Here is a 115343-nt window from a genome sequence, read left to right on the forward strand (position 1 = left end):
GCTAACTCCTGTGGGTTCCCCCTTCATGGGCACATGGCTGTAAGGGTTAACGTTTTGCGGCCCGTAATTTGCAGGAGAGATATTCGGTTCGTACGAATAGGGCTGAATCTTAACGGGTTCATGCTTTTGCGGCTCGAAATGAATCGGTTGGAGCTTCGTGGATTCATATTGGATTTGTTCCACTTCCATTTTGATCTCCATCGGTACTACTTTAGGCGGCTGAACTTGCGCCGGCTGTTGCTTCGGCGGCGCCACATTGATGGGCTGTTGCTTCGGCGGCGCCACATTGATGGGTTGTTGCTTCGGTGGTGCCACGTTGATCGGCTGCTGCTTTGGCGGTTCTACGTTGATTGGCTCTTGTTTCGATGGCTCCGTTTTCTTCGGCGCTTCCTTCGGCTTTTCGGTTTTCACCGGCTCCACCTTCTCCGGCTTCGGCGCCGTCATTTCCGGCTTGGTGCCCGTTGGGGCTTTCTTTCCGGAACCAGCGATTGGCGCCGTGTTTTTCTTGCCGGTTTGCACCGGCGACATCCCCACGTTCGGCGCAGAAGGGTTGTCGACCTCACCCCACGGATTTCCCGCACCCGTAGGAATGTTGACGATGTCCCCAACCTTCAATTGATTCGGGTCGCTAAGCTGTGGGTTTGCATCGATCAGACTCTGCAAAGGTAATCCCCAAGCTTTGGACAGCTTCCATAACGTGTCCCCCTGCTTGACAATGTGCTTGTAGACATTGCCCGTTTCACCGCCAATCGGTACGGCCACGGCTGGAATCTTTACTTTGTCACCGATGTTCAATTGATTTGGATTGGCGATCTGCGGGTTAGCTTCGATCAGTTTTTCCAGAGGCACGTTATACTTTTTTGAGAGCTCAAACAAAGTATCGCCTTTTTTCACAATATGGATTTTCACGCGATAAAGACCTCCTAGGTTTCTTCTCCGGTACGTGATGATCGCCCGGGGCCCATTTATTACATCCTATGCAGGAGCCCGATTTTTGACATCCTAGAAAAGAAAAAATCCTATCTCCCTCTTAGGTCGAGGAAAATAGGATTCTTGTCGGCCTTACCGAACGTTACCAAACTTTCAATCCGTCCTTATCAACGATCGCGCGGAATTCCTCCAGCAACTTCAGCGTAATCGGGCCGGCATGCCCTTCGCCGATAATGCGGCCGTCGACTTCGCGCACAGCGATAACTTCGGCAGCTGTCCCCGTCAGGAACACTTCGTCAGCGACATAAACGTCATGCAACGTAAATGGCTGCTCTTGGATATTGTAGCCTTTTTTGCGGCAAATTTCGATGATCGCTTGGCGGGTAATGCCGTCCAAGGCGCCCAAGTAACATGGAGGAGTAGTAATAACCCCGTTTTTGACGATGAAAATATTATCGCCCGAACCCTCCGTAACGTACCCTTGCGCGTTCAGCATGATCGCTTCTCCTGCACCGGACAGGTTCGACTGGATTTTCACCAAAATGTTGTTCAAATAGTTCAGCGATTTGATCTTCGGATTCAGAGCGTCCGGAATGTTGCGGCGCGTCGATACGGAGACGGTTTTCAGCCCGGTTTTGTAGGCTTCCTCCGAATAGATCGCAAGCTGCTCTACGATAATGATCACCGAGGCTTTCGGGCAACGATTTGGATCCAATCCGAGGTTGCCGGCGCCGCGGGAAACTACAAGACGGATATAACCGTTGCGCAGATCATTGCGGCGAAGCGTCTCGACCAGCGCATCTTCCATTTCCTGATACGTCAGCGGAATGTCCAACATAATGGATTTAGCCGAATCGTATAGGCGGTCCAAATGCTCCTTGCATTTAAAGATGTTCCCGTTATAAATGCGGATGCCTTCAAAAATCCCGTCCCCGTACAAAAATCCATGGTCATATACGGAAACCTTTGCTTGATCTTTTGTTACGAATTGTCCATCTAAATAAATCCATTGTTCTGCCATTATTTTGGCACCTCCGCTTTTTGATCTCCAAACGATAAGCTGGGATAACTGCCCAGCACGCGTACTTGACAGCTTAACGCTTCGATTTCTCCAATCGCTGAACTCAGCAGCACAGAATCGATCGATTCAAGCACATCCATAATAAAATAGTAATTGCCAAGCCGTTTCTTCGTAGGGCGCGACTCAATGCGCGACAAATTCAGCTTACGCCATGCAAATGCAGACAATACCTGATGCAAGGCGCCCGGAAAATCCTCCGGCAACGTCACCAGCAGACTTGTTTTATTTTGAGCAGCTGGATATTTCAGTTCAAACGGCCGCGGGCCGATCAGAACAAACCGGGTATAGTTGTTGTCGTGGTCCGTCACTTGGCGAGCCAAGACATCCAATCCATGGCGCTTAGCCCCAAGTGCCGTACCGATCGCCGTCCAGCCTTGTCCCGGATTTTTCTTCACCAGTTCTACCGCTTCTGAAGTGCTGCCGGTATGTTCCAGCTCCGCCTTGGGCATCCGTGAACGGATAAATTGCAGGCATTGGGCCATCGCAACCGGATGGGACAGCACCTTCGTCACTTTGCTGTAATCAATGTCGCCCGATGGATCGGCCGCTTGGAACTCTTCCCGCTTGCCGATCAAATTCTGCACGGAAGGGTACACCCATTCAACCTGCATCGGAACATCCACTTCATGGACAAGCCAATCCATATGAAGACTGACGGAGCCTTCAATCGTATTCTCCATCGGGATGACGCTGTAATCGCTGTGTCCGCTGGCCGTGGCTAAGAATACGTCGGAAATCTGCTTGAAGTGCAGCAGCTCCACCGGCTCATCGCCAAACAGGTGCAGCGCCGCTTCATGGGATACCGAGCCTTCCGGCAGCAATGCTATTCGTTTCATCTCCTGACTTCCCCTCATCAAGGTGGTTCAACCATTTATCTTATTCGATCACGAAGCTCTTACGATCCGTAGGCTTGAATGTGATCCAGAAATGAACCTTCACTCTCCATAGTAAGCTCCACTGCCCCCGATGTGCAAGGCTTCAACCGCATGGTCTGCGCGGAGATGCCTTCCCCACTCAGCACCTCCAGCAAAAACGACTCCAGCTGTTTGTCCGCTCCCTGACGGCGGTCCGTCAGACAGAGCAGCGTCGGTCCGGCTCCGCTTAAGGCAGCGCCCAAAGCCCCATGGGCAGTTGCTTCCTCAAGGATCCGGGCCATTCCGGGCACGAGTGCAGCCCGGTACGGCTGATGCAGCCGATCGCGCATGGCAGCCGGGATCAAATCCAGCCGGCCGGCGGCTAACGCCGCTGTAAGCAGGGACGTGCGGCTGACGTTGTACACCGCATCCTGCAGGCTGATCTGCTTCGGCAGCGCCTCACGCGCCTTGGAGGTGGACAGCTGAAAGTCAGGAATAGCAACGAGCACCTCCAGATCGGCCGGCGGCTCGATGCGCAGCACATCCGCGTGCGCCCCGTCCCAAACCGCGGTAATAATCCCGCCGAACAGGGAGGCACCAACGTTGTCCGGATGCTTCTCCAAGGCCGTAGCCATATCGAAGAGCTTGGCCTTGCTTAAAGGCTCGCCAACCAGCAGGTTGGCCGCAAACAGCGCCCCGACGATCGCCGAAGCGCTGCTGCCAAGCCCGCGGGTTAACGGAATATCTGATTTCATCGAGATTTCCAGTTCCGGTAAGGTCACGCCGGCTTCCGCAAACACCGATTGCGCGACTTGGTATACCAGATTGCTTTTATCGGTCGGCAGTCCTTCCAGGTTCCCCCCATGCAGGGTGATCACCGTGGAGGTTGCCGGTTTCATTTCAATCCAGGCATAGAGGTTAAGCGCCATACCAAGCGTATCAAAGCCGGGCCCCAGATTCGCCGTGCTTGCCGGCACCTTGACCCGGACGCCTTCCCGGCGAATCATGCCCGTGCTCCTTGCAGCTTGGCGATCGCATTCAGCACCGCTTCCTCCGTATCCTGTACGACAAGCGGTTCGCCGCCAATGCTCTTGATCGCGATGTTCGGATCCTTCAGACCATGTCCGGTCAGCACGCAAACGACGGTCTCGCCGCCTTTGAAATAGCCTTCCCGATGCAGTTTATATACGCCGGCGATTGAAGCAGCCGATGCCGGCTCGGCAAAGATACCTTCCTTGGCAGCGATAGTGCGGTATGCATCAAGGATTTCGTCGTCCGTAACATAGTTGATTTGCCCGCCGGATTCCTCCGCGGCGGCGACAGCTGTCTTCCAGCTGGCCGGATTGCCAATCCGAATGGCGGTCGCAATCGTTTCCGGCTCCAGAATTGGCTCGCCTTTGACGATCGCCATCGCGCCTTCGGCCTCGAATCCAACCATCCGCGGCAGAGAAGTCGATTTACCGCGCTCATAATATTCCTTGAAGCCTTTCCAATAGGCCGAGATATTGCCCGCGTTGCCGACGGGAATCGCCAATACATCCGGCGCTTTCCCCAGTTGGTCGCACACCTCGAATGCCGCTGTTTTCTGGCCTTCAATGCGGTACGGGTTCACCGAGTTGACCAGCGTGATCGGATGCTTGGCGGTGATGTCGCGCACGATTTCGAGCGCCCGGTCGAAGTTACCTTCGATGGCAATCACTTTCGCCCCGTAAATCATCGCTTGCGCCAGCTTTCCGAGGGCAATGTTGTTGTTCGGAATCAGCACGATGCAGTCGATTCCCGCCCGAGCCGCATAAGCCGCTGCCGCTGCCGAGGTATTCCCCGTGGACGCGCACATAATCGTCCGGCTGCCTTCCTCCACCGCTTTCGCGACGGCCATCACCATTCCGCGGTCCTTAAAGGAACCGGTTGGATTCAGCCCTTCATATTTGAAATACAGATCCAGGCCCAGCTCCTTCGACAGGTTCTCCGCGCGAACCAGCGGGGTATTGCCTTCCTGCAGCGTCAGCTTCGGCGTCTTGTCGCTCACCGGCAAATATTCCTTGTACGTTTCCAGCAATCCGAGATATCTCATGCAAAAAGAACTCCTTTATTCTGAATTAATGTTATTATCCCTCTACGCGATACACGCTTTTGATCCGATGAATGACGTCCAGCGATTCGAAATGGGCCAATACCTTATCCATGCTTGCCTTGCTGGCATTGTGCGTCACGATCATAATTTCAGCACCTTCAACATTCGTATTTGGCGACTGTACGACCGACTCCAAGCTCACCTCGTATTCGGCGAAGACTTGGGTGATCTGCGCCAGAACGCCGGCTTTATCGTCGACGTGGAGCAACAGGAAGTTTTTGTAGGCGATTTGTTCGTCGGTTTTCAGCTTCTTGGGCTTATACGGGACGATGGCTTTCAAACCGTTCACGCCAAGCTTGAGGTTCTTAACGACAGCGACCAGGTCCGCAACCACGGACGTGGCCGTCGGCATTTCGCCGGCTCCCGCACCGTAGAACATCGTTTCCCCAACGGCTTCCCCATACACGTACACCGCATTGTAAACGCCATTTACGGCCGCGATCGGATGCGTATTCTTCACCATGGTCGGCTGAACCGTAATGCTGAATTCGTCATCCTGCCGTTCTGCGATGCCGAGCAGCTTCATCTCATACCCAAGACGCTTGGCATATAAAATATCTTCCTTGGATACCGAAGTTATGCCTCGAACATGCACATCGTCCAGTTCCACGTTGGTGCGGAAACCGAGGGTTGCGAGAATCGCCATTTTGCGAGCGGCATCCAATCCCTCCACGTCGGAGGTCGGATCGGACTCTGCGTATCCGAGCTGCTGCGCTTCCTTCAGCACATCCTCGTAAGAAGCGCCTTCCTGGCTCATTTTGCTCAAAATATAATTGGTCGTTCCATTGACAATCCCCATAATTTTCATAATCCGATCCGAGGAAAAGCCTTCAATCAACGTGCGAATGATCGGTATGCCGCCGGCCACGCTGGCTTCATAAAATACGTCGCATTGATGCTCCATCGCCTTGGCCAGAATCTCTGAGCCATACAGCGCCATCAAATCCTTGTTTGCGGTCACGATATGCTTGCCGCGTTCGAGCGCCTCCAAAATATAAGCTTTTGTCTGATCCACGCCGCCCATAACTTCCACAATCACGTCGATCTCCGGATCTCGGATGACCGACCAGGGGTCCTCCGTCAGCTTTCGTGGATCCACATGGACGCTGCGCGTTTTGTCTAAGGTCTTAACGGCAATTTTCTCAATGACGATCGGCGAACCCACCTGACTGCTGAGATCCTCCTGATGTCCTTCCAAGATCCGGACCACGCCGGTCCCTACCGTGCCAAGTCCGAGCAGTCCTACTTTCACAGGCTTCACAGCCGTCCCCTCCCGTTATCCAATTACGGTTTTTTTCGTCTAATTTCTCCTCTTTACCTTGTTAACCTTGACCAACGATCTGTGTTCTCCTTACGCCCGGAATGCTTTGCAGCGAATCCAGCATCTCATCCAGCTCTTCGGTTAAGCGCGAGGTTTCCACGGAGATCACGACATTGGCTTTGCCTTGTAGCGGGATGCTCTGATTAATCGTCAATACGTTGCCGCCGGAACCGGCGATCAGCGCAAGCACCTTCGATAAGATCCCGGACCGGTGCTCCAGATCAAAGGAGATGGTCACGATGCTTTCCCGTTCGAATTGATTGAGTTGATGAATGCCGTCTTTATATTTATAAAAAGCGCTGCGACTTAACCCCACTTGAGCAACAGCCTCATGAACTGTTTTGGCGTCGCCGGAGGCCAAGAGCTGCTTTACCTGTAAGGTCTTAACTACCGCTTCTGGCAAAATATCCTCACGAACCAAATAGTAGTGCTCCTTCACGAACGTCCTCTCCTTAGAGACTTTTGTTTTCATATAGTGGACATTATAACGGATATGACGCAGGGTGGCAATGATTTTTTGTCCTGACCCATAGCAAAAAAAAGCACCCAAAAGGTGCTCTTTTCCATCATCAGTAGTAGCTGCTGCCTTCAACGAACTCAAACTCGAAGTCCCCGATGCGGACCAGCGTACCGTCCTTGGCCCCCCGCTTGCGAAGCTCATCGTCTACCCCCATATGCCGCAGCGTGCGGGCCAGCTTCAGGATGGCGTCATGCGAATTCAGCTGCATCCGCTTCATCATCCGCTCGATCTTCGCGCTTTCCACCACGAAAGTCTCGTTTTCGCGGCGGATCGTAAAGCCTTCGTCTTCCTTTTTGTCCAATTTGTAAATTTTGCGTTCCGCCAGTTCGGTCACTTCTTCGATCGCAGGCGCCTCCGGAATTTGCTCCAGCAGCTCCGCCACGCGGTAGAGCAACTCTTGGACACCCTGACGAGTCAATGAAGAAATCGGCATAATCTCCAAATCCCCGCGCACCTTGGCGACTTCGGCACGGAATTTCTCCAAATTCGCTGCCGCTTCAGGCATATCCATCTTATTGGCGGCTACGATCTGCGGGCGTTTCTCCAAATCGGCATTGTACAGCCGCAGCTCGTCGTTAATTTTCTGCCAATCGTCAAAAGGATCCCGCCCTTCCGAGCCAGCCATGTCAACGACATGGACGATCAACCGCGTCCGCTCGACGTGCCGCAAGAACTCATGGCCCAGACCAACGCCTTCATGGGCCCCTTCGATCAATCCAGGCAAATCCGCCATCACGAAGCTCCGGCCGTCGCCCACATCAACAACCCCCAAATTCGGGGTGATCGTTGTGAAATGGTAGGCGCCGATCTTTGGTTTTGCTGCCGATACAACGGATAACAACGTCGATTTCCCAACGCTAGGGAACCCGACCAGTCCGACATCGGCCATCACCTTCAGCTCGAGCACGACCCAGCGTTCTTCGCCCTCTTCGCCATGCTCTGCCAGCTCAGGTGCCGGGTTGTTTGGCGTAGCGAACCGGATATTGCCGCGACCTCCACGACCTCCGCGGGCCACAACCACCTCCTGCCCATGGCGCGTCAAATCGGCAAGCACCTCTTGGGTATCGTCGTCAATGACAACCGTTCCGGGGGGGACCCGGACGATCATGTTCTCCGCATTTGCTCCGTGCTGGCTCTTATTCCGCCCCTTCTCTCCGCGCTGCGCCTTGAAATGCCGTTGATAGCGGAAATCCATCAGCGTTCTCAAGCCTTCATCAACGCGGAAAATCACGTCGCCGCCTTTGCCGCCGTCACCGCCGGCCGGACCGCCTTCGGGCACGTATTTCTCCCGGCGAAAAGCGACCAGCCCGTCGCCGCCGTCGCCCCCCTTGACATAAATTTTCGCTTTATCTACAAACATGCGTTCACCTCGTTTATTTTTCCACAAGCCACCCGTAGCCGCAACGAACCGTCTTCCGCATCGCCACGGTCAGCCTTAACCCGCAATCCCGCCATTCCTTCATCAAGAAGGCGGACAAGTACCTCCGGATTCCCCTTGGAACCGGCCTGTTCAAACCGAACGATGACTTCGCCGTCCTCACGGTACATCGACATCTTCAACTGCAGCGTCTCTCCCCAAGAAGAACGCCCGTTATACTGGAAGATCCGCACCGTTTCCACGATGGCCTCCGTCAGTTCTTCCGCTTGCTCCGCAGTAAGCAATTGATCCAGCTGCAGTTCGTCCTCAATGTCAACGTCGAGATGAATCGAACCGTTGACCTCGCGGAACGATTGTAAGTAGAAGACCAAGGCCGGAATGCCTAACCTGGAAATTTTACTTTCTACGGCCATTCGTTCTTTTATTCTTTCCACGCAATCGGCGAGTTTATCAATTTTCCGAAGTTGGATATACCCATATAGAATCTGCAGATCGTTCATCCAATCGTGGCGATGATGACCCAGCGTGGCGGAGGCCGTTCGTTGGACCGATTCCAGCAAATGCTTCCGCTCGATTTCGGCTCCTTTCCGAAGATGCCGTACATATAGCCCAAACAACACGAAAAGAGCCCCGCACAGGAGGACCTGTCCGATCGGCGACTTCAGAAAATAAGCTAGTGTCAGGCTAACGAGCGCGATCAACACGATCATTGCCCTCACCATGAACCGATGTTTCATATCTTCCCCGTTCCTCTAACAGATTGGGCGGAATGAAACTCCCCACCCTGACATCCCTACCCAGTATAACATACCTCAACCAAGTTCGCTCCCGTTATGTATGTAAAAAAGTAAAGCCCTGACACCAACGTGCCAGGGCTCTTGATTCATAGCTCTTAAGCTTCGACTGTAGCCGCTACAGGAGCGGTTTCCACAGGGTAGACGCTCACTTTTTTGCGATCGCGACCCCAACGTTCGAATTTCACAACGCCGTCGATTTTCGCAAACAGCGTATCGTCCGAACCGATGCCTACGTTTGTACCTGGGTGGATTTTCGTACCGCGTTGGCGAACGAGAATGCTTCCGCCCGTTACCAATTGGCCATCAGCACGTTTCACGCCAAGGCGTTTCGCGATGCTGTCGCGTCCGTTCTTCGTGGAACCTACGCCCTTCTTGGAAGCGAACAACTGGAGATCCAATTTCAACATTGTAGTCTACCTCCTTCTTCAAATAATGACGTCCTGTATCTGAATATACTTCCCGTATGATTCTTCGATACTCTTCAGCATAACGACAAGCGAGGCAAGCAGCAGTTGCGCTTGTGCTCCGGCTTCTTCCGTTTCGACCGTATCAGGAAGATTCGCGCTAAGAAAGCCGTTCTTCATCCTGGAGTCCATCACAATGCCCGTCAACGCTTCGATCGAGTTGACCGTTCCAACGGTCACGGCCGACACGCCCGCGCAGACGATGTCCTCACCGGCCTTCGCATAGCCGGCATGGCCTTCCACCTTAAAGCCTGCGATGTCGTTATTCTTCCGGCGTAATATGGAGACGATAATCAAGTTATCGCACCTTCTTACGCTTGGATTTTCTCGATCGTTACTTTCGTGTAAGGTTGACGATGACCTTGCTTCTTGTGGTAGTTCTTCTTCGGTTTGTATTTGTAAACGATCACTTTTTGGCCTTTGCCATGCTTCTCGACTTTCGCCGTTACGCTAGCGCCGGATACCAATGGAGTTCCCGTTACCAAACCTTCACCTTTCGATACTGCCAACACACGGTCGAACGTTACGCTTGCACCGTCTTCTGCGTTCAATTTCTCGATGTAAAGCACATCGCCTTCTTGAACACGGTATTGTTTACCGCCGGTTTCGATAATTGCGTACATTTGCTTGCACCTCCTCATGTCTCAGACTCGCCTGATTCAGGTGCCGTTAGACGCAAAGGTCCAGCGGACTTGTTAACCCGATCGGAGCGGTTGCAGCATGTGCACAAGCTAACTCATGACACATACCCTAATATACTACCATGCACCTTGCAAAAAATCAACTGATTACCGTAATCTCTTCCCGCATTCTTTTTCGCGTCATTTCCAGCAAGCCGAGCTTGGTCCATCCCAAAATATGATGCTGTGTACGGTCGCCAGCCAGCGCCTGCTCCAGCCGCTCCCAAACGGCCGATCGATGCTCGTCGCTGTTCATATCGATAAAATCTACGATGATAATGCCGCCGGTATCCCGCAGCCGAATCAGCCGGGCCATCTCCTGCGCGGCCTCCAGATTGGTGCGGAACACCGTATCCTCCAAGCTGTCTCCCCCGGTGAACTTGCCGGTATTCACGTCAATCACGGTCAACGCCTCAGTCGTGTCCCACACGAGGTAGCCGCCCCCCGGCAGCCAGATTTTCCGCTGAAAATCCTTCTCCATCTGCTGCCTCACTTCATAATAATCAAAGATCGGCACTTCGCTTTCATGCACAATGATGCGCGGCGTCTCCCCCGGCAGCATCGCCTGCAGAAAAGCAAGCGCCTCCTCCGCCTGCTCCGGACAATCCATGATCAGTTCGTCCGTTTCCGGGCTATATACGTCGCGCATCAAACGTTGGATCATGCTTAAATCCTGGTGCAGTACGACCGGAGCTGCCGCATGCTTCGCCTTCTCCTGGATGGCGGCCCATTGCTTGCGCAGCTGCGCGAGATCTTCCGCGATCGCCTTGCCGTCCTCTTCCTCGGCGACCGTGCGCAGAATCAATCCCTCCTCCTCGCTGCGCAGCTCCTCACCAAGCAGCTTGAGGCGTTGCTTCTCCTCTTCGCATGCGATCTTCTTGGAGACGGCAACATAACCAGCCGTCGGCATATAGACCAGCCAGCGTCCCGGCAAAGAATAATGAGTCGTCACCCGCGCACCTTTGTTGCCGATCGCTTCTTTTACAACCTGTACGACCAGCTCTTGGCCTGGCTTCAGAAGCTCCGCGATCGACGGCTTCTGCTTCGGCTGCTTCTCCAAATGAGGGTGCAGCACGTCGTCGATATAGAGAAACGCATTCTTTTTTTGACCGATATCCACAAAAGCGGCCTGCATACCCGGAATGACATTAACCACTTTGCCTTTCACAAAGCTGCCAACCAGTCCTCGATGTTGAGAACGCTCCGCCGCATATTCCACCAGCTTGCCGTTTTCTAGAAGCGCAATTTCGGTAGAGCCAGGTCCGCAGTGAACAATCATCCTCTTCATGATCTCACCCTTCATACTTTCGTCATCCATTGATCATGAACTCGCTTATTATCAAGTAACATGCCCGTTCCATTATATCACGTCTGTCGCGCTTCAAGCCCCAGAGCCTCCCTGTAAGAAAGAGGAAATCACTCGTTGTTCCGGAACGACCGCCACGATGTTCCCCTGTTGGTTCATCACGTAAATAAAATGATATTTTTCTCTCTTAAATAGACGCAAAATGTGATCCAAAGGTTTCGTTTTCTCCGCAACGATTGGTTGGGCCAACGTCCCGCTCAGCAGATGTCTGGAAAAGCTGCGATCCCGGTTCACCAGAAAACGGATAAAACGATAGGGAATGTTCCGATAATCGGTCAGATTGGAATAAAGCAGGAAGAGGCCAATGAGCAGAAGATTCAGCTGCATCCCACCTAACCCGAGCAATAGCGGCAAGAAGGAGTAGGCCACCAGCAAGGCGCTGGACAGCAAGCTGATACGGTAAGACCAGAGCAGCGTGGCATAATAAGGCATAACCAGGCTGCATAAAGCCTGCGAGATTTTGCCGCCGTCCAGCGGCAGGATGGGCAGCAGATTAAATAAAGCAATGAGCAGATTGCTTTGAATAAAATAGCTCAAAAACGGCCCGTCCCAGATCCCGACGGCATGAAGCAGTAAGGAGGCGCCGATCAGCAACAGGTTTTGCAGCGGGCCTGCCAAAGCGATAACCATCTCGCGCCCGGCTGTGAGGTCCCCCGCATCCTCCATGACCGCCACGCCTCCAAAGGGAAGCATTTGGACGGACAAGACTTTGATGTCGTACATGCGAGCGGCAAACACATGGCCCATCTCATGCACGAACACGATTGTGAACAAGGCAAGCAGTTCCAGAAAGTGGCCGGTCAGCACAGACATCAGCATAATAATGACGAAAAAAGGGTGGAACGAAATCGCGATGCCGCGCCATTTAATCAAATGGAATCACATCCGCCGGATCGATATACCGGTCATCTTTTTTGATCGCAAAATAAAGCGTCGGCAATGGCGACTGCGTTCGCGGCGGAAGGCTGCCCAGAACATCGCCCCCTTCCAGCCAGTCCCCTTTTTCAACGGAGATCTGCTCCAAATGTCCATATACCGAGACGTATCCCCCGGCATGCTGTACCGTCACGGTCTGTCCGGTCTCGGCTTCCCGGGCAACGCGAAGCACCCGTCCGGTCTCGATGGCTTTGACCTGCAAGCTGCCGGTGTCAGGAATAATTTCAACTCCTTTTAAGCTCAAGGCAAATGGACTGGCAAGACTGCCCTCAATCGGCAGTGAAAAACCAGCTGCGCCTCCTACTCTCAGCCCATGATCTTCATTGGTTTTAAAGATGGGAATAAAGGATGGTGCCCCTCCGAAATTACGTTCGTACCAGGCTTGGGCCGCTTGGAAATCCATCTCCACGGTAAGCGACTTGGCAATAAACGCGCGGATGGGCGTCGCCCAGGCCGGCTCATAGCGGTTCATGCCCCAGATCGCCGCAAACAGTAACGTGCTAATCACCAGGCGAACGAACATCGCGAACCAGAACGTCGAACGTTTTCCCGGCCCGGGACCCATCAGCTCATCGTCACCCTTTCCGCTTCCATAAGCGCCAGCATAAGGATCGTGCCAGCGGCCTTGCCCGCGCTTCCATAACAGCTCGGGATCGGGATCAGTGTCGTCCTGACCTGCACTAACAGGCCATGGCTTCGTTCTCGGAGGTGCAGCCGCCCGTCCGGGGGCAGCTCCCCAGCCCTGATCCGGCGGCAGCGGCCCTACGGCGTCTTCCATCGTCAATTGCCGAATCCGCTCCGCTCTCCGCTTTTTGACATTTGATTTCACGTCCATGCTCTTATCCCCCCGCTCCGCTCCACAATTCGTGGTTGTCCCATAAGTCATCCGTTCCTGCCGCTGCCTTCTTCTCTGGCAGGGCCTGTACTACATACTTATGAGCCACAGGAATGGAATATGAACAAGCTTGGAGATCCGCCTAATCGCTCCTGAGCTGGGAAGTGAATAGAGGTAATTTATGTTCTTATTCCACCACGTTTATCTTCAAGCGCACATCATAACGGTAATTTTTGGCCTTATTGATGCGACTTCACCAACAAACATGCTGGAGTTCTCACGAATAAGGGAAAAAAATGACCTTATTTCAGCCAATCTCTTTGACTTCGCAAAAATAAGGCCATCTTTTACCTCTATGAGGTGCAGCGGTGGTCAATAAACCAAAAAACCGGTGCTGCCGGCACCGGTTTATCCTAATCCACCTTATATTTCTCCTGATGCAGCTTAATGCTGAACACCAGTCCGATACATAACATATTGATGAGCAGCGAGGTTCCTCCATAGCTGATGAACGGCAACGTAATCCCGGTAATCGGCATCAGGCCGATCATCATCCCGACGTTCTCGAAGATTTGGAACAGGAACATCGCAACGATACCAACAATCATGTAGGCGCCTCGTTTATCAATGCAATGCAGGGCGATTAAGATCATCCTGTAAATGAACAAGAAGTAGAGCAACAGCAGCACCGATGCCCCGATGAACCCAAACTCCTCGCCAACGACAACAAAAATCGAGTCCGAATACGGATACGGAACGAATTTCTTGTTCTTTAAGTCGCCTTTCATGTAACCGTCGCCGAGCAGTCCCCCGGAGCCGATGGCGATCTTGGCATAGTTGGATTGGTGCCGATCGTCGCTCGACGCTTGATCCGGGTTGATAAACGTGTTGATCCGCTGATACCAGTGAAGCTTCTGATGCTTCGCTAAATAGTCTTGAATCTGCGTATTATAGGCGTTAAACAACGTGACGAACAGAATCAATCCCGCTACCGCCGCGGTTAAACCGATCAAGACGTGGCTGTATCTGGCATTGCCGATCCACAGCATCCCTACCAACACGACGAGATAAATGATGGCATTTCCCAAGTCCGGTTGAATCAATACCAAAAAAAACGGCAGCAGCGTCACCAGCGTGATCGGAATAATGTCGCGCCGGAAGTGAAGCGGTTGCCCCATTTTTTTGCCTAATAAATACCCCGTCGTCAAAATGAGAATAACCTTAACCAATTCGGCCGGCTGAAATTGCAGCCCGCCAATCTTGAACCAGCTGCGCGCCCCGTTGATTTCCGGCGCAAACAGGTAGACGAGCACCAGCAGCACGCAGCCTGCTCCGTACACATACCAGCTGTACCGAAGCAACGTACGGTAATCCACCAAAGCCATACCGAACACGACCACGAACCCTAGCAAGTAAAATATGATCGTCTTCAGATCATACCACTGGAATTCCGTCTCATATGGAGCAATGGCACTGCGCACCAGGAGGGTACTAAACACCATAAACAAAGCAAGTATCCCTACCATCAGCCAGTCCACATGTTTAAGTTTAAAAAACAACGGTTATCCACCCATTCCAAAAAACTTCTTAAAGCGCGTAAATACGCCCTTCTTCTGATCCAGCAGCATCAGCGGCACGGTGTCGCCCAAAATCCGCCGCGCGATGTTGCGGTAGGCAATCGCAGCCGAAGAGTCCGGATTCATTACCGTCGGTTCGCCGCTGTTGGCGGCTTTAATGACCTTCTCATCGTCTGGCACGATGCCGATCAGATCGATGTTTAACACCTGAAGGATTCCTTCAATATCCAGCATATCCCCGGATTTCATCATATTGATTTTAATCCGGTTCACAACCAGCTTCGGCGAAGCGATATGCGAGTTCTCCAAGAGCCCGATAATTCGGTCCGCATCGCGTACAGCGGCATGTTCCGGCGTTGTGACCACGATCGCCTGATCCGCCCCGGCAATCGCGTTCTTAAACCCTTGCTCAATCCCCGCCGGGCAGTCGATAATTACGAATTCAAATTCCTTCTTCAGTTCCAGAACGATGTCTTTGACCTGATCTGGCGAAATCGCGTTTTTATCCTTCGTTTGCGCCGCCGGCAGCATATACAGCTCATCGAACCGCTTATCCTTCACCAGCGCTTGATTCAGTCGGCAGCGACCTTCGGCCACGTCGATCAAATCATAAATGATCCGATTTTCGAGCCCCATGACTACGTCCAAATTTCGCAAACCGATGTCCGTATCCACTAAACACACTTTTTTCCCCAGAAGCGCAAGCGCCGTGCCGATATTGGCCGAGGTCGTGGTTTTGCCCACCCCGCCTTTACCGGACGTTATTACGATAGCTTGTCCCATGATTCACACCCCTTTAAACACGTTAAGGTCCGGTCTCACCCGGGTGATATTGATGATTTTGTCGATCTGCATCTTCCCTTCCCGTAGAAAAGCGAACTCCATGCTCGTCTCCCGGTTCTCCCATTCATCCGGGGGCCGGCTGATCGTTTCCGCGATTCGAAGCTGCGTTGGAGACAAGTACGAAGCTGCAATGATCGAATTCTCGTTGCCCTCAAAGCCTGCATGGGCCATCCCGCGCAGAGCGCCGAGAATCAGAATGTCGCCGGTACAGCGAATCGTCCCCCCGGGATTCACATCGCCGATAAACAGCAGGTTGCCCTCATGATGCAGCACCTGACCCGAGCGGACAATCCCCGCAATCGTCGTCAGCGCTCCCGGCGCATCCGCCCGAACAATTTCCGGCATCTCAAAGGAGCGGACAAGCAGATTGCCTTTTTGCTTTAATATATCAAGAATCATGTCCTTCTGATCCTCAGTGACGAGTCGCATCCCCAGCTTCACATCGACATGGATGATCGGCCCAGTCAAGATATGTTGATGGCTAAATTCCAATTTATACTTTAATTCCTCCAGAAGACTCGAAAAATCGCATTTGTCGTCCAGCAGGAAAACCAGGCCATCTTTTACGCCTTTAATCGTCACGTGGTTGGATTTTACTGTCATGAGCCTGTCCCTCCCCCCTAATCAATTCGCGCCGAAGCGGAAAAGTTCCTGCTTACAGCAAGCAAAATAAGCGGGAAGTCAAGCGTTCTCCTCGGGAGAGCGTCTGCGGGTAATGATTTCGAGCTGCCGACGCAGCGGTACGTATATCGCCAAAGCAAATACGAACTGCACCAAAACGTTTGGGATAATGTGATTTTTCAACGCCCATGTATACGGCTGGTGTATCAGTTCAAACAGCGTATACGTACCGAACAGAATCGAATCCAGCAGCAGGCCGCCCAGCAGCACGACGATCATCATCAGCGGCAGCGGTGCCCGCTGGTTGCGGGACAAGAGCCCCAGCAGATAGCCGGACAACCCCATAGCGAAGGAGTAGGCTCCGATCAACGCCCCGTAAAAAACGATATCGTGCAACATCCCAAAGACCAGACCAAGGATCAGCCCCGTATGCCGGTTCTCATAAACGGAGAAATATAGAATAACGACGTAAACCAGATGCGGGGCAATCCGCGTCTGCCATGCCGTAGGGATCAGCCAAGGAACCAAAGTTCCCTCAAGAATGAACAAGAGGAACAGCAGCAGAATTAAAATCAGTTTGCGCTTGTTCACTCGCCTTCACCTTCCGGTTCGAATACGATAAATAGTTCCTTCCAGTCGGTGAAGTTCGCAGCAGGTTCCACCGTAGCGGTATACGTCAGCCCGTATTCGCCAACCTGAATGTCCTTCACCGTGCCGATCACCATCCCGCGAGGAAATACGCCGCCGATCCCGGAGGAGACGATGGTATCCCCTTTCTTCAGCGGAGTGGCATCTTCAATGCGCGTCATGAGGAACATTCCCTGCTCGCGATCAAACGTTTCGATCATGCCAAAGACGTCGTTTTCCTTCCCTTGTGCCGTCACGGCGATGCCGTTAGAGTTCGGGTCCTTGGCATCCATTGAGGTCGCAAGGCGGACGGTGGACGTAAAGTTGCTGACATGACTGATCACGCCAACCAAGCCTTTATCGGAGGAGACAGCCATCCCCTCTTTCACGCCTTCCCGAGCCCCTAAATTAACCACGATCGTGCGATTGACAGGATCGTCATTAACGCTGATGACCTGGGCAATTTTCCAGGTGTAATCGTAGAGTCTCTTTTGCGCTTCAGTGAAATCGAGCTTATTCTTCAACCGTTCGTTTTCTTGAGCAATCCAGTTATACGTCGCTTTGTCACGTGTATAGTGCGCTAAAGCAATTTTGAGCTGCTCGTTCTCCTCCTGCAGCGCGCGCAGGTTCGAAATATCTTCAAAGAAGCCCGCTACATAGCTAGCGGGCTTGTAAAACACGTATTGCACGAAGCCAACCGTGTCCTTGACGAATTTCTCCGGCCAGGACAAGTTGGTTCTTGGCCCCAGCGTAAACCCCATCACCGCAATAAACAAAATAAGTCCCATCAACAAAATAAATAATCTTTTGTTGCCAAGCAGCTTAAACAGTTTTCGCACCCTCCAACCATACATAATTTCTTGGAAAAACGGCATTGGCCGTCCAATTCAGGACGGCGCCGCTTTGATATCAGGGGTGCCTTCTTCCGCGCGAAATTATCGCTTGGAACGAAGGGCTGAACTACTTTTCGATTTGAATAAGTGGATATTATCCAAAGCCCGGCCCGTACCGATCGCCACACAGTCAAGCGGATTCTCCGCCACAATCACCGGCATGCCGGTTTCGCCGGCCAGCAGTTTATCCAGGTTACGCAGCAACGCGCCGCCGCCGGTCAATACGATTCCCCGGTCCATAATGTCTGCTGCGAGTTCCGGCGGGCATTTCTCCAAAGTGACTTTCACCGCGTCCACGATTGCACCCACCGTATCGCTCAGCGCTTCGGAGATCTCGTCAGAAGTGATCGTGATCGTCTTCGGCAGTCCTGTCACGAGGTCGCGTCCGCGGATTTCCATCGTTTCAACCTTCTCCAGCGCAAGTGCGGAGCCGATATCCATCTTCAGCTGCTCGGCGGTTCTTTCCCCGATCATCAGGTTGTATTGGCGCTTGATATATTGGATGATCGCTTCATCCATTTCATCGCCTGCCACGCGGACGGATTTGCTGGTGACGATCCCGCCCAGCGAGATCACCGCAACTTCCGTCGTCCCGCCGCCGATGTCCACGACCATGCTGCCGGTAGGTTCCCAAACCGGCAAATCTGCGCCAATCGCCGCGGCGAACGGCTCCTCGATCGTGTAAGCTTCGCGTGCACCTGCTTGCTTCGTCGCGTCCTCAACAGCCCGCTGCTCAACGGCCGTGATCCCCGACGGTACGCAAACCATCACGTTCGGGTGGCGCTGGAACAACGAACGTTTCTTCTGCGCTTGACCAATAAAATATTTAATCATCGTTGCCGTTGTATCGAAATCAGCGATCACGCCATCCTTCATCGGACGGATCGCCCGAATGTTGCCGGGGGTTCTGCCGATCATCTTCTTGGCCGATTCTCCGACGGCCACGATGTTTTTCGTGTCGGTATGAATCGCTACCACCGAAGGCTCGCGGACGATAATGCCCTTGCCTCTCGTATATACCAACGTATTTGCCGTCCCTAAATCAATTCCCAAGTCTTTTGTAAAGCCACCCAACATGCTGCTTCTTCCTTTCCTTCTGTATCTAACCTATTATATTAGAGGTTGTTCAAAAAGTCATCTTCCGATCACGAAGTTCATCAATGATGCAAGTTCGACGGCGAATCTTGAATTCACTGAAGTTACATCAAGCCCCGTTCTTTCAAACTGACGAACTTGCCGTCCCCGATGACGATGTGATCGAGCACATCGATGCCGATAATTTCCCCCGCTTCGCAAAGCCTACGCGTCATCCGGATATCCTCCGGGCTTGGAGTGGGATCGCCGCTGGGATGATTGTGCGCACATACGACGGAAGCGCTGCTGCATTTGATCGCAGCCCGGAACACCTCGCGCGGATGCACAATCGATGCGTTCAGGCTTCCGATCGAAAGCGTCTCTTGAGCAATGATATGATTTTTTGTATTCAAAAAAAGACATACAAAATGCTCTTTCTGCAAATAGCGCATTTGCTCCATCAATAGCTCAGCCGCATCGTGCGGACTGCGGATTACTGCTTGATCCGGAAGACGTGACTTGGCCAGTCGCTGCCCCAACTCAATCCCTGCCTTCAGCTGGACCGCTTTCGCAGGTCCGATGCCTTTCAGGCTCGTCATCTCTTCCAGGCTGACATCAACCAGCCCGCGCAGCCCGCCTAATTCGGCGAGCAATCGCTGGGCCATATGAACTGCCGATTCCTGGCGTGTTCCTGTGCGGAGCAGGATCGCCAGCAATTCCGCATGGCTGAGCGCCCCCGCTCCGTATTTGATCATTCGTTCCCTTGGCCGCTCCTCAGAAGGAAGATCACGCAGCATATAGGGAGTTTGTGCTTGTTCCATCGCTATCCCCCGCTTCCGAATGGGTTCGGGTCGCTCCCGGTTATTCCGGTTACGCCCGTCCTAAGTTCGGAAGGATATGCTTTATCACTTCCCGATGACCTGCCATCACGGCAAGCTCAGCCTCCTGCTTACAGCACCTGAATGTCGAAATCCTTCAGCATGTCCACGAGCAGCGAGACCGGCAAGCCGACCACATTAAAATAACATCCTTCAATTCCAGTAACGATCGTAGCGCCAAGTCCTTGAATCGCATAGGCCCCAGCCTTGTCCAATCCTTCCCCGCTGCGGGCGTAGGCTTGAATTTCCGCTTCGGTCAATGCCTTCATCCTTACAGTCGTCGCCCGGTAATCAACGTGACGTCGCCCCGTTAAGGCGTCCATGCAGGCTACGCCAGTATACACCACATGCTCTCGTCCCTGCAGGCTTCGCAGCATATCCGCTGCCTCTTGGGTGTCCTTCGGTTTACCCAAAACTTCGCCGTCTCGGACCACGATCGTATCGCTCCCGACGATCACCGCATTGCGGTCTGCCGAAGGATCAAGCCCCCGGTAAACGGCTTCCGCTTTGCGCCCGGCAAGCTCCATCACGATTTGCTCCGGCGATAACGATGCTTCGAAAGATTCCTCTGTATGGCTTGGTACCACTTCGAAAGGAATCGCCAGAGATGCGACTAATTCACGCCTGCGAGGTGAAGTGGAAGCAAGAATAATCCGGCGCAAATTTGCGGTATCCATTATGGAACTCTCCTTTGTAGAAAACGAATTGATGTCCTGAATGGTTACATGCATAAGTTGGTAAAAAATAGATAAGAATCGACAACGGTTTGCTGTCATCCCCGCCATTTTTTGACACTAACCTATTATAAGATTATTATGGCCCCAGGCGCAAACACAAAAAGGACAGGGGAAACTATTTCCAGCCCCCTGTCTTTGGATTAAATGACCTGTTGCATATTTATACTCCGTCGTGAACGAGTGACTGCTCGGCCATAATGAAGCGCATCATCTCATTTTGTACTTCCCAGAGCAGTGTTTTTGCCCCGTTTTTCTGATATTCGCTCATGGCCTCGACCGCCCCGTTGATCGCTTTCTCCATTTCACCGGCCAGGGCTGCCCCCGCCGTAGACCATTTCCCGCGGATCGCCGAAGCGCTTTGTGTCCAGGCCTGGTGCTTGGCCCCCAATTGCTCTAGTTCCGGGTGCTGCTGCGGCTGCGGGTCCGCTTCGGTCAGCAGCGCTGCGGACGAGGTGCTAAGCAGGTCAACCAGCTCTGCGCTCTGCGCCATAAACCCTTCCAACGCTTCGCGTTCGCCGGCAAATGGGACGTTAGCCGCTGCCGGGAACGAGATCTCGTGCAAAATCAGGTTCACACCTGCCGCCTTCAGTTGACCGGTAAGCAGTTTCGATTGCTCTCTATCCGTGGAGACCCCGGCATAAACCCGTTTCTCGTCGACCGTATCCCGGGCAGCTGCAATACCGGACGCTTGCAGTTCCTCCTGCGCCAGCTGCACCCCCTGCGCCGTGCTAAACACGCCATATTGCAGGAAGTAGTAAGTCTGCTCCGGCAATGCGACGCTAATAAGCGGAACGTTATCCTCGGTTGCGGGGTCCTCCCCTTCAATCTCCCCCATGGCCGGCTGGCTTGCTGTGTCTCCCGATTCCACCTGCTGCGGCGTGTTCGTGTTAATCCCTGGAAGAGGGAGTTCGATCTCCTGATTAAATAAAGATAGCACGACATACCCAAACAGTGCGCCCGTAACAATCGCTCCGGTCAAAGAGCCGGCCACCTTCCACCAGGAGGTTCGGTGAGGACGGGTATAGATGGGAGGGGTCTCCTCCTGCCACTCTGTCTGCCAAGGGTCTTTGTCGTAAATTTCTTCCCAATCGTCCCGAGTTGTCCCCATCGGATCTTGGCGTTGTCTCTGGTCTTGTCCGCCCGGAAAGACAGTGAGCCCCATCCCTGTATGGTCCGTGAAGGGATCCCCCCATTCCTCTACCGTCTCTACCGCTCGATATTGGGGTGTCGTCCTCCGTATCGGCTCCTCAGCAATCTCCCGCTCCGGCCGGATTTCCCGGCCATCCCTGTCAAACCGGAATGTCATTTTGGCTTTGTTCACGGTCCGCACGCTCCTTGTCCATTCTTCTACCCTATCCATATGAACGCGAACTAACGGTTATGCCAAGCCTAAAGAGGTGAGGTTCGTAGATTGTAAGAAACGAAAAAAACGGCCTCCCCGGGAACCAAAGCCCGGTAAAGACCGTTTATACTGAAGGGTAAAGCTTGAGGCTTTAGTTAGACAGCCCTTTGGTCAGCTCGTACCCCACTTTGTAGATGTCGCCCGCGCCCATCGTCAGCACGAGATCGCCAGGCTTCAAACGATGCTGCAAATCGGCAATTACGTCCTGCTTCGTCGGCAAGTAACGAGCGCCGGGATTGCTGTTTTGTTTGATCAATTCGACCAGCTTCGAGGAGCTCACGCCTTCGATCGCTTTCTCTCCGGCCGGCGAATAAATATCGGTGATGATCACCTCATCCGCTTCTCCAAACGCCCGGCTGAACGCATCCAACAAGAAGAAGGTGCGTGTATAACGCTGCGGCTGGAAGACGGCGATAATCCGCTTGCCGGTCGCCTTGGCCGCTGCGATCGTCGCTTGGATTTCCGTCGGATGGTGAGCGTAATCGTCGATGATCAGAATGCCGTTCTTCTCCCCAAGCACCTGGAAGCGGCGCTTCGCGCCATGGAAGTGGCGCAACGCTTTTACAATTTCATTGAACGGAATGCCTGCCTCCATGCAGACGATGACGGTCGCCATGGCGTTGTAAACATTATGCCGACCAGGCACAGACAATTCCACCGTACCAAGCTCCCGGTCGCCTTGATGCATCTTAAAGGTTACACAGCGATCCCCAAGCTCGATCTCCCGGGCCGTATAATCGCAGTTGGTTTCGATGCCGTACGTAATCATCTGGCTTTGAACCCGAGGAAGCAATTCCCGTATGTTCGGGTCGTCTCCGCATACGACAGCCTTGCCGTCCGGTTTAATCTGATTCAGAAATTGCACGTAGGCTTCCTTCAGGCGATTGAAGTCACCGCCGTAGTTTTCCAAATGGTCGGCCTCGATGTTGGTCACTACGCCAAGCGATGGATAGTACTGCAAGAAGGAGCCGTCGCTTTCGTCAGCTTCCGCAACCACGCATTTTCCTTGTCCGGCTTTGGCATTCGTGCCCATGTCCATAATTTCCCCGCCGATAATGTAGGTTGGGTCGGTGCCGCAAAGCTCCATCGCCAGCGCGATCATCGACGAGGTTGTCGTTTTGCCATGAGCTCCGGCTACAGCTACACCGTTTCGCTCATTTAACAGCCGGGCCAGCATCTGAGAGCGATGCAGCACCGGTATGCCTTGCTCTTGGGCTTCCAAACGCTCCACATTATCCTGCGGCAGCGCCGTAGAGTAAACGACCAAATCCGCCCCATGCACGTGTTCGGCGGTGTGGCCGATGTAGATTTTTGCTCCCTTCGCGGCGAGCTTCTCCGTCAACTCTTGGGAGGCAACGTCCGATCCCGTGACGGTATACCCCATTTCCAGCATCACGCGGGCAATGGCGCTCATGCCATATCCGCCGATACCGATAAAATGTACGTGTTGTTCGGTCGTATTTAACAAAATGGTCACCAGCCTTTTTCAGAATCGGTTTGATGCAAAAGGGCCGCCCGCACGTCCGAGATCAGATACAACGTGCCGGTGACTACCCCAAGATCCTCCCGTTCCGTCCGTGACTCCAAAAGCGAAAGGGCTTTTCTCCAGTCACGTTCCACGATGATTTCCAAATCCGCTTTCGCTTCTATCCCCTGTAGTTCGGCCACGAGTTCATACAACGCATCGGCGTCCATTTTCCGGCGAAAATCGGGCTCGGTCAGAATTAGCGTATCCACTATTGGTAATATATGCTTCAAGTAGCCCTGATGATGCTTATTGGCCAGCATCCCCATCATCAAATGCAGCTTGCGGTATTGGAACGCTTCAGGCAGGCTTTTCGCCAGCGAAGCGGCACCTTCCGGATTATGTGCTCCGTCCAATACAAGGCGAGGTTCCTCCCGCACCACTTCCAGCCGTCCGGCCCAGAAGGAAGTACGGAAACCGTCCTGCACCTGTTCATCCTCGAGGATAAAAGCCATATACTGCCGCAGCACTTCCAGCACCATCATGACGCCGGCGGCGTTCTTGCATTGATGCTCCCCAAGCATGCGAATCGTAAAATCCATCTCCCGGAATGGACCTTGAAAATGCAACTGCTGCTCCTTGACATCCACCGCCACCCGCTCGTACCGGAACTGCTCCCCCATCAGATAGAGGGTAGCATGCTTGGCTGCCGCCGTTTCCTTCAGTACGGCAACAGCCTCCGGCTGCTCGGCGCAGCTGACCACGGGTACCCCCGCCTTGATAATGCCAGCTTTCTCGCGGGCGATTTGCTCGATTGTGTCGCCAAGGACGTCCATGTGATCCAAGCCGATGTTCGTAATCAAAGAGACGATCGGCGTCACAATATTGGTCACATCCATCCTTCCCCCAAGCCCGGTCTCCCATACTACCACATCGGGGTAACACACTTCCGCAAAATACAAAATCGCGATCGCTGTGCTCACCTCGAACATGGTTGGGGATCCCAGTTCGGTGCCGGCGATTTCAGCCACCAATGGAGCAACCCGGTTCGCCAGCTCGAGCAGCACCGTCTCGGGGATATCTTCCTCATCATATTGGAAGCGATTCGTGAATTTTGTGATGTAAGGGGACGTATACGTCCCCACATGATAACCGCATTCCCGCAGTGTTCGGGTCAGGAAAGCGCAGGAGGAGCCTTTACCGTTCGTCCCTGCCACATGAATAAATTTCAGCCTCCGTTCGGGATGGCCTAACTTTTCCATCATGAGCTCGATCCGTTCCAAGCCGGGACGGATGCCAAACGGCAGCAGCCCGTTGATCCAATCGACCGCTTCAGCATAGCTGTTCAGCGGCCGTGTTTCTTCCTCTGTACGATCCCCCATGTCAGTCACCTTCATTTAATATTAGTGTAGTTCAAGAAGTCATCTTCGAAAGCCTTTTCTTCGGTGCTCCAAACCTGACTTCTTGAACTTTTATTTTCAATTAACCTTTCAGCTCCGCAATCCGTGCCAGCACCTTATCGCGTTTCTCGGAATAATCGGCCATCTTCGCCCGTTCTTCCTCGATGACTTTAGCCGGCGCTTTGGACACAAAGCCCTCGTTGGCCAGCTTCTTCTCAACGCGTTCCACTTCTTTGTTCAGATGGTCGAGTTCCTTCGTCAGCCGCTCGATTTCCTGTCCGATATCAATCAGACCCGACAGCGGCAGGAACAGCTCGGCTCCCGTTACAACAGCGGTCATCGCCTTATCCGGCACGCCGGCGTTCAGCGAAGCCTCGTACTCCGACGTATTGCAGAAACGGCGGATGTAATGCTCGTTGCGGGACAACACTTCCAGCACTTCCGCGCTGCCCGGCTTGATGACGAGCTCGATCTTTTTGCTCATCGGCACATTCACTTCGGCGCGGATATTCCGCACAGCGCGAATGACATCGATCAGCAGATTCATTTCCTGAACAGCGTCCGGTGCTTCCAGCGCAGGGTCGTATTCCGGCCAAGCCGCCAGCGTAATCGTTTCGCCAGAATGCGGCAAATGCTGCCATATTTCCTCGGAAATAAACGGCATAAACGGATGGATCATGCGCAGCGTGCGATCGAGCACATAGGCCAGCACAGATTGGGTTTTCTTCTTAGCCGCAGCATCTTCCCCGTACAGGGACAGCTTGGCGAATTCGATATACCAGTCGCACAGATCGTCCCAGATGAAGTTGTACAGCAATCGACCGGTTTCTCCGAATTCGTAAGCGTCGATCAGGCGGGTAATTTCCTTGGCCGTCTCGTTCATCCGGTGTAAAATCCAGCGATCCGCCGTCGACAGCTCGCCGCTGATATCGATATCCTCGTACTTCACGCCCTCCAGGTTCATCAACGCAAAACGCGAAGCGTTCCAAATCTTGTTGGCGAAGTTGCGGGCTTGCTCAACGCGTTCCCAACGGAAACGCAGGTCTTGCCCCGGCGTGTTGCTGGTGGACAGCATGTAACGCATTGCATCGGCACCGTACTTCTCAATAACTTCAATTGGATCGACGCCGTTGCCCAGCGATTTGGACATTTTGCGCCCTTCACTGTCGCGGACGAGGCCGTGGATCAGTACATCCTTGAACGGAACTTGACCGGTGAATTCCAGCGAAGTGAAGATCATCCGGGCAACCCAGAAGTAAATGATATCGTAACCGGTGGAAAGAACGGACGTTGGGAAATAGCGCTTGAGATCCGCACTATCCTCATCCGGCCAGCCCAGTGTGGAGAACGGCCAAAGTGCAGAGCTAAACCACGTATCCAGCACGTCCTCGTCTTGTCGGATATCGTCGCGTCCCAGCTTGGCCCGTGCTTCTTCCTCACTGCGGGCTACAACCATTTCGCCGGTCTCGTCGCAATACCAGGCCGGAATGCGGTGACCCCACCACAATTGGCGGGAAACACACCAATCGCGTACGTTCTCGATCCAGTTCAAATAAATTTTCTCGAACCGATCCGGTACGAAGTTAACGCCGTTCCCCGATTTTTGCGCTTCAATCGCTTTTTCCGCGAGCGGCTTCATCTTCACGAACCATTGCGTCGACAGATACGGCTCAACCACAACGCCGGTCCGTTCACTATGACCAACCTGATGCACGTGATCCTCGATTTTGATCAGCACGCCCATCTCCTGCAAATCCTTCACGATCTGCTTGCGGCATTCGAAGCGGTCGAGGCCTTGATACTTGCCGGCTTCAGCATTCATCTTGCCGGTCTCGTCCATCACGTTAATTTGCGGCAGGTTATGGCGCAAACCAACTTCGAAGTCATTCGGGTCATGCGCCGGGGTGATTTTTACCGCGCCGCTGCCAAACTCTTTCTCCACGTATTCATCGGCGATAATCGGGATTTCACGGTCAACGATCGGCAGACGAAGCGTTTTGCCGACCAGATGGCGATAACGTTCATCCTCAGGATGAACAGCAACGGCGGTATCGCCGAGCATCGTCTCTGGACGAGTCGTCGCCACGGTGATATAGCCGCTTCCATCGCTCAGCGGATACTGAAGATGGTACAGATGCCCGTTAACTTCTTTATATTCTACCTCGATATCGGAAAGCGCCGTACGCGCCGCCGGATCCCAGTTGATAATGTATTTGCCGCGGTAAATCAAGCCTTTCTCATAAAGCTTCACGAACACTTCGCGAACCGCTTGGGACAAGCCCTCGTCCAATGTAAACCGCTCGCGCGAATAATCGAGCGAAGCGCCCATTTTGGCCCACTGTTCATGAATCGTTTCCGCATACTGGTCCTTCCAGGCCCATACTTGTTCGAGGAACTTCTCGCGGCCCAGGTCGTATCGGGATACGCCTTGCTCTCTAAGCCGCTGCTCCACTCTCGTTTGAGTTGCAATCCCCGCATGGTCCATCCCGGGCAGCCACAACGCGTCATATCCCTGCATTCGCTTGGTCCGGGTCAAAATATCCTGCAGCGTCAAATCCAGCGCATGCCCGATATGCAGCATCCCGGTTACGTTAGGCGGCGGAATCACGATCGTGTAGGGCTTGGCATCCGGCCGTTGTCCGGCTTTAAAGAAGCCGTTCTCCAACCAATAACGGTGCCATTTCTGCTCCGCTGCTTTCGGATCGTACGTCGTCGGCATTTCTACCGACGAAGTTTGTTGATCTTGATTTTCTGTCATCCTATTCAACCTCCGTTACAAATAAGCATAGCCTTGGCGATCCCAAGATAGTCGACTGGCGTCATCAGCTCCACACCGTGTGCATAAGACTTCGGGACGGGCTTTCGCGCCTACTTCATGCTGCCTAAGAAAAAACAAAAAGCCCTTCGTCTCAAAGGACGAAAGGCTTTACTTTCGCGGTACCACCTTTGTTTCGCATCAATGGCATCCGGTTCATTCACCATCCGGTGCAAGAAATGCGACTCTCATGCAGATAACGGCTGCTGCCGGTCCGTTCTAACCCCATATGATATGCTGCTCAAACGGACAACTCCCGGGCGACTTCGGTGAGCTACATGTCCTGCAGAATCTCTCAGCCGTGGATTCCGCTCTCTGAAGGGTACGCTGCCTACTCTTCCCGTTCCAAGTCTTTGCCATAGATCTTATTACTTTAATCTATATTATCATAACTTGGAAAGGAACGGGAGTCAACAATCCGCCTGATTTCACGGGGAGATCCTCACGGAATGTACAAAATTTGCCCTTCATTCACCTGATGCTCGGACAGCCGGTTGTACAGCTGCAGCTCCCGTGGACTCAGGTGGTAGCGTTGGGCGATATCATCCAACGTCTCTTCGCGCTGCACGATCACGAGACGCACTTTGCGGAAGGGGTTTTGATCCTCGTTGCTGATGAACAGGTTCTTCCACCGCAGCTCCTCACCCTCACTTGGGTCTCTGCTGTCGTCCAGACTCGGCTGATCCGATGCTTCCTCCTGCGGTTCTTGAGCGGGCCGGGAAGAAGAGGCAATCAGCTTCGTTAAGCCAAAGCTATCTCGGCCCCCCTCGTCATCCCCTTTTTTGGCACCCAATGCGATCTTCATTTCCTTCTTCTCTTCTGGCTGGGCAGGTGCACCCTGATCGGCTTCAGCCGCCGCATCCGCCTCCAAAACGTCTTCGTTCACCGTATCGTTTGACACTACAGCAACTTCTTCGCCTAGCCCATACGAAACCCGTTCCGGCTCGGCAGCTTCCGCTTCCACGGCTTCACTCGCACGTTCAATCGGCGCGGATTCTGCGAATGGGCGAATTTCCTCCTGAAACGCTGCGTCTACATCCAACTCCTCTGTTTGATCTGCAAAAACCTCTGCGGCAGCGCCAAAGTCCGATTCGGATTCCTTGTCCGCCCAAGGACTAGCTTCCTGGAATGCGGGGACATCCTCTCTCCAGGAGATGGTTTCCTGCGGCTCGTCCGCATTTCGTTTTTGCGCGGCAAGGACATCGTCCGGAAACGCCTGCCACGAAGCGAATTGCGGGATTTGTTGAGGCTCTTCGTCCTGCGGCTCTTGCTTCAGCTCCAGTTCAGGCTCCGGCTCTTCGTTTGCCGTTTCGCGGATTAACGAATTCCAAGAGAACGTCGGCTCCGGCTCTTGGCGAACTTCTTCCGTCAGCAAAGGCGCTGCCGGGATCGGTTCAGGCTCGGTCAGCGCCGAAGCGTAATCCGCTGAATCCTCCGTGTTGAAATTCGATTCCGCTTCCGATTCGTCGCCGGGCAGATTCGGTACGACATGGGCCGTCGTAAACTCGCGATCCTTCCATGCATCTTGTTCGGACACTAAGGCGATGGTCTCCACCCCCTGAAGCGACAAGACACCTGTAATATTCAAGCTGCGCGAACTAAGCAGGTCAACATCGAAATTTTCAATTTCGACCGTGATATCCTCCAACCGGTTTACCCGGCTTAGCGGTATCGTAATTTCTACTGGAATATAATGTTCCAGCTTCTGCGTTTCTCCTTCTCCCCGATACACCCCCGACAACAGCAAATGGCCGCGCAGCGCGGCATACTCCTCCCCGGGAATCACCTGGACTTTCGGATAGAGCTCGATCTCCTCCAGCTCTTCAATGCCGATCACATCTTCAGAAAGATGTATGCGCTCATAAATATCAAACCTGAGACCATAGGATTGATCAGCCAACTCGTTACCTCCTTTCAGCATATCCAAACCTGATTTAGAAATCGATGAATCTTGATCCAAATCATCCTCGTTTAATCTATATGCTGCAAAAAGGAGTGCATGCCAGCTTTTTGCCGATTGCAGGGTACAGACCAACTCTAAGTAAAAAATAAGCCAGGCTGCCATACGACAGCCCGGCTTGTCAACGAAAGCGATCGCGCAGCTGGATCATGGCCGGCGGCCACGGATCGCCCAGCTCCACCGCTTCTCCGGTGAGCGGGTGCGGGAACACCAGCCGCTCACCATGCAGCGCTTGATAAGGCAGCCACTTCGTGCTGCCGCCATACAACGCATCCCCTACGAGCGGATGGCCCGCTGCGCTCAGATGGACGCGAATTTGATGCGTGCGGCCGGTCTCCAAGGTCAGCCGAACGAGGCTCACCTCGTGCTTCGGGTATACCTCCATCAGCTCCACATGCGTGATCGCCGGCTTGCCAGTAGGGGACACCCGGCGCCGCTGATTGTGATGGCGGTCCCGGCCGATCGGCTGGTCAATGACCTTAAGCGCGGAACTAACAACGCCCTGTACAAACGCGATGTAAGTCCGTCCGATCTCCTTGCGGCTCATCGCTTCATCCAGCTTTAAATGGGCGTATTCGTTCTTTGCGAACAATACCGGTCCTGACGTATATTCGTCCAGCCGGTGAATATGCGCCGCAGCGATTGGCTGACCCAGGCTGGCGTACCATCCCGCGACGCGGTTGGCAAGCGTGTCCGGCGGAGCCGAGTCCCTACGGGAAGCGCCCCCCTCGTTGCCGTCCGGATGGACTTTTAGCCCTGCCGGCTTGTGCACGACAAGGCAAAAATCATCCTCATATAAAAGCGAAAGCTCTGCCTCAACCGGAGCATATTGCGATGCCCTGGCCGGAAAGGCCAGCAGCCTTAAACGGTCCCCGGCGAGCTTGATGCCGCCTTCGGCCCGCAGCCGGCGCAGCAGCTTAGGAGGAGCCTGCAGCCCCTCCTCCAGCCAAGCCATCGCCGCATCCAGACGGTCCTGCCCATCGCGCGCAGGCAGCTTGCCGGGCATCAGCTCGAGCCATTCCCCGCGCCGCGTCCAGGTTAGCTTGCCGCTCACAGCTTTTGCAGCGCCAAGCGATGCGCTTCGATCGTCAGCTCAATGTCTTCGTCGGTATGCACGCCCGAGACGAACATACCTTCGAACTGCGAAGGCGCCACGTTGATGCCTTGCTCAAGCAACGCCGCGAAGTAACGGCGGAACAAGTCGAGGTCGCTTGTTTTTGCCGTCTCGTAATTGATAACCTTCTCTTCGGTAAAAAACGGACAGATCATCGAGCCCACGCGGTTGATCGTACACGGAATACCTTTTTCCTTGGCGTTGCGCGTAAAGCCTTCCTCCAGCTTCGCCGACAAGCGCTCCATCCGGTCGTACACCTCTGGAGTAAGCAGCGACAGCGTCGTGTAACCCGCAACCATTGCCAACGGGTTGCCGCTCAGCGTCCCGGCCTGATAAATCGGCCCGCTTGGCGCGATTTGCTCCATGATCTCGCGTTTTCCGCCGTACGCTCCAACAGGCAGCCCGCCGCCGATCACCTTGCCGAGGCAAGTCAAATCCGGCGTAACGCCAAAGCGCCCCTGCGCACAATTCAGCCCTACGCGGAAGCCTGTCATGACCTCGTCAAAAATGAGCAAGCTGCCGTATCGCTCGGTAATCCGGCGCAGACCTTCCAGGAATCCCGGCAGCGGCGGCACAACGCCCATGTTCCCGGCTACAGGCTCCACGATAACGCCGGCGATCTCTTCCCCAAACCGCTCAAACGCAAGCTCAACCGAAGCCAAGTCGTTATAAGGTACCGCAATTGTATTAGAGGCAACCCCCTCAGGCACGCCCGGGCTGTCCGGCAATCCCAGCGTCGCTACGCCGGAGCCTGCTTTAATCAGCAAGCTGTCGGCATGGCCGTGATAGGAGCCTTCGAATTTCATAATTTTGCTGCGGCCCGTGTATCCCCGTGCCAGACGGATCGCACTCATCGTTGCTTCCGTTCCCGAGTTCACCATCCGCACCACATCGATCGACGGCACCCGTTCAGCAACCAGCATGGCCATTTGCGTCTCTAGCAGCGTTGGCGCTCCAAAGCTCGTCCCTTTCGCAGCCGTCTCCTGCAGCGCACGCACCACCTCTGGATGAGCATGGCCCATAATCAGCGGCCCCCAGGAGCCTACATAATCGATAAAACTGTTGCCGTCGATATCATAAATCCGGGAGCCCTCCCCGCGTTCGATATACATCGGCGTCAAGCCAACGGATTTAAATGCCCGCACCGGGCTGTTAACGCCGCCGGGCAAGACCTGCTTCGCTTCTTCGAAAGCCAGGCGCGATCGCTCTTCGCCCCGCCGGCCAATCGTGTCCTTGCTCATCGATCCCCCTCCTTAACTGTTCAAACCCCGTTCTTGGCTCTATGCTTACTGATTCTCGCGCAGCCAGCGTGCCATATCCTTGGCGAAATACGTGATGATGATATCCGCACCCGCCCGCTTCATGCCTAGCAGCATCTCAGTGACGATGGCCCGCTCGTTGATCCAGCCTTGCTGGGCGGCTGCCTTCACCATCGAATACTCTCCGCTTACGTTGTAAGCGACCAGCGGAAGATCAAATTGATCCCGCAGCATCCGCAAAATATCCATAAAGGCCAAGGCCGGCTTCACCATCAGCATATCCGCGCCTTCCAGCACGTCGGATTCCGCTTCCCTTAGCGCTTCGCGGGCGTTGGCCGGGTCCATCTGATACGTCTTCCGGTCGCCGAACTGCGGCGCCGAGTCCGCCGCTTCACGGAACGGCCCATAAAACGAAGACGCGTATTTGACGGAATATGACATAATCGGCACATGGCTGAAGCCCGCTTCATCCAGTCCCGCACGGATCGCTTGCACAAATCCGTCCATCATGTTGGACGGCGCGATGATGTCAGCGCCTGCTCGCGCTTGGGAGACAGCGGTTTTCACCAGCAGCTCCAGCGACTCGTCGTTCATGACGTCGCCGCAGACATGCCCGTCGCGTTCAAACGTATGTACCATCCCGCAATGGCCATGATCCGTAAATTCGCATAAGCAGGTGTCGGCTACGACCAGCAAATCCGGATACCGCGATTTAATGATCCGCGTCGCTTCCTGTACGATCCCGTCCTCCGCAAAGGCCGAGGTGCCGACGCTGTCCTTCGTTTCCGGAATGCCGAACAGCAGAACCGCCGGAATGCCTAGATCCATAATTTCTTTGACTTCCTCTTCCAGCGTGTCCAGCGAAAAATGAAACACGCCGGGCATCGATGAAATCTCATTCTTGACGCCCTTTCCATAAGTTACAAAGATCGGTTGAATCAAGTCGTCCACCGTCAGGACGGTTTCACGCACCATCCCGCGAATCGCAGCCGACTGACGCAGCCGGCGATGTCTTACGATCGGAAAATTCATCTTTGATTCCCTCCTAAGTATGCAGCACGGGGTTAAGCCTCCGTGTTAATCAAAAAAAAATCACTTCGCCGACGCCGTCCGCGCTTTCCAGTCACATAGCGCCTGAATCAAGCTGTCGATCGTTGCTTCTTCCGCAAGAATCGAAACCCGCAGGCCTGCATCCTCTGCCGTTTTCGCCGTGACCGGACCGATGCAGGCGATGTCCACGCCTTGCAGGGCAGCGACCGGATCGGCGACCCCCATGCCGGTGAGCGCGGCCAACAGATTCGTCACCGTTGACGAGCTGGTAAAGGTGACGGCGTGAATACGGCCTTTCTCGAGCAGCTTCAACAGCTCTTCGTCCGTTTCCCCGGCCGGCATTGTCCGGTACATGACTGCCTCGGTGACGGTCAAGCCCTGCTCACGCAAGGCAGCAGGCAACCAAGCTCGGGCAAGGTCGCCGCGCGGCAACAGCACGTGCTGTCCGGGCTTCAACTCGCTGCCGTACGTTTCCATCAGGCCCTCGGCCTGAAACTTGCCCGGCAAGCCCTCCGCCGCAATCCCGCGTTGGCGCAGCGCCGCCTGCGTTGCCGGCCCTACGGCGGCAATTCTCGCTTTATGCAGCCCGCGCACATCTTTCCCCAGTCTCTCCAGGTGCGAGAAGAAATACTCCACGCCATTGACGCTCGTGAAGAATACCCAATCGTACTGCTCTAGCTGATTGAGCGCTTCGTCCGTGCTGGCCAGCTCCCGGCCCTCCGGCATCGCGATGTCGATGACAGGGAACTCGTACGGCTCGCCGCCAAGCTCCTCGATGCCGCGCACCAGCTCGCTCGCTTGCGAGCGCGAACGGGTGACGAGAATCCGCTTGCCGAATAGCGGCAGCGATTCCGCCCACATGAGCTGCTCCCGTTGAGCCACAACTTCGCCGACAACCGTGACGGCCGGCGGCTTAAAGTCAGCTTCGCGTACCTTTTGCTCAATATCGGCCAGCGTCCCGACCAGCGTCTCCTGTTCGGCTCTCGTCCCCCAGCGGATCAGGGCAACCGGCGTTTCGGGCGGCCGACCGTAATGAATCAGCTGTCTGCTGATATGACCAATATTGGCCACGCCCATCATAAACACAAGGGTGCCGGTCGCGTTGGTGATCTTTTCCCAGTCGATAGACTGATCCAGCTTGTCCGGGCTTTCACGCCCCGTAACGATCGACACCGAGGAAGCCATATCCCGGTGAGTGACAGGAATGCCTGCATACGCCGGCACCGAGATGGCAGCCGTAATCCCCGGCACGATTTCGTAAGGAATTCCGTGCTGCCGCAGCAGCTCCGCCTCCTCTCCAACGCGGCCGAAGATCGTCGGGTCGCCGCCTTTTAAGCGAACGACGGTTTTGCCCGCCAGCGCCAAATCAACCAACAGCTGATTGATATGCTCTTGCTTCATCGTGTGACGGTCGGTTCGCTTCCCGACATATATTTTCTCTGCCCCGGGCTTCGTTCTTCGCAGCAGGCTGGGATTGGCCAGACGATCGTAGACGATCACGTCGCCTTTCTCCAGACAATCAAGCCCTTTCAGCGTAATCAATCGCGCATCTCCAGGGCCTGCGCCAACCAGATACACCTTACCAGCCATATTCGTTCACTCCCCGGTTTCTTGTAATAATGCAGCTGCTCCCATCGAGATCAGCCGGCCGGCAAGCTGCTCTCCCAGCTCGGTCGGATCTGTTCCTTCGGCGCTTTCCTTCAGAATCGTCGTTCCGTCCGCCGAACCAACCATCCCCGTCAATCGCAAACGCGGACGGCCGGTTTCGCCGCTTGCGCCTTCTTCCGGCAGCAACGTCGCGTAGGCTCCAATCGGCACCTGGCAGCCGCCATTCAGCACGCCGAGGAAACGGCGCTCCGCAGCCACCGTCACCGCGGTGTCCGGATCATTGTATAAGGACAAGAGCCGGCGCACCTCGTTGTCATCCTCGCGGCATTCGATGCCAAGCGCCCCTTGACCAACGGCGGGCAGACAGACCTCTGCGGGAAGAAATGCCGTAATCCGGTGTTCCCAACCCATGCGGAATAACCCCGCCGCGGCCAAAATGATCGCGTCAAAACCTTCCTCCTCCAGCTTGCGCAATCGGGAATCGATATTGCCGCGAATCGGCTCCAGCACGAAGTCCGGTCGATAAGCGCGCAATTGACTGGCGCGACGTAAGCTGCTGGTCCCTACCTTGGCCCCCTGCGGCAATTCGTCAAGGCTCCGTCCGTTTCTTGAAATAAGCGCATCCCGTGGATCAACCCGCCGCGGCACCGCACCGTTCATCAGTCCGTCCGGCAGCACAGACGGCATGTCCTTCATGCTATGGACCGCCAAATCGATCTCCCCGTTCAGCATCGCCTGCTCGATTTCCTTCACGAACAGCCCTTTGCCGCCAACCTTGGACAACGTCACGTCCAAAATCCGGTCTCCCTTGGTTACGATCTTGCGGATTTCAAAATCAAACGGCAGGTGATGCTCCCGGCAGATCGCTTTTAAATCGTCGATGACCTGTCCCGTCTGTGTCAGCGCCAGCTGGCTTTGTCTCGTACCCACCACTATCGTTCGCTTCGTCATGCTTATTCCTCCGTCTGTTCCTCAATCCAGGCGATCATGGCTGCTTCGCTCCACGGCTCAAAGCTTCCTTCCCGGATCGAGGTCAATATATCGGTCTCGGCCAACCTCCGAAACAGACGCTTCCGTCTTCCGGGATCGTCGATTCGCTCTTTAATGAAAGCCCGTGCCGAGCTTAAAAAGTCAATGTAACGCTCGTAATCCTCGCCAAAGTGTTCATCAATCTCGCGGATCAGCTCCCGCGCGGCCGTTGGTCCCGCCCCCGAGGTGGAGACGGCAACGACCAGCCCCCCGCGGCGCAGAACGCCGGGCGTAATCATGCTGCCTCGCGTCCCTTCGCCCGCGTCATTCATCGGGATGCCCTCCGCCTCCGCTTCGGCGGCCACAGCGGCGTTGACCTCCGGCCGATCGGTCGCGGCAAAAGCGAGGAACGCCCCGGCCAAATCCCCTTGTTGATACTCCCGTTGGATCCATACGACTTGCTCCCGCTCCTGATGGAGCCGCTGCAGACCTTCCGTTACGTTGGGACTAATCACCACCGTTACCGCTCCAGCCTCTGCCAGCATCGTCGCCTTCCGTTCGGCAACCGGTCCGCCGCCAATAACGACGCAGCGACGGCCTGCCAAATTCAATAGGACGGGCACATAATAAGGTATGGCGCATCCCTCCTACTTCAACTGATTAATAGCATACCCTACCCTGCCGCAATTTTCCATGTTCATCCCTTCAAAAAAAGCCCTTCCCCCTCCGCTTCAGCGTCGAATCAGCCATCGATTCGGGTGCATCCGGCAGAGGGCTCAGGGCGTTCTCGCGGTGTAGAATATCCAGTTATCCAGATTATACAGACACCTTCGCCAGCGGCAACGAAGGCTCAGGCTCGAAGGAGACCTGGTTTGGGAGCCCATCTTCGAGCTCCGGCAACCCTTCGGACGCCCGGGACGCTAACATTTCTTGCGCTTCCCGTGAGGCGGAGATCTCCTTGCCGGATGCGGAAGGTGCATCGCTTTGTGCTTCCAGACGATCCTCCAGCGCAAAAATCTGCGTAAACATCTCCAGCGCTTTCGTGCCTTGACTTTCGCCAGCCATCTCCTTGATCCGGTTAATCGGATCATGCAGCACTTGATTTAAAATGCTCTTGGTGAGGCGACGAATCACTTTGCGTTGCCGTTCATCCAGCTCCGGCAGCTTATTAAAGAGACTGTCCAACGTATTCTCGTGAATATCGGAAGCCTTCTCCTGCAGCGCGCGAATGACCGGCTTCACGCCCAGCGTCTGCAGCCATGTTCCGAAGGCGGCGATTTCGTCCTCTATCATGGCTTCGATCTTAACCGCTTCTGCGCGGCGCATCTCCATGTTGCTCTCTACGATGCCTTCGAGATCATCGATGTCATACAGGAATACCTGATCCAGCTCGCCGATGGACGGCTCGATGTCCCGCGGCACCGCGATATCGATCATAAACAACGGGCGATCCATCCGCCCCTTCATGCTGCGGGCGACCTGTGCCGAAGTGATTACATACCCTTCCGCACCGGTCGAGCTGATCAGAATATCCACCTCTTCCAGCCGTTCCATCGCTTCCTGCATGGTGCATGGCACACCGTGAAATTTCGCGGCAAGCTCCTGGGCCCGGGCAAATGTCCGGTTGGCTACCAGCACTTCTTCCGCACCGGCACCGCTCAAGTGCTTGGCCGTCAACTCGCTCATCTTGCCGGCACCAAGGATCAGCACGCGTTTGCCTTCAAAGCTGCCAAAAATCCGCTTGCCCAGCTCCACGGCAGCATAGCTGATCGAAACGGCGCTCTCCCCGATGGCGGTTTCGGAATGGGCTCGTTTGCCCAGCGTGACCGCTTGTTTAAACAACATATTAAACCATGTTCCGGTGCATTTCTCGCTTTGCGAGAGCAAGAACGCATTTTTGACCTGGCCGAGAATTTGGGTTTCCCCCAGCACCATCGAATCCAGACCGCACGCAACGCGGAACAGATGGCGAATCGCTTGTTCGTCTTCATATATATATAAATGGCGGGTAAATTCTTCGCGAGGAACCCCAAACCAGCGTTCCATAAAGCTGCGAACGAAGGACCCGCACATGTGCAGTTGATCAACTACGGCATAGATTTCTGTACGATTGCAGGTGGCAATAATTACGCCTTCCAATACACTCTTGGTACGTAAGAGCTCCTGCAGCGCTTGCGGCATGTCCGTATCTGTTAAAGAAAAGCGTTCCCTGACTTCCACAGGCGCCGTGCGATAGTTTAACCCAACTACGACGATGTGCATTGCAAGTTCACCTGCCTTGAAGAAGTGTCAATAGCATGTATCGCAAACAAACTATGTTAATTATATCACAGTAGCCTTCGGCTCCCCTGGGATTTCTATGAGTTTTTTATGAATTATTTATGAATTTCATTCATTCAAAACAAATAACCATGGATGACCCATGGTTAAGCTTTTTACCAATTTTTTAGAAAATCTATCCTCGCTTAAACAAATTCAGCGCGATTCGAATCCGCTTCGGCTACTTCCAGCTCGCCTAAGCCCCGAATCAGCTTCTTCGCATACGTTTTCTCCGGATTCAAGACGGACACCAGGTAATCGATCGCCAGCTGCGGATCTACAAATTCCCCGCAGGTGTAGCAATCAATAGCAGCAAACCCTCTCTCAGGATACGTGTGAATCGAGAGGTGGCTTTCCGACAACATCACAAGCACGGTGGCTCCTTGCGGTTCAAACTGTCTGGATTGAATCGACAAAATGGTCGCTCCGCAAGCTTCCGCCGCTTCCACCAAGTGGGCTTCCAACAACCCGGCGTTGTTCAGCACCTCATAGTCGATTCCCCAAGCATCAACCGCAACGTGTCTTCCGAAAGTTGAATATTCCATCTTCCGGCTCCCCCTTCCTAGGAATAAAATGTTTGAAAAAATTTCATCCGCTAGGACCTACGTCATTCACTTCTCGAGGGAAACATCTCTCGCAACATCTCCATGTCCTGAGTGAATCCTGGTTCCTATATTCTTTTCAACGAGATTAAAAATAACATCTCTTGCGGACAAATGCAACCTATTTTTTCGGCAAAATCCCTGCATCCGTTCGCGGTTCATGAATAAAAAAACTACCCTGTAATAGGGTAGTTATCATTAGTACATTATGTTGTCGCCCTCTCTCTGGTGACACCCGTTTAGGGGACTGAACTATTTTAGTTTATGCCTCTAGGACAAACAGTCTTCGCGAGCATTGACGCAGCTCATTGTCGATGCGTTCCACATCCGCTTCATCCGCGACAAACCGCTGGTCAAGCAGCGAATTAATGTTTTTGCGGATCCGGGCGATTTCCAGCTCAATATCGTTATTCCGGTAAATTTGCTGCAGCTCCGCCGCCGCATCCTTGTATTCGAACACAAGCTTGTAGGATTCCCGAGAATACTCGACGATTTTGCGAACCCGGCCTTCCTGATAATAATACATCATCATGAATCCGTTATAAATTCGGGTGACCATGCCGGAGCCTTTAAAGGCGGCGAACAACAGTCTCATCACGTTCGTTAAATGGGGTTTTTCCAAGCGGAAAGACATTTCGCAGACATAATAACCGTCAACACGTTCAAATGGAAGATGCACTTCCTCACCGCCGTCATCCTCCAGTACGACCTCTTGCCCGCCGTTGTCCAACACTTTGACCCGCTGGCGCACATGGGGATCGTAGACTTTGTGAATAAACTGCGACATCTGAACTTCCGTTAAACGCATACTGGCATTGACATACTCTGTGGCTAACCGCTGAGCCATACAAATCTCCTCAATTCTTAATCGCTTTATTATAATTATACACTACGATTCCAACCGTACGCTCAGCGGCCAAAACGTGAATTCTTGCCATTTTCCAGAAAAAACGGCATTAAGCCGTTTTTAACCTGAACAATTTCGCTGCATGCTCACTTTCCTGCGGAAACTGCTCCAAATCCCTTTCGTATTTACCGAATTCTTAGCTCTTCCCATTTTCTGTATCGGAGGCTTCCGGGCTTTTAGCCTCGGTTTCTTCCGCCAGCCCCGCATACCGCTTGATTTGCGCCCACAGCTCATCTTTGCCAATCCCCTCTTCCGCCGAGAACAGGATCAACGGATCCCCGGCCCGCAGTACCAGCGCTTCCTTGATAATTTTCAGGTGCTTCTGCCAGCGCGATTTCGGCACCTTGTCGGCTTTGGTGGCAACGACGCACACCGGAAGCTCGTACGCCTTCAGCCAGTCGTACATCAGCTCGTCGTCCTTGGTCGGCGGATGGCGCAGATCGATGATCTGCAGCACCAGCTTCAGCGTCTCCCGCTCCTGCAGGTACTTCTCGATCATTTTGCCCCAGACCTCGCGCTGCGACTTGGATACTTTGGCATACCCATAGCCTGGCACGTCCACAAAGTAGAGCCGGTCATTCACCCGGTAATAGTTCAGATGCTGCGTTTTTCCGGGGGTTGAGCTGGTGCGCGCTAAGTTTTTGCGGTTAATCATCCGATTGATCAGCGACGATTTGCCCACATTGGAACGCCCTGCCAGAGCGATCTCCGGCAAGGCGTCCTCAGGATATTGATTGGGGCCAACAGCGCTGATGATAAATTCAGCCTTGGTTACCTTCATCGTTCATTTCCTCTCTTGAGCGATGACGCACCTTTGCGCCACGCTTACATGCTAGTGCATCCCTGGACGCTCTACGAGCGCATGCTCGAGCACCTGGTCCATATGTGACACCGGTACGAACTCCAGGTCCTCCTTAACGCTGTCCGGAATGTCGCGCAGATCGCGCTCATTGTCCTTCGGCATCAGGACTTTACGGTAGCCCGCCCGATGCGCGGCAAGCGATTTCTCCTTCAAGCCGCCGATCGGCAGCACGCGTCCGCGCAGCGTAATTTCGCCAGTCATGGCGACGTCCTTGGAGACGTGTCGGTTCGTCAACGCCGAGATCAGCGCAGTAGCGATCGTAATGCCCGCCGACGGACCGTCCTTCGGAATCGCCCCTTCGGGAATATGGATATGAATATCGTTCTTCTCGTGAAAATCGAGCGGAATCCCCAGCTCCGCCGCCTTGGAGCGGGTGTAGCTGAAGGCAGCTTGCGCCGATTCCTTCATCACGTCGCCCAGCTTACCGGTTAGCGTCAGCTTCCCGGATCCCGGTACGACGGTCACCTCGATGACCAACGTCTCCCCGCCGACCTCCGTCCAGGCTAGTCCCGTTACCGTGCCGATTTGATCTTCCAGCTCGGCCACCCCATAGCGGAATTTCGCTGGGCCAAGGAAATCCTTGACATTGTCCGTTGTGATGATAATTTTCTCCTTATTCTCGGACACGATCTGCTTCGCCGCTTTACGGCATAATGCAGCCACTTGCTGCTCCAGATTCCGCACGCCGGATTCGCGGGTATATTCGCGGATCACTTGCAGCAGCACATCTTCGCCAACCTCTAGCTGCTCCGGCTCCAGTCCATGCTCGCGTTTTTGCTTAGGCAGCAAGTAACGGTTGGCAATCTGCAGCTTCTCCAGCTCCGTGTAGCCCGGAATAAACAACGTCTCCATCCGGTCAAGCAACGGCCGCGGAATGTTATGTACCGCATTGGCAGTCGTAATGAACATCACGTTGGATAGATCAAACGGAACCTCGATAAAATGATCGGAAAAAGTGTTGTTTTGCTCCGGATCCAACACCTCAAGCAGCGCCGCGGAAGGATCGCCGCGGAAGTCCGAAGCCATCTTGTCGATCTCGTCCAGCAAGAATACCGGATTCAGCGTTCCTGCCGTTTTCATGCCTTGGATAATTCGTCCCGGCATTGCGCCGACATAGGTGCGGCGGTGTCCCCGAATCTCTGCTTCGTCCCGCACGCCGCCCAGCGAAATGCGGACGAACTGACGCCCTAGCGAACGGGCGATGGAGCGGGCCAGCGACGTTTTCCCGACCCCTGGCGGGCCGACCAGGCACAGGATCGGGCCTTTCAGCTTCTTGACCAGCTTCTGCACAGCCAAGTATTCCAGAACCCGTTCCTTCGGCTTATCGAGGCCGTAATGGTCTTCGTTCAGCACTTGCTCCGCTTTGGCCAAGTCGAGGTCGTCTTCGGTCTTGTTGTTCCACGGCAGGCTAAGCAGCCAATCCACGTAGTTGCGGATGACGCCGCCTTCCGCCGAGCTGGCCGGCATTTTCTCCAGGCGGTCGATTTCCTTCTCGACCTTCTCCCGGACGTTCTCCGGCAGCCCTTTCTCTTCGAGCTGGGCCCGCAGCTCTTCGGCTTCGCCGGCCCGCCCTTCCTTCTCGCCGAGCTCCTTCTGGATCGCCTTCATCTGCTCGCGCAAATAGTATTCCTTCTGCGTTTTCTCCATCTGCTTCTTGACGCGTTGGTTGATTTTGCGCTCCAGCTCCAGCACTTCGCGCTCGTTATTTAAGATGTCGAGCAGCTTCTCCAGCCGCTTGCGGACATCGATTGTTTCGAGGATTTCTTGTTTATCCTTGATTTTCAAGGACAAATGGCTGGTGATTACGTCCGCCAAACGACCAGCTTCTTCAATGTCTGATACGGCTGCCAGCGTCTCCGGCGTGACCTTCTTAGATAAGTTGATATAATGTTCGAATTGGGTTAACACCGTACGCATTAGTGCGTCCACTTCCGGATCCACCGTTTCTTCCTCCGGACGCTCTTCGGCGATAACCTCATAATATTCGTCATTATCCAAATATTCGATAATTTCAGCGCGTTCCATGCCTTCCACCAGCACACGAATGGTGCCGTTGGGAAGCTTCAACATCTGGCGCACCTTTGCGACGGTGCCGATGCGAAAGATATCTTCTTGGGTTGGTTCTTCTATGTTCACTTCCGATTGAGAACAGAGGAGAATCAGATTATCTTCGACCATAGCTTTTTCCAGCGCTTTCACCGACTTCTCTCGTCCCACGTCCAAGTGCAGTACCATGCTTGGATAGACGAGCAGACCGCGCAGCGGCAGCAGCGGAAATCGCCGGCCTTTGGATTTATGGGGTCCCATCGCTTATGCACCTCCAAACGTTCTCTGTAGATTTCATTGCTATTTTAGCAAATGTTACATAAAAACACCAACGAGGAGCGACCGCCTCAAGCAGCCGCTCCCCGGAATGTGTATGAGCATGACGCATAGGTAACCTCTGCTGGCCCGGCTTACATCGCTCCGCCTTGCGAAGGTGACTCTGCGTGCAGAAAAGGCGCGGGAGCTGTTGCCGGAGCAAACAGGTCGCCGCCGATCGGCAACTCCAGATTCTTCTCGGCCTCGGGACCAAAGACGTGGCGGAACACTTCACCTAACGTCTCGACAGGGATTACCCGCAGGCCTTCCAAGCCTTCAAACAACGATTGCCAGTTGTCCTTCGGAATCAGCACCGTCGTGGCGCCAGCCTGGAATGCCGCCTCCACCTTCGCCACGACGCCGCCAACCGGCTTCACCTTGCCGTGAATCCCCAGTTCGCCGGTCATGGCGATCTGATTGTTCACTGGCACCTGCTTGATCGCCGAGGCGATCGCAGTCGCGATGGCTAACCCGGCAGAAGGACCGTCGATCGGGGTTCCCCCCGGGAAGTTGATATGAAGGTGATAGCTCGGCGGATTCAGCCCGATCCGCTGCAGGACAGTCAGGACATTTTCCACCGAGCCTCTGGCCATGCTCTTGCGGCGCAGCGTGCGGCTGCCTCCGCCGATTTCCTCTTCGTCTACGACACCGGTGATGTTGTAGGTGCCTTTACCCTTTTCAGCAGGAACCGCCGTAGCTTCAATTTCCAGCAATGTGCCCATGTTTGCCCCGTACACGGCCAGGCCATTGACGACACCAACTGCAGGCTGATCCGGTACTTTGCGATCCGGTCGCGGCGCCAGTTGACTGCTCGTGGCCACCCATTCCAAGTCCGATGCCAGCAGTTGGTCGCGCTTCTCGGTGAGGGCCAGACCGGCAGCGAGTTGCACCATATTAACGGCTTCGCGGCCGTTCGTCGCATATTTCTTAATCACTTCAATCGCTTCCGGATAAGGCTGGAAGCCAATTCGCTTCACCGCATCCTCTGCAATTTGGGCGATTTCCTCCGGCAGCAGCGGCCGGAAATAAATCTCCATGCACCGCGAGCGTAAAGCGGCCGGGATCTCCTGCGGCGAGCGGGTTGTCGCGCCAACCAAGCGGAAATCCGCAGGCAAGCCATTTTGGAAAATATCGTGGATATACGCCGGCGTATTGGAGTCTTCGGAGTTATAATACGCACTCTCCAGAAACACCTTGCGATCCTCTAAAACCTTCAAAAGTTTATTCATTTGGATCGAATGCAATTCGCCGATCTCATCGATAAACAAAATCCCGCCATGCGCCTTCGTCACGGCACCGGGCTTCGGCTGCGGAATGCCGGCAACCCCCATCGCCCCCGCCCCTTGGTAGATCGGATCATGCACCGAACCGATCAGCGGGTCAGCGATGCCGCGCTCGTCGAAGCGGGCGATCGTTGCATCAATTTCAACAAATTTGGCATCGGATTTAAAGGGAGATACCGGATTTTTCTTCGCTTCCTCCATCACAACGCGTGCTGCCGCCGTTTTTCCTACGCCCGGCGGACCGTAAATGATCACATGCTGCGGGTTGGCGCTGCAAAGCGCCGCTTTCAGCGCACGCAAACCGTCCTTTTGCCCAACGATGTCGTTCATCGAGGCCGGACGGGTACGCTCCGCAAGCGGCTTGGTGAGCGAGACGGCCCTTAGCTTGCGCAATTTCTCCATTTCCTTGCGCGATTCCCGGTCTACCGCCAGCCGGTTGCCTTTTTGACTGCGCAGCTGATTCCAGAAATAAAGCCCAATCACGACGGCAAAAAACATTTGGACCGCCATCAGGATAACATTTAGATCCATACGCGTTACGCCTCCCACTCTTATACTGATACTTGGTAGTATAGCCTTTTCGCTCCAAGGTAAAACAAGGATTTTTCAAGTTGGGATATTCTAAGGGATAGTTCGTGTTGAAGCGGGCAACAAAAAAACGCAGCCTGCATTCAAGCAGACTGCGGTACGGATTTATATTCAATCAAGACTTCACGCGGGCCCGGTGCTCCTTGCGTCCCGGAATTTCTCCGGTCGCTTCGTACACCTCCACGATATGGTCAATTTCTTTCTTTAATTCGCTTAGCAGCTCGGCTTCCGGAACCTTCCGGATCATTTCCCCGTAACGGAACAGCAACCCTTCCCCGCGAGCTCCGGCGATCCCGATGTCGGCTTCGCGCGCTTCGCCCGGGCCGTTGACGGCACAACCGAGCACGGATACCTTAATCGGCACCTTCAGGTTGGCGATATACGCCTCCACCTCGTTGGCGATGGAGAACAGGTCAATATCCAGCCGGCCGCAGGTCGGGCAGGAGACAAGCGTCGCTGCATTGGTAATCAACCCAAACGTCTTCAACAGCTCGCGCGCCACCTTCACTTCCTCTACCGGATCCGCACTCAGCGAAATCCGGACCGTCGAGCCGATCCCCATCGACAAGAGGGCGCCGATACCAGCTGCACTCTTCACCGTGCCGGAGAACAAGGTTCCAGCTTCCGTAATGCCCAAATGCAGCGGGTATGGAATGACCTCTGCCGCTTTGGTATAGGCCGCAATGGCCATCGGCACGTCCGAGGCCTTCAGCGACACGATAATGTCATGGAAGTCCAGATCCTCCAAAATCCCGATATGGTACAAGGCGCTTTCGACCATCGCTTCGGGCGTTGGGTAGCCGTATTTCTCCAATAAGTGGTTCTCCAGCGAACCGGCGTTCACGCCGATCCGAATCGGAATGCCGCGTTCCTTGCACGCTTTGACCACCGCTTCAACCTTTTCGCGGCGGCCGATATTCCCCGGATTAATCCGGACCTTATCGATGCCGTTTTCGATCGCCAGCAGCGCCAGCTTGTAGTTAAAGTGAATGTCAGCGACCAGCGGGATATGAATCCGTTTCTTGATCTCCTTGATCGCCGCAGCCGCTTCCTCGTTATTCACCGTCACGCGTACCAGTTGGCAACCTGCTTCCTCCAACCGGAGAATCTCGGCTACCGTTGCCTCGACATCTGCCGTTTTCGTCGTACACATGCTTTGGATGATGACTTCGTTGCTGCCGCCGATCGTCAGATTTCCGACTTTAACCGGCCGCGTATCTTGTCTCAAGAATGTCATGTCTGGTCTCTCCCATAACGATCAAAGCTCCACCCCCGCGGGCGCGCCCAGATATAGGGCACGACAACCGCAAAGGTGGAGAACCTTGACCTTTATTTTAGCGCACCCGGCGGTTCCCCGCTTACGCGCTTTCTTCTTGTTTCTTGTTTGGCTTGGAAGCCAATTCCGGCACCGTTTTCTCCAGAACGACCTTCTCGGTGATCACGCAATCCGTAATATCGTCGCGGGAAGGCACTTCGTACATCACGTCAAGCATAATGCCCTCAATGATGGCGCGAAGTCCGCGGGCTCCGGTATTCCGCTTGATCGCTTCCCGAGCGATCGCTTCTAGCGCCTTCGGTTCGAACTGCAGGTTCACGTTGTCCAGCTCAAGCAGCTTCTGATATTGCTTCACCAAAGCGTTCTTCGGCTCGGACAAAATGCGCACCAGCGTCTTCTCATCCAGCGGTTCGAGGGTCGAGATGACCGGCAGACGGCCAACGAATTCCGGAATCAATCCGAATTTCAGCAAGTCCTCCGGCAATACCATCGACAGGTATTCGCCCGGTTTGAGTTCTTTTTGCCCGTCATTCGCCGCGTTAAAGCCAATAACCTTCTTACCGATCCGACGCTTGATCATTTGCTCCAGGCCGTCAAACGCCCCGCCACAGATGAACAAAATGTTCGTCGTATCGATTTGGATAAATTCTTGATGCGGATGTTTGCGTCCGCCTTGCGGAGGAACGGAAGCCACCGTACCTTCCAAAATTTTCAACAGCGCTTGCTGCACACCTTCGCCGGAAACGTCGCGGGTAATCGAAGGATTCTCCGATTTACGCGCCACTTTATCGATCTCGTCGATGTAAATGATGCCGCGTTCCGCTTTTTCCACGTCATAATCGGCAGCCTGAATCAGTTTCAGCAGAATGTTTTCCACGTCTTCACCGACATAGCCGGCTTCCGTCAAGGAAGTGGCATCGGCGATCGCGAATGGAACGTTCAGGATTTTGGCCATCGTTTGGGCAAGGAGTGTTTTCCCCGAACCTGTAGGGCCTAGCAGCAGGATGTTACTCTTCTGCAGCTCAACATCCTCGATCTTGTTCTGCGTATTAATCCGCTTGTAGTGGTTGTAAACCGCAACGGACAGCGATTTCTTCGCTTGCTCCTGACCAATGACGTACTGGTCCAAAATATCGCGGATTTCCTTTGGCTTCGGAATTTCCTTCAGATCCAGCTCTTCCTCGTGGCCAAGTTCCTCCTCCACGATTTCCGTGCACAGCTCAATGCATTCGTCGCATATATAAACGCCGGGTCCGGCAACAAGCTTGCGTACTTGCTCTTGCGATTTGCCGCAGAACGAGCATTTTAGTTGGCCTTTTTCATCGTTAAACTTAAACATGTAAACACCCCTTTATAGATTAGTGGGCTTGGAGATCACCTGATCGATAATCCCGTAGGCCTTAGCCTCTTCCGCGCTCATGAAGAAGTCGCGGTCTGTATCGCGCTCGATTTTTTCAAGGGGTTGACCCGTCCGCTCTACATAGATCTGATTCAGCTTTTGTCTTGTCTTGATGATCCAATCGGCATGAATTTTAATATCCGTTGCCTGACCGCGAACGCCGCCAAGCGGTTGGTGAATCATCACTTCGCTGTTCGGAAGCGCATAACGTTTGCCAGGGGCCCCTGCTGTCAGCAGCAATGATCCCATGCTGGCCGCCATCCCGACACAGATGGTGGACACATCGGGCTTGATATATTGCATCGTATCATATATACCCATCCCCGCGGTAACGGAACCCCCCGGAGAATTGATGTACAGGTGAATATCTTTCTCAGGATCTTCAGCTGCCAAGAACAACAGTTGGGCAATCACGAGATTGGCAACTTCATCATCAATTGCGTTGCTGAGAAAAATAATGCGATCTTTAAGGAGTCTCGAATAGATGTCGTACGACCGTTCTCCTCGATTCGTTTGTTCTACGACCATAGGTACCAGACTCATGCGACCAACCTCTTTTCCTTTTCAATTTCCCTTGCGCTTACGTAAAACATTCTATCATGTTCGAAGCCCCGTGTCATTTTTCGCCCAGTACAGTTTATGTTCGTTTTTACACATTATATAACCTTAGGCTTGTCCCGTGCGCGATGGAAATAAATGTATCATCTGGAGATGAAAAATTAAGGCACGCATTTTATCATACGTGCCCTAACTTTTATCGTGATGTATACAAAGAAGCGGGATCTGGCTGGAGTGAATTATTCCTCGCCTTGGGCTTCTTCGGCTTCAGTTTTGTCAGCGTCTGCTTTCGCTTCGGCTTTGGTCGACTTCTTCGTCGATTTCTTAGCAGCCGGTTTAGCTTCTTTGGACTTTGCTTCCGCTTGCTCAGCCGGAACTTCCTTGCTGTTCTCCAGCAAGAACTGGATCGTCTTGCGGATCAGGATTTCCTCATTCAAGCTGCCCAAAGAACCGTTAGCTGCCAAAATGTTGCGGATTTCTTCCGGCGTACGTTTGTAAGCTTCCGCCATATCGTTCAGCTCTTTGTTGATTTCGTCTTGAGTGACTTCGATCTTCTCGGCTTTAGCGATGGCTTCAAGCACCAGGTTGTTGCGAACGCGTTTCTCAGCGTCCCCTTGCATTTGTCCTCTGAGGTCGTCCACTGTTTGACCGGAGAAGCCCAGGAACATATCCAGGTTCATGCCTTGTGCGCGAAGACGGTTGTCGAAGTCGCGAATCATGTTCTCAACTTCGCCTTTGATCATCGCTTCCGGAATTTCGACTTCAGCGTTCTCGCCGACTTTATCAACAATTGCCCCTTCGCGGGCTGCTTTTGCTTCTTGCTCTTTGCGAGCCGCAAGCTGTTTCTTCAAATCTTCTTTGAACTCGTCCAACGTGTCAAATTCGCTAACGTCTTTCGCGAACTCGTCGTCCAGTTCAGGCAGTTGTTTGCGTTTGATTTCGTGAACTTTGACTTTGAACACAGCTTCTTTGCCAGCCAGCTCTTCTGCATGGTACGTTTCCGGGAAAGTTACCGTAACGTCCTTGAAGTCGCCGGTAGCCAAGCCTACAACTTGATCCTCGAAGCCAGGGATAAACGTGTTGCTTCCAAGCTCCAGGGAATAACGTTCAGCTTTGCCGCCTTCGAAAGGCACGCCGTCTACGGAACCGTCAAAGTCGATAACAACGGTGTCGCCGTTCTTAGCCGGCTCATCGTCGATGACAATAAGTTCAGCATGGCGTTGTTGCAGACGCTCCAATTCGTTGTTCAGCTCTTCGTCGCTGACTTCAACGTTAATGGCAGGAACTTCTACGCCTTTGTAGTCGCCAAGCTTCACTTCTGGTTTAACCGTGATTCTTGCTTTGAACTTGAAAGGTTGTCCTTTAGCAAATTGCTCGATGTCCACTTCAGGACGATCTACCGGGAAAATGTCCGTTTGATCAACCGCTTCAGTGTACACTTCAGGCAACAGGATGTCGATTGCATCTTGATACAAGCTTTCCACGCCAAAACGTGCTTCGAAAATCGGCCGAGGCACTTTACCTTTGCGGAAACCAGGTACGTTTACTTTCTTAACAACCTTTTGGAAAGCTTTATCCAGTGCGGCGGCTACGCGTTCCGCCTCCACCTCAACCTCGAGTACACCGAGGTTCTTCTCTATTTTTTCCCAAGTTGCTTTCATTTTATGCTTTCCCCTCCAAATTTCACATATACTTTAAATACTGAAACCGAATCGCGACTAAAACAGCTATTTTCAAGGTGTCTTGCTCTTGGGTTCCAGTATAGCTGTCTCTATGAACACGATCAGAATAACCATTATATTATAAACAACAATACATCTTTTTACAAGAGCCGAACCACAGTCAGGTATTGGGCAAATCCTATTTGCAAGGTTGATAGAGTGATCTTCTGCTGCACTCTCACCCAATGGTTACATGCCGTGGATTCGTCCCGACGCAACGAATTTGCCAATCGTTCGGCAGACTTGCTCATATCGCAGCCGCAGTCCATCGGTAATTCCGTACATGGCGCGAATCTCCTCATCCGTTTGGCTTCCGGACAAGCTATCTGCCACCATCTGATGCAGCGCCGCCGCCCAAATATCGATGATCGCATCTTCTTCGACCAGGAGCGAGCGGTAATCCGCCGTACCATATAGTACCATGACAAACTGTGACCATAATTCCTGAGCGAAATAGTAAAGGGTCGGATCATGCACCTGCGTCTGGTCGCCTACGCGATCAAGCACCATTTGCACGGCTGGCGGGAAATCCTCAGGCTTGAGCGGGACTGCCTCAATCTCCACTTCCACCCGCTCCCCTCCGCGCATGATCACCAGCGTCCCCGTCGTTCCGCGGCGGCGCAGCGTTTGCAGTACCCGATATTGAAGAAGCGGATGCATCTCCTCCCGGCTGATCCAGCCGATCAGCGCGTCATCGATCTCGGGACGATCCAGGTATGCAAGCTGTTCCAGGGCAAGGAACGTCTGCTCCGAGAGCGGCTTGTCCCTCACGGCAGCTAACAGCTTGTCCGTATAACCCGCATCTTCGGCTAGCTTGGCCTCCGCGAGCCGACGAGCGAGCATTTCCTCTGTTTCCTCATCTCCCTCGAAGCCCTGTGGTTCCGAATCCGATATGCCGTCTTTCAGCGCGGGAAATGCGCTGGTCAGCCACTCCAGTAAAGCCTGCCATTCCTCGTAATGCCTTGGATCCTCTCCCTGGCATTGAAGCAGAAATTGCAGGAGCTCTACGGCCTCCCCATATCTTTCGGTCTCCAGCATACGGGTCAGTTCGATCTGGTAATAGTCCAACGTTTTGGGAAACAAGACAATGTTGTCTTTCTCATCGGGTCGTGAACTGCTGATAAGGGTACCTCCTTTCTCCTCCGAATCGCAATTAATTGAGATTATAGCATAGTCCCTTGCGAAGGCAAAAACCTCTTGGGCCAAATCGTCGGATTAGAACGCGGATCAGATCGCGGCGATCGCCCTTTTCATCTGCGGCATGTCAATTTTTCTTTATAAGTTATTGCCCAACAACCTTACATGTGATATAATGTATTTTGCTTGTGTTTTTCATATTTGAGATGTCCCAGTAGCTCAGCTGGATAGAGCAACGGCCTTCTAAGCCGTCGGTCGGGGGTTCGAATCCCTCCTGGGACGTGACGAAACACTCTCCAAACGGAGAGTGTTTTTGCGTTCCCAGGAGGGTGAGAACCCCGGTGGGGGTCGTCGGAGCGAGGCCGCCCATGCGAGTAGGGCCGATGTGACTGGGATATAGCAGCAACCGAATTCTATTCGAAATTTCATATATAATTCAGACCGAAACAGCCAATATCGCCAAATCTATTCGATTTTTCATATAGATTTCGGCCTTTCGACCTCTGATGGTCCAAATAAGCATGAAATTTCATATATAATCGCCCAAAAGTACCGTTACCCGTTGAATTCTATTCGATTTTTCGCATATATTTCGGACGACGGCGGACAAGGCGGACCACACGGCGGGCAAGGCAGACGACGGCGGACAAGGTGAACCATGGCCGACCATTGCGGACGACGACGCCCCCCTAGTTGCTACCCTACGCGCCGCTATAACCGTCCCACAACAGTTCCTCATACCAGTTCCTATACCGATTTCCCGCACCGAATCCCCTTACCGTTTCCGACACAAAGAAAGAGCCGCTTACCAGCTAGCTCCTTCCCCCATCATTCGGATACAACTTCTGAAGGTGCTCGACCGAATGCCGGATCAACTTACGCAGCACGTCCACATCGATGTCGGCGACTTTATTAATGTAAACACACCCTTTCCCTTGGGTATGCTTCCCGAAGGATTCCAGCAAAGCGCCTCGTCCCGGATCATCCGCGGCAAGATATAGGCTGATCTTCGCCTTCCGAGGCGAGAAGCCAACCAGCGGCGCATCCCCTTCGTGGCCGGAGGCGTATTTGTAGTGGTAGGAGCCAAAGCCGATGATGCTGGGGCCCCACATTTTGGCCGGATACCCCGTTGTCTCTGTAAAAATATCCAGTAACCGATAGGCATCCTCTCGCTTCTTGGCATCGGCCACCCCTTCAATGAACTCGATGACACTGTTGTCGTTTTCTTTGGTCTTCAACTCGTACATTCAGAAACCTCCCTCAAGAATCTCCGTATCCCGCCAATTCAAGTCCCACCGCAAGCCTGTCTCATTTTATTATTCCTTATCCTTAGCTTCCTCCACTCGATCCAGCCACTCGTTCACCAACGCGTTAAACGTGTCCTCTTGCTCAATCTGCAGGTTATGCCCGGCCCGGTCCATGACCGCAAGCGTACCGCACGGATACAGCTCTAAAAAGCGGAGCGCATCCGCATATCCCACCGACGTGTCCTGCCTGCCGAGCAGGAATAACGAAGGCGCGTCAAACTTCTCCCGATCGATCAGAAAAGAAAACCCATACCGTGCCCGAATCTTGTCCAAAAAAGCGGAATCTGCCATGCGACAGCCGGGAACGATCTCGTTTGCATACCTTCTCCAGGTGTGCCGATCCAAAACTGCGCTCATCGAGCAAAAATCATCATACTCCTCGGGAGACAGTTCATGAATCAACGCCGGATCCTCATAAATAACCGTATGGTCCGGCAGTTCCCGTTGATCTGGATCCGCCATGATCAAGGGGCAAATAAACACCACCCCCTCAACTCGTTCGGGACGACAGGCAATGATCCCTCTCGTCAAGTACCCGCCGTAGGACTCACCAACTACCGCAAACCGCGATTCCGGCACCAACCCATCGATCAACTCCAGCACCGCATCCAGCATCCCGTCCGTATTCTCAACACCCGCATAATTCTTCGACTTTCCCGTCCCCGGCAAATGGCAAATCAAGGTAAATCCTTCTCCACCCCGTGCGATTCTGAAATATCGGTTCCATGCAGCCGCTCATCAGGCGATGGTCAAGCGTAAACCCGTGAATCAGCACGATCGGCCGCATGATGCCCTCATCATAAAGAGAATATATGTTCTTGTCTAGACCTAAATTTACCACACCTTATTCTGGTCGCGCCTGGTCTTGCATCCATCTCATATACAACCTGGCATTAAACCCCGCCTGCTTCCGAAACCAGCGCTGCGGCTTCCGCCGAAACTCGGCATACCCCAATCGTTCATATAAACGAATCGCTGCGGTATTGGTATCAACAACCTCCAAAATATAATCGTCATAACCTAAACGAGATATCAGTTCGTTGTTCAGTTGGCTGGCAACCCCACGACCCCGTGCTTGCTTTGCCGTAGCAACCGCCTCGAAATAACATTGGCCCTCCGCCAAATGCAGCGGTTTTTCCAGCTCCCGACGGACAAGGAAATAAAACAAACTTCCCCGCAACCAGCCAAGTTCCCGCTGAAGCTCAGCCCGTTGAAACCGGAAAGCCCGCTTCTGCCCCGCGGAATACGCGAATATCCCCAGAACCTGCTCCCTTTCCAAGGCAACAAAAAACTGCTCTCTGACCAAAGCATGCACAATGGCTTTCGCCAGTTTGTCCCGGTCCGAAGTAAAGTATCGCAGCGAGTCGTAAAAGCCTTCCACAAAAATCTCCGCCGCCTGTATAAAAAGGTGAAACATGCACAGAACGGTCCTCAGGCGGATTCCCCCTTCCCGCGACTTAAGCACAGAATCAGACCTCTCCAGGAAAAATAAAAAAACATCCGTTCCCCATCGAACGGATGCTCTGATAAACCGCCAACCGACAGCTGCTAAACATGATTAGAGTTGAAGACTTGCAATCGCCGCCTTCAAAATATCGCAGGATTGCGTAAATTTGCGCTGTTCCTCCCAGGTCAAGTTCAGTTCCAGCACTTCCTCGATCCCGCCGTCACCGATAATGGCAGGCACACCGGCACAAACTCCGGTCTGTCCATATTCCCCCTCCAGCACAACCGAAACGGCGATGATTTTGTGCTCGTCGTTTAAGATGGATCTCACGATATAAGCGAGCGCGTTCCCAATCCCAAACTGGGTGTTGCCCTTACGGGTAAAAATCTCCCATCCCGCATCTTTGGTTTTTTGCGCGATTTCGTCCAGCTTGACGTGGCGGAACCGCTCCTTATGCTGCTCCAAAATGTGCAGTAGCGGTTTCCCGCCGATCGTGACATGCGACCAGGCCACAAACTGCGAATCCCCGTGCTCTCCCATCGCATACCCGTTTACACTGCGCGGATCAACAGCAAATACCTCCGACAGCAGCGTTTTGAGCCGCGCCGAATCGATGGAGGTCCCAGTGCCGATCACCCGGTTCCGCGGGAATCCCGACACCTCGCGTACAATATAGGTCACGATGTCCACCGGATTGGCAGCGACGACAAACACGCCGTCAAATCCTCCATCCACGATGCGGCTGACGATATCCCGCGTAATCTTCTCCGCCTCGCCCAGCACATCCAGCCGCGTTTGCCCCGGCTTGGGATTCGCCCCTGCCGTCAGCACAACCACATCCATGTCGCGGCAGTCCTCCAGCCGGCCAGCATATACCTTCGTACGGGTTGGCGTAAAATCCATGCAATGCGACAAATCCAGCGCATGTGCCACCGCACGATCATACGTCCGGTCAATCATCATAATTTCTTCGCAGATCGATTGATTGATCATGGAATAAGCGCAAGCCGTACCGACCAGGCCGGAACCAACGATCGTTACCTTCCTCGCTTTTTTAGCCATTCTGCCGCCTCCTTCTCCTATCCATTCTCTATATCCGATGCCTAAATTATAACCGCAGACCGTATATTTGGTGCAACACACAAAAAAACTGCCGGGAATCCTCCCGACAGTTCATAACGATGGATTTAACTTTTCATCCGCGGGTCAAGCGCGTCACGCAAACCGTCGCCCATCAGGTTGAAGGCAAGTACGGTCAGCATGATCGAAATCCCCGGGAAAACTACAGTCCACGGAGCGGTGGCGATGAATTGACGCGAGTCAGACAGCATCTTGCCCCATTCCGGTGTAGGCGGCTGAGCACCTAAACCAAGGAAGCCCAGCGCAGCCGCTTCGATAATCGCCGTAGCGATTCCCAGCGTGCCTTGCACGATGATTGGCGTCAAGCTGTTTGGCAGGATGTGCCGCAGCAAAATCGCGCTGTTTTTCATCCCGATTGCCCGTGCTGCAGTGATATACTCTTCGTTCTTCAGGCTAAGCACCTTCGCCCGCACCAGCCGCCCATACGTTGGGATGTTGACGATGGCGATGGCAAGCAACGCGTTTTGCAGCGACGGACCAAGGATGGCCACGATCGCGATCGCCAGCAAAATGCTCGGGAACGCCAGCAAAATATCGAACAGGCGCGAAATCACCATATCGATCCATTTGCCGTAGAACCCTGCCAGAATGCCGAAGAGCGTCCCCAAAATGATTGATCCCACAACGGAGAACGTCCCCACCCATAAGGAGATTCGCGCCCCGTATAATACGCGGGTGAACAGGTCGCGTCCCAGATCGTCCGTCCCAAACCAATGCGATGAGGACGGCGGTTTTAAGCGGTCGCGCAAAACCTGCTTGTCAAATTCATAAGGAGCAATCACCGGGGCCAGCAAGGCGATCAGAATGAAAAACACGATCATGATCAGGCCGGCCATGGCGATTTTATTTTTGCGGAACGCTTTCCACGCATCGCGCCAAGGTCCGGAAACCTTCCCGGCCGGGACGGCGGTGCTGCGGTTTGTGCTTGCTGTAGTTGCCTCTGCCATGGTTTCCCTCCTTTACCGGTAACGGATGCGTGGATCGACCGCTGCGTACAGCAAATCCACGATCAGATTGATAATGACGAAAATAAAGGCGATAACCAGAATGCCGGATTGAATTACCGGATAATCACGCGAGCTGATCGCTTCGTAAATATACCGTCCCACACCAGGCCATGCGAAGATCGTTTCGGTCAAAACCGCACCGCCAAGCAATGCGCCAGTTTGCAGTCCGATGACCGTCAGCACGGGAATAAATGCATTTTTCAAGGCGTGTTTATAGATGACAATAAATTGCGACAACCCTTTGGCCTTGGCCGTGCGAACGAAATCGGAATTCATGACTTCCAGCATACTCGACCGCGTCATCCGGGCGATAATCGCCATCGGAATCGTACCCAGCGCGACACTTGGTAAAATCAAATGCCTGCACACCGTCCATAACTGATCCCAGCGGCCTGCGATCATGCTGTCGATCAGATACAGATTGGTGACCGCTTCAACCGGATCACGTTGGTTCATCCGCCCGATGGAAGGCAGCCAATGCAATTTAAGCGAGAAGATCCACTGCTCCATCAGCCCGAGCCAGAAGATTGGCATCGATACCCCAATCAACGCGATCAGCATGCAAATGTAATCGAACCACGAGTTTTGCTTCCAGGCGCTGATGATGCCGGCATTCACGCCAAAGAAGATCGCAAACGCCATGGCTGCCACGGTTAGTTCCGCCGTAGCCGCCAGATAGGGGGCAATCTCCTGGGCAATCGGTACTCTCGTGCGGATCGATTGCCCCAGGTCACCTTTCAACAAATCTCCCATGTACGTGAAATACTGCTGATACCACGGATTGTTCAGGCCCAGTTGCTCGCGGAGCGCTTCCTTGGACTGCTCCGTTGCCTTCTGCCCCAGAATCGTTTCCGCAGGATCACCGGGAATCGCATGGATAATGGAAAACACGATAATCGTCATGCCGACTAGGACAGGAACCATGATGAGTATTCTTTTCAAAATATAAGCTTTCAAGATGAGGTTCACCTGCCAGAGGCGTTAAGCTCCCGCCTGTTATTCGAAATAGATGTTGCTGTAATATTCCGTACCTGTCGGCGCCGGAACGTATCCTTTCAGATTCGCTCTTGCAGCCAGGAGCGGTGTCGTATGCACGAGCGGAATCCACGGAGCGTCGGCTTTGATGATTTCTTGCGCTTGTTTGTACAGTTCCTCACGTTTCGATTGGTCGGTTTCTTTTTGCGCAGCGACTAACAACTCATGCAGCTCGTCACTCGAATAGTACGTGTAGTTGTTGGACGGAATCGCGTCTTTGTCCAGCAGCGTGTACAGGAAGTTGTCTGGGTCGCCGTTGTCGCCGGTCCAACCGAGCATGAACAGATCGTCTTTTTCACCGGCTTGCGCATCGTCGAGATAAACGGCCCATTCCGGAGATTCGATTTTCACTTTTACGCCAACTTCTTCAAAGTTTTGCTGAATAACTTCGGCTACCTTCTTGCCATCTGGCATGTAAGGACGGGATACCGGCATGGCATAGAAGACATATTCGCCTGGCAGACCGTTCGGATAACCTGCTTCGGCCAGCAACGCTTTCGCTTTCTCTGGATCATACTCATAATCGGTAATGCTATCGTTGTAGCCCCACAGGGACGGCGGCATTGGGTTCTTAGCCGGTTCAGCTTGGCCTGCGAAGAAGGCATCGATGATCGCTTGCTTATCAACGGCATAGTTCAGCGCTTGTCTTACTTTCACGTTGTTAAACGGTTCTTTTTTCAGGTTGAAGCCGACATAACCTACGTTGTTGGAAGGACGCTCGATCTTTTGCAGATCCGGGTTCGCTTCCAAGGTCGCCAGATCGTCCGGGCTCAGGTCCTCCATCAAATCGATTTCACCGCTTTGCAGCGCGTTGAAACGAGCAGAGTTATCCGGGATAGAGCGAACGATCACTTTGTTCAGCTTCGGAAGCCCTTCTTTCCAGTAGTTCGGGTTCTTCTCTAACGTAATCGAGTCGTTGCGTTTCCACTCTTTGAATACGAATGGACCTGTACCTACCGGCTCGTTCTTGAAGTTTTCTTTCTTCTCCTTGATGGCCGTTGGGCTGGCGATCCCAAAGGAGGTCATGGCCAGGTTTTGCAAGAACGGCGCTTGCGGTTGGTTCAGTGTAAACTTAACCGTGTTCTCGTCGACCGCTTCTACTTCCTTGATAACGCGTTTGCCGTCTGGACCAAACATGGAATCATAGTAGTCAAAGGAGTCGCCTTCAAATTTGTATTCGCTGTTTGGATCAGACCAACGGGTGAAGTTGAATACAACCGCATCCGCATTAAAATCCGTACCATCATGGAACTTCACGCCTTGACGCAGCTTGAAGGTATAGGTCAAACCGTCGTCAGATACCGTCCAGCTCTCGGCCAACGAGCCTTGAACCTCGGTTGTTCCTTCTTTGTACTCCAGCAAGGAATCAAAGACTTGGTGGGCGATTTTCAAAGATTCACCGTCGGTTACGATGGCTGGGTCCAGAGAAGCGGAATCCCCGCCGCGGCCTACAACCAATGTATCTTGGGCCGAACCGGTCGGAGTGGTTGCCTCCGTATTCGCGCCCGTATTCGTTCCGCCGGAATTACTGCCACCGGCATTGTTGCTGCCTCCGCACCCCGCCAAGGCGATGGCGGCGCTCAGCATCGTAACAAGAACAACACTACTCCATCTCTTTGCTTTCATTTTGTGGCTCCCTTCTGAATCCCAATATATAATTTCTTGTTTATAAAAAAGCTGGGCATAGTACCCAGACTATAAACCTTTAGAGGTAGTTCAAAACATCATCTTTATGCCAAGCTCGCGCTTCCTGTGTTCTTCACTTCGGTGTACAGATGGCAAGCCGTCAAATGGCCCGCATCCGTCTCAGCCAGCTCAGGGCGGTGCGTCCGGCAAACGTCCATTGCCATCGGACACCGCGTATGAAACGCGCAGCCGACCGGCGCATTAGCCGGGCTGGGCACTTCGCCTTGCAGAATAATCCGCTCGGTCTTCTTGTCCGGATCCGGCTGCGGAACTGCGGAGAGCAACGCCTGGGTATACGGATGCTGAGGTGACGAGTACAGCTTGTGTTTGTCGGCAATCTCAACGATCCGGCCGAGGTACATAACCGCTACCCGGTCGCAGATATGCTTCACGACACTTAAATCGTGGGCGATAAAGATGTACGTCAACCCGAACTCCTCTTGCAGATCCTGAAGCAGGTTCACCACCTGCGACTGGATCGACACATCCAGCGCGGAAACCGGCTCGTCGGCGACAATCAGCTTTGGCTGGAGCGCCAATGCACGGGCGATCCCGATCCGCTGCCGCTGACCGCCGGAGAATTGGTGCGGATAACGCTGCAGATGGCTTTGCGTCAGACCAACGACATCGATCAACCGGTCGATCATCTGTTTACGTTCCTTGGCATTGCCCACGCCGTGAACGATCAGCGGTTCCTCCAGAATCCGCTGCACCGTATGGCGAGGATCCAACGAGGAGAAGGGATCCTGGAACACAATCTGCATATCCTTGCGTTTCCGGCGCAGCGCCTCTGGCGACAAAGCCGTGATGTCCTCCCCTTCAAAAATCACCTTGCCGCCGGTCGGCTCAATCAGCCGAAGCAGGGAACGACCGGTCGTGGATTTCCCGCAGCCGCTTTCCCCCACCAGTCCAAACGTTTCGCCCCGTCGCACGGTAAACGAGATGTCATCGACCGCTTTAACGAATTGTTGTGACTTGCCAAACCATCCGCCCCCGGTAGGGTAGTATTTTTTCAGATGTTCAACTTGCAGTAAGGGTTCACTCATACAACTTCCTCCTGTGGCGTTTCATGGAGCCAGCACCGGCAGCTATGCGCCGTTTCGTATTCCTTCAGCTCAGGCAGCTGCTCCGAACAAATCGGCATCGCATGCGAACAGCGTTCGGCAAAGCGACAGCCTTTCATCCGGGTGTTCAGGATCGGCACGTTGCCTGGAATGGAGAACAGGCGCTTGCGGTCCTCGTCCATGCGCGGCACCGACTTGATCAGCCCTTGGGTGTAGGGATGCAGCGGATTTTTAAAAATATCCCGCACAGGGCCCTCCTCCACCACTTTGCCGGCATACATCACAGCTACCCGGTGGCACATCTCGGCAACGACCCCAAGGTCATGCGTGATCATCATTACGGCCGTACCGTTCTCCTCATTCAAGCGCCGGATCAAATCGAGGATCTGTGCCTGGATGGTCACGTCGAGTGCTGTAGTTGGTTCGTCAGCGATCAGCAACTCCGGATTACAGGAGATCGCCATCGCGATCATCACCCGTTGTCTCATCCCGCCGGAGAGTTGATGCGGATATTCATCGATGATGGCCTCCGGCCGAGGAATGCCAACCTTTTTCAGCATGTCGATGGTATGTTCCCGCGCTTGCTTCTTGCTGAGCCCCCGGTGCAGCCGAACCGTCTCCCCAATTTGTTGGCCGACGGTAAACAGCGGATTCAGCGACGTCATCGGCTCCTGAAAAATCATGGAAATCGAGTTCCCGCGAATCGCTCGCATTTCCCGCTCCTTCATCGGAACAATGTCCTTCCCCTTAAACTCGATCGCCCCTCCCGTAATTTTGCCAGGCGGCTGAGGGATCAGCTTCAAGATCGACAAGGAGGTAACGCTTTTGCCGCAGCCGGATTCGCCAACGACGCCAAGCACCTCGCCGGGATTCACATACAGGTTCACGCCGTCCACCGCAGGGATTTCGCCTCGGTCGGTAAAAAAGTGGGTGTGCAAATCCTTAATCTGCAAAATGGGTTGAATCATGTTTACAGCCTCTTTTCCCGTAAAAATGGAATCTCGCAATTCGACAATGTCCGTCAGTAATAGACAAATGTACAATCGATCTGTCGTGCTGTAATTTCCTAAAGCGTAAAGATGCAGCAGTGCCCTCTATCTCTATGTTAGTTGCGGCACTCGACCTTCGAATTGTCTCTACAACGCGGACGAATGTACATTCTCGCTTCCGCACAGCAATCAGGTAAAGCAGAAGCCTAAGCAGAAGGGGTCAATGAAGCGATATACGGTAAATCACAATTACTCTGCCGTAATTTCGCTAAAAGTGACGATTTATCGAACTATGGTCAATTGGAGTGTTAAGTTAACTGACATAAATTAATGGCTTATTTGATAAGCTACTTTACAGCATTTTCACAGAATAGACAATAGAAAATTTCAGAATGTCATGTCTATGACAGCTATTTAGCAGGTAATTCATAAAATTTGAGATTATCGGAACATTTAAGGTAGAATGGAAGTAAACGTTATCAAAATATGTGAGAGGTGATGGTGATGAGTTTCACGTTAACTTTGGGAAGTCCGGCACCAAACTTTAACCTGCCGGCTACGGATGGCCAGACCTACTCTTTGGAATCTTTTGCTTTGGCCAAGGTGCTCGTCGTGTTTTTTACTTGCAATCACTGTCCTTATGTGCTTGGCTCCGATGAAGTCACGCGGCAAACGGCGGAGAAGTTCAAGGATCGGGGAGTCGTATTTGTAGGGATTAACTCGAACAGCGAAAACACCCATCCGGAAGATTCTTTCGAGCACATGGTCAAACGGATGGAGCAGCATCGATTCCCTTGGGTGTATTTGCGGGATAAGGAACAAACGGCAGCGAAAGACTATGGTGCGCTGCGCACGCCGCATTTCTTCGTCTTTGATGCCGACCGCAAGCTCGTCTATACGGGACGCGGCGTTGATAACCCGCGCGACACGAGCAAAATGACGGTTAACGATCTGGATCGGGTGTTGGAGGAGCTCACCACCGGGCGCGAAATTTCGATTCCGCTAACGAATCCGATCGGCTGCAATGTGAAATGGGAAGGGCAGGACGCTCACTGGATGCCAGCGGACGCCTGCGATTTGGTGTAAGCCGATGAGCCGCCTTTACGATTTTGAAGTCCGTACGATTACGGGTGAAACCACGACGCTCGCGCCATATCGGGGACAAGTGCTGCTCATCGTCAATACCGCCAGTGCATGCGGGTTGACACCGCATTATGCGGGGCTGCAGCAACTGTACAGCAAGTACAAGGACCAAGGCTTCTCCGTTCTTGGGTTCCCCTGCAATCAATTCGCCGAGCAAGAGCCTGGGACGGAAGCAGAGATTAAGGCTTTCTGTGAAACGAATTATCAAGTCACTTTTCCGCTCTTCGCCAAAATCGACGTAAACGGGGAGCACGCCCACCCGTTATACCGTTATCTGCGGGAGCATACGCCAGAACCTTACGATACGGGGGATATCGAATGGAACTTCGTGAAGTTCCTTGTTGGGCGAGACGGCGAGATCGTCAAGCGGTATGCGGCTCGCACCGAACCCGCTGAGATTGAGCCGGACCTTCAAGCGCTGCTGTCTAGTTCGGCGGCAGGCCGTTAATCTCAAGCCCTAACGCCCATACCGCCAAAGCCGCCGGAAACTTAATACTCCGGCGGTTTTTTACGCAGTCTCTCCGCATAAAAAAACTTCGTTCTAATCGACAATTTTCGCTATAATCTTATTTATGCTAACCACTAGAAGAACTGAGCCTTTTCGTTATTCTCTGAATCCACCGATCGCCGCCATCGCTCGAAATCCTGTCGATCGACGGGCAGGCGCTGCCCTTGAAACCTGCGCAGATCGTGAGAGGGATGGCTGCATCCGAAGCATCATCGTAAAGTAAATCGAAACGCCCCGACCGGTGATTAATGGCGGGACTTGATTCTTGTCTGCGTTGGCGTTATAATATTTCTTGCTTAGCTCTTGCGGGTGTAGTTCAATGGTAGAACGCCAGCTTCCCAAGCTTGAGGCGAGGGTTCGATTCCCTTCACCCGCTCCATAACCTTTTTTTAACCTCTAGCCCTTTGATTAACAAAGGGTTTTTTTGATTTTATCTGGAAGATGCGGATCTTACCACATTTGGGGGCGAGTTCTTTATTTGACTTCCCCTGAGCCAGGGTCGAGATGAATTAACTGGAAAACTTACCGTTAATATTTGATTTTTTCTCACGTGCAAGCTACTAACTGGAAATTCTACTGTTATTTTTGCTGATTTCCCGCTCAGGGGCATTTTTGAACAAAATTAACAGTAGGATTTACCTCTAATTCTTCGGTTTTGTCCAAAAACGGCCAAAATAGCGGTAGAAAATCCAGTTAGTTGATTGTGGGGGTTCTCGCCCAACCTGGGACTATAGCAAAAAGAGCACCCCAAAGGGTGCTCTTTCGTCACGTCCCAGGAGGGGTACTCTCGCTTCGCTCGAGACTCCGCTCCTCCGCCCGCTTGCGCGGGCGGTCTCGCTCCGACGAACCCCACCGGGGGTTCTCGCCCAACCTGGGACTATAGCAAAAAGAGCGCCCCAAAGGTGCTCTTTCGTCACGTCCCAGGAGGGATTCGAACCCCCGACCGACGGCTTAGAAGGCCGTTGCTCTATCCAGCTGAGCTACTGGGACACGTCGTTATAAAAAAAAGGATGCGTTAATTATTATAGCGCATCCTTTTTGTTTTTCAAAGCGTTTTTGGCATAAATTTGGTGATTCCTCCCTCAATGGGGCAACTGCTCCAATCGGGCGACGATCTGCTCATTCGCGAGCAGATTCTGCAGGAACTCCTTCCGCTGAGCTTCCGGCTCCGGCCAGCCCCGATCCCCAAACCGCTCCTCCGCCACCTCAGAGAACGCCTGATGCAGATTATTATCGTACCAGTCGATCTCCAAGTTCGCCTCGCTGCGGATCATCCGGATGATTTCATACCCTTTCCCGTCCGCAGCACGCGCCACATATACAAAAAGCTCGGGGTCTCCCACCGCGCCCGGATACACCTGGATCACGGCACAGGGTCGCCCTTGGTGCTCATCCATCCGCCGATATTCCGCGTCCTTGATATAATACGTCACAGGCGTCGCTCCTTTCCGATGGACATCCAAACAGCTACAGCTGTGCTGCAAAACCGGAGCGCTCCATTTGCGCCCGCGTTTCCGCCGTGCCCAGCCGGTAAATTTCACGATACAACGCGTTCAGATAACTTTCGTAGCTGCGGTTGACCTCGTCTTCCGGCGTATCCGGCCAAGGATAGGTAAAAGCCATAAACCCGTTCTCCTCCTTCTCCCCTAAATGCTCGAGCATATGACTCAGGTGATCCGCCTCCTCCCGGGTGGCTTGAATCTCCCACTCGTACGCTGCAGCGCCGGGATCCTCAAGGAGCGATCGCCCTTGAACCGAAACGTAATAAGTCCTTTTTTCCATGGTTAACCCTCCTTCTTATGCCTTGCTTCACCTCGCGCTATACTGCCTCCACGCCATAGTTTTCCATAATGGACAGACATTTTATGCCCTCGTTCGGCATAATTTGTTAATACTTTTCACCCGGTCGGCAAGCGGGGACTGTAAAGCAATGCGGAGAGGAGATAGCAAAAATGTGCGGAATAACCGGCTTTATCGAATGGAACCGGGACTTGACGAAAGAATCGGATCTGGTGTTATCCATGACATCCTGTCTGGAAAACCGGGGACCGGATGCCCAGGGAACTTGGATTTCCGGCCCGTGTGCTTTCGGACATCGTCGCCTCAGCGTCATGGACCCCGAGAACGGGGCACAGCCGATGATTATCCATGAGGAAGACGCGGTATTTACGATTGTATATAATGGGGAAATTTATAACGCGCTGGAGCTGAAAGCGGAGCTGCAGCGGAGAGGCCGACCGTTCCGTACCAACTGTGATACGGAGGTGTTGCTGCAATCGTATATCGAGTGGGGACCGGATTGCGTCTACCGGCTGAACGGAATTTTTGCGTTCGCCATTTGGGACAGCGTTCGGGAGCATGTCTTTTTTGCCCGAGATCGTCTCGGGGTAAAACCGTTATTCTACAGCGAAATTGACGGCACCCTGATCTTTGGTTCCGAGCCGAAGGCGATTTTGCGGCATCCGAAGGTTGAGCCCGTCGTCGGGCCTGAAGGCCTTGCCGAAATTTTCGTCATCGGTCCGGCGCGGACGCCCGGCCATAGCGTGTACAAGGATCTGAAGGAGCTGCGTCCGGGCCACGTCTTGATCTTCAACCGCAATGGACTGCGAAAATACGCCTACTGGAAGCTGGAAGCCGAGCCCCATACGGACAATGTAGAGAAAACCGCCGCAACGATTCGCCAGCTGCTGCAGGACACGATGGAACGCCAGCTCATTTCCGACGTGCCGGTGTGCACCTTGCTGTCCGGAGGTCTGGACTCCAGCGCACTGACCGCGCTGGCCGTCGATTATTACAAGCGGACCGGCCAAGGTCAAGTCAATACGTATTCGATCGATTACGTCGACAACGACAAGCATTTCCAGGCCCACAGCTATCAGCCTGGCGCGGACGGCCCGTGGATCCAGCGGATGGTCGAGGAGCTGCAGACCGCCCATCACGCGATCAAGTTTGATACGCCTGAGCTGGTTGCGGCGCTGCCCGACTCGACGATTGCCCGCGATTTGCCGGGCATGGCGGATGTGGACGCCTCGCTGTTGCTTTTTTGTAGGGAGATTAAAAAAGGGGCCACCGTCGCCATCTCCGGCGAAGCTGCGGACGAAGTCTTTGGCGGCTACCCGTGGTTCCACCGCGAGGAGCTGCTGAATTCGGGAACGTTCCCTTGGTCTGTGGCGACCGGGCTGCGCGCAGATCTGTTGTCGCCGGAAATCCGCGAATGGATCAAGCCGGAGCAGTATATCGCCGATCGATACAGCGAAGCGGTCGCGGAGACACCGAAGCTGGAAGGGGAGAAGGGCGAGCGGGCTCGGATGCGGGTCATGTCGTACCTGAACATCACGCGGTTCATGCCAACGCTGCTGGACCGCAAAGACCGCATGAGTATGGCTGCAGGATTGGAAGTCCGCGTGCCTTATTGCGATCACCGACTGGTGCAGTATGTCTGGAATATTCCGTGGGAGATCAAAACGACCGGGAACCGGGAAAAAGGGATTTTGCGCAAAGCGCTGGAAGGCATCCTGCCTGAAGACGTACTTTACCGCAAAAAAAGCCCCTACCCCAAAACGCATAACCCGAACTACCTGACTGCCGTGCGGGATCAAATGCTGAAGATTCTCGACGACCCGACCTCGCCGATCTTGCCGCTGATTAATGCGGACAAAATTCGCGCCATCGCCGCGTCCAAGGAATCGTCCTCCAACCTGCCATGGTTCGGCCAGCTGATGAGCGGTCCGCAGCTGTTTGCGTATTTGTCGCAGGTGAACTTCTGGCTGAGCACCTACAACGTGAAAATTCGTTAATTGAAGCGCAAAAAGCAAGCCGGGAACCTTACCCAGGTCCCTGACTTGCTTTTTTTGATGTCGCTTATAGTGGGTTGCGAAAAAATAACTGGAAAACCTGCCGTTAATTTTACCGGTTCGGGTGCTTTAACAGGCATTAACGGTATTTCCTGACGTTAATTTCGGGCATTTGGGCCGTTTCCGGCCTTTAGGGCAAAATTAACTGTAGGTTTTACCGTTAATTGGTGCAACGAGCCAAAAAGTCGAAAATTAACAGGAGGATTTACCGTTAATTTCCCGCAAGCAAGCGGCTATGAGCCAAGCCGCACGGGCTGCACGGGCTGCACGGCCTCCTCGGGCCTCACGTGCTGCACGGTCACACGGCCCTCGCCTACTTCCCCGCAGCCGCCCCGCTCAGCTTGTCCGCCAACGCCCGCAGCGCCGCGCCGCGATGGCTGACGGCCTGCTTCTCCTCCAGCGTCAGCTCGGCCATGGTCTTCTCGTACGCCGGCAGATAAAACAGCGGGTCATACCCAAACCCGCCGCCGCCCGCCGGCTCGGAGGTGATCCAGCCTTCGACTTCGCCGGAGGCTTCGATAAACTGCCCATTGGCCGGGTCGTACAAGGCCAGGTGGCAGACAAACCGCGCCGTGCTCAGCAGCGGCTGCTCCGTATCCTCGCCCAGCCGCCGCTTCTCAAGCTCGGCGAGCAGCTTCTCGTTGTTGTCCTCGTCGCTGGCACCTTCCCCGGCATATCGGGCCGAATAAACGCCCGGCGCACCGTCCAATTGGTCGACGCAAAGGCCCGAATCGTCGGCCAGCACAGGGCGGCCTAGCGCGTCGCCGACCGTTTTGGCCTTCTTACGGGCGTTCTCGGCGAACGTCGTCCCGTCTTCCACCACCTCCGGGGCATCCGGGTAATCGGCCAAGCTCCGAACCTCTTTGCCCAGCGGCGCCAAGGCATGCGCGAATTCCCGCACCTTCCCGGCATTACGGGTCGCCACGATAATCTCCGTTCCTTCGATCATGCTTACACCACCGATCGGGACTGCCCGCTTCCGATCAGCAGCGCAATCGGCCCGAGCGCCTCACGCTGCTGCTCGATCATCTCCCGAATCCCTTTCTCGGCGAGCTCCAGCATATGATCCAACTCCGCCCGGGAGAACGGGTTCTCTTCCCCGGTACCTTGAACCTCAACAAACTGGCCGTTGCCGGTCATCACCACGTTCATGTCGACCTTCGCTTTGGAATCCTCCTCATAGTTGAGATCCAACAACGTGTCCTCCCCAACGATCCCTACGCTGACGGATGCGAGAAAGTCCGTGATCGGAAACTTCGGCAGCGCGTGCTTCTGAGCGATCTTGTGCATCGCCAGCGCCAACGCCACGAACGCCCCGGTAATCGACGTGGTCCGCGTTCCGCCATCTGCCTGCAGTACGTCGCAATCGATCGTGATAGAGCGCTCACCCAGCGCCTGCAGATCCACGACCGAACGCAGCGCGCGGGCGATGAGCCGCTGGATTTCCATCGTACGGCCGCTCAGCTTCCCACGGGCCGATTCCCGCTGATTCCGCGTTTGAGTTGCGCGAGGGAGCATCGAATACTCCGCCGTCACCCAGCCTTTGCCCTGACCTTTCATAAACATCGGGACCTTCTCTTCAACCGTGGCGGTACACAGCACCTTCGTATCGCCCACCTCGATGTAGACAGACCCTTCTGCGTATTTATTAACATTGACGGTTAAATTCATCGGCCGGCGCTCGTCCGCCTGGCGTCCGTTGCTTCTCATCTTTACTGCCTCCTACGTGTTCTTGCTGTCAATATGCTTTCCCTATTCTACCAAAGTGTGGTCATAAAAGCACCTTTCCATTCGGCCAAAAAAAGAACCCTGCACCTCGCAGGGCCCGGTATGCCTTCGTATGGCGTGCCGTGGTTAAACATGGTTTACAGTGGGATTTCGTTAATCGTTTCCGGCCGCATCACCGGTTCGCTATAGGTCTGGTTATCCAGGCCAACGACTTCCTTTTGCCCGTTTAGCCAAATGCGTACTTTGCTGTCGTCCCGGTTCTCCGTCACCGTCAGCACCAGTGATTGCAACATTTGTGCTGGCAGCTTCTCGCCGGCTTCAAACATATCGTCCGTCAGCGCAACCGTCACGATGCCGTCCTTCGAGACCTCGACGCTTTCCAGCTTCGTGTTGTCGGTCACGACCCGCTCCAAGCCGTCTCCTTGTTGCGGCCCTTTGAGCAGTTCGCCGAGCGCGGATTTCACCCGATCGCCGTCAGCCGGTACAAATCGGGTCACCGGGACGAAATATTGGACGCCCTCCGGCGTTGCTGCGGAGAAATACACAATGACCGGGCTCAGTTGGGATAAGCCGGATTCAGCTTTAATTTCGAGGTTAATCCCAAAATTACGGCTGAGCGGCCGATCCAGCGGCGTACCGTTCACCGGCATCTCGTTTAATTTCTGCCCGTCCACCCACAGCTGAACCTTCTCCACATCCGGCGTTCCGGTTAACGTCCAGGTCAACGCCTCAAGGATTTTGCGCTCATCGGCCGCTTCATAGCCGGTAAACGCTTGATTAAACTCGACGACGGCCAGCTTCTCGTCTTTTTTCACGGTGACGGCCTTCACCTCACTGCCCGCCGGAAGAATGCCGCTAAAGCCGGCCGGGAGCAGGCTGGCATATTTGCCGTCCTTCACCAGCATCTCCAGCATCCGGTTCAGCTTGAGCGAAGCCTCGCCATCAGGCAAGTGCAGGGCGACCGGGGCCAGCAAGCCATGCTCGTTCACCAAGTAAACTGTAGAGAGCGCTTCCTCCTGGGCAAAGCTTGTCTGCTCTACGGCATCCAGACCTTCCAACATTTGGGTTTCGATATCTGTAGGCGGAGGATCGATTTGGGCGGAGCTTCCCCCAAACATGCCGCAGCCCGACAGCAGCAGCGGAAGCGATATTGCCCCGGCGGCAGCCGTATTTCGTAATCGGCGGTTCCATTTCATTTTTGCTCGTGCCTCCCTAAGTTTTTCAATTGGCTAAGATTTGTATTACTATATATACGAGCCTTGTCCCGAAACATAACTATATTTTTCCGGGATCTGGACAAACTTCTTCATATCTTGTCAATCCAACTAAAAATGACGAGGAGTAGAGTGTATGGGGATGGAACAACCGAAGGCCAAAGTGCCTTACAGCTTGAACAGCAAGAAAGTCGCTGATGCCACCAAGGAGTGGCTGCACAAGCGCGGCGTGACGACGGAGCAAATCGCAGAACTCGTAATGTTTTTGCAGCAAAAATACTACCCGAACCTGACGATGGAAGAGTGCATACATAACGTGGAGCAGGTGCTGACCAAACGCGAGGTGCAAAATGCGGTGCTGACCGGCATCCAGCTCGATATTTTGGCAGAGCAGGGGATGCTGATCCCTGAACTGCAGGACATGATTGCCAATGACGAGGGGTTGTACGGTGTGGATGAAATCCTGGCCTTCTCGATCGTAAACGTGTATGGAAGCATCGGCTTCACCAACTACGGTTATGTCGATAAGCTGAAACCGGGCATTTTGGAACGGCTGAATGACAAGACGCTGGGTCCGTGCAATACGTTCTTGGATGACATTGTCGGCGCCATTGCAGCCTCGGCCAGCAGCCGGATCGCCCATCGCAAACAAGCGGAACGGGAAAAAGAACGCGGTGAGGAATCCCTCGACTCCGAGCGGTAATCTCCATCAGTGCAACGCAAAGAAGGACGGCAAATCAAATGCCGCCCTTCTTTTTGCATTATTGAACTATTCCACCGGAGCATACCGGATAACCTCGTCTGTACCTTCTCCGTTCGTCTGCTCTTCAGCCCGCCCTTGCCGGACCAACTCAACTAGATGGGCCAGCGTTTCTGACATGGCAAAGCGCATTTGGTGGATGCTAAGCTCCGTGCCAAATAAGGCGGTGCAAACGTCGAAAGCCGTTTGCGGCCGCTCCTGCAGCAACCGTTCGATGCGCAGGAGCCGCTCGCCGTGATGCTCAAGCAACAGCCGCACACGCTCCGCAAAATAATCAAACGGATTGCGGTGTCCCGGATATGCGGTTGCCACCTCGTAAGCGCTCAGCTTCTCCAGCGAATCCAGGAACGATTGCAGCGGCTGCGGATCACTGCCAGGCAAGAAGCTGACGTTGGGGGAGATTTGCGGCAGCACCGCATCCCCGCAGAACATCAGTTGGTGTTCGGCATTATAAAAGGACAGGTGCCCCGGGGCATGTCCGGCCGTTTCAATCGGCAGCCAGGCTCGTCCACCCATCCGGATCGGCTCTCCCTCCCGGAGAAAGGTCACTTCGGGAGCCGGCGTGACCTGAGCGAAAAAGCCCTGCAAATGCCCGGGCAGCTGGCTGTACCACGATTCCGGCATCCCGTGCCGCCGGTACAAATCGGGCAGCGCTTCGTGCATCCGGCTGTCCGGCCCCCACATCAGCCGCGTCTCTTTATAAGCCCGCGGCGACATCAATACGGCCGCTCCGGTGACCTCCTGCATATATCCCGCCAGGCCATAATGATCGGGGTGGTGGTGGGTCAAGACGATTTGCGTAATGTCGCGCGGCGATATCCTGAGATCCTGCCAAGCTGCCCGCCACTCTTCGATCGTCTCCTCCGTTCGCGGCCCTGGATCGATGATGGTAATCCCCTCTTCTCCCTTCAGCACATAGCTGTTCACCCTGCGCAGGGGAGGGGCCATCGAGATCGGAACACGGGCCACGAGCTCCCGGTCCCAGAGCTGAATTTCCGGCAATAATGTCATGGCCGCACCCCCACCAAAATCATGCGCCGAGACGTCTTCGGATCGTAAAGCTCTTCATCATAATCCCCATGAACGTTCTGCAAGGTTAAACCGGCCTCCTTCAGCATCCGCCGAAAATCATCCAATTCGTACAGCTTAATCCGCTCCATATAATGCCTTGGTTCTCCGCCAGGGGCGGTAATTTCGATGTCCTTGATGACATACCCATCTTCAATCCGCCGCCGTTCTACGATCTGCTGCCCCGCGTCCTCCCGTACCGAATACGGAACAAGATGGGCGGCAACATAAGCGGGATTAAGAAAATCGAGAAGGAAACGGCCCCCTGACTTCAGTACGCGGGCCGCTTCCCGCAGCACCTTGATCTGCTCCTCGTCCTTTTTAAAATAACCAAATGAAGTAAATAAGTTCACCACAGCCTCAAACTCCCCGCTTTGAAGCGGCAACTCGCGCATATCAGCCCGGTGCCAGGTGATCCGACCCTCGGGGTCGAGGCGTCTCGCCTCGCGCAGCAACACCTCTGACAAATCCACGCCGGTCACCTTGTAACCCGCTTCGGCCAGCGCCAGCGAATGGCGGCCCATGCCGCAGCATAAATCCAACACCTTCGCACCTGGAGGAAGATGAAGCCAGCGGATCATCCGCTGAACTTCGTGTTTCGCACCTTGCGCATCGCGGTGCTTATATACCAGCAAATAATCTTCCCCGAAACTAAGCTCATACCACTCCGCCATCTTCCCCTGCCTCCATACGATCCGTCCCAATTGGATATGTACTCAAATGCATCCGTGTATCCTCATTGTACCGTCAGACTTCCGGAAACACAAAGCGATCTTGAAGTGTTCAAACCGAAATACCAAAAACCGCCGAAGCAGGGCTTCGGCGGTTCAGAATGGCTGCTGCTTCAGCCGAATTACTCGGCAGCGGCTGCATCCGTAAATGTATTGGTGATTTTCGCTTTGCTGCGAACGTCCTCCAGCCACGCTCCCGACATGCTGGAAACCTGTTGGGAGATAAGGCTCTTGCGGATCTCATCCTTCTTCTCCTCCAGCGTTGCCGTGTGGGCTTCCTTCTTGTCGGTGACTTTAATGACCTGATAACCTTCGCTCGTCTTAACAGGCTCGCTAATCTCGCCTTTCGCCAGCTTGAAGGCGGCTTCTTCCACCGCTTCTTCCATTTCGCCGCGGGCGAAGAAATCGGTGTCTCCTCCTTGATCCTTCGTAGCTGTATCCAGCGATTTGCTCTTGGCCAGCTCTGCAAAATCGGCGCCTTCCTTCAACTGCTTCACGATATCCTTCGCTTCCTCTTCAGTTGCGACCAAAATGACGGAAGTCCGAACTTGCTCCGGTGTATTAAAGGAATCCTTGTAGGTTTCAAACGTTTCCTTAACCTGCTCGTCGGTAACATTGATCTGCGGTTCCAGCAGCTTCGTCAGCTTCAGCTCCATTTCGACCTGCTTGAGCAAATCATCCATGGTCATCCCGTACTGCTCCAAAGCTTGATTCAGCGCTTCTTCCGAACCAAACTGGGTTTTGTAGGTTTCGATTTCGGCGTCGACATCGGCATCCGTGATCGTGATATTGTTCTTAGCAGCCTCTTGGTTCACAAGCTCCTGGTTGATGAGGTTTGTCAGCGCTTGTTCTCCGCCATTGGCAGCCAGTTCTTCATAGAGCCGGTCCTTCGTAATTTCCACACCGTTAACCGTAGCGACGGCCTCTGCCTTATTCGTGGCAAACGGCGGTTTGATCAGTACAACGACCAGCAAAACAGCCAGTACCAACGATACGATCTGCCATACTTTATTACTGGATGTAGGGGCTTGTACCGGTGCAGTCTCCGTCTCCCCGTTCAGGGGAACCATCACCGGCGTCAAGTCCTCATCGGTTGTGCTGCCCGTAGCCGCGACGGTTACTTCCGCTTCGTTCGCTGGAGAAGATTCCGTTTCCGTCGACGGGTCGCCCACAGCATCCGCCGGATCATTTGCCGCTTTCGCTAGCTGGTCCGTCCCGGCATCCGCCGGACCGGCCTGTCCATCCTGGGCCCGCGTCTCCTCAGCGGCTCCGGTTTCGCCTCCGGTTGCCTCCAACTCTTTTTTTTCCTTTTCGTCCATATGACTTTGCGACTCCCTTCTTCATGAAGCATTCAATTTGGATTCAAAACGTGCTTTCTTGACTTTACCAGATATCCATCGAATTTACCTTAAATATTCCTAAAAAAAGCGCGTCCCTTTTAAGGTGAATTTAAGGAATCGGGAGGCTCTTGCTTTTAATTGCGTCACCCCGTCATTCGTGTTCTCGGCAAAAAAGGTGTAGAATATAATGGTAAAACTAGTTCTAGTTCGGGAGGAACATTCGACGATGGATTATCAAGCTTATTTTAATACGAACCGCGAACAACACTTAAATGAACTTGGCGAATTGCTTCGGATTCCCAGCATCTCCGCCTTGTCCGAACACAAAGGCGATGTGCAGAAGGCGGCCGAATGGATCGCCGAAGCTCTGCGCCGCGCCGGTATGGAATCGGTGGAGATTCATCCTACTGCAGGGCATCCCATCGTTTATGCCGAGCATCTGCACGCACCAGGGAAACCAACCGTTCTGGTTTACGGCCATTATGACGTACAACCGGTAGACCCGCTGAATCTGTGGGAGACGCCGCCATTTGAGCCGTCCATTCGGAACGGCAAGCTGTACGCCCGCGGAGCGACGGACGATAAAGGCCAAGTGTTTATGCATATCAAGGCCGTGGAGGCGATTTTGAAGCAGGAGAAGGAGCTTCCGGTCAACATCAAATTCTGCATCGAAGGGGAAGAGGAAGTCACCAGCCCGAACCTGCCCGCCTTCTTGGAAGCCAACCAGGACAAGCTGGCCGCTGACGTGATCCTGATCTCCGATACCGCGCTGATGGCACCGGGCAAACCGGCGATTTGCATCGGTCTGCGCGGCTTGTGTGCGATGGAAGTCTCGGTGTATACCGCCAACACCGATTTGCACTCCGGTACATATGGCGGCGGTGTCCCTAACGCGCTGCACGCCCTGGTATCGTTGCTGGCTTCCCTGCATGATGAGCAAGGCCGAGTCACGGTCGAAGGCTTCTACGAAGGCGTTCACGAGCTGTCTGCGCTCGAACGCGAAGAGTTCGCCAAGCAACAATTTGACGAAGAGAAGCTCAAGCGGGATCTTGGCTTGAAGGAGCTGTTTGGCGAAGCAGGGTACTCCTTCGTCGAGCGGACCGGCGCCCGTCCAACGCTGGAACTCAACGGGGTTTACGGCGGATTCCAAGGGGAAGGGACCAAAACGGTACTGCCGAAGGAAGCCCATGCCAAAATCACCTGCCGCCTCGTTGGCGACCAGGACCCGCAAGCCACGATCGACCGCATCGAACGGCATCTGCACAAACACCTGCAGCCGGGGGCAACCTTGAAGGTCAAAGCGACCGAGAAAGCGCGGGCCTTCACATGCAATCCGGAAGATCCGATGCTGCAAAAAGCGGCCGATGCCTACGAAGCCATTTACGGCACTCGGGCGCTGTTCACGAAGGACGGCGGTTCGATCCCGATCGTCGAGACCTTGTCCCGCGTCCTGTCGGCTCCAGCCGTCATGATGGGCTTCGGGCTGCCGGACGAAAACCTGCATGCGCCAAACGAGCATTTTAACCTGGAGAACTTTGACAAAGGGCTGCTCACGATCGTTCATTATTTGAAGTCGCTGTAACGTTAGTTTAGCCAATAACCTCCGGCATCTGATGTGAATAGGATGCTTGGAGGTTTTTTTATTTGCGGATACGCACACAAAAAAACCTTCTCTTACCCCTTCCGGGGTGAAAAAGAAGGCTTGCGGCTTTCTACGAACACGTAGTTCACCGTCAGATTTTCAGCTCCCCAAGCTTGATCAGCTCGACAACCGCCTGCGCGCGACCTTTGACATTCAACTTTTGCATGACGTTAGAAATGTGATTACGGACGGTTTTCTCACTAATAAACAGTTGCCCGGCAATGTCGCGCGTCGTTTTATCCTGCACGAGAAGCTCGAAGACCTCCCGTTCACGATGAGTCAACAGAAATTTGCTGTTACGATCGCTGCTCTTCAAAATGCGTCACCCCTCCTTGCTCGGGTTTTGTGGTTTAACAAGGTTCAGGGATACAGTCAACACATCTTATGAAGAAACAGGGTTAATGGTGCGGTGCCGTATAGAAATGGGCGGCCCGTTATTTGAAGGCCATCGCGGCCTGAACCGCTTTCAGCCAGCCTTGGTAGAGCGCTTCCCGCTTAGACTGCGGCATCGTTGGGATAAACCGGCGTTCCAGGCGTTTGCACTGCGCGACTTCGTCCAAATCGCTCCAGTAGCCGACCGCGAGACCCGCCAAAAAGGCCGCGCCCAACGCCGTCGTTTCGCCGATCGCCGGACGTTCTACGGGAACCCCAAGAATGTCGCTTTGGAACTGCATGAGAAAGCCGTTCGCAACAGCGCCGCCATCCACCTGCATGGACCGTACGGCGTATCCGGCATCCTGCTCCATCGCGCCGAGAACGTCTTTGGTCTGGTAAGCCAGCGCCTCCAGCGTCGCCCGGATAAAATGCTCCTTCGTCGTCCCCCGCGTCAGGCCAAATACCGCGCCGCGAACTTCGCTGTCCCAATACGGGCTGCCGAGACCAACGAAGGCTGGAACAACGTAGACGCCTTTCGTTGAGTCCACGCGCGAGGCGTACACCTCGCTGTCCTTGGCGTTCCGGAACATGCGCAACCCGTCGCGCAGCCACTGGATCGCCGAGCCGGACACGAAGATACTGCCCTCAAGAGCGTACTCCACCTTCCCGTTTAAGCCCCAGGCCAATGAGGTGATCAGCCCGTGCTCCGATACAACGGGGGTACTGCCGGTATTCATCAGCATAAAGCAGCCGGTTCCGTACGTCGTTTTGACCATCCCCGGCTGGAAGCAAGCTTGCCCGAACAGAGCTGCCTGCTGGTCTCCGGCCGCCCCCGCGATCGGCACCTCCTCCCCGAAGAAGTGGTACGGAACCGTCGTGCCGTATACCTCGGAGGAGGATTTCACTTCAGGCAGCATCGCCTTCGGGATGTCCAGAATCGCAAGTAGCTCGTCATCCCAGGTCAGCTCGTGGATGTTGTACATCAGCGTCCGCGAAGCGTTGGAATAGTCCGTTACATGCAAGCGGCCGCCGGACAGCTTCCAGATGAGCCAGGTATCGATGGTCCCGAACAGCAATTCGCCCTTCGCCGCCCGCTCCCGCGAGCCTTCGACATGGTCGAGGATCCACTTGACCTTGGTTCCAGAAAAATAAGGGTCGAGCAGCAGACCGGTTTTGGCCCGGAACAAAGCGTCATGACCGGCATTCCGCAGCTCCTCGCAGATCGCGGCCGTTTGCCGGGATTGCCAGACGATCGCCGGGTAAATCGGGTTGCCGCTGTCTTTTTCCCAAACGACCGTCGTTTCCCGCTGGTTCGTAATCCCGATCCCAACAATCTGCCGCGGCTTGATACCGGATTCCGATAAGCAGGAAGCAATCACCGACATGATCGAGCCCCAAATCTCATTGGGATTCTGCTCGACCCAGCCGGGTTCGGGGAAATACTGCGGGAATTCCCGCTGTGCCGAATGAACAATCTCCCCTTGCCGGTTAAACAAAATCGCCCGCGAGCTCGTTGTGCCTTGATCCAAAGCCAAGATATATTTTTCCATGGAACTCCTCCGTTTCGGTTTGATGAAATAACGCTTACATTCTTATGTCTATCATAACCCGGCATCCTTCGTGCACGCTATCAGGTTCACGGAGAATCAGCGATAAGAAAAACGTCTATCGACGTACATTCAAAGTAGACAGACCGCGTTTAGCGGAAGTTTTTCTTGCGATATCAGGATGCTAATGCCCCGAAGTTTATACTTTCTGATATCTTAAAAAAAGAACCATAGAAAATTCCATGGTTCCTTTCCGCCAATATGTTCACCGCTTCCCTCATGCTTTGGAATTCTTGGATAGCTTCTCCAAAATCGTGATCATCATCTCCAGCTCCTCTTCGCTGAGGACGGATAAATGCGTTTTCAACACTTCCCGTGACTTCTTCCGGGCTTCCGCCAGCACCTCGGCCCCCCGCTCGGTAACCGACAACAGCACCGCCCGCCGATCCTGCTCGTCATGCCGCCGCTCCACGAAACCGCTTTGGACCAGCCGATCGATCATGACCGTAATCGCGCTGGGCTTCACCTCCAGCTTCTCGGCTAAATAGCTGACATTGCAGTTGGACTTCCGGGCAATCAGCATCAGCGTATGAAATTGCGGGCCCGTCAGGCCCAGCTCCTGATGGTGCATTAATTCACTTTTCACTTTCCGAAACGAACGGGTCCATACCGATTCGATCCGATCTATGTAATGGTCGAGATCAACGGACAACCAAACCATTCCTCTCTCCGATAATAACCCTACTGTTTAGAGTGTATTATGCAGACTCCGAAAATTCAAGGAATCTGTCGCCATTTGACGGGTAACCCTACTTGAAAAGGCCGGGAAAATCGCTTATGATGAAACCGAGAAGTCAAAATAATTTTCACATTTCACAAGAATTTAATAAAAATTATTTTCGTAGCAAGTAAACAATCACATCCAACGGCTGAACTTCCTGAGGGAGGAACTTATCTATGACACCCATATTGCATGCGGTATCCAGCCACCTGGAGACGCTGTCGCCGCAGGAACGCAAGCTGGGCGAATACATTTTGGAGTCGCCGGCCACCGTCATTCATCAGGGGATCACAGAGCTGGCCAATGCGTGCGGGATTAGTCCCTCAACGGTGACAAGGTTCTGCAAGACTTTTCACTTTAAAGGCTTCCCTGATTTCAAAATGAAGCTGGCTTCCGAGCTGGCCCACAAGCCTGCGGAGAACCACTACCAGGACATCATCGCCGGCAACGACCTGCAAAAAATCGTCGAAGCGATGGAAGCCAACCATCTCGCCTCGATTACCGACACCACCCGGCTGCTGGACATGAACCAGCTGTCCCGGGCCGTTGAGGCGTTATGCCGCGCCAAGCGCATCGATCTGTACGGTGTGGCGACTTCCTCGATTGTCGCCCAAGACTTTTACCAGAAGCTGGTGCGTATTGGCAAGAACTGCACCGCCTTCGCTGACTCGCATATGCAGATCACTTCCGCTTCCTCGCTCGGCGAAGGCGACGTGGCGCTGGCGATCTCCTATTCAGGCGAAACGCCGGAAACGATCGACGCCCTGCGCTGCGCCAAAGACAGCGGCGCAACCACGTTGTCGCTCACGCAGTACAGCAGCAACTCCCTGGCTTCGCTCGCGGATATCGCTTTATTCTCATCCTCGTTAGAGGAAGGCATGCGCCGGGGCGATATGGCCTCGCGTATTGCGCAGCTGCACGTCATCGATATTTTGTTTACGGGGATGGTCAGCTTGGAATTCCAGGATTTCATTCCGAAGCTCGAAAGCTCGTATCAGAATGTTCAAATTTATCGTAAAACCCAAGGAGGGCAACACGAATGCTGAATATTATCAAAACCAACAGCGAGCAGCAATTTAATGAAACCGGAGCAGGCATCATCGCCAGCCTCCTGCAATCTAACCCGCGGGCGATTTTGGGCCTGGCTACCGGCAGCACACCGGTCGGGGTGTATGAGAAGCTGATCGAGCTGTACAAGAAAGGCAGCGTCAGCTTTAAGCAAGCGAGCAGCTACAATCTGGATGAATACATCGGATTGCCGGCGGACCATCCAGAGAGCTATCGCCGATTCATGGACGAGAAGCTGTTTAATCATATCGATATTTTGCCAGAAAATACGCATGTACCTGAGGGAAATGCTCCGGATCCTGAGCAAGCGGCCAAGGACTACGCAAAACTGCTGGATCAAGCGGGTCAAATCGACTTGCAGCTGCTGGGCCTTGGACATAACGGCCATATCGGGTTTAACGAGCCTGCCGATGAGCTGACGGGGCCGCCGCATGTCGTGAAGCTGCAAGAGCGGACACGGCTGGCCAATGCGCGCTTCTTCAATTCCATTGACGAGGTGCCAACTCACGCGCTCACGATGGGGATCGGTTCGATCCTGCAGGCTAAGCAAATCCTGCTGATGGCCAAAGGCGAAGACAAAGCCGAAATCATCGCCAAAGCGTTAAAGGGGCCAATTACGACCCAATGTCCGGCTTCGCTGCTGCAAACCCACCCGAATGTGGTTGTCGTCGTTGACCAGGCTGCGGGGAGATTCCTGTGATGAGCGGCGCCGGACGTACCTTCAACCTCATTCATGCCGAAGTTGTCACCCCGCGCGGAACGTTCCGCGACGGCGCGGTTGCGGTGAAAGACGGCGTCATCACTTACGTCGGCACGACCGCCGGATTACCTGAAGCTCACGCTGCAGGCGTCGAGACGATTGATGCGAAAGGCAGCTATGTGCTGCCCGGCTTTATCGACGTGCACGTGCACGGCGGCATGCTGAAGGATTTCTCGCAGCCAAGCAAGCAAGGTCTGGACGCCATTACGAAGCTTCATTGCAGTCAGGGAACGACTTCGATGCTGGCGACAACGATGACCCTTCCGAAGGCGATGATCGACAACGTGCTGGCCGAAGTCCATCAATATATGGCTGGCGAGATGCCTTATGCCCAATTGGTTGGCGTTCATCTGGAAGGGCCGTTTATCAGCCCGAAATGGCCGGGCGCCCAAAATCCTGAGCACATCGTCCCGCCGAACCGCGAATGGATCGAAGGTTGGGAACAACAGTATCCGGGGTTAATTAAGCAGGTTACGTTTGCGCCTGAACGGGACGGGGCGCATGAGCTGATCCGCTATTTACGGAAGCAGGGAATCGTAGCGGCTGCCGGTCATACCGATGCCACTTACGAAGAAATCATGGCCGCTTACGAGGTTGGCTTAAACCACTCCGTGCATATGTTTAACGCCATGACGCCGCTGCATCACCGCAAACCGGGCACCGCCGGGGCAATCCTGAGCACGCCGGGCATTAGCGCAGAAATCATCGCCGACGGCATTCACGTCCATCCTGCAGCAATCCGGCTGTTGGCCAGCGTGAAGACCGGCAGCAACCTGCTCCTGATCACCGATGCTATGTCGGCTGCAGGGCTCGGTGACGGGGACTACATGCTTGGCGACCTGCCGGTTGTCGTGAAGAATAACGTCTGCACGCTGCGCGACAGCGAAGGAACGTTAGCCGGAAGCACGTTGACGATGATCCGCGGTTTCCGCTATCTCGTACGCGAGGTGGGATTGTCGATCGAACGCGCGTCGGAAGCCGCCAGCGCCAATCCGGCGAAGCTGATCCGCATCGACCATTTAACCGGCTCGATCGAAACCGGCAAACAAGCAGATCTGCTGCTGGTCGACCGCGATTTGGAATTGCAGCGGGTGTGGGTCAAAGGACGTGCATTCCAAGATAACGAATAATCAAAACCATCCAATCACAAGATAAAGCGCGAGACGCAGGAAGGATTTCTTCCCGCTTCTCGCGCTTTTTGGTTCTCGCTATAAACCGCCGCTAGCGGGTTGTCCCTCCGGTGAAACCGGCATTCATGTCACGTGCACCTGTTCCTGTCCCATTGCCCATGCCGGCATTAGGTCTTGTCGGCGCATAACCATTTGGCCCGGTCATCGTCCCTGCACGGCCGGGGAATACACGGTTAATCAGCGTTTCGAAATCGCTGATGAAGTTGTTCAGTGTTCCGCCGCCCCGAGACTCTGTAGCATATTGGCCAATGGTGGATACAAAATCGGAATCGTTAGATACGTAGACGTTGCGGATATGCGGTGCCGCTTGCTTAACCGCTGCTTCGATCCGGTTTTTGAGATCCTGGGACACGTTGCTCGTTCCAGCTCCCAAGGCTCCGTTCCCGGTAGTGAAGCCCGAAGGGGTGTTCGTCGTCCCACGAGTACCGATTCGATCCGTTGTTGTTCCGGTACCGCGGTTCACGCTGGACATGCCCATGCTGCCTCCAGGATACATCGACCCGAAACGGTTGCCGGTTGTGCCGGTGCCCAACATCGAGCCGTTGTTACTGCGATTGACGTTGTTCCCCGTTCCGAACAAACCGCGTCCGAGGTCAAAGAGCCCGCCCAGTCCGGCACGGTCGTTGCCGCGAGCCAAACCGTTGTCTGCGGCGCCGCGGGTTCCATAGTCCGCACCGTAAGGGCCGCCGACATTGGTCGTACCAAGGCCAACTCCATTTGGACGTTGCACCCCGTAAGCGCTAGTGCGGCCTGTCGTATTCGTGCCGTGGAGTGTGACACCTACATATGCATCACGGTCGGTAACAACGACATGTGCGGTTTGAACGTCGCCAAGCTGTGCCACCTTGTTGCTAAGCGCAGGGCTGTAACGCAGGGAACGGATACGCATATCCTGTCCGCTGCCGGCGCTGCGGGAGAACAGACGGTTGCTGGGGTTTAAAGAATTGACATCATAATTTCGGTTATTGCCCCGTAAGCTTTGCGTGCGCACATTATTGTCGCCCTTCCCGTCACCACAACCTGCCATTAAAGCCATCCCGGCAAGCAACGCTGCGGATAACGATAAGTTAACGACTTTCGCTCCTCGCATGTAGTCAACCTCCATCCGTAAGAAGTAATGTATGAAACAGGACTTATCATGCGCCAAATCCCGTTGTCGTCATACAGGTAAACATAACCGAGCGACCCACCAGCCTCCTATGCTTCAGCGGGCTTGTATCGTGGGAAATCCACCCACACGTCCAATTCAGATTACGCGTACACTAAATCTGAGACGCTGAATAACCTCAAGGGGTGCTGGCCCATGAAAGTGCTGTTTACGTTTTATGTTCCGAGCGGCGGGGTCGAAACCTTAAACCGCCTGCGCTGCGATGCGCTAAAAAGACGGAACATTGAAGGCCATATTATGTATTTGCGTCCCGGTTCCGGGCTCATCAACACGCAGCAGGCGAACATTCCCGTGATGGTGGATCCAAGCGATGCCGAACTCGCTCAACGTTTGCCGCAATATGATGCCGTTATCGCAACCTCGGATTACTGGATGCCCGGACGGCTGCGCCGGCTTGGGTTTCACAAACCGATTATTTTTGAAATTCAAGGCTTGGGAACGCGGGAACAAGCAGAGCAGACGCTTCGGGAAGGCAAGGAGGAAATCCTGCGAAACTGCCAGGCTTCGCTGATGCCTCCAACCCCCCATTTGATTGAGCTGGCCTCCACCTACTACCCCACATTGCCCAAGTTCGTATTGATGAATCCGTTGGATACCCGGCATTTCCGTCACATTGCGCAACCGAAGTATCCGGTGCCCATCATCGCTTGGGTCGGACGGCTGGAGCCCAACAAAAATTGGGAGTTGTTCCTGAAAATTGCTTCCGCCCTACACCGCCAACGTCCACAGATGGAAATTTGGATGTTCCTTGATTATCAGCTCCCGTCCGAGGAGACGAAAAACCGGTTTTGGCAGTATGTTAAACGCTTGGGGCTAGAGCCTAAACTCAAATTGTATCCAAATACCCCTAACCGGGAGATGCCCTATTATCTATCCCGCGTCGGCGATTCAGGCGGACTGATGATCTCCACATCTACCCTGGAGGGCTTCGGCTATGCCGTTGCCGAGGCCTTAGCTTGCCGTTGTCCCGTGCTTACCACCGATTCCGATGGCGTACGTCTTTTTATCAAGCATAATGAAACGGGAAAGTTCTTCGCGTACCCGCAAGTGGGCCAAGCGGTTGCCAGAGCGTTGGAGCTGATGGACCATCACGGGCAGCGGGAGAAGATCCGCAGCATGGGGGAACAGCATATCCACCAGTGGCTGTCGCCGCAGCAGTATGCTGATTCGTTCCGCCAAATGCTGCAAAGCTTAGGAGTAAAATAAAGAAGCGAATGAAAGAACCTCCAGTGATCTGGAGGTTCTTTTGTCGGCAATTTTTCTGCAAAATGCATATACTATTGGGGAACCGCCTATGAGGTAGACGCCGTTTCCAAAGCCAACTTCAGCTTCTTCTCATTTTCAAGGAGGCCCGGATCCTCGGGCAAATAGCGAAGCGCCTCCCGGTTATGCTCATAAGCCTGACGTAAATGGCCGAGCTGCGCATAACACAAACATAACCGGCTATGCGGCAACCATGTCCGGGACGCTGAATGAACGATCGCTGTCCAACTGCCAACATTGGCATTCTGTATCGCCTGACCGTACCAATAGATTGCCATCGCCCATTCTTGCCGATCCTCCATGCAGTTGCCGATAGCACAGCAAATTTCCGAACTTGGAATATGAAATTGGAGGGATCGCAGCAGCGTCTCCAGTTTTTGTCGCTCGCGTCCCAAAAAACCATAGCAATCCGCTAAACGGGCGCAAGCTAGAATCAGATCATCCCGGTTTGCCTTCGGATCGAGGAGGAACTCCGCAAAATGCGGTACGGCTTCCTCATATCGACCGGCATCTGCCAGCTCGCATGCAAAGTGGAAACGCAGGCGTCCTTGCAGTACGCCGCCGGAAGCCAAATGATGCTCGATGATCTTTAGATTCCGTCCGGAATGGCTCCCGGTTCCGCGATGGGTCACAGCAATATCCGTCAGCAGCTGTTTCCCGTCCGCGACATCCAGGTATTCGTGTACGATGCCAATCCAGCGGTAATTCCGGCTCCGTTTGACCAATCGGTTCCGCCGAGTGAAGGCCAGCGGTGCTCCGGTCTGCTCCTCCTCGTGGAGCACATAATTCATCAGGACCGCGTCGATGTCAGAACTCAATTCTTGCTTTAACCGAAGGAGCTTGGCGCGGTTGGGTTCGGTGAATACATCGTCAGCATCCATCCAGAGAATGTATTCACAGGTTGCCAAAGAAAAACTGAAATTCCGCGCGGCCGCAAAATCCTCCCGCCAGGCGAACTCGTACACCTTGGCCCCGAATTCCGCGGCCACCTCCTTCGTGCGGTCGGTTGATCCCGTATCCACGATCACGATTTCGTCCGCCAAATCCGCGACGGACTTTAGACATACAGGCAAACGGGCTTCTTCATTTTTGACAATCATACATAAACTTATCGTGATCAGTTCAGGAACCCTCCCTCCCGCAGCAGCTCAGCCACTTCGGCTTTATCAAGCAAAGACGCATTGGAATTGTATTCAGAGAACAGTTCGCGAGGCAAGCTGGAATAATGGGCAATGAGCTCCTTGGAGCTGGGAGGAAGAATGACGTAATATTGATCGCTATATTTGAGCGTATAGGGAGCTTCGTACCGAGAGACCAGCACCTCATGCAGCTTCTCTCCAGGCCGAATGCCGATTTCCTGCACCGGGACGTGATGTCCGACATAATGCTCCGCAAGCACCTCAGCAATATCGATGATGCGGCAGGCCTTCATTTTCATCACGAACGTTTCGCCCCCGATGGCTGTCGTGGCTGCTTTAAGCAGAAGATCGATCGCCTGGGATAAGGTCAGGAAGAAGCGCGTCATCTCCCGGGCGGTAATCGTTAAGTCTTTCCCGTCCCGCAGCTGGTTGATGAACAGTGGAACCACGCTGCCGTTCGTCCCAAGCACGTTCCCCCCGCGGATACAAGTGAACCGGGTATGCTCGCTTAAATCGTTCGCACGAATCATCAGCTTCTCCCCGATCGCTTTGGTCATCCCGTACGTATTTGTCGGATCCACCGCTTTGTCGGTGGACACGTCGATCACCTTGATGACCTTATTCGCGATGCTCGCCTGAATGATGTTTTCCGTTCCGAGCACATTGGTCTTGAGCGCTTCTTCCGGCTGGAATTCGCAAACCGGCACATGTTTTAAAGCTGCCAGATGGAAGACATAATCCACTCCCTTACTCGCCGCTTCCACCGCCGCGTAATCACGGACATCACCGATCAGATACCGCATTGAGGCGTGCCCGCTAAATTCCCGCTGCATTAAGACCTGAGCGTATTCGTTTCTCGAGAAAATGCGGATTTCCCGCGGTCCCTCTTGCAACAGTCTCCTTGTCAGCCTTTTCCCCCAGGATCCGGTCCCCCCGGTAATTAACACGGTCTTGTCTCTGAACATCTATATACCTTCCTTTCGTAACTAGATTCATCGGGAAATTCCGTTTTGAGCGGATCCTGATTTTCCGCCCCCCAGCGTAACGATCCGCGCTTTGCCTTGTATACCGGCGGCCGCATTTCGCGTATCGAATACAAATGGCGCGTGCTTCACGACATCCTCCAGCGGCAATCCGCGGTGACGGACGGCGATCACCACGCCGTCCGAGGAGGCTAAGCGCTCCGCTGTCAACTCCACCGAATACAGCTTGATTCCGCTGATCTCCACTTCTGGAATCAACGGATCGTGATAATCGACTATTGCACCAGCGGCCATGAGCAGCCGAATCAGCTCAAGCACGCTCGATTCGCGGATATCGGCGACATCCTCTTTAAACGTAATTCCGAGCACCAAAATCCGCTTACCGGCAAGAGAGCTACCGTTCAATTCTTCCTGCAGCCTGGACACGATGTACCCTGGCATGTCGCGGTTAATCCGCGAGCTGATCTCGATAAATGAGCTTTCCATCCCTAACTGCTGTGCTTTCCATTGCAGATAGATCGGATCCACCGGGATGCAATGTCCGCCTACGCCGGGGCCGGGATAAAACGCCTTAAAGCCAAACGGCTTGGAAGAGGCCGCCTCCACCACTTCCCAAACGTTGATTCCCATTTGATCGCAGAGCAAAGCAAACTCATTGATGAAAGAAATGTTCACGAAACGAAAGGTGTTTTCCAGCAGTTTCGCCATCTCAGCCGTTTCCGTCGAGGATACCCGCACCACGGTGCGAAAGCCCGCACGATAAAGCTCCTCCATCCGATCCGCGCAAGCAGCGGTAATCCCGCTGACGATCTTAGGAATATCTCTCAGGGAGTAACGGCGGCTTCCGGGATTCACCCGTTCCGGTGAAAAGCCGACAAAAAACTCCGTCCCCAGGTGTAGACCGCTTTTTTGCAACAGCGGCAAAATCACTTCCCGGGTGGTTCCGGGGTAAGTAGAGCTTTCCAATGCGACCAACTGCCCGGGCTTAAGATGCTTCCCGATGTTTTCTGCGGCATCGACCAGATAGGTCAAGTCCGGCACATGCTGTTCCGTCAACGGAGTCGGCACGCAAATAATGATTGCTTCTGCGCTTGCGATCTCGGCGAAGTCCGGAGATACCGTCAATTGCTGCGTATAGGTATATCGTTTGATTTTCTCATCGGGAACGTCAGCGATGTAACTTCGTCCCTGTTGCAAAAGCTGTAATTTCTTTTCGTCCTTGTCGATGCCGATGACGCGAAAACCCTGGTCTAGATACGTTTCGGCCAAAGGAAGACCAACATATCCCATACCGACGATGGCAATGATTCGTGACAACATCCATCTCCCCTTTCGCTTGAAGTTTGACCGTAAGGACGTGCCTCGCGCTCACTTTCGTGTATTTTTAACCGACGATGGAACGGATCATTTGAAGGAGCTGCAGAGTACGAACGGAGGTCGTATGTTTCTCCCGGACGAACTCATACCCTTGACCGCTGATCTTCGCCCGCAGCGATTCGTTGCTTGGATGCAAATAGAAATGAATTTTGGCGAGAAAATCCCGCTCCGACACGGCCACATAATGTACGCCGGACCTGAACCCAAGCGCGCGTAGATCAGCGTTCTCGGGAGCGAGCAGCAGCGTGTTGCAAGCGAGTACCTCAAAATATTTGCGAAGCGGATAATGGAATTTGGAATCGCAAGTCAGGAAGATCTTGGATCGGTTCACTTCAAGCGCAAAGCCTCGCGCTACAAGCGCCTGGGCATCGGATTCGAAGTCCGTATAGCCGGGATGGCTGTGACATACAAAGCCGGGATATCCGGTCAAAGCCGTTTTCATCTTATGGCGCAACGGGTATACCTTCGGGTTAGTTGCCCCCATAAGCAGAACGTTGATGTTTTTCCGGCGTCGATAATCCCTGAACACGGTAGGTTCTACAAAATGGGGCAGCCAATAAAGACGGCCCTTGAACTCGGGATACCGCTCCCGGAACGCTTGCCGATACATCACAAAGATGGTGGCAGAGGGGTAACGCCGCAGGAACTCTCGTCGCTGCTCGACTTTGGCATGCAGATCATGCATGATCATGCCCCAAGGTAACTTCAAATGTTCCAGCCCCTCAACTGGAGGGCAATAAGAGGCATGAAACCGATCGTTAAACAGAACAAAATCGGGCTGAAAGGGAGCTCGCCGGAGAATAGCCCGTACCTCTCCGCCCTGATGATCCAAGGCCAAATCGGCATATTTTCGCAGTTCCAACTGCATGTAGTGAAAATTCCGTTCCAAATATCGACTGAAATCCTTCGTTACGAACAAAATCTTTAGCCGCTTCATTCCTTCAAATCCTTTTCTATCGGAGCTTATATCCTTCGTTTAGCAGAAAACCTGCCCGGGTCACCCCGAGGCAGGCTTTCTGGGTACAACCTAACCCTGTTGGGCAATGCCTACAAATGATTCTGGACCGTTTCGGACTGCCGTTGTTGCTCCAGAGATAAAGGACGTATAAACGGTTTCCGGAGCAGCCGGAGCCTGAAGGTCGGCGGCTACGAAAGACGTGACTTCTGTGGAAGCGGCGCTGCTAACGCCGCCGTCGAGGGTAAAGATGACATTGGCTGGAACGTACGTTGCACCGCGAACGATCTCAATCGTAAACGTATCGCCGACGTCTCCCAGAATTCCGATAGTACCCGACAGCAAAACAATCGGATTCGGAACGTTCTGCGTTTGCAGGCCGATAATCCCGAACAATGCAGGAGTATCTGTGAGCGGAGTTCCGGGGAATCCGGGCTGGTTGGAGTTCACGGAGCTTCTGGCATCAAGAAAGACACCCATCTTTTAAATCACCACCTTCTTGTAATCTAGTACAGGTTATGAACCGATGAAGGTTTTGGTATAGACATCTTTATCAAGATAACCGCTTATTTTGTCTCTTTAGGATTCGTCGATATCTTGGCCCGGTCCGCTTGAATCGTTAAGAAGTCGCGATAAGATGGGTCAGCGCATCCCGGTAACGATTCTGGATGAACCGGATCTCCGCCGAGATCGCCGCTTGATGGCGCAGCGTCCCCATCCCCGAATGGCGCCGGTAGGAAATGAGCGGGACGTTCAAATAAGGAAAAGCCGTACGAGAGAGCATTACTCGATGCCACAGATCGTAGTCGTGAGTGTACGGCAGGCCTTCATCAAACAGTCCCACGCGCTCAATCAAGCTGCGTCTCATCATGACAGTACATCCGTTAATCGGGTTGCCGCTGTACAACGTGTTCGCCAGCTCTCGCATCCCCAGGGGTTGCATGCCGGCATTGTATTGAGTGATTCGGCCATGCTCATCGATGTAGTGGAAATTGGTATGGGAAATTTCAGCGCCTTGCCCCAGCATGAAACTTAATTGCATTTCGACTTTCTGAGGCGCAAACAGATCGTCCGAGCTAAGCCACGCGATATACTCCCCGGAAGCGTGTCGGATACCGTGGTTCAGCGCAGAGGCCGTTCCCCCATTCGCCTTGCCCAAATAATAGATATGACCGCGGTAAGGCGCGAGCCGCTCGGCGTGGACAGTCGAACCGTCATCCACAACGATAATCTCCGTATGCGGATACGTTTGACTCAGTGCACTTTGCACCGCCTGTTCAATATAGGGACAGTTATAGAAAGGAATAATGATACTAACGCGCGGATTCATGACGATTCGGCCCCCTCTTTGCGAAAATAGTCCAGAATGTCCAGCAGCGATTGTTCCCAGGCCACGCTAGCCCGCCACCCCAAGTCCCAGAGCGCCTGGGGAAGGGGCGGCTCGGCATGGGATACCGCTCCGTTTGCGGATGGAGGACCCGCTTGGATCCTCATATCCGTTACAGTTGTTAGCTGCGCGAAGTCCTCCACCAGCTCGGCCAAGCTCCGCTCCCGCCCGGAGCAGACCGGATACACCTCGCCGATCTCCCCTTGGCGCAGCAGCATTTCATAAGCGTCTACCGCGTCGCTCACGTCGAGGAAGTCGCGCCTAGCATCCGCCGCAGACAACTGGAAGGAGGGAGGGGACTCCCCGCGCTCCAGCCGGACGATATGCCGGGCGAGCAGAGAGCAAATCCCCGTTGACGGGCCGGCTCCAATCAAATTGCCCGGTTCTGCGATCAACACGCCAAGATGGAACAGCTTACCCCAGGCCAACGCGGACGCCTCTTGCAAAGTTTTGCTTAACCCATAAGGGTGAGTGGGTCGAAGCGGTCGATCCAGTCCGAATTTGAGCCGTGAGCCGGCAACGAGAATACGGGTATCCCCCAAACCGCAGGAATACAACGCGTCCAGCAGGTATAGGGTCGTCATGACATTACTTTCCATATAAAGGATGGGCTCAGCCCAGGAATCCGGGACGGAGTTTTTACCGCCCAGGTGCAGCACGTACTGCGGCCGGGTCCGCTCGATGGCCTGTTTGACCCCTGCCCTGTCAGTCAAATCACATGGGATGTACGCTACCTTCTCGTTTGCAGGCAATCCGGCTTCCTTCCTGACCAAAGCGAAAACCCGGTATCCCTTGGCGGCAAAACGTTGGCAAGCATGGCGTCCGGTAAAACCGCCGGCTCCTGTAATCAGAACCGTCCCCCGGTCACCCATGCTGTTTCATCCATTCCGCCATTTCCTCCAGCATCTGACGGAACGAGGGAAGGGGGACCGCCGCGTCCGGACGGGTGTTTACCAGCGTACGGTCGAGGTTAGGGCCGTCATCCGGTTCGATCTCAACGTCGGTTTTCCCCAAAATTTCTTGAAACATCTGTAGCATCTCATACTTGTTGACGACCTCTGGATGCGCTAAATGGATCAACCCGGACACGGGACGGTCCAGCAGCAATTCGATCGTCTTGGCAAGCTGGATCGTTGTCACGCCGTTCCATTTGACCTGGCGGTACCCGGACACCTTGCCTTTCTGACTCATAAACCAATGAAAGAGTCCGATCCCGTGACGGCGAATTTCCGGTCCGATAATGGAGGTGCGGATCGTCAGATGTCCTGCGTCCCGTATTTCCCCGAGCGCCTTCGTTAAGGCGTACGTCGTAACACCATCGGGCTGATCATCCTCCCGGTAGCTGCCGCGGTCGCCGCGGAAGACACAGTCAGTACTGATATGAATCAGACGCGCATTGATTTTGTCAGCCAAATGGCGCAGCCGGTGGGGCAGAAATCCGTTGATATGATAAGCCATAATTTTGTCCCGGTCGGCAAATTGATTAAGCACCCCAACCGCGTTAATAATGACATCTGGACGAACTAACTGCACCGCCTGATCGACGGCGACGATATCTCCGGCATCCAATATCAGCGAGTCCCGGTCACCAGGGTCACGTGAGGTATAGAACACCTGGTAGCCTCCCTTCTCGCGAAAATGCCGTACCAATACATGACCGGCCATCCCATGGCCCCCTAGGATTAGCAATTTCATGAGAGAAATCCTCCTTTATCCAGCATGATGCGGATCTCCTCCTTGCTCATCAGCTCATGCTCCGAACTCAACTCGCCGTAGGGAACAAGCGGCAAATGGCCGTAACGATCTCTCAGACCCACGATCTCGAGCGCAGGCATGATGACCAGATACTCCTTGTCGTATACCACGGTCGACCGGCTTTCATATTCACTGAGCAGCAGCTCGTGAATCCGTTCCCCAGGGCGTATACCCGTCACCTCGATCGACACATCGGGTATGCCCGAAGCTTCAATCAGCACTTCCGCCAGGTCGATAATCCGGCAGGTTGGCATCAGCATGACGAAAATCTCCCCGCCGATGCTCTCCCGAGAAGCCTTAAACAGAAGCTGGATCGCTTCCGGCATCGTCAGGAAAAATCGGGTCATTTCCAAATCGGTGATCTTTACCCGCTTCTGCTCACGGATCTGCTGCTTGAACAAATGGATCACGCTGCCGTTGGTGCCCAGCACGTTGCCGCCCCGGATGCATACAAATCGGGTTTCATCCTGGATCAGGTTGGCGTAAACGACCAGCTTTTCACCGATGGCCTTGGTCATGCCGTAAAAGTTAGACGGGTTCGACGCTTTGTCCGTAGAGATATAAAGGACTTTTTTCACTTTGTTTTTAATGGCGGCTTCAATAACGTTTTGGGTGCCAACCACATTGGTTTTCAGCGCTTCGGCAGGTTGCTCCTCGCAGATGGGCACGTGCTTCAAAGCAGCCAGATGGAAGACGATGTCCACGTTCTGGCAGGCCGCGACCAAAGCTTCCTTGTCGCGGATATCGCCGATTCGGAACGTCAGGCGCTCGTCGTTAAAGGTGCGGCTCATCGCAACTTGCGCCGCTTCTCCACGGGAGTAAATGATGATCTCCTTCGGGTCTTGAGGGAGGAGCTGGCGGATCAGCTCGTAACCCCAGGAACCGGTCCCCCCGGTGACGAGAATGACTTGATCTTTAAACATTCAACTTCCCCCCAAGCACGAATTTGACCACTTTTTGCGATACCTTCTCCTCCAGATAACCTTCAGGACAAGGCCACAAACGCTCCATGCCGGCCATCAGCTTCGCCGCTTCGGCGATTCTGCCGGCGTCTACGCCGGATACGACGTTGCTGCCGCAATCCACGGTCTCCGGCCGCTCCGTTGTACGGCGAATCGTTACCGTAGGCACCTGCATGATGCAGCATTCTTCCTGCACGGTACCGCTGTCCGTCAACACGCATATCGCATGCTTCTCCAGCTTCACGAAGTCGAAGAAACCAAACGGCTCGTGAAATTCCACCAGTGGATGCATTTCCAGCTTCAAATCACGTTCAATCCGCGATCTCGTCCGGGGGTGAATGCTGCAAATCAACCGTTTAGACGACGCTTCCGCGACCCGGTTCAGCCCCTCCATAATGGCGTGCAGGGAGGCCGGGCGGTCGACGTTCTCCGCCCGATGGGCGGTCACGAGATAATAATCCCCTTCTTTCAGCCCCAGCCGTTGCAGGATGTCGCTCGCCTCAATCTGCGGCTCGTAGAACTTCATCACTTCGTAAATCGGATTGCCGGTCAGCACGATGCGGTTGCTTGGCACCCCCTCCGCCAGCAAATGGGCTTTGCTCTGCGGAGTATACGGCATATTGATGGTCGACACCGCATCGATGACTTTCCGATTCTTCTCCTCGGGCACCTCGAGGTCAAAGCAGCGGTTGCCCGCCTCCATGTGGATCGCAGGATAGCCGAGTCGCTCGGCTAGTACGGCGCACAGCGCACTGTTGGTGTCCCCCAGCAGAAGCACGCGGTCCGGCCGCTCCACCTCCAAGATCCGCTCCATCTGGCCAAACATCGCCGCCAACTGGCTGCCCAGCGTCGTTTGATGATCTTGAAAGATATAGTCTGGCTGTCTCAACCCTAGCTCCTGGAAAAAAACATCGCTGAGACTAGCCGCAAAATTCTGCCCCGTATGCACCAGTACATGTTTTTCGGCCCACTGATCCAGCAACGGGATGATCCGGCTGAGCCGAATGATTTCCGGTCGGGTCCCCAATATGGTCATGATTTTCACGGTCTCATCTCCTTGCTGACTCATCTCCTTGTAGACTTCTGGCGTTTCCGCACGCGTTGCTTGCGGGTAGTTCCTGTTCTCCGGCCGGCTGGGCGGCGATTCCGGTTCATCTTCCGTGCGCGCCCCGTCCCGCGGCTTCGATGGTTCTTACGAGCACGCGCCACCCTGCGCCGGGTATTCTTGCTTGCGCGTCGCTTCCCGCCGCGTCGGGCGGTCAAGCTCCTTCCCGTACCGGATCTTCTCTTGCGAAGTTTGGCTCGCTTCAATTTGACCCGTCTGCGGCGGCCGGATGGGCTCGCTGCACCTGCCGGCGCCTTCCCAATTGGCACTGCCCCCACTCCAGAGCCTCGAAACTCCGCCGCATCTGGGGAAGGAGCAGTCGGGGCCGGCTCAGGCAGCGGCACGGCAACCCCCGACAGCCCCTGCATGCGCTGAACGAGTCCTTGAAGCCGCAGCTCGTAAGCGGCCGGGCCAAACACAACCTCCACTTGAGCTCGATTCCTTTCCCCTACGCTGCGGGACATTTCCATGGAAGACAGGAGCTCTGCACACTTCTCCGCAAGTCCGACGCTGTCTCCCGTCGGTACCAAATAAGCACCGCTGCCTGTCGACTCCAAAATTTCCCGCAATCCGCCCGAAGCATAGGCAACAACCGGTTTACCGAAGATCATCGCTTCGAGCGCCGTTAATCCAAACCCTTCGGGCAGAATGCCTGGAACAACGACGATATCCATCGCACTAAAGGCGGATTCCACATGGTTTTCCATACTGACAAAAATAAATCGCTGCGAATGCGGCGATCCCTGAACCGCCCGCTTTAAGCTCCGGTAATACTCAGGTTGAACCTCTGCACCGATGATGACGAATTTGGCCGCCGGGAACCGGTGCACCAGATTCAGCGCTGCCCCGATGAAATGATCGGCTCCTTTCTCCGGAATCAGGTAAGAGGAAATATAGCCGACCAAGACCTCGGACGGCTTGATCTTCCATTGCGCTCTTCGATGCCAGCGTTGTGTCGGCCAAAGCTCGGGATGGATATCCTCCGGGTTCCACGAAGGGTAGAGCAACACGGTTTTGTGCATGGCCTGCGTTCCAAAGAAAGGGAGCAGCGCGGATTCGGAAATGCCAACGATCAAATCGCTGTATCTGTCGATCAGATTCACCGCTTCCGCCGTAAACTCATTGGACGCAATGACCTCCGTAATCTGCCAAATCACAGGAATTCCCAACTGTTTGGCAGCAATCGCCGGCGACACGTTTACGCTGGTATTCACCAGTACAGCATCCGGCTGCTCCTCTTGGAGCAAGCCGATCGTGCGCTGCACCGAGTCGCTCCAGGCGATCGCATGGAATTCGCCAGACAGACCGGAGTGCGGGGAACACATCCCGTAGAGCAACGAGTTATCGCACAGCAGAGTGCGAATCCCATAACGATTGGCCAGAACCGACAAACTGCCCTGCCTTGGAACCACGATCGTACAGTCGTAATAAGCCGACAGCTTTCTCGCGCTGAATAACAACAGCTTTTCCGCGCCGGTTACGTTCCTGGAATTGCACACATGCGAGAACAGCAGCAACTTCTTTTTATCCGACACAATTGCCCCTCCTTTGCCTGTGCGTTTGTCCGGGACTCCGGAACCGGCTTCCACTTCACAGGATTCACCCGAAAATCACGGTTAGCAGCTGATCTAACCGATTGGAATAGGTATGATCCCGCAAGGTCCGATTCAGCGCACGCAGCGCAATTTCCCGTCTTTGTTCCTCATGGGTCAGATAAAAACGCACCTTCTCGACCAACTCCTCCGGCGAGGAGAAGGTTTCGATTTCTTCGCCGGGAACGTAGAACGATGCCAAATCGTCCCGCGAATCAACCAATTGAAGCGTTGCACAGGCCGAAATTTCGAACGTCCGCGGATTTGGCGACGCCGCCGTTATACCGGCTTTGTTGTTGTTGACATCCTCCTCAAACGGGGAGCGATGTAAATTCAGAACGATCTTCGAACCGCTGTACACTTCGGCGGTTTCCACCGGGCCCATCCATTTTCCCAGCTCGATCCGGTCCACATAAGCCGGGTACTCCGGCAGCCGATCCCACCAGATTCCGTTGATCATTAAGCCTTGTTCGATCAGCGCCGGTAAAATAGGCTGAAGAAAGTTCACCCGGTTCCAATACGCTGAACCGATAAAGCTTAAATTGCGGCGGTGCGGGGATGGCATCAAGGTCGGACGATAATGCTCCGGAAAGGTTGCAAACGGCAAATAATGGACTTGGCTGCAGCCGGCTGCGCGATAAAGATCAACGCAATTTCGTTCAAGGGTAAACACGTAGTCATATTGAGTGCTCAGCGGAACCGTCATATCCGTATAATAGGGATCATCTGTAAACCAAATGGCCGTCGGGATGCCCATAGCCCGCACGGCGTTGATATACTCCACAGGAAGCTCCAAACCGTCGAGGGCGAGCAGCAAGTTCGGCTTATGCAGCGATGCCAAATCCGGTATAGAATCGCCCGGCACCGCGGTGATGACTTCCGCGGTTAACGTACGGAGCGTGGAAGTTACGGCCTCGTCTATCGGAGAATAAGGAAATCCTTTCCCCGAACTGACATATAATATTTTTAAGTTGCGGACCTGAAATTTCGGCCGCGGTTGACTGACAATATAGCTGGCCCTTCCCCTCAGGTACCCCTCGGCGTAGCCGTCACGGAACCCGTTGGTTCTACCGCGCTCCTCCGGGCTCATCACGGGTTGAGTTGGATTGCCAGTCGCTTCTTCCATGAACATAAGGTCACTCCTTTATAGGTTGATACTTGTCGGTTGCTTCTTGTAGGGTGATGCTTGCCGGTTGATTCCTGCTCTTAGCTTTCGGTGACTGCTGCCAGCAGGCGGCTAACCCGGTCCATATACGTATGGACGGCCGTCGTCGTCCACAGCGAGCGCCAAGCGATCAAGCGCCGTTCCTCGTCGTGCTCGAGATAGTAACGGATTTTCGCCTCCAGCTCCGCCTCATCCCGAAACGTCTCGATGTCGTAGCCCGGCCGGTAGAAAGAGGTTAAATCGTCGCGGATGTCCGTAATTTGAAAAGCGCCGCAGCTGGCGATTTCATAGGTTCGCGGATTGATCGATCTCCCTGAGGTATCGTTCCCGTTCCGGTTATCCTGGCCGGCTTGCGTTGGTCGATGGATGTTGAGCACGATTTTGGAGGCGTTGTAATAACGAACCGTCTCCTCAACGGGAACCCATCCGGGTCGGATGAACCGTGCCAACTGCTCGTATCGGGGCAGGCGGTCCCAATGATACCCGGCGATCAGCACGCGTTTGTCCTGCAGGAACGAGCTTAAGCGATCAAACAAGGCGACTCGATTCCAAAAAGCATTGCCGATAAAACAAACATCATAGCGATATTCCGGCTTAGCCGGAATGGGCCGAAATTGACGCGGATTCGCAGCGAGCGGAAGGTGGTGTACGCTTTGCACCCCAAGGGAGCGATAGAGCGGCACACATTCGATTTCGTGCGTAAACACCACATCGTAGCTTAAAGCCAGCGCGAGCGTATCATCGGTAAAATAAGGGTCATCCACGAACCAAACAGCGGTCCGAATCCCCATCCTCCGGATCTGCTCCAACTGCGCAGTATGATCAGGCGGAAAGATGTGCAGCGAATTCATGACCAGCACCAGATCGGGATGATGGTGCTCGGTTTCCTGCAACATCATTTCCGGTGAGGCAACGATGCACTCCCGCGTCAGCTCCGCAAGCGCCGTTTGAACCCCTTCGTCAATCGCATCGAACCCTTGAGGCACGTACAGCACCCGCAGGTCCACTTTCGGCCGAGAAACCGGCGGAATTCGTTCCAGCACAGCCTGGCATCCGCCAAACCGGATCCCCTCCTGGTATCCGGCCTGATAAGCCTCGCCGTATCGATTCTCGTTGACGTTCTCCAAGGTCCTTCATCCTATCTTCGTGGATTTCGATCTTGCGTTTCCTGGGTCTTAATAAATATATGCTGAGGGGACACGTGCATCATGGACGACTACCCGCCCGCCGGATAAATTGGCGAATGCCGCCTTTAGGGACGGACTCTTAATGCCCCCCTCGCGCCCCTTAGTCCTCTTTTTCGCGCCCTTTTGCACGATTATCCCTTTCGTGGATCGGCTACACTTAGTTGGACAATAAAAATAAGGGCTTGTAGAATAGACCTATCATGTTAAGGAGCGGATCTCAACAATGCCTAAACAACCACGACGCACGTTTACAACCGAGTTCAAAAAGCAAATGGTGCAGCTCTATGAAAACGGGAAATCCCGCGCAGCGATTGTGGAGGAATATGACCTCACTGCGTCTGCTTTAGACCGCTGGATCAAGCAAGCCCAGACCACAGGCTCCTTCAAGGAGAAGGACAATCGCTCTTTCGAAGAAAATGAACTCATCACTTTACGTAAAGAGATTCAACGACTTAAGATGGAGAACGATATTTTAAAGCAAGCCGCGCTGATCATGGGACGAAAGTAGCTATCATCCAGAACAACCGTGATAAATACTCGGTATCAGCAATGTGCGACGTCCTACAAATTGCAAAGAGTACGTTCTACTATGAAGCAAAGGAACGAGCGAAGGAAGATGAACTAACAGAAACGATTGTGGAGATCTTCCACAAGAACCGCAAAGCCTACGGCACGCGCAAGATTAAAGCCAAGCTAAAGGAACAAGGAATAGTTGTATCTAGACGTCGCATTGGCCGCATTATGAAGGAGCAGGGGTTGGTCTCCACCTACACGATCGCTCAGTATAAGCCCCACAAAGCGGCCTCCAATGAAGCAAAGACGGCAAATGTGCTGGCTCGTGAGTTTGAGCAGACAGAAGCAAAGCGCTTCGTCGTTAGCGATCTAACGTATGTAAAGGTTCAAAACAAGTGGCATTACATTTGTGTGCTGATCGACTTGTTCAATCGAGAAATCATCGGGCATAGTGCGGGCCCAAACAAGGATGCGGCTCTGATTTCCCGTGCCTTCTCTACCGTACAAGGTGATCTGCGTCAAATCCAGTGGTTTCATACGGACCGCGGTAGTGAGTTTAAAAACGAAAAGATGGACGAGCTATTGGAGACCTTTAAAATCGGTCGATCTCTCAGCATGAAAGGCTGTCCCTATGACAATGCCGTGGCTGAAGCTACCTATAAAATTATGAAAACGGAGTTCATTAACCAGATGAGCTTCCACAGCCTTCTTCATCTAGAGGTGGAACTGTACGATTACATCAACTGGTTCAACAAGCATCGGATTCACGGAACACTGGGATACCTGACACCTGTTCAGTATCGTCAAGAAGCCCTTAATAAAGTTGTCTGATTTACTGTTGACAATCCTTTCGTTCAGAATGCGGAGATCGAGATAGGGATCCTCTCGCTGCGCCTCTTTGTATCATTATCCCTTTTGTTCAGAATTGAGAGATCTAGGAAGAGGGTCTTCTAGCTACCTTTTTGCACGATTATCCCTTTTGTTCAGAATTGGGGAATCAATCGACGGGATTAAACTAAGGTTGCACAGTGATCTGAACATCCAGATTTATTTGATAGAGATTTGGGATTTTTTAGTTGTGTATAGAACATATGTTTGGTATAATGAAAAAAAGAGGAACGTATGTGCCCATTTCTTGTTTTGGAGGGATCGGACATGGAATTAGTTACGAGTATGGAGCTTCAATCTATCAGCAGCCGTTTTCAAAGTGAGGCCGACTGCATCGAGGCGATCATCGCTATGAAGTGGCCAAACGGATTTGTTTGCCCGCGCTGCGCTTATACCGAATGCACCCGTCTGTCCTCCCGACGACTTCCTTTGTTTGAGTGCAGAAGATGCGGCTATCAAGCCTCGCCTTTGGTCGGCACCATTTTTGAAAGAACCCATCTGCCTTTGGTGAAGTGGTTCCAAGCTATGGAGCTGTTCCTACTTCCCGACGGTATCTCAGCGCTGCGGTTGAGTCAGGTGATCCAAGTTACCTACAAGACCGCTTGGCTCATGCTGCACAAAATCCGCTATACCCTCGGTGAATGTGATGCCCGGGAGCTGCTCTCTGGAGAGGTGAAGGTGAACCGCGATCAGTATGGGACGGATACCAACCGCTTTCATCCAGCTTCTCAACCTTATGCCACCGCAGTCGTCGCCGGCTGCACGGTCACGGAGTCTGGTGAGCCCGAGCGAGTGAAGATCCAACTGGTATCACATAAAAGAGGAAGCGAGCAATGGGCTACCCGGTGCGATCTCGTCGCGTTCATCAACAAACATGTAGACGTCCATACCTCAACCAAGCGGTGGTTCCCTTTCGTTTATCGGATGTATCTGCCCTTACGGAGAGTCGTGAGACAAGCAAGGGAGTCGATCAGACGCACGTATGTCGCCTTGGGGTTAACACATTTGCAGGCGTATTTGAATGAGTACACCGTCCGCCGTCACCTGCGCATGTCCTGTTCCGAGGAAGAAATGCGCCAGAAACTGCTACAGATGTGCTTGTCCATTCCAGCGATCCCTTACCGCCAGTTAATCGCACGTGGTCAGAAGCCGTTCCTCGCAGCAGCGGCGTAAACCTGCTAATCGAGGTACGCGTCGAGATTTTTAAACTGCGCACTTCTCCCCTTTCTCTTCACTCCCTGATGCAAAGGGATAATGGTTAAAAAGGGGCGGAGAGAGACTATGTCCCCCTCCCCCGTAATGAAAAAACCGCTGCCGGATAAACCGACAACGGTGATGGTAGACTTGATCCTTATTAGACTTGATCCTTATAGGCCATCTTATGCCCATCCTCGTAGCCTTGGGCGAAGCCGCTGTTAAACCCTTCTTGATAAGCCTCGTTATAGGCCTGATCGTAAATCGTCTTGTCTTCGGGCGTTGCCTGTTCCGCTACAGGCTCCGCAACCCCTGCTGCTGGGACCGTCAGAGCGGTGCGCCGGCGTCTTAATCTCCGTCTTCTTCTGCGATGTGTACGCGGCTTGTGCACCGCCTTGCGACGCTTGCGGCGGGCAAGGATCGTCTTACTTCTCCGCCTTAGGGTCAGCTTCCGTTTTCTGCGGATCCGGACTTTTCTCGCCGTACGCGGCTTTACACGGCGGGTACGCCGGAGTTTGTTTTTTGCCATCCTTCTTCTTCCTCCTGTTCTCCTCGGGTAACGTCGTATGCTGCATAACAAGCGTCCATCATCCATGGCGGCGAAGGAGTTCCATATTTGACGCGATGAAAAGTTAACCCGCAAACCGTGCGAGCCATCGCTTCTTGATATTTGGTCAATTTATCGATATTTCCGGCAATATGCCTTGCGGCGTCCGGGGAGAGTTCGGTCACATCGGCGAGGCTGCCGAGAATCCGCGCCATCGCCTTCTGGCTTTGGCTTATGGCATCAACTAACCGGAGTTTCGCCTCCTCCCCGGCCTGAAGGGGGAACCTCGTCATTTGCCTGCCTCCAGATCAAAATCACCACCGTCGAACAATCCGCCGAATCCTCCGTCCAGGCCATCGCCGCTGCCTTCTGTCACATCGGGAGGAAGCACCGTTTTCAGGTTGCTGCACAGCCCATTTTGCAGCTTGGTCAGGCCCTCAATCACCTCCACGAGTTGATCGTGAACCTCCAGCGGGTCGGACAGCTGCTTTTCGTGATCCTCGAAACTGCTCTCCAGCACATGATTCAATATCCAGTTGCGCACCTTCTCGGACTCGACCGCCTTGGCCTCCAGTATCATCGCGACATTCCACTGGATTTTCGCGGCCGCATCCAGCATGTTCAGATAAGCCTGTTCCCTGCTCATGGCATCATACCCCGCTTCATTAACCTCACTCTTCTTCTTGGACCTTTAATTGCTTCATCACATGGCTCAAATTCTCGGCCATCGCTTCCTGTAAATCGGCAATGGCATTTAAGTAGGAGATCACGCTTTTGTTGATCCGACCCGAATTCTCCAATATGCCGGGCGTCCCATCGAACGCTGGCTCGGCGTCGGGAATCGCATGCACGATCTGCGCCATGCGTACAGCAACTTGTCGTTCCGCATCGATCACCCGCGCCATCTGCTGGTGAGAGTGGGCCATGTGCACGATGATCTCAGAAATTTTTTGCTCCACTCTGACTCCTCCTCAACTTAGGCCGGCCTTTACGCCGCGCTCTGATTAGCGGACTTCGGACACCAGCCCCAGGATGCCCTCCAATAACATATGCCGGTACGAATAAGCGCGTTCCTGTAGAGCCGGCTCGTTTCAGCCTATAAATCCTCACTCACGATGCGTTGCGGAGGCAGAATCGGCAGCCCCTCGGGATAGGCGGCCACTACGTTTTCCGGTACGGTTACCGAAGGCGTAAGCCCCCATGCGCTGAGCGTGTATTCCGAGATGATCTCCCGCCGTTGCCCCCGATCAATTTGATACCACCGTCCACTGCTGGCGACTACGATGCCGTCCGTTAAGCCCGCTTCGGTCGGCATTCCGCTGCTTAAACCAGCCAGCTGCCCCGCTGAACGGGCCGGGCCGACGGGCAGTTGGACCAGATCCAGCACAGACAGCCGCAGCGGCACCGGCATCGTGTCAGCCGCCGCCGGATGCACAGGATGGCGAACACCATGCTCCAGCCAGTGTACGCCTCCCTTTACATCCCGAACCCGCACGTGAGTCGGGAAGAAATCGGCCGCCCTTAGCGTCCGTTCCTCGCGCCAATCGGTCATCCTCGCATAGAGGGCGTGCAAATCTCCCCATTTTTCACGAAAGAAATGGTGGTTGCGGGTATTCACTTCCTGAAACTGCTGATTGCCTAATCCTTTCATCGTCATGCTTCCGTAATGATGGACGAAGGTGTCCTCAGCGATCACCAGCTTCTTTCCTTGCAGGCGCAATCGGGCGACCCAATCCTCGTCCTCGAAATTGCCGATCTCATATCCTTCGTCGAAATAACCAACTTGCTCCAGCGTCGCTCGCGGAAAGGCTACGCAGAACCCTACCAGCCGATCGGTCATGCGCCACTTCATCGGATCCGAACGGTTGTACAAAGCAGCAAAAGCCGGCATATCCGCCACGTCCTCATAGGGAACGTCAATTTGCTGCTCGCCGCTGATGTAATTCGTTACCGGCCCAACTGCGGCTGCTTGAGGAAACTGACGAAGGCATGCCAGCAGTTGATCCAGCCAGCGCTCCGTCACCAGTACATCGTTGTTCAGAAGCACAATTGTATTCCCCTTGGCCATCATCAGCCCGGTATTTACGGCGCGGGCGAACCCCAGGTTCTGCGGATACACCGCCAGCCGCACCCGACCCGGCCGCCGCCGAACCGCTGTCGCCGTTCCATCGGTCGATCCGTTGTCAACGATAATGACCTCATACGGTGTAGACGTATATCGATCGATATGATCCAAGCACTGCAGCAGCAGGTCTCTGCGATCATAGGTCGGTATGATGATACTCGTGATTTCCTGGCGGTCAGCAAATGCTCGGTAGCCTTCTTGAACTCCGTAAGCATAGCCGGCAACGTATCCTTGATCGTAGGTTTTTGAACCGAGTCTAGCTTGCATCTTGGTTTTTCCGTCAAACTCCATTTGCACCGATGTGCACCTCCCCGAGCTGCGGCCATGCCGCCTCGCCTTTTATCAGTTTGTCGGCTAAATGTCCCATATCCAGCGCCACTTTGCCCAGCTCTCCGGAGAGCCGTGTGCAGATCATCACGGCAGCCACTCCGGCCGCAACCAAAGCCAAATCAAAGTCCGGAAATTCCCGGAGGCGCATCGCGACTCTCGGCACATCGGCTACACCCTGCACCGGAGCAAGCCAACCAACAACCTGCACGCTGCGCTGCCCAAGAAATCCCGCCAACACTTCCGCCTGATTCCCGATCAGCAAGACGCGCCGGCCATGCAGCAGTCTCGTTAAATAACCTCCGGCATTTAATTCATAATTCACGGTTGAAGTGGTCAAGCGTAAACCGCGGTAATCGATTCCATAGTGGCGCAGCACCGGGAACAACAGCCCTTGATAGGAAGGATGCCGGGATTCCGGAACCCCGATAATATCCGCAGCCCTTATCGCGGCTGCCAACGCTTCGCGCGCTGCTGGATCGGGCAAATGCACGCCTGCATAGGGCAAAAAAGCCCCCCGGCGGAGCGCTTCCTCGGTGGAAATTACCGTATCGTGCGCCAAGGTGAGCAGTTCTCCGTCGCCGAGACGGACAATCGACAGCGGCCGGCCTTCCCGCAGCGCCCCCTCCGCAGCGGCGAACACCTCTGCTGGCGTAAGCAGCGGATAAAGCTGCCCGGCGACGGTCGGGAAACCCGCGGCAATGACGTCGTCCACCCAGATTTCGGGCAGCAGCATATAGCGGGGAATTAAGCGGCCCAGCTTGGCTTCCCCGCCTTCAAACAAACCTTCGCGGTAGCCGGCCTCGAAGGCGGCGGCGCGAACCCGCTCCGCTTCCGCCGCAGACCAGGCGGCTCCGGAAGCGCCCAGCGAGGCCGGCCCGGGTGCGGGCAATAGCGGCGGCGGAATTGCGGCCGGGCCAGGCGAAAGGGCCTTAGCGGCCCGGTCTTGGCGACCCCCCGGGCCGCTAATGCGGCTTGCAGCGCCGGCACTGCCCGCGCCGTCGGTACCGGCCATGGCGCCGGTACCGATCACACCGCCGGCATAGCCCGCCGCCTGCCGGTACCGCCGCCAAGCCGCCGCGCGAGCTCCGCGACGCCCGAGGCGCCCGCTGCGGCGCCGGCGGCTGCCGTGACGCCGGCGCAACGCGGCCTTGCCGGCGACGGTCCGGTTAGCGCGGCCGTTCTTCCACCGGCCGGCAGACCGGCGGACCGTTGCGGCCGCAGCTGCGCTGCCGGTGCCCCGCCGGCCGAGAGTTTTGCGGCTAGTGCCCGCCGCATTGTCGCGTGTAGCCATCCCGTGCCTCCTTTCCGGCTTCCCTATCGCTTAGGGAAGTACGCCTTTCATATGAATTGCGGCTTCCTGCAGCGATTCAAACGTGCCGGCGTCTCCCCACCACAATTGGAGCACGTCGAACTCGAGCTTTCCGTCCCGCGCGTAGCGGTTGTTCACGTCCGTAATCTCCAGCTCGCCGCGGGCAGAACGTTCGATGCTGCGGATAATGCCAAATACGCTGTCATCGTACATGTAAATACCGGTAACCGAATATTTCGACTTCGGCTTCTTAGGCTTTTCTTCGATATAGGCAATATGTTCCGGGGCGTCTTCAGCAAACACCGGCACGCCGTAACGCCGAGGATCATCCACCGGCTTCAGCATCACCCGTGCGCTGCCCAGCGGCTGCTGCTTAAATCGCTCCACGTATGGCGTTAAATCGTCCAAGAACAGGTTGTCACCCAACAGCACAACGAATTTGCTGCCGCGCGGGATAAACCCTTCAGCCAGCTCCAGAGCTTCAGCAATTCCGCCGGCCGATTCCTGGATGCGATACGTCAGGTTGACTCCAAAGTTCTCCCCGCTGCCAAGGAAGTCAGCGTACAGCCCTGCGGATTGTTTGCCGATCACAATGAGGATGTCGGTGATTCCAGCTTGACGCAGCCGTTCTATGCCGTAACAGACCATCGGATAATTCCCGACCGGAAGCAGATGCTTGTTGATCAATCGGGTCAGCGGGTATAGACGCGTGCCGGTGCCCCCCGCCAAAATCACACCTTTCATGAACGCTCCTCCCTTACCTTAAAAATTTGGGGCTCCCATTAAATAAATTGCCAAGGATCTACGCCCCATTTTTCGATAAACCGCATACGGTTCCGTTCTATAAGCTCGTTCCACCCTTCCGGATGGCGGGTTTTAAAGCTGGCGCTGCCTTCATGGTACACCAGCGTATCGCCGCAAATGAGCAGACGGTAACCTAGCTGCCGAGCGCGGTAGCAGTAGTCGTCATCTTCATAATGGCCGGGCGAAAACCGTTCATCGAATCCTCCTGCCCGCTCCAGTACCTCCCGCTTAAAGAGCAGGCACATGCCGATCAGCCGCTGGACTTCCTGCCATTTCGCCGGATCCGAATGGTTATGGCGCTCGGCGATTTGGGCGAAATCCTCACCTTCCGCCCAGTTGATCGCCACCTGCTGCCGTCCGCTGGCATAATTGGTCACCGGGCCGACGAGGCCGACATCAGCGGCGCTGTGCAGCGCCAGCAGCAGATTCGAGAGCCATCGCGGGGAGACGAGGACATCATTATTAAGAACGAGGAGGTGATCGCCCGAAGCGACGGACAATCCTCGGTTCACGGCGACCGGAAATCCTTCATTGCGCGGCAGCGCCACCAGGATCAGGCGCTCGCTCAGACAGAACGATGCCGTGTCGTCCTCGGAGCCGTTGTCCACCACAATGATCTCATAGGGAGTCTCCGTATACTGGCGGATCGCCGCCACGCAAGGGGCAAGCAAGTGCAGCCCGTTATAGGTCGGAATGATGATACTCGTTACTCCAGCCGTCATCGGGCATTCCTCACTTTCGCCAATTCGCTCCGGCCCAGTGTGGAAAATCGCAACCGGACACCTTCCGTTTTCATAACCTCGCCAAGCGCCTCGAGATGGTCGCCAACGATCATCTGCGCGACCGCATTGCCTGCCCCGCTGTTGCTGGTGCGGAGACGGTTCTTGCGGATAACGTCCACGGAAATCGGCGCTACTGCCTTCAGTCCACGAACCAACGCCAGCGCCTGGGCTTTCGGAGGAACGACCAGCGCAGTGATGCCCACCGTCCGCACAGCGCGGCGGGACAAAGCGTTTGGCACCGCAGTTAACGAGTTCGCCTTCAACTCCGGATGTCCCAGCGCCAGATTCAGGAATGCCTTGCAGCGCGTCACCTCATCCTGCTGGGAGAACGGCGGCAGATGCGGCGTCAAATCGTTGAGAGCCAAATCCTCCCCCCGGTCGATCGCGATCAAAAAAGCAGCCAGATCCTCTGCGGCAACACACATATCCCCGTCCGTGAACAGCAAAATATCTCCGGTGGCTACCGCTGCCCCAATCGCCCGTCCTACGTCATGCCCTAACCGTTCGGGGAAGCTCAGCCGCGTGATACGCGGATCCCGATCCACGACGGCAAAGCTTGCGTCATTACAACCATTCAGGACGACAATGATCTCATGCAGAGGCAACTTGCGGAGCTCCGCCAAAACCGCCGGCAACGTCTTCTCCTCATTACTCGCCGTCACGATGGCCGAGGCACGGCCCTTCAGCGGCAGCGGAATCCACGGCTTACTAAGCCCGGCCGCATGGGCATAACCACGGCGATACGCCAAGGAGGCCGTCAGCAAAGCCGTGAAAGGCAGTTGGTCCACCCGCTCCGCCTGCGCCCACGCTTGAAAACAATCCTGCATATGAGGCGAACCCTTCTCCGCCCCATCCTGTGCTGCCACCGCACGGACTCCTGCGGCCCAAGCTTTGGCTTTGAGGCGTTGGAGCGGGGCGCTGGCATATCTTTTCCCCGTCGACGGACGGGCCAAACGGCGGCCTTTGCGGATGAAGCCGCTCGTTCTCCGGCTTGCTGCTCCGCGCAAGCGGGTCAGCGATCCGCTTCTTCGTTTCCGACGATGTTTCATCGTTTGCCTAGTTACCATGACCATCAATGGTTCACCTCACCTTACCGCGCTGCCGGCCCAGATCGCTGTATCCGCCGCGCGGTCCCAGCTGGCGGAGCAGCCAATGGATGGCCTCCAGATGATCCCCTGCCACCAATGCGGTCAGCGGATCGACGCGACTTCCCTTGTTCCATATTCGTCCCCGGGCAGGATTCAGCTTGCCGACGGGAACGGTATGCACCGGCTGGACGTTTAACCCCAGCCGGATCGCTCTAGCTAAGGCGAGCGGCGGAACCTCCAGCGTATCCAAGCCGACGGTGTCCACCGCTGTTCGGTTCATCGCATGCGGGACCGCCGTTAAGGAAGCTCCACGCAGGTCAGGGCGCTGCAGCACACCGTTCAGGACGTGTTTGGCCAGAATGACCGGATGAGCCACCTTCCCTCGCGCCGGGCCGGAGTAGCCGTTCAGCGCCACGTCGACACCCATAAGCACCGCGGTGACAAAAGGCCGCAGCTCCCGAGCCGGAATCACCATATCGGCGTCGATGAACAGCAGCGCTTGACCGCGGGCCGCCTCCGCCCCAACGCGCCGGCCCACATCATGTCCCAGCGGCTCCGGTACGTGGATGACGCGAGCGCCGCAGGCTTCAGCCAGGTCGGCGGTCCCGTCGGTTGAGCCGTTAACAACGACGATCGTTTCGCTGCGCGGATGCACCCGGCTGGCTTCGCGCAGAACGCTGGCGATCGTCGCCCTTTCATTCATCGCCGGAATGATGATGGATACGATGGGATCGGGATGATTGACCAAACGCGGCAGCACTTTTTTGCGCTGAATCGGTTTGCGGTTCAGTCGGATGCGCGGCGGCTTGCGTTTTTTGACCACATCAATTTCCTCCCAAAAACATAATAATACCGGAGCATATACCTCAGTGTATGTCTGGCCGGGGGGCTGGTAACGGCAAACGTACAGTTGTCCTGACGAATGCGGCACAGGCCCTGCTGTGAGCCAAAAGAAAAAAACGCCTTTCGGCGTTTTCCTAAGATTAGCTATGGATATCCAGACATCGTCAGTTTTTGGCGCTGCGGCGGCCTGCGTTCGTCTGAATCCCTCTAGCGCGAACGAGACTTACCCAACGGTCTGCGGCGTGCTCCCAGCGGTAATGACGACGAACGATTTCTCGGCTGACCCGGCCGATGACTTGACGAAACTCCTCTTCCTCCAGCAGCAGTACGATCCGATCTGCCAAGCTGTCCCCCGCCCCTTCGGCGAGCAGACCATCTACCGCAAATTCGAGCACCGGGGCGTCGCTGGCGTCCAGCATGGGCAAGCCGGCGGCCATCGCTTCGATGCGCGTTAACATCGACGCCGGCTCATCGCCCGGTAACAGCACCAGGCAATCCGCCAAGAGGTACCTGTCCGAGATGGAATAGGGCGACCCGGCCGGCAGGCAGGCAATCCGTTCCGGAGCGTAGGCGGCAAGCCCATGCTGCTTCGGTCGTTCAAGCAATTCACGGGAAGACCCGGATCCGGGGGAGTCGGCGGCAAGGAACACCAACATCGCCTCCGGTACGCGATCCAGCACTTCCGTAAGAGCCGAGACAATGTGCCCCTCATCCCTAAGCGGCGGCCAACTGCCGGCCAGCAGAACGATTTTGCGGTTCGTCCATCCCAGCTCCATCAGCCGCTGCTGACGCTGCTGTTCCCCATCTGGCGTCCAACGCAGCACCGCCTGCTCCTCTAAGCTCGCCCCCGGCAAATGCACCCATACCGGAGTGACCAAGGAGGGGAACTGCGCCAGCAACTCGGCTTTAGTCCGTTCACTTCCGACGATCAGGCCGTCCACGCTTTCCAGAATTTGCGTCGGACATGCCTTGGGATGGCAGGGAGGAGAAAAGATCCGGGCAGAGGGCAACGTCAACAGTACGCGGGAGAGTGGAAGCCGAGCTTTAAGCTGACAGGCCAGCAGCGGTCGGCCATGAACGTCCACCGTATCCGGCCGCCACTTGCGCAAGTGCCGCAGCAGTGACTCCAGGTAGAGACGTCCTCCGGGCAAGCAATAAAAAGGGACGCCCCCCATCCAGCCTTGTGCCGGTAAATGCCCGTCAGCAACGCCAAAGAGGCGAATGTGCAGCTGCTCTGCCGCATGAGGGAGCATTCGTTCCAGCACCCTCTTCACTGGACGGTGTTTTCCTGATGCTGCCGCAAGGGCGTCAGGCGCGATCACCGCGACTTTTTCCCGATCCATGTGAAGTCCCCCTCCTTACCGTTTCGCTTGCATTCGATATCCTAAATATACGAAAACCTCCCGGCAATTGTGACACCTTCTTGGAAGATGAGCCTAATTTGCCAAAGGCGACGATCCATCCGCAGTTCGCCCGAAAACAGGCGGCTGTCGCAGCACAGTCGTCCACGCTAATGAACCGGGACAACATACACTGAAGGAAGACGCACGGGAAGGAGGAAACCCACTTGAGTCAGGACACTATCGGAATCCTGCTGAATTCCAGCATGTACCGAGGGATCCCCACGCGCAGAACTGGCCAAGAGTGGATCACAGGGTATGAAGAAGCGGCGCGGGAATATGGATTAACCCCCGTTTTCTTGCGTCTTGCTGGCATCGATCCGGCAGGGGCCAGATGTGTCGCGTATGTTTATAATGGCATCGAATACGTAGAGCAACAGCTGCCCTTGCCTGCGGTGATCCATAACCGAGCGTTATACCCCAGACTCGCAGCTCGAAAAAAACTCCAATCCCTGAATGCCCGGGGCATCACGATCTTTAATACGACCAACCGTTATGGAAAAGACTTCATCCACCGCTTGCTTTGGGGCGCTCCTCACTTGCGGCCGTACCTTCCGGCGGCGATGCCGTTAAACTCCGGCAACTTGCGGAAAATGATGTCCCGCCATAGTGACCTCATCCTAAAGCCGATCCGCGGCTCCGTTGGCCATGGCGTAATGCGATTGCGATATATGCCGTCGTCAGGGTGGGAACTCACTTATGCTTCGCCACTAGGCAAGCAGCAATGGAGGACGGTTCGACTGCACCGGGGACAACTGCCGCCCTGGGCCCGGCGCATGCTACGGCGTACGCCGTATCTCGTGCAAGAGCGTATTCCGCTGGCGGAATACGAGCAGCGCCCCATCGATCTGCGGATCACCGTCCAGCGGGGCGGCGGAGGCGATTGGAGCGTGACCGGGCGCTTCGCCAAAGTCGCTGCTGCAGGCAGCTTTGTGTGCAACCTCGCCAGAGGCGGCGAAGCCCTTCCCGCTGAGGAACTGCTGGCCAAAGCGCTCCCGGAGCGGATCGTCCCGGCGGCCCTTGCTCACGTCAATGAGCTTGCCCTGACCATCTCCCGCTATCTGGGCAACCGTCTCCCGCATCTCGCCGACCTGGGGCTGGACATTGGCTTAACCGCAAGCGGGAAGCCTTACTTTATCGAATGCAATGGGCGTGACCAGCGTTACGGCTTTCGAAAAGCCGGATTGCTGGATGCTTGGAAGGATTCGTATCGTCAGCCGATGGCTTACGCCCGTTATTTGTTAGACCAATCGGACCGGGCCTAGCCAAATGACCAAAGCCCAAAAAAAGGGCAGATTCCTCTCCACAGAGCAGGCTGCAAACCGCCTCCGGAAGGAATCATGCCCTTTCGTTTCATAGATTTAATGATAACGGACATCCGCAATGTGAAATGGCGGGTACAAGACCGCCAGCAAGTAAGCTGCAGCCGCAAACAAGGCGATGAGCAGCAATGTCAGCACATCGTACCGGGAATAGGAAGTCGGGTAATAATACGTGCGCGGCCGATTCCCGTCGAACGCTTTCGCTTCCATGGCGACAGCAACGCGATGGGCCCGCCGGATGCTCTGGGATAGCAGCGGCACAGCATACAGCTTCGCATGCGCGACAAGGCCGGGCAGTCCGCGCGGACGGCGAACGCCGCGGATCAGCAGCGCATTGCGTCGGACAAGCAGCTCCTCCCAGACCATGGGAAGTAGCCGGACCGAGGCCATAAAGCTGTAGGCGTATTTTGGCGGCAGCTTCGCCTGCTGCATCAGCGCGTAAAACAAGGCGACCGAAGGAGTCGTCAACACGAACAACAGCCCTTCGGCGGCAAAGGCCACCGCTTTAAACCCGATATGAATCCCCCGGTAAAAGCTTTCTTCGGAGATGCGGAACAATCCCCACGACCACCAAATTTCCGTCCCTTTGCCAAACAGAATCATCGTCGCCGCTGAGGAGGCAAAAATCAGTGCAAAGGGGAACAGAAGCAAGGCGACTTTCCAGGGCTCATATCCGCTGAACAGGAACAGCAGGAACGTAAACAAGATCGCCTGATAAAAAATAAAATCGAGCCGGTGCGTAAATAACGTCAGCAGAAACAGCAGGATCATCAACGCCAGCTTGGCGGCCGGATTCGCCTGGTGCAGCCAAGTCCGCCGCTTCGGGGTCAGAAAACGTCTCATCTTGATATCACCGCCTCTGGACCGGAACTCCCGTGTTGTTTGATTTTCGCGGAGGTGGTATCCGCTCCCCGTCCGGCCGATCCATTTGATCCAGGTGACTCACCGGCACCTGCCGGAGATCGATCCACCCGCCGGGTCAACCGCTGCGACGTTAGCCGTCCGTCCCGCACCTCCCAATGCTGGGTGGCCACCTGCTCCGCAATCCGCTCTTCATGGGTAACCATAAGAATCGCCGTCCCGCGCCGGCGCAACGCCTCGCATAGCTGCAGGATGGCGAACGTGTTCGCCGCATCCTGGCCGAAGGTCGGCTCATCTAGCAACAGCAGCCGTTGCTCGCGCACCGCAGCCGCAGCCACGCTAAGACGCCGCTTCTGGCCCAGCGACAACTGGTAAGGATGCCGCATCTCCAAGCCGGTTAGACCAAACTGCTCCAGATACGCCGTCACCCGACGGTTCAGCGCATCGCCGCCAAGTCCGTCCTCCCTCAGCGAGAAGGCGACTTCGTCCACCACCCGATCGGCGACAAACTGAAACTCCGGATTCTGGAACACAAATCCGATCTCACGAGCGGTCGACTCCAGCAATCGTCTGCGGGCACGGCGGCTGAGCTTCCCTGTCTCGATCCGCTTTCCCTGCAGCACGAATGCTCCCTCTGATGGCAACAAGCCGATCAGGCTGAGCAACAGCGAGCTTTTCCCAGCACCGTTAGGTCCTGTGATCGCAATCCAATCCCCGGGATACACGGCGGCTTGCCCGACTTCAATCACCGGCCGCCCTTGCCGGAACCCGCAAAAATCGGTCAGTTCCACGGCGGCAGGTCCATCCAATCGCCGTTCATCTTTCACCGGCTCTAGCAATCGACGGCCGGCTTCGGTGGCAAAATACGCCTCCCAGACGCCGGGATACCAGATCCCAAACTCAATGAGCTCGGAACGGTACGTGTCAAACACTACGTCCGGTGCCCCCTCGCCCAGCACCTGCCCGTCCGGTCCAAACAACACGACGCGGTCAACGAGACCCAGTGCCGTCAACTCCTCGATCCGGTGCTCCACGATAATCAAGGTGCGATCCTCGGCCACCTTGGCGATCGCTTGCCAGATTTGCTCGCGGCCCTGCGGGTCCAGCAAAGCCGAAGGCTCATCCAGCAGCAGCACCTCCGGATCGCCAAGCAGCACCGATGCGAGCGCCAACCGTTGCTTCATCCCTTGGGACAGCGAATCGATCGGCACATGGATCTCAGGCAGGTCCAGGCCCACCTTGGCCAATGCGGCCTGCATCCGCGCGGGCATATCCTGCTTCGGCACGCCTAAATTTTCTAAGGCAAAAGCCAACTCCTCATCCACATAAGGCATACAAAACTGCGTATCCGGATCCTGGAACAGAAAGCGCCACGACGAGGGAAGCTGCTGCGCGGACGTGCGCATCGGAATCTCTACCAAGTCTGGAATGATGCCGCTCAGCACCTGGAGCAGCGTCGATTTGCCGCATCCGCTGGGACCCAGCAGCAGCACATGCTCCCCGCGCCGCACCGAGAAATCCAAATCCTTAAACACAAACCGGTCTTCACCCGGGAACTTGAGCCGCAGCTCCCGGACCTCAGCTGCCGTCGTTTCCTTCCGCATCAGTCATTCAACGCCGCATAGTCTTTCGGATCAACCGGTCGCAGCAGCGTCGTAACCCCTGTCGCCTCTACGGCCTTCACGACGGCATAAGCGAAGTACCCGCAGATCAGCGCCGAGCTGACGGCCCGCATCGCATATTTGGCGGTCAAGAGCCATGGCTCGTAATCCTGCACATATCCGTAGAAGAAATCCGGGATAACCGAACCCACGGCAGCTCCGATCCCGGCTAATGCAGCAACGGAGCCGGAAAATTTCCGATACCGGAACGCAGCGAACACCAGCTCCGCCCCTAAGCCTTGCAGCACGCTGTAAAGAATCAGCTGAACTCCCCATTCGCTGCCGAACAAAATTTCCACATGGGCCGCAGCGACCTCCGCGATCAACGCCACCCCCGGTTTGCGGATCAGCAAGAACACCAGCGTTGCAGCCAGGAACCACATTCCGTACACCAGTTCATCGGCCTGGAAGAACAGGGGGGAGAACAAATTGTACACCGAGCTCCAGAAGTGATACACCACGCCCAGCACCAACGAAACCAACACCGTCACCAGCACATCGCTTAGCTTGAGGCCACGCCCCGTTCTTTTTTGAACAACCTCCGACATCTTCATCTCTCCTCTTGATCATTTGGTTTAAATCCTCGCATCGTAAAAAAAACCGCCTGAATAAGCTCAGACGGCGGTCAGGTCACGGGGGCGCACGTAGGCACAAAAAGTCCCGGACGATCGATTCTCTACGCTGGCATTATCCAGATCAGATTAACGGTCCGCGGCGCAATATGCCGCTATCTCAGCCTGATTCGCTCAAGCCCCCGTATCCCTATGCGATTGATATAAACATACACCAACTCCGCCCAGGCATCAAGCCTAAATTTGTACAAATCTGTAAACTAGGAGTTACCCGTCCTGTATTGATTTCGGCCTGATTCTGTGTCAAGATAAGCGGAAGTGGCAACGAATTCATCAATACCAATGCAGCATTACTGGACAGACTAGGAGGATGCGATTTGGCCGCGACATGGATGAAATGGATGACAGAGCTCTCCTCCCGGAAATGGTTATCCCGGTTGATGGGCAAGTTCTCCCATTCGGGGGTTAGCCGAGCAATGATCCCTTTTTTCGCAAAATCGTATGGCATTCCGCTGCATGAAGCGGAGAAGGAGCTTCGGGAATATCGCACGTTAAACGAGTTCTTCACCCGCAAATTAAAGCCGGGCATGCGCCCGCTGCACGCGGAGCCGGGAGTGATGATCAGTCCAGTGGACGCGCTGATTACGTTTATGGGCGAGGTGCAATCCGGCACGATCTTGAACGTCAAAGGACAGGATTATTCCTTGGAAGCGCTGCTGGACGGCTCCCCTCGTGTAGAATTGTACAAACACGGTTACGCCTTTGTTCTTTATCTGAGTCCTACCGATTATCACCGGATTCACGCACCCGTGACGGGCAAGAAGCTGGAATGCGAGCACATCAAAGGCCGGGTCTACCCGGTGAACGATTTTGGCATGCGCCATATGAAGAAGGTGTTGTGCCGAAACGAACGCTTGATCACTTACATTTCCCACGACTATGGGGAAATCGCCCTCGTGAAGGTCGGCGCGATGAACGTGAGCAGCATCCAGTACACCGACCCTTCGGCAAAATCCTGGGAGCAAGGCGACGACCTGGCTTATTTCGAGTTTGGATCCACCGTCGTTCTGCTCACCCAGAACGGCACCTTCACCCCATTGCCTGAACTTGCGCCCGGACAGAAGGTACGGATGGGCGAAGCGCTGGGCCGGTTTAACTCCGCAAAACCAAGCTAATTCAGTGATCATCGCCCGCCGGCTTCGGCCGGCTCTTCCCCTTTATTGCACCGTAATGCTGCCGATGGAAGTCTCCAGCGCGACCAACGGCCCTCCGCCGCCCCGCTCGCTTCGTCCCTTCGCGGCTCCAATGACTTCGCCCAGTTCGCTGGACGTTTCGAGATCGCAGGCTAACGACGGATCAAGCGTTGCCGTGATGCTGCCAACATCGGTGATGGCTTGAAGCTGACCGCCCGTATCCAGCGTGAGAATATCTAGATTGATGCTGCCGGTGGCTGTACGGATCGATGAATCCCCGGACAGACGTGCATCCTCGACCCGAATCGACCCGACCTCTCCCTTCAGCCGGTAGGTTCCCGTAAGCCCGCTCGCCGCGATCTCCCCGACATGGTTCGTGACTTCAAACTCCTGAATCCCGGCAGGGACCTCAACGACATAATCGATGCGGAATTCGGTAAAATGCAGCTCCTTCTGCGCCCAATCCCATAAATTTTGGTCCGGCGCGCCTTTGGCGTGCACGCGCACCTGAGCCGTATTGCCCTGAGAGGTGACGGTCACCTCGCTCTGTTCAAACAACGTATCCAGCTTCTCCTTACGTGCCGGCAGATCCGCGGCCTGGATGGTCGCTTTCACCACGATCTGATCGGACGTGCCTTCCTTCAACTCAAGACGCCCTACGGCATTCTCCAGCTGCAGCTTGCTGGCGTTGCCGATGGCTTCGCTTGTCGAAAGGTCATGCGAGCGTCCCGTGAACGTCAAATCGTCCTTCCACTCGTCTGCGGCCAGCGCCACCGACTGCTGCACGGATGCCGCGGTCTCGCTAATCGATTGGCTTATCGAATCAACGGTATTCCCCAAGGTCTGCCCCCATTGCTGCTGCAGCGTTTCATTTTCCGCCGGACCGCAACCTGAAGCCAGGGCCAGAAGTACGGCCGATGCCGCCAGCCATGCGATTTGGGATGTACGTTTCTTTCGCATTTTCGTCCTCCTTCTATTTCCATCTATCCTGAGCTTATATCAAGGTTCCCGTGAACCACCACAGGCGCGGGACCGGTTTGCTCCCTAGACTTTGGTCAAGGAGACGGTTCGCAGGGCAAGCGGAAAAACCGCCGAGCATGAAGCCCGGCGGTCGATAAATGAAGCTTATTTAACTTTAGGGTGGGTTGGGTTAGATTAGAGTAGCCTGCTTAGCGGATTTCGGACGGGCTTTTTCCCGTATATTGTTTGAACTGGCGACTGAAGAAGAAGATATCCCGATACCCCAGCGCATCCGCAACCTCGGTCACATTCATGCCGGCATGCAGGAGCAAATGCTGCGCCCGGTCGATCCTTGACTTGATGATGTAAGACTGCACGGACATCCCGATAATTTCCTTGAATTTAATCGAGAAATAGCGCGGGGATAAGCCCGCCCGGGCAGCCAAATCCTGCACTTTGTGGGGAAGTCCGGGATGTTGCAGCACATAATTCGCCACTTCATGAATCACTTCATGCAGTTGGTTGCTGACCTTCTTCTCCACCGGCACTTGCCGCTCCTCCCGCAGCAAATGGATCAACAGCTGCTTGAGAATCAGCTGGGCCTCCTCCTCGGCGGCATAGGCTTTCATCAAGAATAAACGGACGTAACGAGACAACATATATTCGAAATCCAGCGTATCCTCCAGTACGCGGTAGGGACCCGGCACTTCCGTCACGGGCTCATGGACGTCGAAATGAATGTACGTCAGCACCAGCGGTTTCTGCGGGTTGTGCGTGGCACTGGTGTGATCCCCTTTTCGGAACAGGAAGCAGCTGCCTTTACTGACCGGAATGGGTTGGTCGTTCAGGACAACCGTACCTTCACCGCTCCACACATAGAAGAGATCATAATTCTGCAACGGCTTCTCCCGCTTGTGCCATTTCCAAC

Annotated in this window: 109 protein-coding genes, 3 tRNA genes, 1 riboswitch and 2 other annotated features (2 of these 115 running past the window's edge); of the genes, 16 read left to right on the forward strand and 96 right to left on the reverse strand. The window is 54.5% G+C overall.

Annotation, left to right across the window (positions count from 1 at the left end; translation table 11 throughout):
- From U9M73_RS12155 to U9M73_RS12375, 45 genes are all read right to left on the reverse strand, one after another.
- Positions 1-909, reverse strand: the 5' portion of a protein-coding gene (locus U9M73_RS12155) for a LysM peptidoglycan-binding domain-containing protein (protein ID WP_323077446.1). Its footprint begins 1131 nt before the window's first position; only the first 909 of its 2040 coding nucleotides appear in the window; its start codon is at positions 907-909; the stop codon falls past the left edge of the window.
- Positions 910-1072: 163 nt separating this feature from the next.
- Positions 1073-1951 (reverse strand): branched-chain-amino-acid transaminase, encoded by an 879-nt coding sequence (ilvE, locus tag U9M73_RS12160; protein ID WP_085279368.1) that lies wholly within the window; start codon positions 1949-1951, stop codon positions 1073-1075.
- Positions 1951-2847 (reverse strand): prephenate dehydratase, encoded by an 897-nt coding sequence (gene pheA, locus U9M73_RS12165; RefSeq protein WP_260071165.1) that lies wholly within the window; start codon positions 2845-2847, stop codon positions 1951-1953. Before pheA ends, ilvE begins: the two co-directional genes overlap by 1 nt.
- Positions 2848-2906: 59 nt before the next feature.
- Positions 2907-3872, reverse strand: coding sequence for a homoserine kinase (gene thrB / locus U9M73_RS12170; protein WP_323077447.1), 966 nt, complete (start codon positions 3870-3872; stop codon positions 2907-2909).
- Positions 3869-4939: a threonine synthase gene (gene thrC / locus U9M73_RS12175; RefSeq protein WP_009225185.1), complete on the reverse strand. Its 1071-nt coding sequence runs from the start codon at positions 4937-4939 to the stop codon at positions 3869-3871. The genes thrB and thrC overlap by 4 nt, the downstream gene beginning before the upstream one ends.
- Before the next feature lie 34 nt (positions 4940-4973).
- Positions 4974-6260 carry a homoserine dehydrogenase gene (locus tag U9M73_RS12180; protein WP_009225184.1) on the reverse strand — a complete coding sequence of 429 codons (1287 nt, stop codon included), beginning with the start codon at positions 6258-6260 and terminating at the stop codon, positions 4974-4976.
- Between the two features lie 61 nt (positions 6261-6321).
- A complete protein-coding gene (locus tag U9M73_RS12185; protein ID WP_016311133.1) occupies positions 6322-6759 on the reverse strand; it encodes an ACT domain-containing protein in 438 nt (145 codons plus the stop codon).
- Between the two features lie 130 nt (positions 6760-6889).
- On the reverse strand, positions 6890-8200 hold the full coding sequence (obgE, locus tag U9M73_RS12190) for a GTPase ObgE (protein WP_009225182.1): 1311 nt from the start codon (positions 8198-8200) through the stop codon (positions 6890-6892).
- The gene (locus U9M73_RS12195; protein ID WP_323077450.1) at positions 8191-8955 is read right to left on the reverse strand and encodes a Spo0B domain-containing protein; all 765 of its coding nucleotides are present in this window, start codon (positions 8953-8955) and stop codon (positions 8191-8193) included. The genes obgE and U9M73_RS12195 overlap by 10 nt, the downstream gene beginning before the upstream one ends.
- A 155-nt stretch (positions 8956-9110) precedes the next feature.
- Positions 9111-9422 carry a 50S ribosomal protein L27 gene (rpmA, locus tag U9M73_RS12200; protein ID WP_009225180.1) on the reverse strand — a complete coding sequence of 104 codons (312 nt, stop codon included), beginning with the start codon at positions 9420-9422 and terminating at the stop codon, positions 9111-9113.
- Between the two features lie 18 nt (positions 9423-9440).
- Complete coding sequence (locus U9M73_RS12205) at positions 9441-9776, reverse strand: ribosomal-processing cysteine protease Prp (protein ID WP_009225179.1); 336 nt, start codon at positions 9774-9776, stop codon at positions 9441-9443.
- A 14-nt stretch (positions 9777-9790) separates the two neighbouring features.
- Positions 9791-10102 (reverse strand): 50S ribosomal protein L21, encoded by a 312-nt coding sequence (gene rplU / locus U9M73_RS12210; protein WP_009225178.1) that lies wholly within the window; start codon positions 10100-10102, stop codon positions 9791-9793.
- A 13-nt stretch (positions 10103-10115) separates the two neighbouring features.
- Positions 10116-10204, reverse strand: a sequence feature (ribosomal protein L21 leader region).
- 55 nt (positions 10205-10259) lie between these two features.
- Positions 10260-11447, reverse strand: coding sequence for an Rne/Rng family ribonuclease (locus tag U9M73_RS12215; RefSeq protein ID WP_323077452.1), 1188 nt, complete (start codon positions 11445-11447; stop codon positions 10260-10262).
- Between the two features lie 93 nt (positions 11448-11540).
- On the reverse strand, positions 11541-12398 hold the full coding sequence (locus U9M73_RS12220) for a M50 family metallopeptidase (protein WP_323077454.1): 858 nt from the start codon (positions 12396-12398) through the stop codon (positions 11541-11543).
- Positions 12391-13296 (reverse strand): M23 family metallopeptidase, encoded by a 906-nt coding sequence (locus tag U9M73_RS12225; RefSeq protein WP_323077455.1) that lies wholly within the window; start codon positions 13294-13296, stop codon positions 12391-12393. Before U9M73_RS12225 ends, U9M73_RS12220 begins: the two co-directional genes overlap by 8 nt.
- Before the next feature lie 413 nt (positions 13297-13709).
- Entirely contained in the window at positions 13710-14855 is a 1146-nt protein-coding gene (locus U9M73_RS12230; protein WP_009225174.1) for an FtsW/RodA/SpoVE family cell cycle protein, read from the reverse strand.
- A gap of 3 nt (positions 14856-14858) precedes the next feature.
- The gene (gene minD / locus U9M73_RS12235) at positions 14859-15656 is read right to left on the reverse strand and encodes a septum site-determining protein MinD (RefSeq protein WP_009225173.1); all 798 of its coding nucleotides are present in this window, start codon (positions 15654-15656) and stop codon (positions 14859-14861) included.
- Positions 15657-15659: 3 nt separating this feature from the next.
- Positions 15660-16319: a septum site-determining protein MinC gene (minC, locus tag U9M73_RS12240; RefSeq protein ID WP_009225172.1), complete on the reverse strand. Its 660-nt coding sequence runs from the start codon at positions 16317-16319 to the stop codon at positions 15660-15662.
- Positions 16320-16397: 78 nt separating this feature from the next.
- On the reverse strand, positions 16398-16928 hold the full coding sequence (mreD, locus tag U9M73_RS12245) for a rod shape-determining protein MreD (protein WP_009225171.1): 531 nt from the start codon (positions 16926-16928) through the stop codon (positions 16398-16400).
- Positions 16925-17803, reverse strand: coding sequence for a rod shape-determining protein MreC (gene mreC, locus U9M73_RS12250; RefSeq protein ID WP_323077460.1), 879 nt, complete (start codon positions 17801-17803; stop codon positions 16925-16927). The genes mreD and mreC overlap by 4 nt, the downstream gene beginning before the upstream one ends.
- 96 nt (positions 17804-17899) lie before the next feature.
- Entirely contained in the window at positions 17900-18934 is a 1035-nt protein-coding gene (locus U9M73_RS12255) for a rod shape-determining protein (protein ID WP_009225169.1), read from the reverse strand.
- Between the two features lie 122 nt (positions 18935-19056).
- Positions 19057-19752, reverse strand: a complete 696-nt coding sequence (gene radC, locus U9M73_RS12260; protein WP_260071170.1) for a RadC family protein — start codon at positions 19750-19752, stop codon at positions 19057-19059.
- A gap of 128 nt (positions 19753-19880) precedes the next feature.
- Entirely contained in the window at positions 19881-20486 is a 606-nt protein-coding gene (locus U9M73_RS12265; protein ID WP_009225167.1) for a Maf family protein, read from the reverse strand.
- Between the two features lie 220 nt (positions 20487-20706).
- Positions 20707-21867, reverse strand: coding sequence for an SPOR domain-containing protein (locus U9M73_RS12270; RefSeq protein WP_260071172.1), 1161 nt, complete (start codon positions 21865-21867; stop codon positions 20707-20709).
- 172 nt (positions 21868-22039) lie between these two features.
- Complete coding sequence (murC, locus tag U9M73_RS12275; protein ID WP_260071183.1) at positions 22040-23362, reverse strand: UDP-N-acetylmuramate--L-alanine ligase; 1323 nt, start codon at positions 23360-23362, stop codon at positions 22040-22042.
- Between the two features lie 59 nt (positions 23363-23421).
- Positions 23422-24795 (reverse strand): bifunctional folylpolyglutamate synthase/dihydrofolate synthase, encoded by a 1374-nt coding sequence (locus tag U9M73_RS12280; RefSeq protein WP_323077464.1) that lies wholly within the window; start codon positions 24793-24795, stop codon positions 23422-23424.
- 100 nt (positions 24796-24895) lie between these two features.
- Positions 24896-27571 (reverse strand): valine--tRNA ligase, encoded by a 2676-nt coding sequence (locus tag U9M73_RS12285; RefSeq protein WP_323077465.1) that lies wholly within the window; start codon positions 27569-27571, stop codon positions 24896-24898.
- Positions 27572-27722: 151 nt separating this feature from the next.
- Positions 27723-27985, reverse strand: a binding site (T-box leader).
- An 85-nt stretch (positions 27986-28070) separates the two neighbouring features.
- Positions 28071-29528, reverse strand: a complete 1458-nt coding sequence (locus U9M73_RS12290; protein ID WP_260071175.1) for a LysM peptidoglycan-binding domain-containing protein — start codon at positions 29526-29528, stop codon at positions 28071-28073.
- 181 nt (positions 29529-29709) lie between these two features.
- A complete protein-coding gene (locus U9M73_RS12295) occupies positions 29710-30642 on the reverse strand; it encodes an RluA family pseudouridine synthase (RefSeq protein ID WP_260071176.1) in 933 nt (310 codons plus the stop codon).
- Complete coding sequence (gene hemL / locus U9M73_RS12300; protein WP_323077467.1) at positions 30639-31943, reverse strand: glutamate-1-semialdehyde 2,1-aminomutase; 1305 nt, start codon at positions 31941-31943, stop codon at positions 30639-30641. The genes U9M73_RS12295 and hemL overlap by 4 nt, the downstream gene beginning before the upstream one ends.
- Positions 31944-31988: 45 nt before the next feature.
- Positions 31989-32993, reverse strand: a complete 1005-nt coding sequence (gene hemB / locus U9M73_RS12305; RefSeq protein ID WP_323077468.1) for a porphobilinogen synthase — start codon at positions 32991-32993, stop codon at positions 31989-31991.
- Positions 32994-33053: 60 nt separating this feature from the next.
- Positions 33054-34601: a uroporphyrinogen-III C-methyltransferase gene (cobA, locus tag U9M73_RS12310; RefSeq protein WP_323077469.1), complete on the reverse strand. Its 1548-nt coding sequence runs from the start codon at positions 34599-34601 to the stop codon at positions 33054-33056.
- Positions 34602-34607: 6 nt separating this feature from the next.
- Positions 34608-35570, reverse strand: a complete 963-nt coding sequence (hemC, locus tag U9M73_RS12315) for a hydroxymethylbilane synthase (protein WP_323077470.1) — start codon at positions 35568-35570, stop codon at positions 34608-34610.
- Positions 35571-35572: 2 nt separating this feature from the next.
- A complete protein-coding gene (locus tag U9M73_RS12320; protein ID WP_323077472.1) occupies positions 35573-36199 on the reverse strand; it encodes a precorrin-2 dehydrogenase/sirohydrochlorin ferrochelatase family protein in 627 nt (208 codons plus the stop codon).
- Between the two features lie 205 nt (positions 36200-36404).
- Positions 36405-37850, reverse strand: a complete 1446-nt coding sequence (gene hemA, locus U9M73_RS12325) for a glutamyl-tRNA reductase (RefSeq protein ID WP_323077473.1) — start codon at positions 37848-37850, stop codon at positions 36405-36407.
- Between the two features lie 203 nt (positions 37851-38053).
- On the reverse strand, positions 38054-38452 hold the full coding sequence (gene speD, locus U9M73_RS12330) for an adenosylmethionine decarboxylase (RefSeq protein ID WP_009225154.1): 399 nt from the start codon (positions 38450-38452) through the stop codon (positions 38054-38056).
- A 319-nt stretch (positions 38453-38771) separates the two neighbouring features.
- A complete protein-coding gene (locus U9M73_RS12335; protein WP_009225153.1) occupies positions 38772-39356 on the reverse strand; it encodes a hypothetical protein in 585 nt (194 codons plus the stop codon).
- Positions 39357-39552: 196 nt separating this feature from the next.
- A complete protein-coding gene (gene yihA / locus U9M73_RS12340; protein WP_009225152.1) occupies positions 39553-40197 on the reverse strand; it encodes a ribosome biogenesis GTP-binding protein YihA/YsxC in 645 nt (214 codons plus the stop codon).
- Positions 40198-40248: 51 nt separating this feature from the next.
- A complete protein-coding gene (lon, locus tag U9M73_RS12345; protein WP_323077474.1) occupies positions 40249-42585 on the reverse strand; it encodes an endopeptidase La in 2337 nt (778 codons plus the stop codon).
- A 149-nt stretch (positions 42586-42734) separates the two neighbouring features.
- Positions 42735-44453, reverse strand: a complete 1719-nt coding sequence (gene lonB / locus U9M73_RS12350) for an ATP-dependent protease LonB (protein WP_323077475.1) — start codon at positions 44451-44453, stop codon at positions 42735-42737.
- Between the two features lie 172 nt (positions 44454-44625).
- On the reverse strand, positions 44626-45747 hold the full coding sequence (ispG, locus tag U9M73_RS12355; RefSeq protein ID WP_009225149.1) for a flavodoxin-dependent (E)-4-hydroxy-3-methylbut-2-enyl-diphosphate synthase: 1122 nt from the start codon (positions 45745-45747) through the stop codon (positions 44626-44628).
- A 121-nt stretch (positions 45748-45868) separates the two neighbouring features.
- Positions 45869-47125 (reverse strand): ATP-dependent protease ATP-binding subunit ClpX, encoded by a 1257-nt coding sequence (gene clpX, locus U9M73_RS12360; protein WP_009225148.1) that lies wholly within the window; start codon positions 47123-47125, stop codon positions 45869-45871.
- A gap of 12 nt (positions 47126-47137) precedes the next feature.
- The gene (gene clpP, locus U9M73_RS12365; RefSeq protein ID WP_009225147.1) at positions 47138-47728 is read right to left on the reverse strand and encodes an ATP-dependent Clp endopeptidase proteolytic subunit ClpP; all 591 of its coding nucleotides are present in this window, start codon (positions 47726-47728) and stop codon (positions 47138-47140) included.
- 254 nt (positions 47729-47982) lie between these two features.
- A complete protein-coding gene (gene tig, locus U9M73_RS12370; RefSeq protein ID WP_323077479.1) occupies positions 47983-49404 on the reverse strand; it encodes a trigger factor in 1422 nt (473 codons plus the stop codon).
- Between the two features lie 249 nt (positions 49405-49653).
- Positions 49654-50547 (reverse strand): hypothetical protein, encoded by an 894-nt coding sequence (locus U9M73_RS12375; protein WP_009225145.1) that lies wholly within the window; start codon positions 50545-50547, stop codon positions 49654-49656.
- A gap of 262 nt (positions 50548-50809) precedes the next feature.
- Here U9M73_RS12375 and U9M73_RS12380 point away from each other — a divergent pair.
- A tRNA-Arg gene (locus U9M73_RS12380) sits at positions 50810-50883 on the forward strand.
- A 530-nt stretch (positions 50884-51413) separates the two neighbouring features.
- Here U9M73_RS12380 and U9M73_RS12385 read toward each other — a convergent pair.
- The 9 genes from U9M73_RS12385 to U9M73_RS12425 all read right to left on the reverse strand — a co-directional run bounded on the left by U9M73_RS12385 (position 51414) and on the right by U9M73_RS12425 (position 60255).
- Entirely contained in the window at positions 51414-51848 is a 435-nt protein-coding gene (locus U9M73_RS12385) for a DUF1801 domain-containing protein (RefSeq protein WP_009225144.1), read from the reverse strand.
- Positions 51849-51917: 69 nt separating this feature from the next.
- Positions 51918-52589, reverse strand: a complete 672-nt coding sequence (locus U9M73_RS12390; RefSeq protein WP_323077482.1) for an alpha/beta fold hydrolase — start codon at positions 52587-52589, stop codon at positions 51918-51920.
- 163 nt (positions 52590-52752) lie between these two features.
- Complete coding sequence (locus tag U9M73_RS12395; RefSeq protein ID WP_323077485.1) at positions 52753-53325, reverse strand: GNAT family N-acetyltransferase; 573 nt, start codon at positions 53323-53325, stop codon at positions 52753-52755.
- A 141-nt stretch (positions 53326-53466) separates the two neighbouring features.
- Positions 53467-54417 carry an L-lactate dehydrogenase gene (locus tag U9M73_RS12400; protein WP_323077487.1) on the reverse strand — a complete coding sequence of 317 codons (951 nt, stop codon included), beginning with the start codon at positions 54415-54417 and terminating at the stop codon, positions 53467-53469.
- A gap of 125 nt (positions 54418-54542) precedes the next feature.
- Entirely contained in the window at positions 54543-55442 is a 900-nt protein-coding gene (gene nikC / locus U9M73_RS12405; RefSeq protein WP_260070332.1) for a nickel transporter permease, read from the reverse strand.
- 12 nt (positions 55443-55454) lie between these two features.
- Positions 55455-56459 carry an ABC transporter permease gene (locus U9M73_RS12410; RefSeq protein ID WP_009225139.1) on the reverse strand — a complete coding sequence of 335 codons (1005 nt, stop codon included), beginning with the start codon at positions 56457-56459 and terminating at the stop codon, positions 55455-55457.
- Positions 56460-56498: 39 nt separating this feature from the next.
- A complete protein-coding gene (locus U9M73_RS12415) occupies positions 56499-58163 on the reverse strand; it encodes an ABC transporter substrate-binding protein (protein WP_009225138.1) in 1665 nt (554 codons plus the stop codon).
- A 104-nt stretch (positions 58164-58267) separates the two neighbouring features.
- Positions 58268-59269, reverse strand: a complete 1002-nt coding sequence (locus U9M73_RS12420) for an ABC transporter ATP-binding protein (RefSeq protein ID WP_009225137.1) — start codon at positions 59267-59269, stop codon at positions 58268-58270.
- Complete coding sequence (locus U9M73_RS12425; protein WP_323077491.1) at positions 59266-60255, reverse strand: ABC transporter ATP-binding protein; 990 nt, start codon at positions 60253-60255, stop codon at positions 59266-59268. The genes U9M73_RS12420 and U9M73_RS12425 overlap by 4 nt, the downstream gene beginning before the upstream one ends.
- Before the next feature lie 525 nt (positions 60256-60780).
- Between U9M73_RS12425 and U9M73_RS12430 the strand changes: the two genes are divergently transcribed.
- The 3 genes from U9M73_RS12430 (at position 60781) to U9M73_RS12440 (ending at position 62306) form a co-directional block, all read left to right on the forward strand.
- Positions 60781-61362, forward strand: a complete 582-nt coding sequence (locus U9M73_RS12430) for a thioredoxin family protein (protein ID WP_036645157.1) — start codon at positions 60781-60783, stop codon at positions 61360-61362.
- Between the two features lie 4 nt (positions 61363-61366).
- A complete protein-coding gene (locus U9M73_RS12435; protein WP_009225134.1) occupies positions 61367-61867 on the forward strand; it encodes a glutathione peroxidase in 501 nt (166 codons plus the stop codon).
- A gap of 365 nt (positions 61868-62232) precedes the next feature.
- Positions 62233-62306, forward strand: a tRNA-Gly gene (locus tag U9M73_RS12440).
- A 537-nt stretch (positions 62307-62843) separates the two neighbouring features.
- Here the strand turns inward: U9M73_RS12440 and U9M73_RS12445 are convergent.
- The 3 genes from U9M73_RS12445 to U9M73_RS12455 all read right to left on the reverse strand — a co-directional run bounded on the left by U9M73_RS12445 (position 62844) and on the right by U9M73_RS12455 (position 63709).
- Positions 62844-62917, reverse strand: a tRNA-Arg gene (locus U9M73_RS12445).
- A gap of 92 nt (positions 62918-63009) precedes the next feature.
- A complete protein-coding gene (locus tag U9M73_RS12450) occupies positions 63010-63360 on the reverse strand; it encodes a hypothetical protein (RefSeq protein WP_232282284.1) in 351 nt (116 codons plus the stop codon).
- 34 nt (positions 63361-63394) lie between these two features.
- Entirely contained in the window at positions 63395-63709 is a 315-nt protein-coding gene (locus U9M73_RS12455) for a hypothetical protein (RefSeq protein WP_009225132.1), read from the reverse strand.
- A gap of 170 nt (positions 63710-63879) precedes the next feature.
- On the opposite strand from U9M73_RS12455, the gene asnB reads away from it, so the two are divergent.
- Positions 63880-65724, forward strand: coding sequence for an asparagine synthase (glutamine-hydrolyzing) (asnB, locus tag U9M73_RS12460; RefSeq protein WP_323077495.1), 1845 nt, complete (start codon positions 63880-63882; stop codon positions 65722-65724).
- A 370-nt stretch (positions 65725-66094) separates the two neighbouring features.
- On the opposite strand, the gene U9M73_RS12465 is transcribed toward asnB, so the two are convergent.
- From U9M73_RS12465 to U9M73_RS12475, 3 genes are all read right to left on the reverse strand, one after another.
- Entirely contained in the window at positions 66095-66730 is a 636-nt protein-coding gene (locus U9M73_RS12465; protein ID WP_009225130.1) for an XTP/dITP diphosphatase, read from the reverse strand.
- A 2-nt stretch (positions 66731-66732) separates the two neighbouring features.
- A complete protein-coding gene (gene rph, locus U9M73_RS12470) occupies positions 66733-67491 on the reverse strand; it encodes a ribonuclease PH (protein WP_323077496.1) in 759 nt (252 codons plus the stop codon).
- A 155-nt stretch (positions 67492-67646) separates the two neighbouring features.
- Positions 67647-68705: a GerMN domain-containing protein gene (locus U9M73_RS12475; protein ID WP_323077497.1), complete on the reverse strand. Its 1059-nt coding sequence runs from the start codon at positions 68703-68705 to the stop codon at positions 67647-67649.
- 154 nt (positions 68706-68859) lie between these two features.
- Between U9M73_RS12475 and U9M73_RS12480 the strand changes: the two genes are divergently transcribed.
- Positions 68860-69426 (forward strand): phosphatidylglycerophosphatase A family protein, encoded by a 567-nt coding sequence (locus U9M73_RS12480; protein ID WP_407673920.1) that lies wholly within the window; start codon positions 68860-68862, stop codon positions 69424-69426.
- A gap of 66 nt (positions 69427-69492) precedes the next feature.
- On the opposite strand, the gene U9M73_RS12485 is transcribed toward U9M73_RS12480, so the two are convergent.
- The 3 genes from U9M73_RS12485 to U9M73_RS12495 all read right to left on the reverse strand — a co-directional run bounded on the left by U9M73_RS12485 (position 69493) and on the right by U9M73_RS12495 (position 72601).
- Positions 69493-70494, reverse strand: a complete 1002-nt coding sequence (locus U9M73_RS12485; RefSeq protein WP_323077498.1) for an MBL fold metallo-hydrolase — start codon at positions 70492-70494, stop codon at positions 69493-69495.
- On the reverse strand, positions 70491-71225 hold the full coding sequence (locus U9M73_RS12490; RefSeq protein ID WP_036645155.1) for a class I SAM-dependent methyltransferase: 735 nt from the start codon (positions 71223-71225) through the stop codon (positions 70491-70493). The genes U9M73_RS12485 and U9M73_RS12490 overlap by 4 nt, the downstream gene beginning before the upstream one ends.
- 179 nt (positions 71226-71404) lie before the next feature.
- Positions 71405-72601: a peptidylprolyl isomerase gene (locus tag U9M73_RS12495; protein ID WP_009225124.1), complete on the reverse strand. Its 1197-nt coding sequence runs from the start codon at positions 72599-72601 to the stop codon at positions 71405-71407.
- Between the two features lie 247 nt (positions 72602-72848).
- Here U9M73_RS12495 and U9M73_RS12500 point away from each other — a divergent pair, with 247 nt between their 5' ends.
- Positions 72849-74204: a dipeptidase gene (locus U9M73_RS12500; protein WP_009225123.1), complete on the forward strand. Its 1356-nt coding sequence runs from the start codon at positions 72849-72851 to the stop codon at positions 74202-74204.
- A gap of 151 nt (positions 74205-74355) precedes the next feature.
- Here the strand turns inward: U9M73_RS12500 and U9M73_RS12505 are convergent, their stop codons facing one another.
- The 3 genes from U9M73_RS12505 to U9M73_RS12515 form a co-directional block, all read right to left on the reverse strand.
- Positions 74356-74580 carry a helix-turn-helix domain-containing protein gene (locus tag U9M73_RS12505; protein WP_009225122.1) on the reverse strand — a complete coding sequence of 75 codons (225 nt, stop codon included), beginning with the start codon at positions 74578-74580 and terminating at the stop codon, positions 74356-74358.
- A 118-nt stretch (positions 74581-74698) separates the two neighbouring features.
- Positions 74699-76189 carry a glycerol kinase GlpK gene (glpK, locus tag U9M73_RS12510; protein ID WP_323077507.1) on the reverse strand — a complete coding sequence of 497 codons (1491 nt, stop codon included), beginning with the start codon at positions 76187-76189 and terminating at the stop codon, positions 74699-74701.
- A 274-nt stretch (positions 76190-76463) separates the two neighbouring features.
- The gene (locus U9M73_RS12515; protein ID WP_009225120.1) at positions 76464-76907 is read right to left on the reverse strand and encodes a MarR family winged helix-turn-helix transcriptional regulator; all 444 of its coding nucleotides are present in this window, start codon (positions 76905-76907) and stop codon (positions 76464-76466) included.
- A gap of 236 nt (positions 76908-77143) precedes the next feature.
- Between U9M73_RS12515 and U9M73_RS12520 the strand changes: the two genes are divergently transcribed.
- From U9M73_RS12520 to nagA, 3 genes are read left to right on the forward strand one after another with little or no spacing between them, the layout of a single operon-like run.
- Positions 77144-78013, forward strand: coding sequence for a MurR/RpiR family transcriptional regulator (locus tag U9M73_RS12520; RefSeq protein ID WP_009225119.1), 870 nt, complete (start codon positions 77144-77146; stop codon positions 78011-78013).
- Positions 78007-78735: a glucosamine-6-phosphate deaminase gene (gene nagB / locus U9M73_RS12525; protein WP_009225118.1), complete on the forward strand. Its 729-nt coding sequence runs from the start codon at positions 78007-78009 to the stop codon at positions 78733-78735. Before U9M73_RS12520 ends, nagB begins: the two co-directional genes overlap by 7 nt.
- Positions 78735-79925 carry an N-acetylglucosamine-6-phosphate deacetylase gene (gene nagA, locus U9M73_RS12530; RefSeq protein ID WP_009225117.1) on the forward strand — a complete coding sequence of 397 codons (1191 nt, stop codon included), beginning with the start codon at positions 78735-78737 and terminating at the stop codon, positions 79923-79925. Before nagB ends, nagA begins: the two co-directional genes overlap by 1 nt.
- Positions 79926-80016: 91 nt before the next feature.
- Here the strand turns inward: nagA and U9M73_RS12535 are convergent, their stop codons facing one another.
- Positions 80017-81075 (reverse strand): YhcN/YlaJ family sporulation lipoprotein, encoded by a 1059-nt coding sequence (locus tag U9M73_RS12535; RefSeq protein WP_323077510.1) that lies wholly within the window; start codon positions 81073-81075, stop codon positions 80017-80019.
- A gap of 213 nt (positions 81076-81288) precedes the next feature.
- On the opposite strand from U9M73_RS12535, the gene U9M73_RS12540 reads away from it, so the two are divergent.
- Complete coding sequence (locus U9M73_RS12540) at positions 81289-82359, forward strand: glycosyltransferase family 4 protein (protein ID WP_009225115.1); 1071 nt, start codon at positions 81289-81291, stop codon at positions 82357-82359.
- An 86-nt stretch (positions 82360-82445) separates the two neighbouring features.
- Here U9M73_RS12540 and U9M73_RS12545 read toward each other — a convergent pair whose 3' ends face one another.
- From U9M73_RS12545 to U9M73_RS12560, 4 genes are all read right to left on the reverse strand, one after another.
- Positions 82446-83516: a glycosyltransferase family 2 protein gene (locus tag U9M73_RS12545; RefSeq protein WP_260070337.1), complete on the reverse strand. Its 1071-nt coding sequence runs from the start codon at positions 83514-83516 to the stop codon at positions 82446-82448.
- A 17-nt stretch (positions 83517-83533) separates the two neighbouring features.
- On the reverse strand, positions 83534-84520 hold the full coding sequence (locus tag U9M73_RS12550) for a polysaccharide biosynthesis protein (RefSeq protein WP_260070338.1): 987 nt from the start codon (positions 84518-84520) through the stop codon (positions 83534-83536).
- 27 nt (positions 84521-84547) lie between these two features.
- The gene (locus tag U9M73_RS12555) at positions 84548-85858 is read right to left on the reverse strand and encodes a nucleotide sugar dehydrogenase (protein ID WP_323077515.1); all 1311 of its coding nucleotides are present in this window, start codon (positions 85856-85858) and stop codon (positions 84548-84550) included.
- Positions 85859-85922: 64 nt separating this feature from the next.
- Entirely contained in the window at positions 85923-86624 is a 702-nt protein-coding gene (locus U9M73_RS12560) for a glycosyltransferase (protein ID WP_323077517.1), read from the reverse strand.
- 36 nt (positions 86625-86660) lie between these two features.
- Here U9M73_RS12560 and U9M73_RS12565 point away from each other — a divergent pair, with 36 nt between their 5' ends.
- Positions 86661-86843 (forward strand): hypothetical protein, encoded by a 183-nt coding sequence (locus U9M73_RS12565; protein WP_323077518.1) that lies wholly within the window; start codon positions 86661-86663, stop codon positions 86841-86843.
- Positions 86844-86942: 99 nt separating this feature from the next.
- Here U9M73_RS12565 and U9M73_RS12570 read toward each other — a convergent pair whose 3' ends face one another.
- The 9 genes from U9M73_RS12570 to U9M73_RS12610 all read right to left on the reverse strand — a co-directional run bounded on the left by U9M73_RS12570 (position 86943) and on the right by U9M73_RS12610 (position 95963).
- Positions 86943-87350 (reverse strand): hypothetical protein, encoded by a 408-nt coding sequence (locus U9M73_RS12570; protein WP_009225110.1) that lies wholly within the window; start codon positions 87348-87350, stop codon positions 86943-86945.
- 139 nt (positions 87351-87489) lie between these two features.
- Positions 87490-88200, reverse strand: a complete 711-nt coding sequence (locus U9M73_RS12575) for a glycosyltransferase (RefSeq protein ID WP_009225109.1) — start codon at positions 88198-88200, stop codon at positions 87490-87492.
- Positions 88197-89129 carry an SDR family NAD(P)-dependent oxidoreductase gene (locus tag U9M73_RS12580; RefSeq protein WP_323077524.1) on the reverse strand — a complete coding sequence of 311 codons (933 nt, stop codon included), beginning with the start codon at positions 89127-89129 and terminating at the stop codon, positions 88197-88199. The genes U9M73_RS12575 and U9M73_RS12580 overlap by 4 nt, the downstream gene beginning before the upstream one ends.
- Positions 89122-89952, reverse strand: a complete 831-nt coding sequence (locus tag U9M73_RS12585; protein WP_009225107.1) for an SDR family oxidoreductase — start codon at positions 89950-89952, stop codon at positions 89122-89124. Before U9M73_RS12585 ends, U9M73_RS12580 begins: the two co-directional genes overlap by 8 nt.
- A complete protein-coding gene (locus U9M73_RS12590) occupies positions 89949-90935 on the reverse strand; it encodes a polysaccharide biosynthesis protein (RefSeq protein WP_009225106.1) in 987 nt (328 codons plus the stop codon). Before U9M73_RS12590 ends, U9M73_RS12585 begins: the two co-directional genes overlap by 4 nt.
- Positions 90928-92019, reverse strand: a complete 1092-nt coding sequence (wecB, locus tag U9M73_RS12595) for a non-hydrolyzing UDP-N-acetylglucosamine 2-epimerase (protein ID WP_036645207.1) — start codon at positions 92017-92019, stop codon at positions 90928-90930. Before wecB ends, U9M73_RS12590 begins: the two co-directional genes overlap by 8 nt.
- 20 nt (positions 92020-92039) lie before the next feature.
- The gene (locus U9M73_RS12600; RefSeq protein WP_232282283.1) at positions 92040-93614 is read right to left on the reverse strand and encodes a glycosyltransferase family 4 protein; all 1575 of its coding nucleotides are present in this window, start codon (positions 93612-93614) and stop codon (positions 92040-92042) included.
- A gap of 64 nt (positions 93615-93678) precedes the next feature.
- Positions 93679-94803, reverse strand: coding sequence for a CgeB family protein (locus U9M73_RS12605; protein WP_009225103.1), 1125 nt, complete (start codon positions 94801-94803; stop codon positions 93679-93681).
- A gap of 74 nt (positions 94804-94877) precedes the next feature.
- Positions 94878-95963, reverse strand: a complete 1086-nt coding sequence (locus U9M73_RS12610; protein WP_009225102.1) for a CgeB family protein — start codon at positions 95961-95963, stop codon at positions 94878-94880.
- Positions 95964-96246: 283 nt separating this feature from the next.
- On the opposite strand from U9M73_RS12610, the gene U9M73_RS12615 reads away from it, so the two are divergent.
- Together U9M73_RS12615 and U9M73_RS12620 are read left to right on the forward strand one after the other, a co-directional pair.
- Positions 96247-97367 (forward strand): IS3 family transposase gene (locus U9M73_RS12615; protein ID WP_157274695.1). Its coding sequence is split into 2 segments (ribosomal slippage): positions 96247-96496 and positions 96496-97367, totalling 1122 coding nucleotides; the frame shifts between segments, so codons are not numbered across the junction.
- Positions 97368-97691: 324 nt separating this feature from the next.
- A complete protein-coding gene (locus U9M73_RS12620; RefSeq protein WP_323077532.1) occupies positions 97692-98597 on the forward strand; it encodes an IS1595 family transposase in 906 nt (301 codons plus the stop codon).
- Between the two features lie 181 nt (positions 98598-98778).
- On the opposite strand, the gene U9M73_RS12625 is transcribed toward U9M73_RS12620, so the two are convergent.
- From U9M73_RS12625 to U9M73_RS12675, 11 genes are all read right to left on the reverse strand, one after another.
- Positions 98779-99147 (reverse strand): hypothetical protein, encoded by a 369-nt coding sequence (locus U9M73_RS12625; RefSeq protein WP_036645147.1) that lies wholly within the window; start codon positions 99145-99147, stop codon positions 98779-98781.
- Positions 99111-99458 (reverse strand): hypothetical protein, encoded by a 348-nt coding sequence (locus U9M73_RS12630; protein WP_009225099.1) that lies wholly within the window; start codon positions 99456-99458, stop codon positions 99111-99113. Before U9M73_RS12630 ends, U9M73_RS12625 begins: the two co-directional genes overlap by 37 nt.
- On the reverse strand, positions 99455-99811 hold the full coding sequence (locus U9M73_RS12635) for an alpha-helical endospore appendage domain-containing protein (RefSeq protein WP_009225098.1): 357 nt from the start codon (positions 99809-99811) through the stop codon (positions 99455-99457). The genes U9M73_RS12630 and U9M73_RS12635 overlap by 4 nt, the downstream gene beginning before the upstream one ends.
- Positions 99812-99836: 25 nt before the next feature.
- Positions 99837-100124 (reverse strand): hypothetical protein, encoded by a 288-nt coding sequence (locus U9M73_RS12640; protein WP_009225097.1) that lies wholly within the window; start codon positions 100122-100124, stop codon positions 99837-99839.
- A gap of 137 nt (positions 100125-100261) precedes the next feature.
- Positions 100262-101581, reverse strand: a complete 1320-nt coding sequence (locus tag U9M73_RS12645; RefSeq protein WP_323079126.1) for a glycosyltransferase family 2 protein — start codon at positions 101579-101581, stop codon at positions 100262-100264.
- Positions 101571-102911: a GT-D fold domain-containing glycosyltransferase gene (locus U9M73_RS12650; protein ID WP_323077533.1), complete on the reverse strand. Its 1341-nt coding sequence runs from the start codon at positions 102909-102911 to the stop codon at positions 101571-101573. Before U9M73_RS12650 ends, U9M73_RS12645 begins: the two co-directional genes overlap by 11 nt.
- 30 nt (positions 102912-102941) lie before the next feature.
- Complete coding sequence (locus U9M73_RS12655) at positions 102942-103673, reverse strand: sugar phosphate nucleotidyltransferase (protein ID WP_323077535.1); 732 nt, start codon at positions 103671-103673, stop codon at positions 102942-102944.
- A 38-nt stretch (positions 103674-103711) separates the two neighbouring features.
- Complete coding sequence (locus U9M73_RS12660) at positions 103712-104455, reverse strand: glycosyltransferase family 2 protein (RefSeq protein ID WP_323077537.1); 744 nt, start codon at positions 104453-104455, stop codon at positions 103712-103714.
- On the reverse strand, positions 104452-105588 hold the full coding sequence (locus U9M73_RS12665; RefSeq protein ID WP_009225092.1) for a glycosyltransferase family 2 protein: 1137 nt from the start codon (positions 105586-105588) through the stop codon (positions 104452-104454). The genes U9M73_RS12660 and U9M73_RS12665 overlap by 4 nt, the downstream gene beginning before the upstream one ends.
- A 7-nt stretch (positions 105589-105595) precedes the next feature.
- A complete protein-coding gene (locus tag U9M73_RS12670) occupies positions 105596-106426 on the reverse strand; it encodes a glycosyltransferase family 2 protein (protein ID WP_323077539.1) in 831 nt (276 codons plus the stop codon).
- A gap of 184 nt (positions 106427-106610) precedes the next feature.
- Entirely contained in the window at positions 106611-107789 is a 1179-nt protein-coding gene (locus tag U9M73_RS12675; protein ID WP_323077540.1) for a glycosyltransferase family 4 protein, read from the reverse strand.
- A gap of 224 nt (positions 107790-108013) precedes the next feature.
- On the opposite strand from U9M73_RS12675, the gene U9M73_RS12680 reads away from it, so the two are divergent.
- On the forward strand, positions 108014-109111 hold the full coding sequence (locus tag U9M73_RS12680; RefSeq protein ID WP_323077541.1) for a YheC/YheD family endospore coat-associated protein: 1098 nt from the start codon (positions 108014-108016) through the stop codon (positions 109109-109111).
- 96 nt (positions 109112-109207) lie between these two features.
- On the opposite strand, the gene U9M73_RS12685 is transcribed toward U9M73_RS12680, so the two are convergent.
- Genes U9M73_RS12685 through U9M73_RS12695 form a run of 3 tightly spaced genes read right to left on the reverse strand, consistent with a single transcriptional unit; the run spans position 109208 to position 112238 of the window.
- On the reverse strand, positions 109208-110011 hold the full coding sequence (locus U9M73_RS12685; RefSeq protein ID WP_009225088.1) for an energy-coupling factor transporter transmembrane component T family protein: 804 nt from the start codon (positions 110009-110011) through the stop codon (positions 109208-109210).
- The gene (locus U9M73_RS12690) at positions 110008-111633 is read right to left on the reverse strand and encodes an ABC transporter ATP-binding protein (protein WP_323077544.1); all 1626 of its coding nucleotides are present in this window, start codon (positions 111631-111633) and stop codon (positions 110008-110010) included. The genes U9M73_RS12685 and U9M73_RS12690 overlap by 4 nt, the downstream gene beginning before the upstream one ends.
- Positions 111633-112238 (reverse strand): ECF transporter S component, encoded by a 606-nt coding sequence (locus U9M73_RS12695; RefSeq protein ID WP_036645141.1) that lies wholly within the window; start codon positions 112236-112238, stop codon positions 111633-111635. The genes U9M73_RS12690 and U9M73_RS12695 overlap by 1 nt, the downstream gene beginning before the upstream one ends.
- Positions 112239-112346: 108 nt before the next feature.
- Positions 112347-112458, reverse strand: a riboswitch (TPP riboswitch).
- Positions 112459-112639: 181 nt separating this feature from the next.
- On the opposite strand from U9M73_RS12695, the gene asd reads away from it, so the two are divergent.
- Entirely contained in the window at positions 112640-113437 is a 798-nt protein-coding gene (gene asd / locus U9M73_RS12700; protein ID WP_323077545.1) for an archaetidylserine decarboxylase, read from the forward strand.
- A gap of 42 nt (positions 113438-113479) precedes the next feature.
- On the opposite strand, the gene U9M73_RS12705 is transcribed toward asd, so the two are convergent.
- Together U9M73_RS12705 and U9M73_RS12710 are read right to left on the reverse strand one after the other, a co-directional pair.
- Positions 113480-114415, reverse strand: a complete 936-nt coding sequence (locus tag U9M73_RS12705; RefSeq protein WP_009225084.1) for a DUF4097 family beta strand repeat-containing protein — start codon at positions 114413-114415, stop codon at positions 113480-113482.
- Positions 114416-114624: 209 nt separating this feature from the next.
- Positions 114625-115343 carry the 3' portion of a helix-turn-helix domain-containing protein gene (locus tag U9M73_RS12710; protein ID WP_009225083.1) on the reverse strand. It continues 67 nt past the right edge of the window, so 719 of the gene's 786 nt are visible here — the last part of the coding sequence; its start codon lies beyond the right edge, outside the window — the gene reads right to left on this strand; the stop codon is at positions 114625-114627.

It is taken from the genome of Paenibacillus phoenicis, from assembly GCF_034718895.1.
Classification (GTDB): domain Bacteria; phylum Bacillota; class Bacilli; order Paenibacillales; family Paenibacillaceae; genus Fontibacillus; species Fontibacillus phoenicis.

Coding starts and splice junctions, on each gene's coding strand:
- U9M73_RS12435 (WP_009225134.1), top strand. CDS start 61,367: ATGAGCCGCCTTTACGATTTTGAAGTCCGTACGATTACGGGTGAAACC.
- U9M73_RS12480 (WP_407673920.1), top strand. CDS start 68,860: ATGGGGATGGAACAACCGAAGGCCAAAGTGCCTTACAGCTTGAACAGC.
- U9M73_RS12705 (WP_009225084.1), bottom strand. CDS start 114,415: ATGCGAAAGAAACGTACATCCCAAATCGCATGGCTGGCGGCATCGGCC.
- U9M73_RS12520 (WP_009225119.1), top strand. CDS start 77,144: ATGACACCCATATTGCATGCGGTATCCAGCCACCTGGAGACGCTGTCG.
- U9M73_RS12400 (WP_323077487.1), bottom strand. CDS start 54,417: ATGGCTAAAAAAGCGAGGAAGGTAACGATCGTTGGTTCCGGCCTGGTC.
- ispG (WP_009225149.1), bottom strand. CDS start 45,747: ATGACATTCTTGAGACAAGATACGCGGCCGGTTAAAGTCGGAAATCTG.
- U9M73_RS12690 (WP_323077544.1), bottom strand. CDS start 111,633: ATGCGGAAGGAAACGACGGCAGCTGAGGTCCGGGAGCTGCGGCTCAAG.
- yihA (WP_009225152.1), bottom strand. CDS start 40,197: ATGAAGGTAACCAAGGCTGAATTTATCATCAGCGCTGTTGGCCCCAAT.
- U9M73_RS12420 (WP_009225137.1), bottom strand. CDS start 59,269: ATGAGTGAACCCTTACTGCAAGTTGAACATCTGAAAAAATACTACCCT.
- rplU (WP_009225178.1), bottom strand. CDS start 10,102: ATGTACGCAATTATCGAAACCGGCGGTAAACAATACCGTGTTCAAGAA.
- clpX (WP_009225148.1), bottom strand. CDS start 47,125: ATGTTTAAGTTTAACGATGAAAAAGGCCAACTAAAATGCTCGTTCTGC.
- U9M73_RS12650 (WP_323077533.1), bottom strand. CDS start 102,911: ATGGCTACACGCGACAATGCGGCGGGCACTAGCCGCAAAACTCTCGGC.
- U9M73_RS12425 (WP_323077491.1), bottom strand. CDS start 60,255: ATGATTCAACCCATTTTGCAGATTAAGGATTTGCACACCCACTTTTTT.
- glpK (WP_323077507.1), bottom strand. CDS start 76,189: ATGGAAAAATATATCTTGGCTTTGGATCAAGGCACAACGAGCTCGCGG.
- obgE (WP_009225182.1), bottom strand. CDS start 8,200: ATGTTTGTAGATAAAGCGAAAATTTATGTCAAGGGGGGCGACGGCGGC.
- U9M73_RS12585 (WP_009225107.1), bottom strand. CDS start 89,952: ATGAAATTGCTAATCCTAGGGGGCCATGGGATGGCCGGTCATGTATTG.
- rpmA (WP_009225180.1), bottom strand. CDS start 9,422: ATGTTGAAATTGGATCTCCAGTTGTTCGCTTCCAAGAAGGGCGTAGGT.
- U9M73_RS12605 (WP_009225103.1), bottom strand. CDS start 94,803: ATGTTCATGGAAGAAGCGACTGGCAATCCAACTCAACCCGTGATGAGC.
- hemL (WP_323077467.1), bottom strand. CDS start 31,943: ATGAGCAAGGACACGATTGGCCGGCGGGGCGAAGAGCGATCGCGCCTG.
- U9M73_RS12695 (WP_036645141.1), bottom strand. CDS start 112,238: ATGTCGGAGGTTGTTCAAAAAAGAACGGGGCGTGGCCTCAAGCTAAGC.
- U9M73_RS12635 (WP_009225098.1), bottom strand. CDS start 99,811: ATGAGCAGGGAACAGGCTTATCTGAACATGCTGGATGCGGCCGCGAAA.
- U9M73_RS12385 (WP_009225144.1), bottom strand. CDS start 51,848: ATGTACGAGTTGAAGACCAAAGAAAACGACAACAGTGTCATCGAGTTC.
- U9M73_RS12565 (WP_323077518.1), top strand. CDS start 86,661: ATGAAACCGATCGTTAAACAGAACAAAATCGGGCTGAAAGGGAGCTCG.
- U9M73_RS12285 (WP_323077465.1), bottom strand. CDS start 27,571: ATGACAGAAAATCAAGATCAACAAACTTCGTCGGTAGAAATGCCGACG.
- asnB (WP_323077495.1), top strand. CDS start 63,880: ATGTGCGGAATAACCGGCTTTATCGAATGGAACCGGGACTTGACGAAA.
- murC (WP_260071183.1), bottom strand. CDS start 23,362: ATGAGCGCCATTGCCCGCGTGATGCTGGAAATGGGGTATACCGTCACG.
- U9M73_RS12455 (WP_009225132.1), bottom strand. CDS start 63,709: ATGGAAAAAAGGACTTATTACGTTTCGGTTCAAGGGCGATCGCTCCTT.
- clpP (WP_009225147.1), bottom strand. CDS start 47,728: ATGAGTCTGGTACCTATGGTCGTAGAACAAACGAATCGAGGAGAACGG.
- U9M73_RS12335 (WP_009225153.1), bottom strand. CDS start 39,356: ATGGCTCAGCGGTTAGCCACAGAGTATGTCAATGCCAGTATGCGTTTA.
- hemB (WP_323077468.1), bottom strand. CDS start 32,993: ATGAATTTTCCGATCGTAAGACATCGCCGGCTGCGTCAGTCGGCTGCG.
- U9M73_RS12550 (WP_260070338.1), bottom strand. CDS start 84,520: ATGTTCAGAGACAAGACCGTGTTAATTACCGGGGGGACCGGATCCTGG.
- U9M73_RS12500 (WP_009225123.1), top strand. CDS start 72,849: ATGGATTATCAAGCTTATTTTAATACGAACCGCGAACAACACTTAAAT.
- U9M73_RS12645 (WP_323079126.1), bottom strand. CDS start 101,581: ATGGAGTTTGACGGAAAAACCAAGATGCAAGCTAGACTCGGTTCAAAA.
- U9M73_RS12590 (WP_009225106.1), bottom strand. CDS start 90,935: ATGTTTAAAGATCAAGTCATTCTCGTCACCGGGGGGACCGGTTCCTGG.
- U9M73_RS12490 (WP_036645155.1), bottom strand. CDS start 71,225: ATGGCGGAGTGGTATGAGCTTAGTTTCGGGGAAGATTATTTGCTGGTA.
- U9M73_RS12555 (WP_323077515.1), bottom strand. CDS start 85,858: ATGTTGTCACGAATCATTGCCATCGTCGGTATGGGATATGTTGGTCTT.
- U9M73_RS12570 (WP_009225110.1), bottom strand. CDS start 87,350: ATGGGTGTCTTTCTTGATGCCAGAAGCTCCGTGAACTCCAACCAGCCC.
- speD (WP_009225154.1), bottom strand. CDS start 38,452: ATGGAATATTCAACTTTCGGAAGACACGTTGCGGTTGATGCTTGGGGA.
- tig (WP_323077479.1), bottom strand. CDS start 49,404: ATGAAAGCAACTTGGGAAAAAATAGAGAAGAACCTCGGTGTACTCGAG.
- U9M73_RS12535 (WP_323077510.1), bottom strand. CDS start 81,075: ATGCGAGGAGCGAAAGTCGTTAACTTATCGTTATCCGCAGCGTTGCTT.
- U9M73_RS12225 (WP_323077455.1), bottom strand. CDS start 13,296: ATGGACGTGAAATCAAATGTCAAAAAGCGGAGAGCGGAGCGGATTCGG.
- U9M73_RS12195 (WP_323077450.1), bottom strand. CDS start 8,955: ATGAAACATCGGTTCATGGTGAGGGCAATGATCGTGTTGATCGCGCTC.
- U9M73_RS12465 (WP_009225130.1), bottom strand. CDS start 66,730: ATGATCGAAGGAACGGAGATTATCGTGGCGACCCGTAATGCCGGGAAG.
- U9M73_RS12215 (WP_323077452.1), bottom strand. CDS start 11,447: ATGAAGAGGATGATTGTTCACTGCGGACCTGGCTCTACCGAAATTGCG.
- U9M73_RS12675 (WP_323077540.1), bottom strand. CDS start 107,789: ATGGATCGGGAAAAAGTCGCGGTGATCGCGCCTGACGCCCTTGCGGCA.
- nagA (WP_009225117.1), top strand. CDS start 78,735: ATGAGCGGCGCCGGACGTACCTTCAACCTCATTCATGCCGAAGTTGTC.
- thrC (WP_009225185.1), bottom strand. CDS start 4,939: ATGAGATATCTCGGATTGCTGGAAACGTACAAGGAATATTTGCCGGTG.
- nagB (WP_009225118.1), top strand. CDS start 78,007: ATGCTGAATATTATCAAAACCAACAGCGAGCAGCAATTTAATGAAACC.
- cobA (WP_323077469.1), bottom strand. CDS start 34,601: ATGGCTGGTAAGGTGTATCTGGTTGGCGCAGGCCCTGGAGATGCGCGA.
- U9M73_RS12430 (WP_036645157.1), top strand. CDS start 60,781: ATGAGTTTCACGTTAACTTTGGGAAGTCCGGCACCAAACTTTAACCTG.
- U9M73_RS12495 (WP_009225124.1), bottom strand. CDS start 72,601: ATGGACGAAAAGGAAAAAAAAGAGTTGGAGGCAACCGGAGGCGAAACC.
- pheA (WP_260071165.1), bottom strand. CDS start 2,847: ATGAAACGAATAGCATTGCTGCCGGAAGGCTCGGTATCCCATGAAGCG.
- U9M73_RS12545 (WP_260070337.1), bottom strand. CDS start 83,516: ATGATTGTCAAAAATGAAGAAGCCCGTTTGCCTGTATGTCTAAAGTCC.
- U9M73_RS12580 (WP_323077524.1), bottom strand. CDS start 89,129: ATGGGTGACCGGGGGACGGTTCTGATTACAGGAGCCGGCGGTTTTACC.
- U9M73_RS12665 (WP_009225092.1), bottom strand. CDS start 105,588: ATGGTCATGGTAACTAGGCAAACGATGAAACATCGTCGGAAACGAAGA.
- U9M73_RS12625 (WP_036645147.1), bottom strand. CDS start 99,147: ATGGCAAAAAACAAACTCCGGCGTACCCGCCGTGTAAAGCCGCGTACG.
- hemC (WP_323077470.1), bottom strand. CDS start 35,570: ATGACGAAGCGAACGATAGTGGTGGGTACGAGACAAAGCCAGCTGGCG.
- U9M73_RS12630 (WP_009225099.1), bottom strand. CDS start 99,458: ATGACGAGGTTCCCCCTTCAGGCCGGGGAGGAGGCGAAACTCCGGTTA.
- hemA (WP_323077473.1), bottom strand. CDS start 37,850: ATGCACATCGTCGTAGTTGGGTTAAACTATCGCACGGCGCCTGTGGAA.
- U9M73_RS12265 (WP_009225167.1), bottom strand. CDS start 20,486: ATGGATACCGCAAATTTGCGCCGGATTATTCTTGCTTCCACTTCACCT.
- radC (WP_260071170.1), bottom strand. CDS start 19,752: ATGGAACAAGCACAAACTCCCTATATGCTGCGTGATCTTCCTTCTGAG.
- nikC (WP_260070332.1), bottom strand. CDS start 55,442: ATGGCAGAGGCAACTACAGCAAGCACAAACCGCAGCACCGCCGTCCCG.
- U9M73_RS12655 (WP_323077535.1), bottom strand. CDS start 103,673: ATGAAAGGTGTGATTTTGGCGGGGGGCACCGGCACGCGTCTATACCCG.
- U9M73_RS12575 (WP_009225109.1), bottom strand. CDS start 88,200: ATGAATCCGCGCGTTAGTATCATTATTCCTTTCTATAACTGTCCCTAT.
- U9M73_RS12395 (WP_323077485.1), bottom strand. CDS start 53,325: ATGTTTCACCTTTTTATACAGGCGGCGGAGATTTTTGTGGAAGGCTTT.
- U9M73_RS12620 (WP_323077532.1), top strand. CDS start 97,692: ATGGAATTAGTTACGAGTATGGAGCTTCAATCTATCAGCAGCCGTTTT.
- minD (WP_009225173.1), bottom strand. CDS start 15,656: ATGGGACAAGCTATCGTAATAACGTCCGGTAAAGGCGGGGTGGGCAAA.
- U9M73_RS12475 (WP_323077497.1), bottom strand. CDS start 68,705: ATGAAATGGAACCGCCGATTACGAAATACGGCTGCCGCCGGGGCAATA.
- U9M73_RS12485 (WP_323077498.1), bottom strand. CDS start 70,494: ATGACATTATTGCCGGAAATTCAGCTCTGGGACCGGGAGCTCGTGGCC.
- U9M73_RS12255 (WP_009225169.1), bottom strand. CDS start 18,934: ATGTTGGGTGGCTTTACAAAAGACTTGGGAATTGATTTAGGGACGGCA.
- U9M73_RS12540 (WP_009225115.1), top strand. CDS start 81,289: ATGAAAGTGCTGTTTACGTTTTATGTTCCGAGCGGCGGGGTCGAAACC.
- thrB (WP_323077447.1), bottom strand. CDS start 3,872: ATGATTCGCCGGGAAGGCGTCCGGGTCAAGGTGCCGGCAAGCACGGCG.
- rph (WP_323077496.1), bottom strand. CDS start 67,491: ATGAGAAGCAACGGACGCCAGGCGGACGAGCGCCGGCCGATGAATTTA.
- U9M73_RS12515 (WP_009225120.1), bottom strand. CDS start 76,907: ATGGTTTGGTTGTCCGTTGATCTCGACCATTACATAGATCGGATCGAA.
- U9M73_RS12660 (WP_323077537.1), bottom strand. CDS start 104,455: ATGACGGCTGGAGTAACGAGTATCATCATTCCGACCTATAACGGGCTG.
- U9M73_RS12685 (WP_009225088.1), bottom strand. CDS start 110,011: ATGAGACGTTTTCTGACCCCGAAGCGGCGGACTTGGCTGCACCAGGCG.
- minC (WP_009225172.1), bottom strand. CDS start 16,319: ATGACAGTAAAATCCAACCACGTGACGATTAAAGGCGTAAAAGATGGC.
- lonB (WP_323077475.1), bottom strand. CDS start 44,453: ATGGATCTAAATGTTATCCTGATGGCGGTCCAAATGTTTTTTGCCGTC.
- ilvE (WP_085279368.1), bottom strand. CDS start 1,951: ATGGCAGAACAATGGATTTATTTAGATGGACAATTCGTAACAAAAGAT.
- U9M73_RS12280 (WP_323077464.1), bottom strand. CDS start 24,795: ATGGGGGATCGTACAGAGGAAGAAACACGGCCGCTGAACAGCTATGCT.
- U9M73_RS12415 (WP_009225138.1), bottom strand. CDS start 58,163: ATGAAAGCAAAGAGATGGAGTAGTGTTGTTCTTGTTACGATGCTGAGC.
- lon (WP_323077474.1), bottom strand. CDS start 42,585: ATGGGACCCCATAAATCCAAAGGCCGGCGATTTCCGCTGCTGCCGCTG.